At 72.8% G+C, this 113550-nt stretch carries 99 protein-coding genes, 3 tRNA genes, 1 rRNA gene, 1 other RNA gene and 6 pseudogenes (1 of these 110 only partly in view); 65 read left to right on the top strand and 45 right to left on the bottom strand.

Annotation, left to right across the window (positions count from 1 at the left end; all coding sequences use genetic code 11):
- Positions 1 to 1214: the 3' portion of a hypothetical protein gene (locus CHF15_RS20715; protein ID WP_089225328.1), read on the top strand. 70 nt of this gene lie to the left of the window's left edge; only the last 1214 of its 1284 coding nucleotides appear in the window; its start codon lies beyond the left edge, outside the window; the stop codon is at positions 1212 to 1214.
- A gap of 15 nt (positions 1215 to 1229) precedes the next feature.
- On the opposite strand, the gene CHF15_RS20710 is transcribed toward CHF15_RS20715, so the two are convergent.
- Together CHF15_RS20710 and CHF15_RS20705 are read right to left on the bottom strand one after the other, a co-directional pair.
- Entirely contained in the window at positions 1230 to 2267 is a 1038-nt protein-coding gene (locus CHF15_RS20710; RefSeq protein WP_089225327.1) for a CU044_5270 family protein, read from the bottom strand.
- Positions 2264 to 2806, bottom strand: a complete 543-nt coding sequence (locus CHF15_RS20705) for a sigma-70 family RNA polymerase sigma factor (RefSeq protein ID WP_089225326.1) — start codon at positions 2804 to 2806, stop codon at positions 2264 to 2266. Before CHF15_RS20705 ends, CHF15_RS20710 begins: the two co-directional genes overlap by 4 nt.
- A 95-nt stretch (positions 2807 to 2901) precedes the next feature.
- On the opposite strand from CHF15_RS20705, the gene ctaD reads away from it, so the two are divergent.
- Together ctaD and CHF15_RS20695 are read left to right on the top strand one after the other, a co-directional pair.
- Positions 2902 to 4569 carry an aa3-type cytochrome oxidase subunit I gene (gene ctaD / locus CHF15_RS20700; RefSeq protein WP_089225325.1) on the top strand — a complete coding sequence of 556 codons (1668 nt, stop codon included), beginning with the start codon at positions 2902 to 2904 and terminating at the stop codon, positions 4567 to 4569.
- Between the two features lie 10 nt (positions 4570 to 4579).
- Positions 4580 to 5095 carry a PaaI family thioesterase gene (locus CHF15_RS20695; protein ID WP_089225324.1) on the top strand — a complete coding sequence of 172 codons (516 nt, stop codon included), beginning with the start codon at positions 4580 to 4582 and terminating at the stop codon, positions 5093 to 5095.
- A gap of 4 nt (positions 5096 to 5099) precedes the next feature.
- Here the strand turns inward: CHF15_RS20695 and CHF15_RS20690 are convergent, their stop codons facing one another.
- The 3 genes from CHF15_RS20690 to CHF15_RS20680 are packed head-to-tail and all read right to left on the bottom strand — an operon-like array spanning position 5100 to position 9060.
- Positions 5100 to 6962, bottom strand: coding sequence for a GMC family oxidoreductase (locus tag CHF15_RS20690; RefSeq protein ID WP_089225323.1), 1863 nt, complete (start codon positions 6960 to 6962; stop codon positions 5100 to 5102).
- Positions 6959 to 8371: a hypothetical protein gene (locus tag CHF15_RS20685; protein ID WP_089225322.1), complete on the bottom strand. Its 1413-nt coding sequence runs from the start codon at positions 8369 to 8371 to the stop codon at positions 6959 to 6961. Before CHF15_RS20685 ends, CHF15_RS20690 begins: the two co-directional genes overlap by 4 nt.
- Positions 8368 to 9060: a FadR/GntR family transcriptional regulator gene (locus CHF15_RS20680; protein WP_089225321.1), complete on the bottom strand. Its 693-nt coding sequence runs from the start codon at positions 9058 to 9060 to the stop codon at positions 8368 to 8370. The genes CHF15_RS20685 and CHF15_RS20680 overlap by 4 nt, the downstream gene beginning before the upstream one ends.
- Positions 9061 to 9273: 213 nt before the next feature.
- Between CHF15_RS20680 and CHF15_RS20675 the strand changes: the two genes are divergently transcribed.
- On the top strand, positions 9274 to 10641 hold the full coding sequence (locus tag CHF15_RS20675; RefSeq protein ID WP_089225320.1) for a serine hydrolase domain-containing protein: 1368 nt from the start codon (positions 9274 to 9276) through the stop codon (positions 10639 to 10641).
- Between the two features lie 30 nt (positions 10642 to 10671).
- On the opposite strand, the gene CHF15_RS20670 is transcribed toward CHF15_RS20675, so the two are convergent.
- Both CHF15_RS20670 and CHF15_RS20665 read right to left on the bottom strand, forming a co-directional pair.
- Positions 10672 to 12018 carry an amidase gene (locus tag CHF15_RS20670; protein WP_245938937.1) on the bottom strand — a complete coding sequence of 449 codons (1347 nt, stop codon included), beginning with the start codon at positions 12016 to 12018 and terminating at the stop codon, positions 10672 to 10674.
- Positions 12019 to 12203: 185 nt separating this feature from the next.
- Positions 12204 to 13178, bottom strand: a complete 975-nt coding sequence (locus tag CHF15_RS20665; protein ID WP_179279888.1) for a lysylphosphatidylglycerol synthase transmembrane domain-containing protein — start codon at positions 13176 to 13178, stop codon at positions 12204 to 12206.
- A gap of 365 nt (positions 13179 to 13543) precedes the next feature.
- Between CHF15_RS20665 and CHF15_RS20660 the strand changes: the two are divergent.
- Positions 13544 to 14361 (top strand): annotated as a pseudogene (locus CHF15_RS20660) (SigB/SigF/SigG family RNA polymerase sigma factor); the annotation flags it as partial.
- Here the strand turns inward: CHF15_RS20660 and CHF15_RS45765 are convergent.
- Positions 14327 to 14548: a hypothetical protein gene (locus CHF15_RS45765; RefSeq protein WP_245938947.1), complete on the bottom strand. Its 222-nt coding sequence runs from the start codon at positions 14546 to 14548 to the stop codon at positions 14327 to 14329. The pseudogene CHF15_RS20660 and the gene CHF15_RS45765 overlap by 35 nt on opposite strands.
- On the opposite strand from CHF15_RS45765, the gene CHF15_RS45760 reads away from it, so the two are divergent.
- The gene (locus tag CHF15_RS45760) at positions 14481 to 14693 is read left to right on the top strand and encodes a hypothetical protein (RefSeq protein ID WP_245938948.1); all 213 of its coding nucleotides are present in this window, start codon (positions 14481 to 14483) and stop codon (positions 14691 to 14693) included. The genes CHF15_RS45765 and CHF15_RS45760 overlap by 68 nt on opposite strands.
- A gap of 65 nt (positions 14694 to 14758) precedes the next feature.
- Here the strand turns inward: CHF15_RS45760 and CHF15_RS20650 are convergent.
- Positions 14759 to 15192, bottom strand: a pseudogene (locus CHF15_RS20650) (cysteine hydrolase family protein); the annotation flags it as partial.
- A gap of 310 nt (positions 15193 to 15502) precedes the next feature.
- Between CHF15_RS20650 and CHF15_RS20645 the strand changes: the two are divergent.
- Both CHF15_RS20645 and CHF15_RS20640 read left to right on the top strand, forming a co-directional pair.
- The gene (locus tag CHF15_RS20645; RefSeq protein ID WP_265737400.1) at positions 15503 to 16792 is read left to right on the top strand and encodes a ferritin-like domain-containing protein; all 1290 of its coding nucleotides are present in this window, start codon (positions 15503 to 15505) and stop codon (positions 16790 to 16792) included.
- Between the two features lie 262 nt (positions 16793 to 17054).
- Positions 17055 to 18245: a hypothetical protein gene (locus CHF15_RS20640; RefSeq protein ID WP_089225319.1), complete on the top strand. Its 1191-nt coding sequence runs from the start codon at positions 17055 to 17057 to the stop codon at positions 18243 to 18245.
- 48 nt (positions 18246 to 18293) lie between these two features.
- Here CHF15_RS20640 and CHF15_RS20635 read toward each other — a convergent pair whose 3' ends face one another.
- Positions 18294 to 18644: a hypothetical protein gene (locus CHF15_RS20635; RefSeq protein ID WP_089225318.1), complete on the bottom strand. Its 351-nt coding sequence runs from the start codon at positions 18642 to 18644 to the stop codon at positions 18294 to 18296.
- A 185-nt stretch (positions 18645 to 18829) separates the two neighbouring features.
- On the opposite strand from CHF15_RS20635, the gene CHF15_RS20630 reads away from it, so the two are divergent.
- Both CHF15_RS20630 and CHF15_RS20625 read left to right on the top strand, forming a co-directional pair.
- Positions 18830 to 19234, top strand: coding sequence for a VOC family protein (locus CHF15_RS20630; RefSeq protein WP_089225317.1), 405 nt, complete (start codon positions 18830 to 18832; stop codon positions 19232 to 19234).
- Between the two features lie 116 nt (positions 19235 to 19350).
- Positions 19351 to 20451 (top strand): hypothetical protein, encoded by a 1101-nt coding sequence (locus tag CHF15_RS20625; RefSeq protein WP_089225316.1) that lies wholly within the window; start codon positions 19351 to 19353, stop codon positions 20449 to 20451.
- 82 nt (positions 20452 to 20533) lie between these two features.
- On the opposite strand, the gene CHF15_RS20620 is transcribed toward CHF15_RS20625, so the two are convergent.
- Complete coding sequence (locus tag CHF15_RS20620) at positions 20534 to 20965, bottom strand: hypothetical protein (RefSeq protein WP_089225452.1); 432 nt, start codon at positions 20963 to 20965, stop codon at positions 20534 to 20536.
- Positions 20966 to 21534: 569 nt separating this feature from the next.
- Here CHF15_RS20620 and CHF15_RS20615 point away from each other — a divergent pair.
- The 3 genes from CHF15_RS20615 to fmdA all read left to right on the top strand — a co-directional run bounded on the left by CHF15_RS20615 (position 21535) and on the right by fmdA (position 23934).
- On the top strand, positions 21535 to 21831 hold the full coding sequence (locus CHF15_RS20615; protein WP_220093310.1) for an FmdB family zinc ribbon protein: 297 nt from the start codon (positions 21535 to 21537) through the stop codon (positions 21829 to 21831).
- A 137-nt stretch (positions 21832 to 21968) separates the two neighbouring features.
- Positions 21969 to 22598: an AmiS/UreI family transporter gene (locus CHF15_RS20610; RefSeq protein WP_089225315.1), complete on the top strand. Its 630-nt coding sequence runs from the start codon at positions 21969 to 21971 to the stop codon at positions 22596 to 22598.
- A gap of 88 nt (positions 22599 to 22686) precedes the next feature.
- Complete coding sequence (gene fmdA / locus CHF15_RS20605) at positions 22687 to 23934, top strand: formamidase (RefSeq protein ID WP_089225314.1); 1248 nt, start codon at positions 22687 to 22689, stop codon at positions 23932 to 23934.
- A 68-nt stretch (positions 23935 to 24002) separates the two neighbouring features.
- Here the strand turns inward: fmdA and CHF15_RS20600 are convergent, their stop codons facing one another.
- From CHF15_RS20600 to CHF15_RS20585, 4 genes are all read right to left on the bottom strand, one after another.
- Positions 24003 to 24674, bottom strand: a complete 672-nt coding sequence (locus tag CHF15_RS20600; RefSeq protein ID WP_089225313.1) for a hypothetical protein — start codon at positions 24672 to 24674, stop codon at positions 24003 to 24005.
- Between the two features lie 97 nt (positions 24675 to 24771).
- The gene (locus tag CHF15_RS20595) at positions 24772 to 25347 is read right to left on the bottom strand and encodes a hypothetical protein (RefSeq protein WP_089225312.1); all 576 of its coding nucleotides are present in this window, start codon (positions 25345 to 25347) and stop codon (positions 24772 to 24774) included.
- Entirely contained in the window at positions 25340 to 25891 is a 552-nt protein-coding gene (locus tag CHF15_RS20590; protein ID WP_089225311.1) for a SigE family RNA polymerase sigma factor, read from the bottom strand. Before CHF15_RS20590 ends, CHF15_RS20595 begins: the two co-directional genes overlap by 8 nt.
- A 100-nt stretch (positions 25892 to 25991) precedes the next feature.
- Positions 25992 to 26495, bottom strand: a complete 504-nt coding sequence (locus tag CHF15_RS20585) for a MarR family winged helix-turn-helix transcriptional regulator (RefSeq protein ID WP_179279887.1) — start codon at positions 26493 to 26495, stop codon at positions 25992 to 25994.
- 198 nt (positions 26496 to 26693) lie between these two features.
- Between CHF15_RS20585 and CHF15_RS20580 the strand changes: the two genes are divergently transcribed.
- Positions 26694 to 27542, top strand: coding sequence for an alpha/beta fold hydrolase (locus tag CHF15_RS20580; RefSeq protein ID WP_089225310.1), 849 nt, complete (start codon positions 26694 to 26696; stop codon positions 27540 to 27542).
- A 64-nt stretch (positions 27543 to 27606) separates the two neighbouring features.
- On the opposite strand, the gene CHF15_RS20575 is transcribed toward CHF15_RS20580, so the two are convergent.
- The 4 genes from CHF15_RS20575 to CHF15_RS20560 form a co-directional block, all read right to left on the bottom strand.
- On the bottom strand, positions 27607 to 28467 hold the full coding sequence (locus tag CHF15_RS20575; protein WP_143681598.1) for a hypothetical protein: 861 nt from the start codon (positions 28465 to 28467) through the stop codon (positions 27607 to 27609).
- Between the two features lie 21 nt (positions 28468 to 28488).
- The gene (locus CHF15_RS20570; RefSeq protein ID WP_089225308.1) at positions 28489 to 29022 is read right to left on the bottom strand and encodes a SigE family RNA polymerase sigma factor; all 534 of its coding nucleotides are present in this window, start codon (positions 29020 to 29022) and stop codon (positions 28489 to 28491) included.
- 47 nt (positions 29023 to 29069) lie between these two features.
- Complete coding sequence (locus CHF15_RS44970; protein WP_179279886.1) at positions 29070 to 29408, bottom strand: hypothetical protein; 339 nt, start codon at positions 29406 to 29408, stop codon at positions 29070 to 29072.
- A gap of 66 nt (positions 29409 to 29474) precedes the next feature.
- Entirely contained in the window at positions 29475 to 29897 is a 423-nt protein-coding gene (locus tag CHF15_RS20560; RefSeq protein ID WP_089225306.1) for a hypothetical protein, read from the bottom strand.
- Between the two features lie 103 nt (positions 29898 to 30000).
- Between CHF15_RS20560 and CHF15_RS20555 the strand changes: the two genes are divergently transcribed.
- From CHF15_RS20555 to CHF15_RS44965, 4 genes are all read left to right on the top strand, one after another.
- Positions 30001 to 31017, top strand: a complete 1017-nt coding sequence (locus tag CHF15_RS20555; protein WP_089225305.1) for an RNA-binding protein — start codon at positions 30001 to 30003, stop codon at positions 31015 to 31017.
- Between the two features lie 480 nt (positions 31018 to 31497).
- Positions 31498 to 32100 (top strand): SMI1/KNR4 family protein, encoded by a 603-nt coding sequence (locus tag CHF15_RS20550; RefSeq protein WP_089225304.1) that lies wholly within the window; start codon positions 31498 to 31500, stop codon positions 32098 to 32100.
- A gap of 356 nt (positions 32101 to 32456) precedes the next feature.
- Entirely contained in the window at positions 32457 to 32948 is a 492-nt protein-coding gene (locus CHF15_RS20545; RefSeq protein WP_089225303.1) for a DUF6924 domain-containing protein, read from the top strand.
- A 555-nt stretch (positions 32949 to 33503) separates the two neighbouring features.
- Positions 33504 to 33594: transfer RNA gene (locus tag CHF15_RS44965), tRNA-Ser, on the top strand.
- 1013 nt (positions 33595 to 34607) lie between these two features.
- Here CHF15_RS44965 and CHF15_RS20530 read toward each other — a convergent pair.
- On the bottom strand, positions 34608 to 34904 hold the full coding sequence (locus CHF15_RS20530; protein ID WP_089225301.1) for a hypothetical protein: 297 nt from the start codon (positions 34902 to 34904) through the stop codon (positions 34608 to 34610).
- Positions 34905 to 34931: 27 nt separating this feature from the next.
- On the opposite strand from CHF15_RS20530, the pseudogene CHF15_RS20525 reads away from it, so the two are divergent.
- The 3 genes and pseudogenes from CHF15_RS20525 to CHF15_RS20515 form a co-directional block, all read left to right on the top strand.
- Positions 34932 to 35994 (top strand): annotated as a pseudogene (locus CHF15_RS20525) (replication initiator); the annotation flags it as partial.
- Complete coding sequence (locus CHF15_RS20520) at positions 35985 to 36221, top strand: excisionase family DNA-binding protein (protein WP_089225300.1); 237 nt, start codon at positions 35985 to 35987, stop codon at positions 36219 to 36221. The pseudogene CHF15_RS20525 and the gene CHF15_RS20520, both read left to right, overlap by 10 nt.
- A 10-nt stretch (positions 36222 to 36231) precedes the next feature.
- Positions 36232 to 37467, top strand: coding sequence for a tyrosine-type recombinase/integrase (locus tag CHF15_RS20515; RefSeq protein ID WP_089225299.1), 1236 nt, complete (start codon positions 36232 to 36234; stop codon positions 37465 to 37467).
- A gap of 79 nt (positions 37468 to 37546) precedes the next feature.
- Here CHF15_RS20515 and CHF15_RS20510 read toward each other — a convergent pair.
- Positions 37547 to 37634, bottom strand: a tRNA-Ser gene (locus tag CHF15_RS20510).
- A 72-nt stretch (positions 37635 to 37706) separates the two neighbouring features.
- Here CHF15_RS20510 and ffs point away from each other — a divergent pair.
- From ffs to CHF15_RS20465, 9 genes are all read left to right on the top strand, one after another.
- Positions 37707 to 37803, top strand: an RNA gene (gene ffs / locus CHF15_RS20505) — signal recognition particle sRNA small type.
- Between the two features lie 112 nt (positions 37804 to 37915).
- Entirely contained in the window at positions 37916 to 40138 is a 2223-nt protein-coding gene (locus CHF15_RS20500; RefSeq protein ID WP_089225449.1) for a DNA polymerase III subunit gamma and tau, read from the top strand.
- A 157-nt stretch (positions 40139 to 40295) separates the two neighbouring features.
- Complete coding sequence (locus CHF15_RS20495) at positions 40296 to 40631, top strand: YbaB/EbfC family nucleoid-associated protein (RefSeq protein WP_078619825.1); 336 nt, start codon at positions 40296 to 40298, stop codon at positions 40629 to 40631.
- A gap of 28 nt (positions 40632 to 40659) precedes the next feature.
- Entirely contained in the window at positions 40660 to 41259 is a 600-nt protein-coding gene (gene recR / locus CHF15_RS20490) for a recombination mediator RecR (RefSeq protein ID WP_089225298.1), read from the top strand.
- On the top strand, positions 41252 to 41899 hold the full coding sequence (locus CHF15_RS20485) for a DUF5063 domain-containing protein (protein WP_089225297.1): 648 nt from the start codon (positions 41252 to 41254) through the stop codon (positions 41897 to 41899). Before recR ends, CHF15_RS20485 begins: the two co-directional genes overlap by 8 nt.
- Positions 41900 to 42142: 243 nt before the next feature.
- The gene (locus CHF15_RS20480; protein WP_089225296.1) at positions 42143 to 43417 is read left to right on the top strand and encodes an aspartate kinase; all 1275 of its coding nucleotides are present in this window, start codon (positions 42143 to 42145) and stop codon (positions 43415 to 43417) included.
- A 288-nt stretch (positions 43418 to 43705) separates the two neighbouring features.
- The gene (locus tag CHF15_RS20475; protein ID WP_375821230.1) at positions 43706 to 44368 is read left to right on the top strand and encodes a SigE family RNA polymerase sigma factor; all 663 of its coding nucleotides are present in this window, start codon (positions 43706 to 43708) and stop codon (positions 44366 to 44368) included.
- A complete protein-coding gene (locus CHF15_RS20470; RefSeq protein ID WP_089225295.1) occupies positions 44365 to 45390 on the top strand; it encodes a hypothetical protein in 1026 nt (341 codons plus the stop codon). Before CHF15_RS20475 ends, CHF15_RS20470 begins: the two co-directional genes overlap by 4 nt.
- A 48-nt stretch (positions 45391 to 45438) precedes the next feature.
- On the top strand, positions 45439 to 46293 hold the full coding sequence (locus CHF15_RS20465) for an SURF1 family protein (protein WP_179279884.1): 855 nt from the start codon (positions 45439 to 45441) through the stop codon (positions 46291 to 46293).
- On the opposite strand, the gene CHF15_RS20460 is transcribed toward CHF15_RS20465, so the two are convergent.
- Together CHF15_RS20460 and CHF15_RS20455 are read right to left on the bottom strand one after the other, a co-directional pair.
- Positions 46249 to 48039 (bottom strand): S9 family peptidase, encoded by a 1791-nt coding sequence (locus CHF15_RS20460; RefSeq protein WP_089225294.1) that lies wholly within the window; start codon positions 48037 to 48039, stop codon positions 46249 to 46251. The genes CHF15_RS20465 and CHF15_RS20460 overlap by 45 nt on opposite strands.
- Positions 48040 to 48085: 46 nt before the next feature.
- Positions 48086 to 48385 carry a DUF6191 domain-containing protein gene (locus CHF15_RS20455; RefSeq protein WP_089225447.1) on the bottom strand — a complete coding sequence of 100 codons (300 nt, stop codon included), beginning with the start codon at positions 48383 to 48385 and terminating at the stop codon, positions 48086 to 48088.
- A gap of 73 nt (positions 48386 to 48458) precedes the next feature.
- On the opposite strand from CHF15_RS20455, the gene CHF15_RS20450 reads away from it, so the two are divergent.
- Both CHF15_RS20450 and CHF15_RS20445 read left to right on the top strand, forming a co-directional pair.
- On the top strand, positions 48459 to 48923 hold the full coding sequence (locus tag CHF15_RS20450) for a GNAT family N-acetyltransferase (protein ID WP_089225293.1): 465 nt from the start codon (positions 48459 to 48461) through the stop codon (positions 48921 to 48923).
- A 226-nt stretch (positions 48924 to 49149) separates the two neighbouring features.
- Positions 49150 to 50709 carry an alpha/beta hydrolase gene (locus CHF15_RS20445; RefSeq protein WP_089225292.1) on the top strand — a complete coding sequence of 520 codons (1560 nt, stop codon included), beginning with the start codon at positions 49150 to 49152 and terminating at the stop codon, positions 50707 to 50709.
- Between the two features lie 72 nt (positions 50710 to 50781).
- On the opposite strand, the gene CHF15_RS20440 is transcribed toward CHF15_RS20445, so the two are convergent.
- Entirely contained in the window at positions 50782 to 52221 is a 1440-nt protein-coding gene (locus CHF15_RS20440; RefSeq protein WP_089225291.1) for an FG-GAP-like repeat-containing protein, read from the bottom strand.
- Between the two features lie 350 nt (positions 52222 to 52571).
- Here CHF15_RS20440 and CHF15_RS45755 point away from each other — a divergent pair.
- Positions 52572 to 52769: pseudogene (locus CHF15_RS45755) on the top strand (hypothetical protein); the annotation flags it as partial.
- Between the two features lie 15 nt (positions 52770 to 52784).
- Here CHF15_RS45755 and CHF15_RS20430 read toward each other — a convergent pair.
- A tRNA-Pro gene (locus CHF15_RS20430) sits at positions 52785 to 52858 on the bottom strand.
- Between the two features lie 88 nt (positions 52859 to 52946).
- Positions 52947 to 53879, bottom strand: a complete 933-nt coding sequence (locus CHF15_RS20425; RefSeq protein ID WP_179279883.1) for a metallophosphoesterase — start codon at positions 53877 to 53879, stop codon at positions 52947 to 52949.
- A 76-nt stretch (positions 53880 to 53955) separates the two neighbouring features.
- Here CHF15_RS20425 and CHF15_RS20420 point away from each other — a divergent pair, with 76 nt between their 5' ends.
- Positions 53956 to 54417 carry a GatB/YqeY domain-containing protein gene (locus CHF15_RS20420; RefSeq protein WP_089225289.1) on the top strand — a complete coding sequence of 154 codons (462 nt, stop codon included), beginning with the start codon at positions 53956 to 53958 and terminating at the stop codon, positions 54415 to 54417.
- A gap of 124 nt (positions 54418 to 54541) precedes the next feature.
- Here CHF15_RS20420 and CHF15_RS20415 read toward each other — a convergent pair whose 3' ends face one another.
- Positions 54542 to 56818, bottom strand: a complete 2277-nt coding sequence (locus tag CHF15_RS20415; protein ID WP_089225288.1) for a transglycosylase domain-containing protein — start codon at positions 56816 to 56818, stop codon at positions 54542 to 54544.
- Positions 56819 to 57215: 397 nt separating this feature from the next.
- Here CHF15_RS20415 and CHF15_RS20405 point away from each other — a divergent pair, with 397 nt between their 5' ends.
- Positions 57216 to 57566: a WhiB family transcriptional regulator gene (locus CHF15_RS20405; protein ID WP_089225287.1), complete on the top strand. Its 351-nt coding sequence runs from the start codon at positions 57216 to 57218 to the stop codon at positions 57564 to 57566.
- On the opposite strand, the gene CHF15_RS20400 is transcribed toward CHF15_RS20405, so the two are convergent.
- Together CHF15_RS20400 and CHF15_RS20395 are read right to left on the bottom strand one after the other, a co-directional pair.
- On the bottom strand, positions 57548 to 59041 hold the full coding sequence (locus tag CHF15_RS20400) for an ArsA family ATPase (RefSeq protein WP_089225286.1): 1494 nt from the start codon (positions 59039 to 59041) through the stop codon (positions 57548 to 57550). The two genes, CHF15_RS20405 and CHF15_RS20400, sit on opposite strands and share 19 nt — an antisense overlap.
- The gene (locus CHF15_RS20395) at positions 59038 to 60018 is read right to left on the bottom strand and encodes an ArsA-related P-loop ATPase (RefSeq protein WP_089225285.1); all 981 of its coding nucleotides are present in this window, start codon (positions 60016 to 60018) and stop codon (positions 59038 to 59040) included. The genes CHF15_RS20400 and CHF15_RS20395 overlap by 4 nt, the downstream gene beginning before the upstream one ends.
- A gap of 71 nt (positions 60019 to 60089) precedes the next feature.
- Between CHF15_RS20395 and CHF15_RS20390 the strand changes: the two genes are divergently transcribed.
- The 4 genes from CHF15_RS20390 (at position 60090) to CHF15_RS20375 (ending at position 62515) form a co-directional block, all read left to right on the top strand.
- Positions 60090 to 60251 (top strand): DUF4177 domain-containing protein, encoded by a 162-nt coding sequence (locus CHF15_RS20390; RefSeq protein ID WP_089225284.1) that lies wholly within the window; start codon positions 60090 to 60092, stop codon positions 60249 to 60251.
- Positions 60248 to 60712, top strand: coding sequence for a RidA family protein (locus CHF15_RS20385; protein ID WP_089225283.1), 465 nt, complete (start codon positions 60248 to 60250; stop codon positions 60710 to 60712). Before CHF15_RS20390 ends, CHF15_RS20385 begins: the two co-directional genes overlap by 4 nt.
- Before the next feature lie 109 nt (positions 60713 to 60821).
- On the top strand, positions 60822 to 61694 hold the full coding sequence (locus CHF15_RS20380) for an NUDIX hydrolase (RefSeq protein WP_089225282.1): 873 nt from the start codon (positions 60822 to 60824) through the stop codon (positions 61692 to 61694).
- Complete coding sequence (locus CHF15_RS20375) at positions 61691 to 62515, top strand: MBL fold metallo-hydrolase (RefSeq protein ID WP_089225281.1); 825 nt, start codon at positions 61691 to 61693, stop codon at positions 62513 to 62515. Before CHF15_RS20380 ends, CHF15_RS20375 begins: the two co-directional genes overlap by 4 nt.
- 73 nt (positions 62516 to 62588) lie before the next feature.
- On the opposite strand, the gene CHF15_RS20370 is transcribed toward CHF15_RS20375, so the two are convergent.
- Entirely contained in the window at positions 62589 to 63263 is a 675-nt protein-coding gene (locus CHF15_RS20370; protein WP_018562167.1) for a Crp/Fnr family transcriptional regulator, read from the bottom strand.
- Positions 63264 to 63518: 255 nt separating this feature from the next.
- Here CHF15_RS20370 and nth point away from each other — a divergent pair, with 255 nt between their 5' ends.
- Genes nth through CHF15_RS20355 form a run of 3 tightly spaced genes read left to right on the top strand, consistent with a single transcriptional unit; the run spans position 63519 to position 66242 of the window.
- On the top strand, positions 63519 to 64340 hold the full coding sequence (gene nth, locus CHF15_RS20365) for an endonuclease III (RefSeq protein ID WP_089225280.1): 822 nt from the start codon (positions 63519 to 63521) through the stop codon (positions 64338 to 64340).
- Positions 64337 to 65017 carry an NUDIX hydrolase gene (locus tag CHF15_RS20360; protein ID WP_089225279.1) on the top strand — a complete coding sequence of 227 codons (681 nt, stop codon included), beginning with the start codon at positions 64337 to 64339 and terminating at the stop codon, positions 65015 to 65017. Before nth ends, CHF15_RS20360 begins: the two co-directional genes overlap by 4 nt.
- 22 nt (positions 65018 to 65039) lie before the next feature.
- Complete coding sequence (locus CHF15_RS20355) at positions 65040 to 66242, top strand: MarP family serine protease (protein WP_089225278.1); 1203 nt, start codon at positions 65040 to 65042, stop codon at positions 66240 to 66242.
- Positions 66243 to 66285: 43 nt separating this feature from the next.
- Here the strand turns inward: CHF15_RS20355 and CHF15_RS45750 are convergent, their stop codons facing one another.
- From CHF15_RS45750 to CHF15_RS20320, 7 genes are all read right to left on the bottom strand, one after another.
- Positions 66286 to 66468, bottom strand: a complete 183-nt coding sequence (locus CHF15_RS45750; RefSeq protein WP_089225277.1) for a hypothetical protein — start codon at positions 66466 to 66468, stop codon at positions 66286 to 66288.
- Between the two features lie 94 nt (positions 66469 to 66562).
- The gene (locus tag CHF15_RS20345; protein ID WP_089225276.1) at positions 66563 to 67486 is read right to left on the bottom strand and encodes an alpha/beta fold hydrolase; all 924 of its coding nucleotides are present in this window, start codon (positions 67484 to 67486) and stop codon (positions 66563 to 66565) included.
- Positions 67487 to 67498: 12 nt separating this feature from the next.
- Entirely contained in the window at positions 67499 to 67981 is a 483-nt protein-coding gene (locus CHF15_RS20340; protein ID WP_089225275.1) for a phage holin family protein, read from the bottom strand.
- Positions 67982 to 68033: 52 nt separating this feature from the next.
- The gene (gene nhaA, locus CHF15_RS20335) at positions 68034 to 69401 is read right to left on the bottom strand and encodes a Na+/H+ antiporter NhaA (RefSeq protein WP_410169654.1); all 1368 of its coding nucleotides are present in this window, start codon (positions 69399 to 69401) and stop codon (positions 68034 to 68036) included.
- Positions 69402 to 69682: 281 nt separating this feature from the next.
- Positions 69683 to 71644: an acetate--CoA ligase gene (gene acs, locus CHF15_RS20330; protein ID WP_089225273.1), complete on the bottom strand. Its 1962-nt coding sequence runs from the start codon at positions 71642 to 71644 to the stop codon at positions 69683 to 69685.
- A 192-nt stretch (positions 71645 to 71836) separates the two neighbouring features.
- Positions 71837 to 74131, bottom strand: a complete 2295-nt coding sequence (locus CHF15_RS20325; protein ID WP_089225272.1) for a SulP family inorganic anion transporter — start codon at positions 74129 to 74131, stop codon at positions 71837 to 71839.
- Positions 74132 to 74328: 197 nt separating this feature from the next.
- Positions 74329 to 75309 (bottom strand): ATP-binding protein, encoded by a 981-nt coding sequence (locus CHF15_RS20320; protein WP_089225271.1) that lies wholly within the window; start codon positions 75307 to 75309, stop codon positions 74329 to 74331.
- Positions 75310 to 75554: 245 nt separating this feature from the next.
- Between CHF15_RS20320 and CHF15_RS20315 the strand changes: the two genes are divergently transcribed.
- Positions 75555 to 76385 (top strand): Fic family protein, encoded by an 831-nt coding sequence (locus CHF15_RS20315; RefSeq protein ID WP_089225270.1) that lies wholly within the window; start codon positions 75555 to 75557, stop codon positions 76383 to 76385.
- A gap of 365 nt (positions 76386 to 76750) precedes the next feature.
- On the opposite strand, the gene CHF15_RS20310 is transcribed toward CHF15_RS20315, so the two are convergent.
- Positions 76751 to 77581 carry an HAD-IB family hydrolase gene (locus tag CHF15_RS20310; protein ID WP_089225269.1) on the bottom strand — a complete coding sequence of 277 codons (831 nt, stop codon included), beginning with the start codon at positions 77579 to 77581 and terminating at the stop codon, positions 76751 to 76753.
- Positions 77582 to 78069: 488 nt separating this feature from the next.
- Here CHF15_RS20310 and ssd point away from each other — a divergent pair, with 488 nt between their 5' ends.
- From ssd to CHF15_RS20275, 7 genes and pseudogenes are all read left to right on the top strand, one after another.
- Positions 78070 to 79230: a septum site-determining protein Ssd gene (gene ssd, locus CHF15_RS20305; protein WP_245938935.1), complete on the top strand. Its 1161-nt coding sequence runs from the start codon at positions 78070 to 78072 to the stop codon at positions 79228 to 79230.
- On the top strand, positions 79227 to 80381 hold the full coding sequence (locus tag CHF15_RS20300; RefSeq protein ID WP_089225267.1) for a TadA family conjugal transfer-associated ATPase: 1155 nt from the start codon (positions 79227 to 79229) through the stop codon (positions 80379 to 80381). The genes ssd and CHF15_RS20300 overlap by 4 nt, the downstream gene beginning before the upstream one ends.
- Positions 80378 to 81286 (top strand): type II secretion system F family protein, encoded by a 909-nt coding sequence (locus CHF15_RS20295; RefSeq protein ID WP_089225266.1) that lies wholly within the window; start codon positions 80378 to 80380, stop codon positions 81284 to 81286. The genes CHF15_RS20300 and CHF15_RS20295 overlap by 4 nt, the downstream gene beginning before the upstream one ends.
- Positions 81283 to 82059 (top strand): type II secretion system F family protein, encoded by a 777-nt coding sequence (locus tag CHF15_RS20290; RefSeq protein WP_089225265.1) that lies wholly within the window; start codon positions 81283 to 81285, stop codon positions 82057 to 82059. Before CHF15_RS20295 ends, CHF15_RS20290 begins: the two co-directional genes overlap by 4 nt.
- Positions 82060 to 82070: 11 nt before the next feature.
- On the top strand, positions 82071 to 82268 hold the full coding sequence (locus CHF15_RS20285; protein WP_026251570.1) for a DUF4244 domain-containing protein: 198 nt from the start codon (positions 82071 to 82073) through the stop codon (positions 82266 to 82268).
- Positions 82255 to 82602 (top strand): TadE family type IV pilus minor pilin, encoded by a 348-nt coding sequence (locus CHF15_RS20280; protein ID WP_179279882.1) that lies wholly within the window; start codon positions 82255 to 82257, stop codon positions 82600 to 82602. Before CHF15_RS20285 ends, CHF15_RS20280 begins: the two co-directional genes overlap by 14 nt.
- A pseudogene (locus CHF15_RS20275) lies at positions 82599 to 82880 on the top strand (Rv3654c family TadE-like protein); the annotation flags it as partial. The gene CHF15_RS20280 and the pseudogene CHF15_RS20275, both read left to right, overlap by 4 nt.
- Before the next feature lie 35 nt (positions 82881 to 82915).
- On the opposite strand, the gene CHF15_RS20270 reads toward CHF15_RS20275, so the two are convergent.
- Positions 82916 to 85321: a DEAD/DEAH box helicase gene (locus CHF15_RS20270; RefSeq protein ID WP_245938934.1), complete on the bottom strand. Its 2406-nt coding sequence runs from the start codon at positions 85319 to 85321 to the stop codon at positions 82916 to 82918.
- Positions 85322 to 85456: 135 nt separating this feature from the next.
- Between CHF15_RS20270 and bldG the strand changes: the two genes are divergently transcribed.
- From bldG to CHF15_RS20245, 5 genes are all read left to right on the top strand, one after another.
- On the top strand, positions 85457 to 85798 hold the full coding sequence (bldG, locus tag CHF15_RS20265) for an anti-sigma factor antagonist BldG (protein ID WP_018562186.1): 342 nt from the start codon (positions 85457 to 85459) through the stop codon (positions 85796 to 85798).
- A gap of 84 nt (positions 85799 to 85882) precedes the next feature.
- Positions 85883 to 86377, top strand: a complete 495-nt coding sequence (locus CHF15_RS20260) for an ATP-binding protein (RefSeq protein ID WP_089225263.1) — start codon at positions 85883 to 85885, stop codon at positions 86375 to 86377.
- Between the two features lie 309 nt (positions 86378 to 86686).
- The gene (locus CHF15_RS20255) at positions 86687 to 89110 is read left to right on the top strand and encodes a sodium-translocating pyrophosphatase (RefSeq protein ID WP_089225262.1); all 2424 of its coding nucleotides are present in this window, start codon (positions 86687 to 86689) and stop codon (positions 89108 to 89110) included.
- Between the two features lie 173 nt (positions 89111 to 89283).
- Positions 89284 to 89847, top strand: coding sequence for a small secreted protein (locus tag CHF15_RS20250; RefSeq protein WP_089225261.1), 564 nt, complete (start codon positions 89284 to 89286; stop codon positions 89845 to 89847).
- A gap of 56 nt (positions 89848 to 89903) precedes the next feature.
- Positions 89904 to 91421 carry a N5-glutamine methyltransferase family protein gene (locus CHF15_RS20245; RefSeq protein ID WP_089225260.1) on the top strand — a complete coding sequence of 506 codons (1518 nt, stop codon included), beginning with the start codon at positions 89904 to 89906 and terminating at the stop codon, positions 91419 to 91421.
- 61 nt (positions 91422 to 91482) lie between these two features.
- Here the strand turns inward: CHF15_RS20245 and CHF15_RS20240 are convergent, their stop codons facing one another.
- The 3 genes from CHF15_RS20240 to CHF15_RS20230 form a co-directional block, all read right to left on the bottom strand.
- Complete coding sequence (locus tag CHF15_RS20240; RefSeq protein ID WP_018562191.1) at positions 91483 to 91761, bottom strand: NINE protein; 279 nt, start codon at positions 91759 to 91761, stop codon at positions 91483 to 91485.
- 153 nt (positions 91762 to 91914) lie between these two features.
- Positions 91915 to 92325, bottom strand: coding sequence for a DUF2752 domain-containing protein (locus CHF15_RS20235; RefSeq protein ID WP_089225259.1), 411 nt, complete (start codon positions 92323 to 92325; stop codon positions 91915 to 91917).
- Positions 92326 to 92330: 5 nt separating this feature from the next.
- Positions 92331 to 92741: a TM2 domain-containing protein gene (locus tag CHF15_RS20230; protein ID WP_089225258.1), complete on the bottom strand. Its 411-nt coding sequence runs from the start codon at positions 92739 to 92741 to the stop codon at positions 92331 to 92333.
- Positions 92742 to 93051: 310 nt separating this feature from the next.
- Here CHF15_RS20230 and CHF15_RS20225 point away from each other — a divergent pair, with 310 nt between their 5' ends.
- From CHF15_RS20225 to CHF15_RS20200, 6 genes and pseudogenes are all read left to right on the top strand, one after another.
- Positions 93052 to 93279 carry a hypothetical protein gene (locus tag CHF15_RS20225; RefSeq protein ID WP_375819799.1) on the top strand — a complete coding sequence of 76 codons (228 nt, stop codon included), beginning with the start codon at positions 93052 to 93054 and terminating at the stop codon, positions 93277 to 93279.
- Between the two features lie 161 nt (positions 93280 to 93440).
- Complete coding sequence (gene topA / locus CHF15_RS20220; protein WP_089225257.1) at positions 93441 to 96314, top strand: type I DNA topoisomerase; 2874 nt, start codon at positions 93441 to 93443, stop codon at positions 96312 to 96314.
- Between the two features lie 79 nt (positions 96315 to 96393).
- Positions 96394 to 99453: a dTMP kinase gene (gene tmk, locus CHF15_RS20215; RefSeq protein WP_089225256.1), complete on the top strand. Its 3060-nt coding sequence runs from the start codon at positions 96394 to 96396 to the stop codon at positions 99451 to 99453.
- Between the two features lie 245 nt (positions 99454 to 99698).
- Positions 99699 to 99884, top strand: a pseudogene (locus tag CHF15_RS20210) (galactokinase); the annotation flags it as partial.
- An 855-nt stretch (positions 99885 to 100739) separates the two neighbouring features.
- Positions 100740 to 103988: a BTAD domain-containing putative transcriptional regulator gene (locus CHF15_RS20205; protein ID WP_089225255.1), complete on the top strand. Its 3249-nt coding sequence runs from the start codon at positions 100740 to 100742 to the stop codon at positions 103986 to 103988.
- A gap of 107 nt (positions 103989 to 104095) precedes the next feature.
- Positions 104096 to 104794 (top strand): DsbA family oxidoreductase, encoded by a 699-nt coding sequence (locus tag CHF15_RS20200; RefSeq protein WP_089225254.1) that lies wholly within the window; start codon positions 104096 to 104098, stop codon positions 104792 to 104794.
- 24 nt (positions 104795 to 104818) lie between these two features.
- Here CHF15_RS20200 and CHF15_RS20195 read toward each other — a convergent pair whose 3' ends face one another.
- Complete coding sequence (locus tag CHF15_RS20195) at positions 104819 to 106684, bottom strand: sigma-70 family RNA polymerase sigma factor (protein ID WP_089225253.1); 1866 nt, start codon at positions 106682 to 106684, stop codon at positions 104819 to 104821.
- Between the two features lie 110 nt (positions 106685 to 106794).
- Positions 106795 to 107493 (bottom strand): TetR/AcrR family transcriptional regulator, encoded by a 699-nt coding sequence (locus CHF15_RS20190; RefSeq protein WP_089225252.1) that lies wholly within the window; start codon positions 107491 to 107493, stop codon positions 106795 to 106797.
- A 294-nt stretch (positions 107494 to 107787) separates the two neighbouring features.
- On the opposite strand from CHF15_RS20190, the gene CHF15_RS20185 reads away from it, so the two are divergent.
- Together CHF15_RS20185 and CHF15_RS20180 are read left to right on the top strand one after the other, a co-directional pair.
- A complete protein-coding gene (locus CHF15_RS20185; RefSeq protein ID WP_089225251.1) occupies positions 107788 to 109167 on the top strand; it encodes an NAD(P)/FAD-dependent oxidoreductase in 1380 nt (459 codons plus the stop codon).
- Positions 109168 to 109283: 116 nt separating this feature from the next.
- On the top strand, positions 109284 to 110933 hold the full coding sequence (locus CHF15_RS20180; protein ID WP_089225250.1) for an ATP-binding SpoIIE family protein phosphatase: 1650 nt from the start codon (positions 109284 to 109286) through the stop codon (positions 110931 to 110933).
- Positions 110934 to 110940: 7 nt separating this feature from the next.
- On the opposite strand, the gene CHF15_RS20175 is transcribed toward CHF15_RS20180, so the two are convergent.
- A complete protein-coding gene (locus CHF15_RS20175; protein ID WP_089225445.1) occupies positions 110941 to 112188 on the bottom strand; it encodes an MFS transporter in 1248 nt (415 codons plus the stop codon).
- 116 nt (positions 112189 to 112304) lie between these two features.
- Here CHF15_RS20175 and CHF15_RS20170 point away from each other — a divergent pair, with 116 nt between their 5' ends.
- Together CHF15_RS20170 and CHF15_RS20160 are read left to right on the top strand one after the other, a co-directional pair.
- Positions 112305 to 112868, top strand: coding sequence for a MarR family winged helix-turn-helix transcriptional regulator (locus CHF15_RS20170; RefSeq protein ID WP_089225249.1), 564 nt, complete (start codon positions 112305 to 112307; stop codon positions 112866 to 112868).
- Positions 112869 to 113458: 590 nt separating this feature from the next.
- Positions 113459 to 113550 (top strand): 16S ribosomal RNA (locus CHF15_RS20160); the annotation flags it as partial.

Genomic DNA, 113550 nt, shown 5'->3' with positions numbered 1-113550 from the left:
TGCGGGCCCACGCGGAGACCACCGACCCCGCCCGGCTCGCCCCCCTCGTCCAGGGTGTCGCCCGGCTCTCCGGCCTCGACGCCCTCGCCTCCGCGGCCGCCGCGCTGGCCGCGGAGCCACGCGGCGCACAGGAGCTGTACGCGTACGGCTACGCCTGCGTCGAGGACGGCGCGTCCTTCCTCGCGGTGCCCGCACTGCGCGCGGCGCTGCGTGAGGCGCCCGGCTCCCGCCGCGTCCTGGTCGAGCTGGTCGCCGCACTGGAGCGTGAGGAACGCCACACCGAGGCGACGGAGCTGCTCCGCGCGCGCGAACCGGACCTCGCCCCCTGGCCGGAGCGCTATCTGCTGGCCCACAACGCCCTGGTGGCCGGTGAGGTGGCGCTCGCCCGCGACACGGCCGCCCGGCTGCCCCGGCCGGCCGGGGCCGACGAGAGCTGGCGGCCCGCCGAGGAACGCCTGCGCCGGATGCTCGGGCGGGCCGAAGCGGTGGCCGGGTTCTGCCCGCTGGACGACCGCGACCTGCGCGGCTGGCACCACGTCCTGACCGGCGGCCTGCTGGCGACGCTCTCCCCGTACGGTTTCGCCGACGGCATGACGGGCCGCTGGGCCTTCCTCCAGGACAGCCCCGGCCTGTGCCGCCTCGGCCTGGACCGGCTCCGGCTGACGATCGAGGCCGCCGGGGCCGCACCGCGGGCGGTCTGCGCGCTGCCCGACCGCTCCAGCCGGATCATGGCCCTGGCCGCGGCCCGGGTCCTGGAACTGCCCGTCGAGCCGTACGCGCCGGACCGCCCGGACACCGTCGTCGTCGGCTACGACCTGGGCGACAGCGACCCCGCCCTGCTCCGCGGGCTCCTCGACCGCGCCCCGGGCCAGGTGCTGTACGAGCACGCCACCTGCTGGACCCGGCCGCCCGCGGTCTGCGCCGACGTCAGCGGCCTGCTCGCGCAGCACTGCGTCCCGTTCTGGGGCGAGCAGGTGCGGCAGGACCCGGACGGCTCCGTCGGGACGTCCCCCGCCGACGACCGTGCCGAGCGGGACATCGCCGGCGACGTCCTCGCCGCCGACCCGGCCCCGGATCCGGGCGACGGCGCGACCCCGCCCGACACGGACGAGGTCTTCCGCTCCTTCGCCGCCCGGCTGGCGGGCCGCCGGCCGCGGGGGCCGCGGGAATGGGCCGCCCCGTCCGGTCCGGTGCGCAGCAGCCGCTTCGCCTGAGGCGGCGGGCCGCCGTCAGTCCATCCAGGCCTGGTACGACATGACGTCTCCGGCCCTCACCCGGTACTCGGGCTGGTCCCGGGTGAACGTCTCCTCGATGCCGAGGACGCGTCCGTCGGCGGGGTCGAGGACGATCATGCGGCGCAGCCCGTCGGCGTCGTGGACGTAGGCCTGGCCGGGCCTGCCCAGCCGGTCGGTGACGGCGCCGGCCGGCCGCAGGCCCGGGGCGGCGGCGAGGAGCTCGTCGACGGCTGCCGTGCCGGAGAGGCCCGGGGTCCAGTCGTGGAGCAGCGAGGTCAGCGCGTCCAGCAGTGCCGGGGTGTCGGCGCAGGCGCAGCCGTACACCTGGGACAGGTACCCCCGCATTTCCTTCGCAGAGTCCGGGGGCTCGGTCCCGGACCGGCCGTACGGGGGGAGGGTGCCCGGCGGGTAGGCGGCGCGGTGCAGCACCGCGCCGTCGGCGACGGTGCGCGGGGCGCCGCCGGAGTCGCTGATCACCGGCTTCCCGGGGTGCCGCGGGTCGGTGGCGACGACCAGTTCGGTGCCTCCGCCGTCCGCGTTCCAGCGGGTGAGGTGCTCCTCGGGCAGGATCACGGGCGGGCGGGCGCCCGGGCCCGACTCCATGCCCATGCTCCACATCATCACGTGGCTCCCGCGGCGGGTGCCCGTGCCGCCGCCCCGTGCCGCCGCCTCGCGCGCCGCCCCGGCCACGTCGGCCAGCGGGACCCCCCGCGAACCGGCCAGCGGACGCAGCGCGACGGGGGCGGCGACCGCCGGGGTGGTGCCGGTCCCGGTCAGGACGAGGACCAGGACGGCCACCACGGCCACCACGGCCGCCGCGACCGCGGCCAGGCCCGTGACGAGGCCGCCCAGCCGGCGCGCGGTCCGGCGGGGCGCGGACGCGGCGGCCCCTTCGGACGCCGCTTCGGCGGCCAGCAGCCGCCGCAGGCCGAGTTCGGCCCGGGCGTCCAGCGGGCGGTCGCGCCAGCGCGGATCACCGGCCGGCACGGGATCGGCCCGGCGCAGCAGCTCCAGCTCCGGCTCGTCGGTCATGGCCCCTCCTGGGTCACGGTCATCCCCATGCGGTCGATCTGCTCGCGGAGTCTGCGGCGCGCCCGGTGCAGGCGCATGGCGGCCGCGGAGCGCCCGCAGCCGAGGGCCACCGCCAGCTCCCCGACGTCCAGCTCCTCCCAGGCGGTGAGCCGCAGCACCTCCTGGTCGGTCGCCGCGAGCCGGCCCAGCGCCTCGTGCACCCAGGAGCCGGGCGCGTCGGTGCCCGGGCTCGGGACCAGGTGCGTGCCGTGGGCCGTCTCGTGGTTCCCGATCCGGTCCAGCAGCCTGCGCCGCCGCCCCTGCCCGCGCACGCTGTTCGCCATGCAGTTGCGGGCGACGCCGTACAGCCAGGGCAGCGAGTACGAGGGGTGCTCGGCGCGGCGCCGCCAGGCGACGGCGAACACCTCCGCCACCACTTCCTCCACCTCGTCGTACGCCTGCCGCCCGGCCGTCCGCCGGGCGACGTAGCGGCTGACCGCCCAGTAGTGCTCGCGGTAGGCAGCGGCGAACGCCTGTGACTGCGTCTCGTCCGTGCTCATGACCGCTTGGTGTCCGCCATGGGACCGATCATCACACCCCGCCGATGTGATGTTCCCCGGGTGACGACGCGGCCGGGCCCGGACACCTACCGGGCATGAGTCTCACGTTCCCGCGACGCACGGCGTCCGCCGTGGCATGGCTGACCACGACCGACCACAAGGCCATCGGCACGCTCTACCTCGGTACGGCGTTCGCCTTCTTCTGCGGGGGCGGGGTGATGGCCCTGCTGATGCGCGCGGAACTCGCCCGTCCGGGGCTGCAGGTCATGTCGAACGAGCAGTTCAACCAGCTGTTCACGATGCACGGCACGATCATGCTGCTGATGTTCGCGACCCCGCTGTTCTCCGGTTTCGCGAACTGGATCATGCCGCTGCAGATCGGCGCGCCGGACGTCGCGTTCCCCCGGCTCAACATGCTCGCGTACTGGCTCTACCTGTTCGGCTCGCTGATCGCGGTGGGCGGTTTCCTCACCCCGCAGGGCGCGGCGGACTTCGGCTGGTTCGCCTACGCGCCGCTGTCGAGCGCGGTGCACTCACCGGGCGTGGGCGGCGACCTGTGGATCATGGGGCTGGCGCTGTCCGGCTTCGGGACCATCCTCGGCGCGGTCAACCTCATCACCACGGTCGTCTGCATGCGCGCCCCCGGTATGACGATGTTCCGGATGCCGATCTTCACCTGGAACGTCCTGCTCACCGGAGTGCTGGTGGTGATGGCCTTCCCGGTGCTGGCCGCGGCGCTCCTCGCGCTGGAGCTGGACCGGAAGTTCGGGGCGCACATCTTCGACCCGGCGAACGGCGGGGCGCTGCTGTGGCAGCACCTGTTCTGGTTCTTCGGCCACCCCGAGGTCTACATCATCGCGCTGCCCTTCTTCGGGATCGTCAGCGAGGTCATACCGGTCTTCTCGCGCAAGCCCATGTTCGGCTACACCGGCCTGATCGCGGCGACGATCTCCATCGCCGGGCTGTCGGCGACGGTCTGGGCGCACCACATGTACGTCACCGGTGGGGTGCTGCTGCCCTTCTTCTCCTTCATGACGCTGCTCATCGCGGTGCCGACCGGGGTGAAGGTCTTCAACTGGATCGGCACGATGTGGAAGGGCTCGCTGAGCTTCGAGACGCCGATGCTCTGGGCGACCGGCTTCCTCGTGACCTTCGTCTTCGGCGGCCTCACCGGGGTGATCATGGCGTCCGCGCCGCTGGACTTCCAGGTCTCCGACACCTACTTCGTGGTGGCGCACTTCCACTACGTCGTCTTCGGCACCGTCGTCTTCGCCATGTTCTCCGGGCTGCACTTCTGGTGGCCGAAGTTCACCGGCAAGATGCTCGACGAGCGCCTGGGCAAGATCACCTTCTGGACGCTGTTCACCGGCTTCCACGGCACCTTCCTCGTCCAGCACTGGCTGGGCACGCAGGGCATGCTGCGGCGCGTCCCCGACTACCTGGCGGCGGACGGCTTCACCACGCTCAACACCGTCTCGACGATCAGCTCCTTCCTGCTGGGCCTGTCGTTCCTGCCGTTCCTCTACAACGTGTGGAAGACGGCCAAGTACGGCGAGCCGGTCGGGACCGACGACCCCTGGGGCTGGGGCCGTTCCCTGGAGTGGGCGACGAGCTGCCCGCCGCCGCGGCACAACTTCCGCTCCCTGCCCCGCATCCGGTCCGAATCGCCCGCCTTCGACCTGCACCACGCCGCACCCATGGTGTCGGGAACGGTATCCAAGCTGCCGGATGCGCCACTCCCGGCGACCCCGGCCGACGCCTAGCGTCGGTGCCATGACCACGTACGAGGCCGCCACCGCCACCCGCTCGCGCACCCACACCTGGGAGCCGCGCCCCGAACCCACCCCCGAGCTCCTGGAGATGACCGGTCGCGAGGTCCTGCAGGGCGCGATCGACGGCCTCTTCCCCGAGGCCTCGATCATGAGCACCCTGGGCTTCCGTCTCGTCGGGGTCGGCGACGGGCGCGCGGTCTTCGAGGGCGACCCCGGGGACCACCTGCTCAACCCGATGGGCACGGTGCACGGCGGTTTCCTCGCCACCCTGCTGGACTCCGCTCTCGGCTCGGCCGTGATGAGCCGGCTCCCGGCCGGATCCGCGTACACCACCGTGCAGTTGGGGGTGCACCTGATCCGGCCGGTGCTCCCCGGCACATCCACGCTGCGCTGCGAGGGCGTGGCGCTCCACGTCGGACGGACGACGGCCACCGCCGAGGCGCGGGTGACCGGCACGGCCGACGGGAAGCTCTACGCCCACGGCACGACGACCTGCGCGGTGCTCCGGGCCGGCTGATCCCTCAGCCGGCCGCCCGCACCGCGCCCTCGCCGACCGCCAGGGCCAGCGCCATGATGCTGAGCTGCGGGTTCACCTCGGGGCAGCTGGGCAGCGCCGAGGCGTCGGCGATCAGAACCCCGTGGACACCGCGCAGCCGGCCCGTGGGGTCGGCGGGCGCCACCTGCGGGTCCGCGCCGAGCGCCACCGTCCCCGTGGGGTGGAAGGCCGACAGGTGCAGCTTCCGTGCCGTGACCCCCTCCAGGGCCGCCGCGAACTCCCGCCGGGTACGGGCCCGCGGGGCGGCGGGGACGCCGGTGAGGACCTCCTCGGCCCCGGCGGCGAAGAGCAGGTCGCCCATCGCGCGGACGGCGCGCAGCAGACGGCGGCCGTCGCGGGGGTCGAGGTCGTAGCGGAGCAGGGCGCCCTCGCGGCCGAGGACGCGTCCGCCGGGCCGGTCCGCGATCATCGCGCCGAGGGTGGCCAGTCGTCCGGAGTCCTCCAGTTCCGCGCGCAGTTCCCGGCCGACGCCCGGCAGCACGAACGAGCCCATGCCGGGCGGCGGCGCGGTCGCCTCGACGAGGATGCCGTCCTCGTGCAGCTCCTCCACGCCGACGCTCTGCAGCACCGCCGGCCCGCCGTCCGCGACCGGCTCGGCGAACCGCCCGGCGACGCTGGTCGCGGGGTGCACGGCCAGGTTGCGGCCGGTCCGCGGGTGCCCGCCGAGGCCGGAACGGCGCAGCAGCGGGGGAGTGCGCAGCGCGCCCGCGGCCACCACGACCAGCGGGGCGAGGATCTCCAGTTCGCTGCCGTCCGGGCGCCGTACCGCCACCCCGCAGGCGCGCGGGCCGCCGGGCCGGTCGGGCTCGGTCAGCACACGCCGCACATGGGCCCCGGTGACGATCCGGGCCCCGGCCGCGCACGCCTGCGGCAGCACGGACAGCTGGACGCTCTGCTTCGCCCCGGACGGGCAGCCCACCACGCACTGGCACGACCCCCGGCACCCGGGGGCGTTGCGCCGCAGGGGCGCGGCCCGCCAGCCGAGCCCGTCCGCGCCGAGCAGGGCGAGAGTGCCGTTGCGGCCCAGCACGTCGCGCGGCTGGCGGGCCACCCGCAGGGTGCGCTCCACCTCGTCCAGGTACGCGCCGAAGGCCACCGGGTCCGCGAGATCCCCGAGCCCGTACTCCTCGCGCCACCGGGCCAGCACCCGGTCCGGAGTGCGGTAGCAGGTACCGGAGTTGACGACCGTCGTGCCGCCGACGGCGCGCCCGGTCGGCACGACCATCGGGGGGCTGCCGAGCGCGACGGTGGCTCCGCCGTCGCGGTACAGCTCGGCGAACCGGTCGAGCGGGGCCCGCCGTCCGAACTCCGCCGTGGTGTGCCGCCGGCCCTCCTCCAGGACGACCACCCGCAGGCCCGCCCGCGCCAGGGTGCGTGCCGCCATCGCCCCGCCGGCGCCCGAGCCGACGACGACGGCGTCCGCGCGGGAGCGGTCCGGCCACTCGCCGGCGGGGACGCAGTCCAGCGGCGGGTCCTGCGGGGCCGGGGGCGCCGCGGCGCGGGGCGGCTCCGCCAGCAGCCGCTCGGTGCCCGCCGCCAGCAGCACCGGCACCTTCACCACGTCGAGCAGGGGCAGCAGCGCGGGCCGCGCGGCCAGCCCCGCCAGCACCCGTTCCCGCTCCCCCGGGCCCAGCCGGTCCAGCCGCCGGCCAGTGCGCGCCGCCGCGTAGGCGTCCACCGCGGCCGCCGCGGCGCGGAAGCCGTGCCGGGTCCGCGCGGGCATCGCCGCCAGGAGGCCGTCCAGCCGACGCGGCACCCCCGCGGGCCAGCCGCCGTCGCCCGCGTCGGCGAGCAGCGCGGCGACCAGGCCGCGGACGGCGGCGCTCACCGGTCGCCCACTTCGGCGTGGGCGGTGCCGGCGAGCGTCCACTGCGCCTCGGTGCGCCAGCCGCCGCGGCCCCGGCGCTCCAGCACCACATGGGCGTCGGCGGTCTCGCTGTTGCGGCACACGGCGGGGGAGCCGTCGGGGTCGGCGTAGTCGAGGGCGAGGGTGCGCTCGGCCGGCTGGTCGACCCGTACGGCGATCCGCCGCCCGCCGGCGCGGCCCGTCACCGTCCAGCGCGGCAGGCCGATGTCGGCGGTGAAGCGGCCGAGGCCGGCGCGCCCCAGCGCCGGGCGCAGACCGCCGCGCGGCCAGTCGCGGCCGTCCTTGCGCAGCCGGAGGAAGACCAGCGGCGGCAGCCGGTCCAGGCCCGGGCGTGTGGAGACGGCGGCGACGACCTCCAGCACGTCCCCGTCGCCGAGGTCGGCGTGCAGCCAGGCCCAGCGCCGGGCGTTGCCGTGGCCGTAGATGCGGGCCGAGGCCCCCGGGGCGGCGCGCAGCGCGAGTTCGGACGTGCCGTGGCGGACGGTGCCCGTGTACCGGGCGCGGGGCGAGGGCACGATCTGCGCGGCGGGCAGCAGCGGGTGCCGCCACGACCAGCGCGGGAAGGTGTACAGCGGCCGCTCGCCGCCGGCGTCCTCGGTGAGGTCCCAGGAGAGCCCGCCCGCCGTGCCCCGCAGCCGGCCGGGCACGGCCTCGACCCCGTCCGCAGTGAAGCCCCCGGCGCCCTTCGCCGGACCCCAGGGCAGCGGGCCGAAGCGGGCGTGCTCCACGGGGCCCTTGCCCTGCGGAGGGAAGACGGCGGCCCAGCCGTGGGCGAAGGCGGGGGAGCCGTCGGCGGGGGCGACGAGTTCGTGGTGGAGCCACAGCCCGGTGCCCGTCGCCGGGTCGGTGGCCGTGGTGTACCAGACCTCGGTGCGGCCCGCGGTGCCGTCCCAGCGTGGTGCCCACTGCGCCCGGGGGTCGTCCCGGCGCGGGAAGCGGAAGCTCGCCAGGAAGGGCGCGAGCGAGGTCGCCGTGCGGAAGCGCAGGGTGCCCGTGCCGGCCGGCTCCGGGCCGTCCCCGGCGGTGAGGGTGAAGGGCAGCGTGGTCATCGAGGCCAGCGGCCGCCGCGGGGTGACGGACTTCCAGCCCTCCAGCAGGCAGCGCTCACCGTCGAGTTCGCACTCCAGCCGGTAGTGGATGCGCCGCCGGGCCAGCGGGGAGACCTCCAGCGTGCCGGTGACGGCGGTGTCGGCGCGGCCCGCGACACGCAGCCGTCCGGTGACGAGGGCCGCGGTCGTGCGGTGCGGCAGCAGCAGGTCCTCGCTGCGCGCCGTCAGCTCCAGCCGCACCGGCCGCTCCCGGTCCTCCCCGCGCAGCCGTACGGTGCCCGTCATGGTCTCGGCGAAGACCGTCCCCCGTGCCGCGCTCACCGGGACTTCAGCCCCTCGCGCATGATCTCCTCGGTCGCCGCCAGGTACGCCTCCGCCGCCGCGCGGGCGGCCGCGCCGTCGCCCTCCTCCACCGCGGCGACCACCGGCGCCAGCCGCCCGTACGCCTCCTCCGCGTCCTGGAAGGGGCCCGCGAGGTGCCGGCGCATCGGCAGGTAGGCGTTGAAGAGGGTGTTCGTGAGGAGCACGTAGACACGGTTGCCGGTGGCGCGGGCCAGGGCCCGGTGCACCTCGGCGTCCGCGAGCTGCACCGCGTCCGGGTCCCCGGCCGTGCGCACCGCCTCCACCAGCTCCCGCAGCCGGGTCCGCGCGGCGCCGCCCGCCCGGTTCGCCGCGGCGCCGGCGATCAGGGCGCCCACCCCGCGCCGCACCTCGAAGATCTCGGAGAGCCAGCGGGCGTCGTGCCGGACGAGCATGGGCAGCAGGTCGGCGCCGCCGAGGCGCTCGTAGTCCCGCACCCGGGTCCCGACGCCGTGCCGGGTCTCCAGCAGTCCGGCCTGCACCAGCCGCCCGAAGGCGTGCTTGAGGGTGGTGCGGGTGACGCCGTACCCCTCGGCCAGCGTGCGTTCGGGCGGCAGCAGGCTTCCCGCGGGGCGGCGGCCGGTGAGGATCTCCTCGCGGATGCGGTCCTCCAGGACGTCCACGATCGACGTGCGCGGCAGCGCTTCCATCACACCTCCATGGTTCAGTGGATGAGCCACTCAACCAATGAGCCGACGCACCGTCAAGACCCGCCCCCGCTGCGGCCGTCACCCGCCCGGCCGCGCGGCACCCGCCGTCCGGTCGCCGCACCGCGGCGGTCGGCTTACGTTCGCGATGGCGTGCCCTCGCCCAGCCCGGCCCCGCCCGATCCCGCCCCGTCCCCACGGCCGAAGGACACTGACATGACGCACCCGTGCGCCCGTCCGCCCAGGTTCCGCAGCACCGTGCGGAGGGCCCTCGCGACGGCCCTCGCCGCCGCCGCGCTCCCCACGGCGCTGGCGTGCGGCGGGCCCGCGGACACCACCCGCGCCCCCGAGGGCTCCCGGACGGCGACGTCCGCGCCGGCCTCGCCGGTGGCGCGGGCCGAGGAGCCGGGCCGCACGGCGGGCCCGTCCTCCGCCTCCCCCGCGTCCGCCTCCCCCGCGCAGGCCTCGCCCAGCGGCTCGCCCGCCGGCGGGGACTTCCCGGCGCTCTCCGGCGAGGTCGTCGGGAAGCTCGACGGCGCGCTCGAGGACACCCTGAAGAAGACCGGAGTGCCCGGCGTGAGCGTCGGGTTGTGGGCCGAGGGCAAGGGCTCCTACGTACGCGCCCTCGGCGTGGCCGACCGGAAGTCGAAGGCGCGGATGTCGCCCGACCTCTACATGCGGATCGGCAGCGAGACCAAGACCTTCACCGTGACGGCGCTGCTGACCCTGGTCGACCAGAAGAAGGCCGGGCTCGACGACCCCGTCTCCCGGTACGTGGACGGCGTGCCCGGCGGCGACGGCATCACCCTGCGGCAGCTCGCCGAGATGCGCAGCGGCCTCTACAACTACACCGACGACCCGAACTTCCAGAAGGCCCTCAAGGCCGACCCCGACAGGGAGTTCGTCCCCGCCGAACTCCTCGCCTACGCCTTCCAGCACCCCTCGCCGTCCGGTCCCGGCTCCCGCTTCCAGTACTCCAACACCAACACCGTCCTGCTGGGCCTGGTGATCGAGAAGGCGAGCGGTCTGCCCTTCGGCGACTACCTGCAGCGCAACGTGCTCGATCCGGCCAAGCTCAAGCACACCGTCCTGCCCGCGGGGCGCGCCTTCCCGAACCCGCACGCCCACGGCTACACCCGCCAGACCAAGGACGGGAAGGAGGCCGACGCCACGGACTGGAACCCCTCCTGGGCGTGGGCGGCCGGCGCCATGATCTCCGACCAGCAGGACCTGCAGGCCTGGGCCCGCATCGTGGCCGACGGCACCCTGCTCGGCAAGGCGACCCAGGCGCAGCGCACGACCTTCCGCCCCACCTCGTACCCGGGGATCGGCTACGGCCTCGGCCTCTTCGACAACCACGGCTGGATCGGGCACAACGGCTCGCTGCCCGGCTACCAGAGCACCGCGGTGTACCTGCCCGGAGCCAAGGCGACCATGGTCGTACTGCTCAACACCGACACCGCCGTGGGCGGCAGCGAGCCCAGCAGCCTCTTCGCCGAGGCGATCACCAAGATCGTCACCCCGGCCCACGTCTACGCGTTCCCGCCCACCAACGGCACCGGCACCAGCCCGAGCAGCAGCTGAGCGCCCGCCGCCCCGGCGGCGTGGAGGGGCTCAGCCCACCGCGAACGGCGGCCTGCGGTCCCGCCACGGGACGGCCTGCTCCAGCTGCGCGGCCACGGCCAGCAGCAGGTCCTCGCGGCCCTGGGCGGCGACCAGCTGCACCCCGACCGGCAGCCCCTCGCGGCTCTGGCCGAGCGGCAGGCTGACCGCCGGATGGCCCGAGACGTTGAAGGCCGCCGTGAACGGCCCGTACGCGAACAGCTCGCGCAGCCACGAGCGCACCGTGTGGCGGGGGTCGTCGTGGCCGAGGGTGCCGTGCGGCGCGGGGAGCGCGCCCAGCGTCGACGTGACGAGCAGGTCGTACCCGGCGAAGAAGCGCCCCGCCGCGCGGGTCACCCGGTGCTGGGCGTCGATCGCCGCCATCAGCCCGAGCGCCGTGCACGCCTCGGTCTCGGCGAGCACCGCCCGCGACACCGCCTCCAGCAGCGAGCGGTCCATGCGCGGCGCCGCCCGCAGCAGCGCGCCGCCACTGGCGAACGCGCCCAGCGCGGTGGCCTCCACGAGGTCCTCCGCGTCCAGGCGCGGCGCGTCCTCGGTGACGTGGTGCCCGATCCACTCCAGCACCTTGCCCGCGTCGACGGTGACCGAGGCGACCTGCGCGTCCACGGGTGTGCCCGTCCACGCGGCGGTGGTCACGGCGATCCGCAGCCGCCCCGGGTCGGTGCGCACCGCCCGCGCGTACGGCACCGGGGGCGCCGGGAGGGGGTACTTGTCGCCGTACGAGGGCCCGCCCACGGCGTCGAGCAGCGCTGCGGCGTCCCGTACCGTCCTGGTCACGGCGAACTCCACCTGGAGCCCGAACGCCGCCTCGCCCGCGAGCGGCCCGCACGGGGTGCGCCCCCGGCTCGGCTTGAGCCCGACCAGCCCGCAGCAGGACGCCGGGATGCGGATCGAACCGCCCGCGTCGTTGGCGTGCGCCAGTGGCACCGCCCCCGCGGCGACCAGCGCGGCCGAGCCACCGCTCGAACCGCCCACCCCGCGCGCCGGGTCCCAGGGGTTGCGCGTCGGCCCGTACCGGACCGGCTCCGTGGCGAAGCTCAGCCCGAACTCCGGCGCGGTGCTCTGGCCGAGCGCCACCAAGCCGGCCTCCCGGAACCGGGCCATCAGATCGTGGTCCGCGTCCGCCACGGCACCCCGCAGCGCGCGGCTGCCCAGGGTGAAGGGCACCCCCCGCACGAACGGCCCGCCGTCCTTGACCACGAAGGGCACCCCGCCGAACGGCCCGTCCGCGCGGTACGCGGGAGCGGGGTCGAACAGCGGCAGCGTCAGCGCGTTGAGCTCGGCCCCCGCCGCCTCCAGCGCCCTGCGGGCGACGGCCTCCACCTCGCCCGCGCTCACCTCCCGGGACCGGATCAGCTCCCGCAGCGCGGTCGCGTCCCGCTCCGCGTACTCGTGCAGCTCCAGCGTTCCGCCCTCCCGCGCCGCCCCGTTGACCCTTTGACCTGCTTTCGCGGTCGCCGCGGCCAGCGTGGCACGCGCCGCAGGGCCGCTACCACGGGGTTTTCGCGGGTGGGGCGCGGGCGTCAGACCACCTTGCGGCGGACCAGCGCGCCCAGGACCAGCGCGCCGGGAACGAGGGGGAGCCAGACCGTCACGATGCGGTAGCCGAGCACGGCCGAGGTGGCCGCGGCGAGCGAGGCGCCCGTGGCGACGAGGGCCACCACGAGGGCCGCGTCGACGGAGCCGACGCCACCGGGGGTGGGCAGCGCCGCCGCCGCGACGCTGGCCACCAGGTAGGCGAGGGCGACATGGGCGAACGGCACCGGGACGCCCAGGGACATCGTGACCGCGACGAGGCCGGCCGCCTGCAGGGCGGGGAAGGCGAGCGAGCCGCCCCACAGCGCGAGGGCCCTCGACGGCCGGGCGTGCAGCGTCCGCGCGTCGGTGAACGCCGTGGCCAGGAAGGTACGCACCACCTGCCGCAGCCGCGGCACGGCGACCAGTACGACCGTCGCGACCGCGCAGACCCCGGCCGCCGCCCCCGCCGTCGGGCCGACCGGTACGGAGACGCCGTTCGGCAGCAGCCCGTCGAGCCGCAGCGCGTGCGGGAACACGACGAGCAGCACCGCCAGCAGCGTCCCGCGGCCGACGCACTCGGCCAGGAAGTACAGCGCGATGGCCGCCGCCGACCGGGCGGGCGGCAGCCCGCACGCCCGCATGAAGCGCAGGTTGACCGCGCTCGCCCCGATGCCGGCGGGCAGCAGGTGGTTCGCGGCGCCCGCGGCGAACTGCGTCGCCAGCAGCCGTCCCGCCGGCAGCCGTTCCAGGACCGTGCCCTGCCGCATGAACGACACCGCCACCCAGGCCAGTCCGGTCGCCGCGACGGCGGCCAGCAGCCAGCCCCGGTTGGCGTCCAGCAATCCGCGGCCCCCGTCGGCGATCAGCTGCCAGTGCCGGGCCACCCACCACCCGACCAGCGCGATCGGGGCCAGGCAGGCGATCCGGCGCAGGGTCGCGCCGCTCAGGAGGTGTGGAGTCGTCGTGGTGGTGATGCCCATGGTCCGGTCGCCCCCGCGCGTCGTGCGCCTGTCCGCAGGTGTTGTCGCCCCTTCATGCCCTGTCCGCGCGACCTGCGGGTGTCCTGCGGCTGACGTCCGGCCCGTCCCCGGATGGCGGAACGGCTTCATGGGCCGCCGCCCTCGGTGCCGGGGCCCGCCGCCGGATGCCGAGGGGCGGTCAACGCCGGGACTCCGCGGGGGGTTTGTGCACCGCCTTCCCGGGCAGGCGATCCCCGTGCTTCGGAACGGAGGCACGCACGCGCGGGGCGCCCCGCCAGGGCCCCCGGAGCGCGGAGCGTGTCCTTCCGTACGGCACGCCCTGCGCGGCGCGGCGCCCGGACCCCGCAGGAAGGCGCAGGACGACCATGGCCGCCCGAAAGCCCCGCACCAGGCATCCGCATCCGTACCCGCCGCCGCACCCGCCCCCGGGTGCCCGTACGCGTCCGCACGACGACGCCCCGGACACCGCCGAGGCCCTGCGGCGGATCGCGGCCCTCCCGGAAGGGCCGGAGAAGGAGGCCCTGCGCGAGCAGGTCGTCATCGCCTGGATCCCGATGTCCGAACGCTCGCGCGGCGCTTCCTGCACCGCGGGGAGTCCACCGAGGACCTCCGGCAGGTCGCCGCGCTCGGCCTGGTGAAGGCCGTGCGGCGCTACGACCCCGCACGCGGCAGCGCCTTCGAGAGCTTCGCCGTCCCCACGATCGTGGGTGAGGTCAAACGCCACTTCCGCGACCACATGTGGGGCGTGCACGTCCCCCGCAGGGTCCAGGAACTGCGCAGCCGGGTCCGCACCGTGCGCCACGAACTCCTCGGGACGCGGGGCCGCACCCCCACCGTCGCCGAGATCGCCGCGCACGCGCGGATGAGCGAGAAGGAGGTGCTGGCCGCCATGGAGGCCATCGACAGCTTCGCCCCCGCCTCCCTGGACTCCGCCACCCCCGGCGCGGAGGGCCGCACCTTCCTCGACACCCTGGGGTCGGAGGACCCCTGCCTCGACTTCGTCGTGGACCGTGTGGCCGTCGCACCGCGGCTGCGCGAACTTCCCCCACGCGAACGGCAGATCCTCTACCTGCGGTTCTTCCGGGACATGACGCAGACCCAGATAGCCGATCAGCTGGGCCTGTCCCAGATGCACGTCTCCCGGCTGATCACCCGCACCTGCCGCCGGCTTCGCGAGGAGGTCGAGGCGGCCGAGCGGACCGGGGACGCCGGGCCCGCAGCAGGGCGCGGTGGACGTCCGCCGGCAGCGGCCGGCCCGCCGCGCTCGCCACGAGCGCGGCCGCGACGTCACGGAGTTTGACGTTGCCGTACTGGGAGGCCCGGACGAGGACCGCCCAGGCCGCGTCCCCGGGGCAGGGCGTCAGCGCCATCACCATGCCGACGGCCTGGTCGATGACCGACCGGCTGCCCAGCGCGCGACGCAACTGCTCGTTCTCCGCGCGCAGCCGTCCCACCTCGCTGTCCGCGTCGTCCTCGGGACCGGCCGGCAGGGGGACCATCGTCAGCACCTCCTGACGTCCGGGTGCCCCGAATGCACGTTCCCATACGGGTACCGGAGGTGACGGCCCGGCGGTCCGGACTCAGCCGCGCAGCGCGATCCCGGACGAGGGAGTGACGAGGATGCCCATGTTGCGCTCCGTCATCCGCAGCGCGGCGTCCGCGAGGTCCCGGTGGATGTGCGCCACGGCGTCGGGGCGACGACGGTGGGCACGTGGCGGATGTGCGCGTCGAGCGCGGAGTGGAGCACACACTGCTCGGTGACCTGCCCGCACAGCACCAGGCGGCCCACCCCCAACTGCCCCAGCAGGTACTCCAGCGGGGTCTGGAAGAAGATCGAGTGCCGGGCCTTCACGACGAACAGCGAATCCGCGTCGGGGCGTACCGGCTCCACCAGGTCGGCCTGCGGGCCGTCGAGGGCGATGTCGAGGATCTCGTCGTGGTGCGAGCGCCGGCGGCCGAAGTCGTCGTTGACGTAGACGACGTCCACGCCCTCCTCCCGGGCCCGGGAGATCAGCCGCCGCGATCATGTCGACGACCACGAGCGCGGTGGCGTCGCCGGTGCCGTGCATGCCTGGACGTCCTCGGGTGGGGGAGGGGGCGCCGGGCAGCGTACGCCCGCGCCGGGCACGGTGCCCAGGTCAGGCGGGCGGCCGGTCCCCTCGGCGGGCGGCGCGCGGGGCCCGTTGGGCCGCACGGGCGGCACGCCGCGGCACGCGCGGCGTCGCGGACCCGGAGGCCGCGGCCCGGCTGGTAGCTTCGCCAGCCTCGCGGGTCCGACCAGTGCCGTGCCCCGCGCGCCATTCTTCTCGGGGACGGAGACCTGGGTGACGGAAGCGGTGGAAGACCAGGACAACGGGCACGGGACCGCCGTGACCCCGCCGGCGGCCCTCGACCGCCGGGGCTTCGTCAAGTCGGCCGCGCTGGCCGCCGTCAGCCCCGCCGTCCTCGGCACCGCCGCCCAGGCGGCCCCGCTCGCACCGTCGTTGCAGGCGGCCGCCGCCGCGGCCGCGACCGCCGCGGCACCCGGGGCGGTCCCCGGCGTCGCGGCGGCCGCCGTCCACGGCCTGGTCGCCCGTCTGCTGGCCGTTCCCGCGCCGTCCCGCGGCGCCGACTGGCTGCGGCAGGCCCTGCAGGTGGCGGTGGAGCTGGAACTCGCCACCATCCCGCCGTACCTGTGCGCCTGGTGGTCGGTGCGGGACCGGTCCGACACGGTCGCCACCCTGATCCGCGGCATCGTCACCGACGAGATGTTCCACATGGGCCTGGCCTGCAACATGCTCGTCGCCGTGGGCGGACGGCCGCGGATCGCCGCCGTCAGCCCCGACTACCCCTGCCGCCTGCCCGGCGGCGTGCGCAGCGAGCTGACGGTCCACCTCTCCGGGCTGACCCGCGCGTACGTGCGGGACGTCCTCATGGCCATCGAGACCCCGGAGTCCCCGCTCCCCGAGCCGTCGGCGGGGCCGCCGACCATCGGCGACTTCTACAACGGGGTCGTCACCGCCTTCCTCGACAACCGCCCCGAACTCACCGTCCGCGGCCAGATCGGCCAGCGCATCGGCCCCGACGAACTGCTGCCGATGCGCACCCTGGACGACGTCGTCGCCGCCGTGGAGATCATCAAGGAGCAGGGCGAGGGCACCTCGGACTCCCCCGAGGCGCCGACCGGCGAGGCCACCGGGGGCCACCGCGACGTGGCCCACTACTACGCCTTCGCCGAGATCTACCACGGCCGCACCCTGCAGGAGTCCGACGGCCTGTGGGAGTTCAGCGGCCCGCCCGTCCCCTTCCCGGACGTCCGCCCCATGGGCGTGGTCCCCAAGGGCGGCTGGCCCCACCCGCCCCGCGAGGCGGCGACCCTGCTGCGCCGCTTCGACACCGCCTACGGCGAGCTGCTGCGCGACCTGGAAGCCGCGTGGCAGACCGGTGACCACGGTGCGCTCAACCGGGCGATCAGGACGATGGAGCAGCTGGAGGAGCCCGCGCTCGCCCTCATGGAGATCCCGCTGGGCGACGGGCGCCACACCTACGGCCCCCAGTTCCGCCCCTCCGTCCCGGCGGCCGGGCAGCCGCCCGCCGCCGCGGGCGGCGGCACCCCTCCGGGACGCCGGCCGTAGCGGGCGCGCCCCCCACGCGGTCAGGGGCCGCCCGGCCGCCCGGATGCGGCGCCGCGGGGCCGTCCACCGCACAGGGGACGGCGGTGCCGTCCGCACCTTCTCGGCGCCAGGCGTGGGATCTTGTTGCGACGCGCGGGTGAGCCCGGCCTGTCATATGCCGGTTGCGCAGTCCGGCGGGGCACCCATACGGGGCCGCGGCGCCGTCGGGCGCCGCCCCGTCGCGGCCGTACCGGGCCGCCCGTACGAGGGAGTCCCCCGCCTCATGATCCGCCCGATAGCGCTCGCCGCCGCTGCCGTCCTGGCCGCGGGCGCCACCTTCATATCCGCCGTCCCCGGTTCCTCCGCCCCCCGCGTCGAACGGGTCCGGGCCGCCGATCTCGGGCCGGGTGGGCCCTGGTTCCGGCTCCAGGACCAGCCGGGGAACGGCGACCGCACCCCCGGCGTCCAGGAGGTCTCGCCCTTCGCGGACCCCGTCCGCTTCAACGGCAGCCTGCACCTGGCCGTCACCGGCGACCAGCAGTCCCAGGCGGCGCACCCCTTCACCGCGAGAATCCCGCTCGCCACCATCGCCGCCTCGGAGCTGTCGTACGACTCCTTCGTCACCACCGGCAGCGTCACCGGCACCGCGGCGAACCTCCAGCTCCCCATGATCTGCGCCGGCAGCTTCACCACGCTCAGCTTCCAGCCGCAGCTCGCCACCGACGGCCAGGGCCGACAGGGCGTCGTCCAGGGCGTCTGGCAGCACTTCGCCAACGCTCCCGCCTCGCTGTGGCGGACCTCGCGGCCGGCCGGGACGATCCCCGCGCAGGCCGACCGCACCCTCGCCGAGTACATCGCCGCCTGCACCGCCGCCGGCGACGGCGTCGACGGGGTCATCGCCAACGCGGGCCGGCTCGGCCAGCCCAACACGGGGCTCACACTCGACACGTACGTCGACAACCCGACCGTCGCCGGCACCACGTACGACTTCCTCGTCGACGGCCGCACCACGGCCCGCATCACCCTCGGCAACAGCACGCCGGGGCGGCCCTGCCACGCCGCCTCGGGGCAGATCGTCTTCACCGACCCGGCCGACGGTCCCGCGTACCGCTCCGTGGGCATCCGGCTGATCCTCACCCGCACCCGCGGCATCGACCCGGGCGACCTGACCGTCACCGCGGGCGGCACCCCCGTCGTCCTCACCCCCGGGCCCGGCGGCATCCTCGTCGGCACCTACACCCCGTCGCCCGCCGTCGACCTCGGTCCGGGCGGCACCTTCGGCGTCCCGGTCTCGGTGACCTTCCACAACGGTCCCTACACCGCCGACGACGCCGAACCCGCCGGCATCGCGGGCGGTCCGGGCGGTCAGGGCCACCGGGGCGGCACCCTGACGCTCACGGCCCATCTGCTCGCCCTCGGCTACGAGCCCCTGCAGTTCACCGGGGTCGCGGCCGTCACCACGCTCCGCGGCTGACGCCGCCGGCCGGGACCCGGGCCCCCGCGAGGGCCCGGGTCCCGGCCGCTACGCGTCCCGGAACTCGTGCACGACCTCGATCCGGCCCACGATGTGCCGGTTGAACTCCGGCAGTTCCTCCGCGGGCACCCACAGTTCGAGGATCGTCCGGCCGCCCGCCTGGCGCACCGGGTAGCGGGCGGCGAACCCGGCCTCGACCTCGAAGCGCGTCACGTAACCGGCACCGGAGGCGGGGACGTTCCAGTCGCGGGCGATGCGGATCGCGTAGTCCTCGTCGAGCACCGGGTAGAAGATCGGCTGCTCGGGCAGCCGCGGCGGCCACTCCCGCCACCCCGAGGCCTCGACCAGCGCCAGCTCCTCCGGCCCGGTGGGGCGCCACAGCGTCATCGTGTCCGTCATCGTCCTGCCCTCCCGCCCGGGTCGCCCGGATCGCCCGGTCCGGCCGTCCACCGTACGGGCCGCCGCCGTCCCGGCCCACCGGATTACGGCCCCGCATAGGATCGGAGGTACGGCGTCGCGTGCCGGTCACCGGCCGGGTGAGGCATGGAGGCGCCCGTGAGAATGCCTTACGGAGGCATCCCACCGTGTCAGTCGAGTTGAACCACACCATCGTCCACTCCCGGGACAACCGCGAATCCGCGGACTTCCTCGCGCACATCCTCGGCCTGCGGGCCGGCGAGGCCTGGGGCCCGTTCGTCCCCCTCCAGTTGAGCAACGGCGTCACGCTCGACTTCGCCACCGTCCCGGCGGAGGCGATCGTCATGCAGCACTACGCCTTCCTCGTCCCCGAGACCGCGTTCGACGGGATCCTGAGCAGGATCCAGGAGGCCGGCCTCACCTACTGGGCCGATCCGCACGGCAAGCGGCCCGGGGAGATCAACCACAACGACGGCGGCCGCGGCGTCTACTTCACGGACCCGGCGGGCCACGGCATGGAGGTCATCACCCGCCCCTACGGGAGCGGCGGCGGCACCACCGGCGAGAGCTGAGAGGGAGGCGGGGAGGGATTGCAAGATCCCTCCCCGCGCCCGATCTTGATGGAGCATCAGATTCGCCCTTACCCTGCCGACAGCGCGCCTCGCGCCCGTCGAGGGGAGTGGTCGTCATGGCCGAGAACCCGTCCGGTACGCCGTCCGACGACGAGATGCTCCAGGCCCTGGCCCGGCACCTGTCCGGGGACGGCGGCGCCGTCCGCCTCGACTCCTCCGCCGGTGCGGACCTCTCCTGGCACTCCGTCCTCGACTGCCGCATCCGCCGCACCACGGAGACCCGCAAGGAGAGCGCCAGGACCGAGAAGGGCCGCAAGGACCTCTCCGCGCTCCCCACCTACACCCACCTCGCCGACTACCGGCCCGGCGTGCCCGCGGAGCACGGCTCCCTGCACCGGATCGAGCTCGTGCGCGAGGGGTCCGTACGCCACAACACCTGTGAGTGCGGCAACGGCGAATGGGCCTGCAAGCGGTGCGAGGGCCGCGGCCGGCTCCCCTGCGATCCGACGACGGCCTGCCCCGACTGCCGGGGGCTGGAGCCCTGCGCCGAATGCGACGGCACCGGCAAACCGCGGCCGCGGGCCAAGGACCGCGACCGCGCCGCGGCGGCGACCGCGTCCCGCACCGTTCCCAAGCGCGTCCGCTGCGCCAAGTGCCGCCGCCCCGACGCCGCGTGCCCCACGTGTGCCGGGCGGGGCCGCACGCAGTGCTCGCAGTGCACGGGGACGGGACTCGTCGACTGCCCCAAGTGCACGGGCGGCGGCACCGTCGCGCACGACGCGTGCGGGGGGAGCGGGGTCGTCACCACCTGGGTCGGCGCCCTCATCGAGCAGCGCAGCCGCGAGGAACTCGTGCGCCGCCCCCTGAAACGGCCGCCGTTCCCGGTCCGCCGGCGCACCGCCCGCCTGGGCCGGTGGCGCAAGGCCGTACTGACCGGCGACGACGCCCTGCCCGGCGACCTCGACGCCACCCACGCCGAGGCGCTCGCCCCGCACCTCGTCCCCGCGGGCGAGGTCCACCGCAGGGTCGTGCTGCGTCACTTGCCCCTCGCCCGCATCACCGTCCCCACCGACCCCGAACGCGTCTTCTACGCCTTCCCCGGGAGCGACGGCATCGAGGTGCTCGGGCTGCCCTCCAGCCGCCGGGTCGTCCGCGGTCTGGCGATCGCGGCGGCCGCCCTGGCCGTGGTCGTGCTGCTGCTGAGCCTCCTGGGGTAGCCGGCCGCGCACGACGAGGGCCCCGGCCTCGTCGGAGGCCGGGGCCCTCGTGCCGCCCGTGGGCGGACGCGAAGCGTGTGGATCAGGCGGTCACCGGCTTGCCGCCGATCTGGCAGGCCTGGCAGGGCGGGCGGCCGCAGGTGCACTGGGTGATCGCCTCGAGTACACCGCGGTCGTGGTAGAGGCACTCGTCGCGGCAGGTGTGGCGGGGGATGAACCCGGCCTCGATCTCGCCGGGCCAGGGCTCGTGGCCCTCGCGGCAGCGGGCGAAGCGCTCCGGGTCGGTCGCGTGCAGTTCGTGCATCGCGGAGCGGGCCTCGTCCTCCATCTTCCGTACCCGGGTCACCAGGGCCTTGAGCTCGGCGGCCAGGCCCTCGAAGCGCTCGGTGCCGGTGCGTACGTGGGCGGCCCGCAGGGCCATCGCTGCGTTGCCCAGGAACCTGCCGGCGTCCTGGAGGTCGGTGACGTGGTGCATCTGAAGGCCGTTCACGCCACGGACCCATACGGCGTCCATGCTCACTTCTCCACCTCTCCGGCGTTCGCCCTGTTCCGCGCGAAGCGTTGTGTGCCGTCCGATGAGCGGGGCTCCATTGCCACTGCATTACGGAAAAGGCCGATGCATATGAACGCTAAATCCGCGAGTGGTGTCCGTCCAGGAAAAACCCAGTGAACCGCCTCACAGCGGGCATACCGCGCGCACCGTGCACCGCCGGTCCGGGACCTGTGGGCCTGTGTCCAGGACTTACGTCCCGGACCTACGTCCCTGCGGAGCCCGGGCCGACACGGGCCCGGGCAGGCGCTCGGCGGCGGCTCCGGCCGTCCCGGAAAGCCCGGAATGCGGTCGCGCCCGCGATGCGGTATAAGCGGCGACCGGCCCGGGACGGCAAGGGGAATTGAATGGGATCCGGAGTTTCCGGGAGCGCCGGAAAGGGAACCCGGGAACTCCCTTCCGTTATGCTCCGGACGCCTTCCGCCGACCTTGACAACTGTCTTGCGGAGGCGTCTCCTTGATATAGGGATTGTTCCCCCGGCGTGCGCTCGACGGGGTGTGTCGCAGACGTCGAGGTTGACCTGGGTGCGCCGATGACCGGAGGCAACTTCATGGCGACCTATGAATACCTTTGCAGCGACTGCGGGCCTTTCGACGTCAGGCTGGCGATAGGTTCCGCACCCGCGACGCACGACTGCCCCGCCTGCGCGGGCGAGGCCCGGCGGGTGTTCTCCTCGCCCTCCCTCGCCGTCACGCCGCACGGGCTCGCCGTCTCCCGCGAACGGGAGGAGAAGTCCCGTGAGATGCCGGACGTGGTGTCCGCCCCGCCGCCGCGCGAGCGGCCGGCGCCGCGGCCCCATCCGGCGCTGTCCCGGCTGCCCAGGCCCTAGCGCGAGGGCGGTGATCGGCTGGTCGGAGCTGTTCAGGGGGGCCAGTGCCGGAGCGCGGACGCCGCTCCCGCCGAAGCGGGAACCGGTGGCGCGCCGGCGGCAATCCGTCCCCACGCGGACTTAGGAGGTGCGTCCCCGTGGCGAACGTGGGACTGCTCTTCGTCGGTGCGGTGCTGTTCATGAACGGCCTGCTGCTGCTTCAGAAGGTCGACCCCAAGTCGGCGGCGGTGTTCAACCTCTTCGTGGGTGCGCTGCAGGTGCTGACCCCGACGTACCTCATCTTCACGGCGGGCAACGACCAGGACAAGATCCTGGCGGCGTCCGGGCTTTACCTCTTCGGATTCACCTACCTCTACGTGGGTATCGTCCTCCTCGCGGACATCGACAATATCTGCGTCGGCTGGTACTCCCTGTTCGTGGCGATTGTCGCCCTCGGGTACTCGTTCGTGAATTTCCATCTGTTCAAGGACTACCCGTTCGGCGTCATCTGGCTGTACTGGGCGTTCCTGTGGGGTCTGTTCTTCCTCGTGCTCGGTCTCGGAAAAACGGAGCTCAGCACCTATGTCGGCTGGGTGACGGCGATCGAGGGCTGGGTCACCGGCGTGATCCCCGCGGCGCTGCTGCTGTCCGGCTACTGGAAGCACACCACGGAGATCGCCATAGCCCTGGGTGTCTTCGGCGTGGTCGTGTTCGCGGCGTTGTGGCCGCTCACCAGGAAATCGCGGGAGCAGGCGCGGGCCACCGCGTCGTCCGGGTCGCCGGGTTAGGCGCCGTGCGGCCGGCCCGGCAGGGGCCGGCCGGTGCGCCGGAGGCGCGGGACCACCGTCCTGACCGGATCAGAAAAGAGAGGCTGTCATGCCCGAAGTAGTTTTCAGCGTGGACCAGACCAAGTCGATGCGCGATCAGGACACCCCAGGACACAACAGGTGGCACCCTGACATACCCGTCGCCGCCATGGTGAAGCCCGGAGCCGAGTTCCGGATGGAGTGCCGGGACTGGACCGACTGCCAGGTCGGCAACAACGACTCCGCCAACGACGTCCGCGACATCGACCTCACCATCCCCCACATGCTCAGCGGCCCGATCGGCGTGGAGGGCGCGGAGCCCGGCGACCTGCTGGTCGTCGACATCCTCGACCTCGGCCCCGTACCCCAGCAGGCCGGGGACGCCGCCGGCCAGGGCTGGGGCTACACCGGCATCTTCGCCAAGGCCAACGGCGGAGGCTTCCTGACCGACTACTTCCCCGACGCCTACAAGGCGGTCTGGGACTTCCACGGCCAGCAGGCGGTCTCCCGGCACCTGCCCGGGATCCGCTTCACCGGCATCACCCACCCGGGACTGTTCGGGACCGCCCCCTCCGCCGAGCTGCTGGGCCGGTGGAACGCGCGCGAGAAGGCGCTCATCGAGACGGACCCCGAGCGCGTCCCGCCGCTGGCCGTCCCGCCGGACCCCTCCCACGCGCTCGCCGGCACGGCCACCGGGGACCTCGCCACGCGTATCGCCGCGGAGGGCGCCCGCACGGTGCCGGCCCGTGAGAACGGGGGCAACCACGACATCAAGAACTTCACGCGCGGCTCCCGGGTCTTCTACCCGGTGCTCGTGAAGGACGCCAAGCTCTCCGGCGGCGACCTGCACTTCAGCCAGGGCGACGGGGAGATCACCTTCTGCGGCGCCATCGAGATGGGCGGGTTCATCGACTTCCACGTCGACCTGATCAAGGGCGGTATGGAGAAGTACGGCATCTCGACCAACCCGGTGTTCATGCCCGGCAACGTCGAACCGCGCTACTCGGACTTCCTCACCTTCATCGGGATCTCCGTCGACCACGACACCGACACCAACTACTACCTCGACGCGACGCTCGCCTACCGCCGCGCGTGCCTCAACGCCGTCGAGTACTTCAAGAAGTTCGGCTACAGCGGCGAGCAGGCCTACCTGCTGCTCGGTTCGTCCCCCATCGAGGGGCGCATCAGCGGCATCGTCGACATCCCCAACGCGTGCTGCTCCCTGTACGTGCCGACCGCCATGTTCGACTTCGACGTGCGGCCGTCGGCCGCCGGACCGACGCGGGCGGACCGCGGCCGGGCCGCGCTGACCTCCTGAACGACGCGCGCACCCGGGTCCCGGCCTTCCCTCGGGCCGGGACCCGTCCGCGGCCGCACCGCGCGGGGTCAGGCGCGGTAGAGCGACTGGAGCCTGACCACCTCGCCGTTCAGGTCGAAACTGACGTCATAGCCCTGCCACTCGCGTTCCGGGGCGGGCAGGGCCCACCACCGGGTGATGAACTGCGCCTGCGAGTAGGTGTGGGGGGCGGATTCGTCGCCCAGCGGGACCGACAGCAGGACCCGGCCCTCCGGGGCCATGCGCACCGTCGTGTACGGGCCCTTGCCGGGGATGATCTCCCACCCCTCGATCGGTCCCGTGAGGGCTTCCCTGCGGGCGGAGCGCACCGAGAGGTACGTGCGCCCGTCCTTGATCCACGCGTTCTCGACCTGCACGAACTGCTTGCCGCCCGCCCAGCGCGCGGGGGCCTTCGCCGACGGCGCGCCCGACGGTGCGTCCGACGGCGCGCCCGACGGGCCGTCCGATGCCGGGGCCTGGGCGGAGTAGGAGGAAGAGGGCGCGCCGGAGGGCTGCGCCGGGGGCGGCGCCGAGGACGAGGCGGGGGCCGAAGCCGTGGCCGGTGCGGGGGAGGAGGCGGCCGCGTCGGCACGGCCGGTGTCCGCGTCGTCCGCGCCCTTCCCGGAGCAGGCGCCGAGGGCGAGGACGGTGAGGGCGAGGGCGGTGAGCCGGGCGGCGGCGCGGTGGCGCGGGGAGGACGAGGCGAACACGGTGGGTCCCATCGGGTCGGGTGCGGGCGGCGTGCACAGGCTCTACGCACCGGGCCGCCACGCGGGTTACACCGGGAATGTCATGGACCGGTAACAACTCCCCGCCGCGCTAACCGGCCTCCCGCAGGGAGGCCACCCGCCCCTCGTCGTCGTAGTCGATCTCGAACGTCCACCGCGGTCCGCCGGCCAGCCGGCCGACCAGCCCGCCCAGTTCGCGGTCCGCGGGACGCCCGCCCGACAGCCGGAACGTCTCGACCGGCGTCGTGCGAGGCAGGGTCAGCGTGTGCACCACACCCGTGGGCACCGGCGTGCCGCCCGCGACCGCCCGGAGCTGCCGCACGGTGATCCGCACGCGGTCGCCCTGGGCCACCGCGTCGTGGACGTAGCCGAGTTCGCCGGCGTACTCCTCGCCCGGCGCGGGGGCCGGAGGGACGAAGCGGGAGGGCGGCGGCGACGGCGTGGCCGCCCCCGGCTCCGGCACCCGGGCGGTCCCGGCCAGCGCGATGCCGCCTCCCAGCAGGGCGCAGGCGAACACCGCCACGACGGACGCCCGCACCGTACGGGCGCGGCGGCGGCGCCGCTCGCCGCGGGCCCGCACCTGGTGCGCGGCCATCGGTACGACCCGCCCCCGGCCGGACTCGGCGAGTTCGCCGAGGAGTTCGCCCAGCTCGGTCCCGTCAGCCATGCCTGCCCTCCGGAAGCCGGTCCGCGCCGGGGTCCAGTTCCGTGTGCGCCAGCAGCCGCGCGAGCGTCGCCCGCCCACGGCTGAGGTGCACCTTGACGGTGCCCACGGGGGAGCCGGTCTCGGCCGCCACCCGGTCCACCGGAAGATCGCACAGATGGTGCAGGACCACGGCCCGCCGCTGTGCCTCCGGGAGCTGCCGCAGGGCCTCGACCAGCACCACGTGGTGCGGTTCCGGCGGCGGCACGACCGGGGGCGGGCCCTGCCGGCGGGCCAGCGTCAGCGCGGTGCGCACGCGCCGCCACCGGCTCACGGCCAGGCGCCACGCCACGGTGCGCACCCAGGCCTCGGGCGCGCCGTGCAGGTCGAGTTCGGCCCGGTGCTCCCAGGCCCGGGCGAACGCCTCCTGCACCACGTCCTGCGACTCCGCGAGGTCGCCCGTCATCGCGTACAGCTGGCCGACGAGGCGGCCGACACTCGCACCGTAGAACGCGTCGAACTCACGCTCCCCCGTCACATGCCCCGAAGGCTCCCCGGGCAGTCGCATACCTCATCCCCCGCCGGACGTCCTGCGTCCCGGCACACACGTGGTCGATCCCGCGGGACCATTCTGTTGCCCGGGGCGACCGTGCTCAAGCTCCGGCCGGTCACGGTGCCTTCACGGCGGGCCCGGTGCCCGCGGTGTGGCGGTCCACGTTGGCCGTCAGCCGGCGCAGCAGGTCCTGGGCGGCCGCGATCTCCTCCCGGGTCAGCCCGATGGCGTCCCCGATCGCCAGGGGGACGGTGCGGATCCTCTCCCGCAGCGCGGTCCCCTCCGGCGTCAGCGCCACCTCCACCACCCGCTCGTCGTCCGCCCGGCGCTGCCGCTCGAGCAGGCCGTGCGCCTCCAGGCGCTTGATCAGCGGGGTGAGCGTCCCGTAGTCCAGGTGCAGTGCGGCCACCAGTTCCTTGACGGTCACGGTGCGGTGCTCCCAGAGCACGACCATGACCAGGTACTGGGGGTAGGTCAGGCCCACCGCGTCCAGCAGGGGCCGGTAGACGCCGGTGACCGCGCGCGAGGCCGCGTACAGCGTGAAGCAGAAGTGGTCGTCCAGCAGCAGCGAGGGCTCCGCGGGGTCGCCGTTCCCGGGCGCGCGGGTGTCGTCGTTCACGATTCCCTCCCCTTCCTTGGTCGTGGGCGGGATCTCCGGACATTGTCGCATCTCCCGCGTGAGCTATGGACTCGTACCCTATTAGCTTGCGCACAACTTAAACGGGCGCTAGATTTCTCGTCATCGGCCGGAGCGGACGCCCCGGGACCGACCCCCTGTCCGGCGCGCCCGCCGGTCGCCGCACGCCAAGGAGCCACCATGAACCTCAAGACCGTCTTCCGCCCCACCCGCAAGAGCGTCGCCGTCCTGGGCGCCGCGGCCGGCGTCGCGGCCCTCACGCTGACGGCCACGGCCCCGGCCAACGCGGCCAAGGCCGCGCACCGCCCGCAGGAGAAGAAGCCCACGGTCGTCCTGGTGCACGGCGCCTTCGCGGACTCCTCCAGCTGGAACGGCGTGGTGACCCGTCTGAAGCACGCGGGCTACCCCGTCGTCGCTCCGGCCAACCCGCTGCGCGGCCTGGCGAGCGACTCGGCGTACGTCCACAGCTTCCTGGAGAGCGTGCAGGGCCCGGTCGTGCTCGTCGGCCACTCCTACGGCGGCTCCGTGATCAGCGAGGCCGCGGCAGACTCCCCCAACGTCAAGGCGCTCGTCTACATAGCCGCCTTCGCCCCGGACAAGGGCGAGACCGTCACGCAGATCTCCGACAAGTTCCCCGGCGGCACCCTCGGCGAGACCCTCAACCCCGTGCCCTTCCCGCTCCCCGGCGGCGGCACCGGCACCGACCTGTACATCAAGGCCGACAAGTTCCGCGCCCAGTTCGCGGCGGACGTGCCGAAGACCGTCGCCGAGCAGATGGCCGCCACCCAGCGCCCCGTGGCCGCCTCGGTCTTCGACGAGAAGGCCGCCGGCGCCGCCTGGCGGAACATCCCGTCCTGGGACCTGGTCACCACCCAGGACAAGAACATCACCCTCGCCGCCCAGCGCTTCATGGCCAAGCGGGCCCACGCCCACACCGTCGAGATCAAGGCCTCCCACGCCGTCTCGGTCTCCCGTCCCGACGCGGTGACCCGCATCATCGAGCAGGCCGCCCGCTCCACCGTCCGCTGACCCCCGCGCACGACCCGAAGGGGCCCCGGCCGGGGCCCCTTCGCGCCATCCGTGGCGGCGCCGCTCAGCCGCCCATGACGGAGATCTGCTTCTTCTCCATGGGGTTCGCGTCGGCGTACCGCACCAGGTCGAGGAAGCGCCGGTCGCGCACCACCGCCAGCAACTGCCCCGCGGTGACCGGGGCGGAGGCCTTCGCGTCCGGGTCGGGGTAGACGGCGAGCTCCGCGTCGCTGTGGCCGTAGGCGAAGCGGACCCGGGTGTACGTCCTGTCCGGAGCGCCGTCGAGCAGGCGGTACGCCGCCACCTTGGTGCCGTCCGGCAGTGTGCCCTGCTCGCAGCTGCCGCCCCTGAGGGAGCCGGGGTCCTCGGGGCACGTGTCCCCGTGCCGGGTCGACCTGGGGACACTGCCGGAGGGCCGTACCGACAGGACGACGCCGAACACCTCCCCGTCCGCGGTCTCGCCCTGGTAGCGCCACACCGCCAGGTCGACGGGCCGGATCAGGCCGACCTCGTCCGGAAGCAGCTCGTCGAGGAGTACCGCCGCCCGCTGCTGGAACTCCTCCTGGCGCTCGCGCTCGGCGGGCGGCAGATCGGCCATGGCGTCCTCGGTGTCACTGGTGGGCTCGACGTGGACCGGCGTCCGGTACGGAGCCGGCTCCTCGGACGTACGCGGCGAGGGCGTGGTGCTCGCGGCGGGACGTACCGTCCCGCCGCCGTCGCCGCCCGGCAGTACCACGGAGCCGAACACCACGGCCCCGACCGCGCAGGCGACGGCGGCGGCGACGGCGACCCGGACGCGTGCCCTGCGGCGCCGTCCTTGCACCACCGCGGCCGGCACCAGGTCATGGGCCGGCGGCAGCTCCGCCACCGCGTGCTCCATGAACTCCCGCACCAGCAGGGCGCTTCCGTGTTCGTCCTCGGGCATGTTGTCTCCCATGGCGGTCCCTCAGCTTCCCGTGGCGTAGACGTGGGCCTCGCCCAACTGGGCGCGCAGCTTGACCAGGGAGCGTGAGCACTGGCTCTTGACGGTGGACTCGCTGCACTTCAGCAGCGTGGCGACGGACTCGACGCTCTGGTCCTCCCAGTAGCGCAGCACGACCATGGCCCTGGCCCTGGGCGGCAGTCCGGCGAGCGCCGACAACAACGTCACCCGCAGGTCGGCGTGGTCGGGCGAGGGCCCGGGCCCTGGGCGCGAGTGCGCCAGCAGGTCCCGCAGCCGCCGTCTCCGCTCGGCCAGGTACGTACGGGTCAGCACGGTCCTGGCGTACGCCTCGACGTGGTCGGCGGCACTCGCCCGCCGCCAGTGCTGGAACATCTTGGCGAGCGTGGTCTGCGTCAGGTCCCGGGCCGTGTCCGCGTCGCCGCACAGCAGGTACGCGGTCCGGTACAGCCGTTTCTGACTGGCCCGGGCGAAGGCCTCGAAGCTCTCCGGCGCCCGCGGGCCCGCCGCCGCTCCCGGGCCCCGGCCGTTCTCCGGCATCTGTTCTCCTCTCGGGGCCCGCACGGGCCCTGTCCTGTCACCCGTGTTCAGAGCGCCCTCGGCCGCGGGAGGTTGAAAGCCGATTCCACCGCGGTCGCGCGGAGCATCCCGTCCGCGGTGGCGGGACGCCCGGCTGCTACCGTCCGCCACCATGTGGGCTCGAGAGACCGTGGCCGGCCGACGTCCCGCCGGGAACGGCGCGGAAGACCACTCCGGAGGGTGTGTGCCGCCGGGCCGTAGGCTTCGAGCAGGTCGTCCACGTCGTCCCCGAGCCGGGTCGTGGCCGACGGCGAGTCGGCGAAGTCGTCCTCGTACTCGGGCAGCCAGTGCCGTACCTGGGCGACCGTGAGCGGATGCCGGGCGATCAGGAAGGGTTCGACCCGCACTTCCCGCACCGGCCGGGATTGGTCGCTCTGCGCTTGCCCTCACTTCGGCGAGAACGCCGATCCCTGTCAGAGCTTCAGCGGCCCGTAGGTGCCCGCATGGAAGGTGAAGACGGTCGGCTGGGCGTCGAACTCCTCGCGGAAGTGCCCGCCGTAGCCGGGTTCTTCGACGTGAGGTGCGAGCAGGTCGAGGATGGGGACGAGGTCGGCCAACATGTCGTCGAGCCAGAGGTTGCGGCTGTACAGCCCCCAGACGTGGCGCTCACCACCGGCCGTGAAGCCCCAGGACTGGCGTCGCAGGGACGCGAAATCACCTCCGGGCAGGCGGCTGTCCGGATCCGGGGAGAGCAGCGGATACGTGTGCTCCTCCCCGTCGATTCCTGCCGGGCGTTCAGGGCTCAGGCCCAGGTGCCATCGCAGCGCGTCCAGGACCGCATCGGGCGCGTCGTCGCGGAGGAGGCAGGCGAAGACGACTTCGTAGTGGAGGCTCACGGCGCCGAATTCTTCATGCCCGAGGCACCGTGCTTTCCCCTGGGTCTCTGTCTGATCGGGCACGGCAAGGGCCCGGCGCCGTGGGGGGGGGGAGGATGGCAACGTGCAACTCCCCTACGTCTACCGCGTGACAAAGTACGACCCCGCCGACCGTGACGCACACGGGTATTACACCGGCAGTGAGGACACCGTCAGTGATCACGGCGAGGTCGAGGCGTCCTACCTTCAGGCGGTCGCGGCCTTCGCCAGGGACGCCGGCGTCGATCACCTGGCGGTACGTGAACCACAGGTCCCGTCCTTCGTGTACTTCGGTATGGAGCCACCGGTGGACGGCTTTGGGCTGGACGGGCTCTTCCCCGCCGGCCCTGCCGGCTTCTACGACGGGGCAGAAGTATCGCTCGAGATCGGGCTGCAACTGGTGTGCGTCATGTTGCGCGACAACGGTGCCTGGTGCCGGCTGGAGGCGGAAGGCGCGTTCGCGGTCCATGTGGGGTGGGACCAGTACCTCTACATCAGCAGCAGCCGGCCGTGCGAGGAGGCGTCGGCCCACACCCGGGAGCTCGGACTGTTCCCGGAACGCCTGCGCACCTCCCCGTACGCCTTCGAGGCCGAGGGGGAGGAACAGGAGCAGGTCACCCAGCGGCCCGGCGATGACGACTTCTGGGCCGAGTTGCACAGGGCAGTCGCCGACGGCAGCGCCGGAATCCTGGAGGAGACGTATCTCGAAGGCGCCTCACGGTGGCACCGCCTCGACCGCGACACCGTCGACACGGTGCGCGCCCGATTGGCTCCCCGGGCCCGTCTGGCCGCCTGGCCCCCCTTGTCGCCCGACATCGACGCCGTCCTGAAGGCCCTCCCTACAGAAGGTCTCGTCGAGGGCGTCTGGCAGGACAACGACGGTCACATCCACAGCGCCATCGCCGACGAGACCGCATTCCCGGAGCTGACCGCCCGTATGCGCAGCGCCCGTGCCGCCGCACTACTGTCCGCGTACGCGGGTGAAAGTGTTCCTCTGTTCACAGCTGTCATGCCGGACAACGACGGAGTTCTGCGGGCTCGTTGGCGGACCGAGCCGACGCCGAGCGACCGAGACTGGGCCCTCCGCCACCCCGGGCGCTGAGCCGACCGCCCCTGAGGGGTTTCCCCTCAGCGGCTCGAGACGCCGCGCCGCAGCGCTCGGAAATACGCTCGGCCCGGACGCGCTCGCGGTACATGCACATGACCGGATCCGCGCTGAAGATCGTGGCTTGCCAGATCGGCGACGCGCTGTCGAGCCGGCCGGATACCAACGGAGAACGCCGAAGGGCCCCACCGCGAGCGGTGGGGCCCTTCGACATCGTGCCCGGTGAGGCACTGGCGGAGGATACGAGATTCGAACTCGTGAGGGGTTGCCCCCAACAGGCTTTCCAAGTCTGTTGGCTGGTGGTGGGCAACGCGCAGGGCCGTTCACCTGCGTTCGCGGGCGGTTGGTAGCTGGGGAGGGCATGCGGCCGGAACCGTGGTGAATGTCTGTGAACACTGCTGAATGAGACGGAAACTGAGACGGAGCCCGCGCGCAACTCCGGTGGCAGCGGGCTACGGTCGGCGCTAGCGTGTAGCAGTGATCACCAACGGCGGGGCGGCCCTTGGCGCGCAGGCTGCCCTGCGCTTGACGCAGACGGGCCTCTATGAGTTCGAGCCAGGGCTGACGGACGCCGAGTTGGCGCGTATCGAGGAGGAGTACGGCTTCGAGTTCGCGGACGATCACCGTGCTTTCCTAGCAGCTGGCCTGCCGGTCAATGTGCCCCCTGAGGAGGGACAGACCTGGTCCAGACCCTGGCCCGAGTGGCGTGGGGGCGACCTGGACAGTCTGCGACGGCAGCTTGACTGGCCGGTCGAGGGCGTTCTTCTCGATGTTGAGCACAACGGGTTCTGGTACGAGGCTTGGGGGGAACGTCCGAGCGACGACGCCGCCGCTCTGGCCACCGCACGGGACCGTCTTGCTGATGTGCCGGTGCTTGTGCCTGTGTACGGCCATCGGTATCTCCCTGCCGGCCGGGGAAGCTCCGGGCATCCTGTGCTCTCGATGTGGCAGACCGACATCATCTACTACGGGCTAGACCTCGTTGATTACATCCACCGGGAGTTCGACGAGGCACGAGGCAACGTCGACAACAGTTGGAACCCGAAGGCAACTGCTCCTTTTTGGCGAGATCTTCTCTGAGACGCTTAAGGCACGCATCGGATCTACGAGTGCTCTGAGCTTGGGAATCACCGTCTGAAGCCTGGCGAATCGTGCCTCTGATCTGGGCTTATGGCATCTCTGGGTCCAGTCGCAGAGCTCTGTCGTTGCTCGCCATTGACCGAGACTGACCGCCCGTTCTGGTGCGCATCTGGGGCGGTCCATCTCCCCGCCAACACCTCACGCGAGCTATCACCGGAAGTGTCGGCGATGCCGCCGGAGCAGCCAGCCACCACCAAGTCACCCAAGATGAACACTGACCTGGCAAGGCGCGACGAGTTTGGCCCGTGGGACAGTTGCGGCACCGCCCGTCGCGCGTCGTCAAGGAGAAGGACTCAATGAGAGTGCTGCCCGCCGTCACCGGTCGCAATGAGTTCGATGCCTTGGTCATCAGGACCGACTACCAGGACGACCAGGCATGGCAGAACGTGGTGGCTGTTCTGATGAAGCCGTGGGGGGATAGGCAGTACGAGGCGGAGGTGCACTTCGTCAACGATCCGGCCTGGGCAGGAGCAACCGTTGAAGAGGTGCTGTGTGCCGTTCGCGCTGACGAGGACGTATCCGTTGTCTTCCTCGTTGACCAAGAAACCATGAAGGATGAGGTTCACGCGCTGCTGGCGGTTACCACGCTGACGCGAGATGAGTGCGTAGATGACGAGGACTACGAGCAGCTGACTGAGTTCGGCCGCGAGTTTCGAACCGTCCCTGCGGGGGTCCACGAAATCTACGCGAATTTGAGTATCGCCAACCTGGGCTTCGAGGAGTTCGCAGGATGGGCCCACGATGACCCTGAGGGGGCCTTTCGCCCCTCCTGGACAACTGACCGTTGAGGGTGAACCTGCGGAAATTTCCTCGTTCGGTTACATCGGCAGGACGAAGAAACGACATCAGTTGTCGAAGAAGTGATCCGGGGGTCCGCTGACCTGGGCTTGCCTAGACGATCAACGCTGTGACCTGCGATTGAGTGGTCAACGGTTGTCGGCGTTGGTCGTCGTTGCGCGCCCTCGGACGGCCCAGAGACGGCCCAGGCAGGGGTGGTTGTCGAGCTGCGCACCTCGGCTGCTTTGATCAGCTCATGCCCCGTACTGGTGATCCAACTAGCGGCAGATCCGAGCGATGGAGTCTGGCTGTGCCCTTCGGCGCGGTATCCGTCGGGTTCTGGTTCTGCTGTCCGTTCTGGATGCTCGTTTGGTTCGTTGCCTTGCCGCTTGGCCTGACGGGTCTGGTCCGGGGTGTCATTGAATATCGCGCCGCCTCACGTCTAGGTGCGAGCCGCGCGCAGCCTCTGACTGGGCTTGCGCTTTCGGCTGTGGGAACAACGGCAGCCATCGCGTACATGATCTTTTTGCTTACGCACCCGGACCTGCCAATTCAGGAGTAGGTCGGTGGAGTCTCAACGGGCGAGTCAAACCGCACACGGTCTTGAAAACCGTCGTGGCAGCGATGTCACCGTGGGTTCAAATCCCACACTCCCCGCAGTAGGCCTGCGAAGGCGCTGGACAGAAGGGGTGCCCCAAGACACGGGGGCGCCCCTTCTTCGTGCGCGATGGCACCGTGGTTCCCCGCGGTTCCCCGTCTGATCGGGCACGGAAGGGGCACGGCCGTCAGACGAGCCGCCAACGCCAGCACCACGGAGCGAGGTCAGTAGTCGGGTACTCCTCGCGGCCGCCAGCCCGCTGCACGAGAAGACGACCTCTATCCATGGAGACCCGATCTCCTGGCATGAGAAACAGAGGACGGTCGAGGCGGAAGATCCAATCCGGATCAAACCTCACCTCGTTGAGCAGCAACATCCTGGGTGCCGTCGCTGGATTGCCGAAGACTCGCATGGCTCCATGCTGCACCGCGCCAGGATCCGGGATCACCTCTTTAGGAGCGAGGTGGGGCCGCGTCGTGGCTGACCTGCAGAATCCCAGCCTCGGCGGCCGTCCGCCTGAGTACCCGGCAGGCTCCGAGATTCCCCCTGGCTCCCCGCTGGATCTGGCACGATTGTGGCACGAGCTTCAGTCGCCCGCGAACCACAGGTAACTGCCTGGAGTGGCCGCGCATTGCTCCAGCATCGTCGCGAGATCCTCCAGCGCTGCGAGCTGACGCTCATCACCGCATCGTTGCCGCAGATCGTGGATCTCCTAGAGGGCAGCGGCAGACTCCTGCTCGTTCATCAACGTATCCCCGTACGGATCGACAGCAGTGAGCCTCCCGGCTATTCCAAGGAGCTGGAGCGAGCCGAGTGCATCGGCCAACGCGTCACCATGTCCGTTAGAGCTCCGCAGGAGTGTCGCGCGGGACTTGCCCCAGTTACGTGCCGGCCGCGATGCGTGCAGCTCCAGATCGATCCCCATATTCCATGATGCGCACAGATCTTCTGGAAGTGGGGCGGCGGCTCCCTGACCTGGAGCTCTTCCGGCGACCCACGCTGTGACCTACGACTTACCTGCCGAAGGTTGTCATCGTTGGTCGCCTTTGGCTGTCCTCGGACGGCCCAGCAGTCAGTACCGGAAGCGTGCGGAGTCCCCCTTGATGCGCACCAGGAAGTCCCTGATGGGTTCGCCTCCGTCTTCCGGTGCCAGCTCAAGGCTCAGCGCGGAGATGGCCTCGTCGACTTTGTGGATCGCGTCCATGTCGCTCCGTTCTGCAGCGGCTCGCAGCGCCTCCATGTGGGGCCTGAGAGTCGTCCAGCCGGTCGAAGCTTCGAAACGGCAGTCGTACCAGAACATGTCGACGGTTTCGAGAACGAGCCTGCCGATCACTTCCTCGCCACGGCGTAGCTGCCATGCGTCCTTCATCGCTGATCCCTTCGGCGTAGAGGCCGCAAGGGCACCCCCGAAACGGTCCGGGTGCACCCGAAGGTGTTCGCCACCCTCACCGCCCCCTCCTTCGGTCCCGTCCACAACCGCCCTGGCACCGCGCCCTGCCGATGCGGGCTCCGCCACGGCGAGGACGACACCGCGTTAGGCACACCCCTGAACCCTGACAGCTACGACTACGCGGGTGCGGTGCTGTGGAACAACCACGCCTCCGACCTGTGGCGGTACTTCACCATCTACCTCCGCAGAGAGATCGCCGCCCGCGCCGGCCTCACCCAGCAAGCAGCCCGCGAACAGTGCCGGGTCTCCTTCAGCAAGGTCGCCGAATACCAAAAGCGTGGTGCCGTCCACTTGCATGCCGTCGTCCGACGGCCCAGACGGACCCGACTCACCACCCCCACCGTGGGCGACCCTCGACCTACTCACCGACGCCATCCACGCCGCCGCCCGCCGTGTCGCCGTTCCCGTTCCTGCCGCCGGCGACTACCCGGCCCGCACCCTTACCTGGGGCACCCAGCTCGACGTCCAGCCCATTCGCTCTGCCGACGCCACTACGGACGGCGAACTGACCGAGCCGGCCGTGGCCTCCTACGTGGCCAAGTACGCCACCAAAGCCGCCGAGACCACCGGCACCGTCGACCGCCGCGTCGGCAACCGCGAAGCGCTGGTCCTGCTGGGCGTTCCGCCTCACCCGCGGCGATTGATCGAAACCTGCTTCGACCTCCACCGCCTCTACCCCGACCGCAAGCTCCTCGATTGGGCCCACATGCTCGGCTTCCGCGGCCACTTCTCCACCAAATCCCGCCGCTACTCCACCACCCTCGGCGCCCTACGCCAGGTCCGAGCCGACTACCGCGCCGCCCAACAACGCGCCGCCCTCGGCCTGCCCGACCCCGACGACTGCCCGGAAGCCACCACGCTCGTCCTCGCCCACTGGGCCTACGCCGGACACGGCCACACCCCCGGCGAATCCGTCCTTGCCGCGTCGATCGCCCGGGACCTCCAGCTCAACCGCGAGACCGCCCGCGAAGCCTTGAAGGAACTCGATGAGGAGGGGACATGGCCGTGAACGAACTGGATGACCTGTCGGGGGCGGGAGACACCACGCTGTTGCTCCTCACTGTGGAAGAGACCGCTCGGCGACTCGGGATCGGCCGGACCACCTGCTACAGCCTCATCAGTTCGGGAGAGATCGAGTCGGTCACTGTCGGCCGGCTGCGCAAAGTCCCCGCTGATGCTCTCCCCGCCTATGTGGCGAGGCTTCGCCGAACCACCCACACGATCGTGGCTGCCTGAGGGGGAGAGCATGACGGACCGACAGAGGACACGGCAGCCCAACGGCGCGTCGTCGATCTACTTCGGCAAGGACGGAAAGTGGCATGGGCGTGTGACCGTGGGCGTCCGCGACGACGGCAGGCCCGACCGGCGCCACGTGGAACGGAAGACCCGAGCGGAGGTCACCAAGGCTGTTCGGGAACTGGAGCGGCTGCGCGACGAGAAGAAGCTGCGGAAGCCCGGCAAGGCCTGGACGGTGAAGACGTGGCTTGAGCACTGGGTGGAGAACATCGCCAGGCCGCACGTCTCGGAGAACACCTACGACGGCTACGAGGTGGATGTCCGCGTCCACCTGGTGCCGGGCCTGGGAGCGCACCGCCTGGACCGGCTGGAACCGGAGCACCTGGAGCGCTTCTACCGGAAGATGCAGGACAGCGGCAGCGCCGCCGGTACGGCACACCATGCCCATCGCACCATGCGTACGGCTCTCGGGGAGGCCCTGCGCCGCGGGCACGTCCCCACGAACGCCGCAGAGATCGCAAAAGCACCTCGCCTCGAAGAAGAAGAGATCGAGCCGTACACGATCGAGGAGGTTCAGCGCCTGCTCTTGCAGGCATCGAAGCGACGCAACAGCGCCCGGTGGGTGATCGCGCTCGCCCTCGGGCTGCGACAGGGAGAGGCCCTGGGTCTGCACTGGGAGGACATCGACCTGGAGACCGGATACCTCCGCACCCGCAAGAACCGCCTTCGCCCGAAGTACGCGCATGGCTGTGGCGGCGACTGCGGCAGGAAAGCCGGGTACTGCCCCCAGCGCGAGCAGGTACGCCGCGAGTACAAGTCGACCAAGTCCCGGGCGGCCCGCCGCACCATCGGCCTGCCGGACCCGCTGATCAAGCTGCTCCGTCGACACCTGGAAGAGCAGGAGCACGAAAGGATCGCCGCCGGCGAAGCTTGGCAGGGCACCGGGTACGTCTTCGCTCAGCCTGACGGCTCGCCACTGGTGCCGAACACGGACTACCACCACTGGAAGGAGCTGCTTCAGCTCGCGGGAGTACGGGACGGCCGACTGCACGACGCTCGCCACACCGCGGCGACGGTCCTACTTCTGCTCGGCGTTCCCGATGTCGTCGTGGACGCGATCATGGGCTGGGAACCGGGCGGCTCGGCCCGGATGCGCTCGCGGTACATGCACGTGACCGGACCCGTGCTGAAGAACGTGGCTCGCCAGGTTGGCGACGTGCTCTGGAGCTCGCCGGATACCAACTGAGACGGAAACTGAGACGGAGAACGTCGAAGGGCCCCACCGCGACCGGTGGGGCCCTTCGACAACGTGCCCGGTGAGGCACTGGCGGAGGATACGAGATTCGAACTCGTGAGGGGTTGCCCCCAACACGCTTTCCAAGCGTGCGCCCTAGGCCACTAGGCGAATCCTCCGCGGCAAACATTACTAGACCGGAGGGAGTGCTCGCGAACTCGTTCCCGGGTGATCCGATCATGTAGGCTGGGCGCAGCCCCTCACGTGGCGCTATCTCGCTGAAACCCCCCAGGGCCGGAAGGCAGCAAGGGTAGGTGGGCTCTGGCGGGTGCGTGGGGGGTCTTTTGCTGCCCGCGGGCCTGCGGGAACACGGTCCGGGGCGGCCGGGGGAGGCCTCCGGTGTGGGCGCCGTCACATGGGCGGGGCCCGGGTGTCGGTGGGGGCCGATATCGTCGTAGGCGTGTCCCTCGCTCTGTACCGCCGCTATCGCCCCGAGACCTTCGCCGAGGTCATCGGGCAGGAGCACGTCACGGACCCGCTGCAGCAGGCGCTGCGGAACAACCGGGTCAACCACGCGTACCTGTTCAGCGGGCCGCGCGGCTGTGGCAAGACGACCAGCGCCCGCATCCTGGCGCGCTGCCTGAACTGCGAGAAGGGCCCGACGCCGACGCCGTGCGGGGAGTGCCAGTCGTGCCGCGACCTGGCCCGCAACGGCCCGGGGTCGATCGACGTGATCGAGATCGACGCGGCGTCGCACGGCGGTGTGGACGACGCGCGCGACCTGCGGGAGAAGGCCTTCTTCGGGCCGGCGAGCAGCCGTTACAAGATCTACATCATCGACGAGGCGCACATGGTCACCCCGGCGGGCTTCAACGCCCTGCTGAAGGTGGTCGAGGAGCCCCCGGAGCATCTGAAGTTCATCTTCGCGACCACGGAGCCCGAGAAGGTCATCGGCACCATCCGGTCGCGCACCCACCACTACCCGTTCCGGCTGGTGCCGCCCGGCACGCTGCGCGACTACCTGGCCGAGGTCTGCGAGCGGGAGGCGATCCCGGTCGAGGCCGGGGTGTACCCGCTGGTGGTCCGCTCCGGTGCCGGCTCGGTGCGTGACTCGATGTCGGTGATGGACCAGTTGCTCGCCGGTGCGGGCGAGGCCGGTGTGACGTACGCCATGGCGACCTCGCTGCTCGGCTACACCGACGGCGCGCTGCTCGACGACGTCGTGGACGCCTTCGCCGCCGGGGACGGCGCGGCGGCGTTCGAGGTCGTGGACCGCGTGATCGAGGGCGGGAACGACCCGCGGCGCTTCGTGGCCGACCTGCTGGAGCGGCTGCGGGACCTGGTGATCCTCGCGGCGGTGCCGGACGCGGTGGAGAAGAGCCTGATCGACGCCCCGGCCGACGTCGTGGAGCGGATGCGGGCGCAGGCCGGGGTGTTCGGGGCGGCGGAGCTCAGCCGCGCCGCGGACCTGGTCAACGCCGGGCTCACGGAGATGCGCGGGGCGACCTCGCCGCGTCTGCAGCTGGAGTTGATCTGCGCCCGCGTGCTGCTCCCGGGGGCCTACGACGACGAGCGGTCGCTGCAGGCGCGTCTGGACCGGCTGGAACGCCGTGCGTCCGCCGGTGGTTTCGCGGCGCCCGCGGGTGGCCCGGCGGCCCCGGTCGTGGAGTTCGGGGAGCCGCTCCCGCCTGGCGGCGGCCCCGCGGCGGCGCGCGCGGCGATGGGCGGACCGGCCCGGCCGGCCGAAGCCGCCCCCGCACCTGCCGCCGCTTCCGCCCCCGCACCCGCCCCGGCTCCTGCGGCCGCCCCCGAGCCCACGCCGCCGCCCGCCGCCCCGCCCGCGCAGGCTCCCGCCGCGCAGCGTCCCGGCGCCTGGCCGAGCGCCACCGCCCCCGGTGGCGGGCAGCGTCCCGGCGCCTGGCCCACCGCGGCATCGGCGGCGGCACCGGCCGCCGCGTCGCCCGCCCCCGCGGCCCCGCAGGCCGCCGCCCCGGTACCGGCCGCACCGACCGCGCAGCCCATCGGCGACGCGTCGCGCGTCCACCAGATGTGGCCGACCGTCCTCGACGCGGTCAAGCGGCTGCGGAAGGTGACCTGGATACTGCTCGACCAGAACGCCCGCCTCGTCGGCTTCGACGGTTCGACGCTGCAGATCGGCTTCGACAACCCCGGCGCCCGCGACAGCTTCGCCAACCGCGGCCACGAGGAGGTGCTCAAGCAGGCGATCAGCGAGGCCCTGGGCGTCCAGTGGCGCATCGAGGCGATCGTCAGCCCGGGCGGCGGCCCCGGAGGCGGCGGTGCCGGAGGCGGTGCCGGTCCCATGGGGCCGGGCGGTGGCTCCGGCGGGCCCCGTCCCGCGCCTGCGTCCCCCGCGCCGTCCGAGCAGCAGCCGCAGCAACAACCGCACCAGCAGTCGCAGCAACAACCGCACCAGCAGTCCCAGAACCCGGGCTCGCCCCCGGCACCTCCGTCGCCGCCCGCCGCGGCGGCCGCGGCCCGTGCCGCGGTGAACGCGGCCCCGGCGGCGTCCGCGTATCCGCCCGTCGCCGACGAGCCCCCGCCCGTCGAGTACGACATGCCCGAGGACGACGACCCGGACCTGGACGAGACGGCGCTCAGCGGCCACGACCTCATCGTGCGCGAGCTGGGCGCCACCCTGATCGAGGAGATCGCCAACGAGTAGCCGGGGCGGCCCCGTTCCTCCTGTGCGGAACGGCACGGCCGGGGCGGAACGGGCGACGCGCGCCGCTCGTTCCCTCGTACGGGTAGCGCGAGCGGGCGCCCGAGCACGTAGGCTCGCCCTACCCGCACAACCGACGTCGTGAGGCAGGAGCGAGACCGTGATCCCCGGTGGTGGTCAGCCCAATATGCAGCAGCTGCTCAAGCAGGCACAGAAGATGCAGCAGGACCTCGCGGCGGCCCAGCAGGAGCTCGCCGAGACCGAGATCGAGGGTACGGCCGGCGGTGGCCTGGTGAAGGCGACCGTGACCGGAGCCGGCGAGCTGCGGGGTCTGGTCATCGACCCCAAGGCGGTCGATCCTGAGGACACGGAGACGCTGGCCGATCTGGTCGTCGCCGCCGTGCACAACGCGACCGCGAGCGCGCAGGAGCTGCAGCAGAACAAGCTCGGCCCGCTCGCCCAGGGGCTCGGGGGCATCCCCGGCCTTCCTTTCTAGTCCAGGCGACGAACGAAGAGGGCACAGCGTGTACGAGGGCGTGGTTCAGGACCTGATCGACGAGCTGGGCAGGCTGCCCGGCGTGGGTCCCAAGAGCGCGCAGCGGATCGCCTTCCACATCCTGCAGGCCGATCCCGCCGACGTCCGGCGGCTCGCGCACGCCCTGAGCGAGGTCAAGGCGAAGGTCCGGTTCTGCGCGGTCTGCGGCAACGTCGCGGAGGCCGACCAGTGCCGGGTCTGCCGTGATCCGCGCCGCGACCCGACCGTCATCTGCGTGGTCGAGGAACCCAAGGACGTGGTCGCGATCGAGCGGACCCGCGAGTTCCGCGGCCGCTACCACGTGCTCGGCGGCGCGATCAGCCCGATCGAGGGAGTCGGTCCGGACGACCTGCGCATACGGGAGCTGCTGGCGCGGCTCGCGGACGGCAGCGTCACCGAGCTGATCCTGGCCACCGACCCCAACCTCGAGGGGGAGGCGACGGCCACGTATCTCGCACGCATGGTCAAACCGATGGGACTGAAGGTCACCCGTCTCGCGAGCGGTCTGCCGGTCGGCGGCGACTTGGAGTACGCCGACGAGGTCACGCTCGGCCGGGCCTTTGAAGGAAGGCGGCTGCTTGATGTCTGACAACGCCCTGGACCCCGATGACTTCGCCTCCTCGATCTCGGACCAGATCGAGAGCTTCATCCTGTCGGTGCGGGAGGTCGCCAAGGGCGACGACCCCGACAGCGCGGTGCCCTACCTGCTGCTGGAGGTCTCCCAGCTGCTGCTGGCGGGCGGCCGCCTCGGGGCGCACGAGGACATCGTCCCGGAGGAGCGCTACGAGCCCGACATCGGCCCGGAGCCGGACGCCGACGAGCTGCGCCAGCGGCTCGCGGTGCTGCTGGAGCCGATCGACGTCTACTCCGAGGTCTTCGACCCGTACGTGCCGCGCAGCACACCGGTGGCCTGCCGGATCTCCGACGACCTCGCGGACGTCGTGACGGACCTCGCGCACGGCCTGGCGCACTTCCGCGAGGGCCGGGTCAGCGAGGCCCTGTGGTGGTGGCAGTTCTCCTACCTGTCCAACTGGGGGCCGACCGCCTCGGCCTCGCTGCGGGCCCTGCAGTCCCTCGTCGCCCACGTACGGCTCGACAGCCCGCTGGACGCCCTGGACGGCCTGGACACCGACCACGGCGCCGACGACGAGGAGAGACTCGCCGCCGAGGCCGGCCGGGTGATGGCCGCCGAGATCGCCAAGCCCCTGGGGCTGCGCCCCACCCGCTGAACCCGGACCCGGTCCCAGGACGCCACCGCGCCCGTCCCCTCCCGAGGGGCGGGCGCGTGTCCGTGTGGGGCGGCCGGGGGCCGTAGTGATCCGGAGCACGCTGCCCGGTGTGCATACCTCGGCGTGTCGCTGGGCAGATGGCTCGCAGAGTGGGCCCGGCGTCTCACCATGTGGTATTGAGGGGTCCGTACCGGCCTGCTCGTTAGACTGAGCCGAACGCAGTACCGGATTTGAGGAGCGCACGTGGGCCTTGTCGTGCAGAAGTACGGCGGCTCCTCCGTTGCGGATGCCGAGGGCATCAAGCGCGTTGCCAAGCGGATCGTCGATGCCAAGAAGAGCGGCCACCAGGTGGTCGTCGTGGTCTCGGCGATGGGTGACACGACGGACGAGTTGATCGAGCTCGCCGAGCAGGTATCTCCGATGCCTACCGGCCGCGAGTTCGACATGCTGCTGACCGCCGGAGAACGGATCTCCATGGCCCTGCTGGCGATGGCGATCAAAAACCTCGGACACGAGGCGCAGTCGTTCACCGGCAGCCAGGCGGGTGTCATCACCGACTCCGTCCACAACAAAGCGCGCATCATCGACGTCACGCCGGGCCGCATCCGCACGGCGCTCGACCAGGGCAACATCGCGATCGTGGCCGGCTTCCAGGGCGTCTCCCAGGACAGCAAGGACATCACGACGCTGGGCCGGGGCGGCTCCGACACGACCGCGGTGGCGCTGGCGGCGGCCCTGGACGCCGAGGTGTGCGAGATCTACACCGACGTCGACGGCGTGTTCACCGCGGATCCCCGCGTGGTGAAGAAGGCGCAGAAGATCGACTGGATCTCGTCCGAGGACATGCTGGAGCTCGCCAGCTCCGGCTCCAAGGTGCTCCTGCACCGCTGTGTGGAGTACGCCCGCCGTTACAACATCCCGATCCACGTCCGGTCGTCGTTCTCCGGCCTCCAGGGCACTTGGGTCAGCAATGAGCCGCGAGAGGACCAGAAGGGCATGGAGCACGCGATCATCTCCGGTGTCGCGCACGACACATCCGAGGCCAAGGTGACGGTCGTCGGTGTGCCCGACAAGCCCGGCGAGGCCGCCGTGATCTTCCGGGCGATCGCCGACGCCGAGATCAACATCGACATGGTGGTGCAGAACGTGTCGGCCGCGGCCACCGGCCTGACCGACATCTCCTTCACCCTCCCCAAGGCCGACGGCCCGAAGGCGATCGATGCCCTCAAGCGCGTCCAGGGCGGCATCGGCTTCGAGACGCTCCGCTACGACGACCAGATCGCCAAGATCTCGCTGGTCGGCGCCGGCATGAAGACCAACCCCGGTGTCACGGCGCAGTTCTTCGAGGCGCTGTCCAACGCGGGCGTCAACATCGAACTGATCTCGACCTCGGAGATCCGCATCTCGGTCGTCACCCGCGCCGAGGACGTCAACGAGGCCGTGCGCGCCGTGCACTCCGCGTTCGGCCTGGACAGCGAAACCGACGAAGCGGTCGTCTACGGAGGAACAGGCCGCTGATCACCCCCGTTTCGGTCGAGTGACCCAAATCCCAGGTCTATACCGCTTGATCGGAAGCCTGTAGGCGCCAGACAATTTCAGCTCCCTGTGTGTCGCAACCGCGCGACGCACAGGGAGCGTCCTTGTGTCAGCGCACTGCCCTACTGTGCTGCAGGCCGGGCGCGGCGCAACAGCGCCGGGAAAAAGGGGCATTGGGGAAGAGTTGGTACGCATGCGCATATGTGCTACACCGTCAAAAACGGTGCCTCGGGCGTACAACCCTGACGGGGGGACGCGTGTCCAACAGTCGTGGCAGAGGCACTCGGCATCGAAGCACCCCTCGTGGGGCGGAGCAGCGCTCCGGCGCGCCCGCACGTCCGGCGGCCGTCGCGCGCAGTCGGCGGCATCCCGGTGATCGCGCCCTGGCCTGTGGTGCAGGCGCCCTCGGACCGCGGCGACACTGACGGCGCGATGTCAGTCGGGACGACCGTCGACCACCTCACCGAGACCTACCGGGCGCACTACCGCTCGCTGCTCGGCCTCGCCGCACTCCTGCTCGACGACACCGCCTCCTGCGAGGACGTCGTCCAGGAAGCCTTCATCCGCGTCCACTCGGCCCGCAAGCGGGTCCGCGAGCCCGAGAAGACCCTCGCCTACCTGCGGCAGACCGTCGTCAACCTCTCCCGCTCCGCCCTCCGCCGCCGCATCATGGGCATGCGACTGCTGTCCAAGCCCATGCCCGACATGGCGAGCGCCGAGGAGGGCGCGTACGAGGCGCTGGAGCGCGACGAGCTGAAGGCGGCCCTGCGCAAACTGCAGCGCCGGCAGCGCGAGGTGCTCGTGCTGCGCTACTTCGCCGACATGACCGAAGCCCAAGTGGCCGAGACCCTCGGTATTTCCATAGGCTCGGTGAAGGCGTACGGCTCGCGCGGTCTCGCGGCGCTCCGCGTCGCGATGGAGGCCCCGGCATGACCAACTCGACCCCACCCGGCGGTATGGAACCCGAGAACGACATCAACGGCGGCAGCCCGGAGGAGCGGCTGAGCCCCGACGAACTGGCGCTGCGCCGCCTCATGCGCGACGCGGTGAGCGACATCCAGCCCGGGCAAGAGGCGCTGGACCATCTGCGCCGCGCGGTCCCCGCCCGGCGGACCCACCGCCGTCAGTTGCTGGCCGGCAGCGCGGCCGCGTGCCTGCTGGCACTGGTCGCGGTCCCCGCGGCCCTGCACGCGGCGAACATCTCCGGCTCCGCCAAGACCGGCACCGCCAACGCGTCCAGCGCCCAGGACACCGGTGGCACCGACGGCGGCCCGGACGGTCCCGCCGCCGGCGCCGGCACACCCAGCCCGACCGGCGGCGACGGCAGTCCCGACGAGAACCCCACGCACACCGGCGGCTCGCACCCCCAGGTCCCGCCCGGGTCCTCGGACCCCGTGGACCCCTCCGACACGCTCGCGGCCAACGCCCCGCTGTGCTCCACCGACGACCTCGGCGACGCCTCCGGCTACGCGGGCGCCTCCGACGGCGCGGGCCGGGTCAGCGGCTGGTTCCAGGTGGCGAACACCTCTGATCGCTCGTGCACCGTCGACGGCGGCGGCACGGTGACCTTCGCCGCCCAGGGCGCGGCCGAGTCCGCCCGCATCAGTGTCGTCGACCACACCGCGAACGACGGCACCACGCTGCCCGACTCCCTCGGCACGCTGATCCTCAAGGCCGGGCAGAGCTACCGCGTCCAGTTCACCTGGATCCCGGCCGCGGGCGGCGCGGGCGGCTGCACACCCCCGTCCACGCCGACGCCCACCGCGACCGCCACCAACAGCCCGACCGGTGAGGCGTCCGCGCCCCCGTCCGGCGAGAACGGTGCCTCCCAGGGCGCCCCGGCGGCCATCGTGCTGAGCCACACCCCCGAGGCCGGAGCGCCCGTCGTCAACGCGACGATCGACGGCGCCTGCGCCGGGACGGTGTACAAGACCGGCGCCGTCGCCGCCCAGTAGCAGGGGGCGGTTCCAGGGGACGGCCGGGCGCCCCGTACCGTTGACGGCGTGTACCGGTTCCTGCTGTCCCCCCGCTGGCTGGGCGGGCACCTCTTCATGGTGTGCGCCGTGGTCGTCTGCACGTTCATGGGCAGCTGGCAGTTGAGCCGGTTCGAGGCCCGCGTCGACAGCCACCGCGCCGCCCAGGACACCCCCGCGACCGCCGCCCGCGACGCCGTCCCGCTGGAGCGCCTGCTGCCGCGGGCGACCTCCGCGGTCACCACCGAGACGGCCGGCCGCTCCGTACGGGCCACCGGCCGCTACGACAGCGCGCACCAGTTCCTCGTACCCGGCCGCGAGCTCGACGGACGCACCGGCTACTACGTGCTCACCCCGCTGCGCACCGGCGACGGCGCGGCCGTCCTGCCCGTCGTCCGCGGCTGGCTCCCCGGCGACGCGGACCGCGCGTCCGCCGCCGCCGTGCCCGCGGCGCCCGCCGGCGAGGTCACCGTCACCGGGGCCCTGCAGGCCCCCGAGGGCGCCGACACCGACGGCGCGATCGGCAGCGGCGGGCTCCCCGAAGGACAGTTGGGGATCATCAGCGCGGCCTCCCTGGTCAACCTCGTCCCGTACCAGGTGTACGGCGCCTGGATCACCCAGACCGAGGGCGTCCACGCGCCCCTGCGGGCCGTCCCGCCCGTCGCGCCGAGCGGCACCGGCCTGGACCTCAAGGCCTTCCAGAACCTCGGCTACACCGGCGAGTGGTTCGTCTTCGCGGGCTTCGTGGTCTTCATGTGGTTCCGGCTCGTCCGCCGGGAGGCCGAGACCCGGCGCGACGCCGAGCTCGGCCTCACCGCGGAGGAGGGGCCCGCCCCGGCCTCAGCCGCCGAGGTGGCGGCGGACGAAGTCCAGCTCCAGTCGTAGCTGCTTGATCCGCTCGTCGACGACGAGCGAGCCGTGCCCGGCGTCGTAGCGGTAGACCTCGTGCGTCTTGCCCAGGCCCGCCAGCCGCTCGACGTAGTTGTCGATCTGCCGGATCGGGCAGCGCGGGTCGTTGAGGCCCGCCGAGATGTAGACCGGGGCCTTGACCCGCGCCACGTACGTGATCGGCGAGGACGCCTCGTAGCGCTCCGGGACCTCCTCGGGGGAGCCGCCGAACAGGGTGCGGTCCAGCGCCTTGAGCGCCTCCATCTCGTCGCCGTACGCCGTCACGTAGTCCGCGACCGGTACGGCCGCCAGGCCCACCGTCCACAGCTCGGGCCGGGTGCCCAGCCCCAGCAGCGTCAGGAAGCCGCCCCAGGAGCCGCCGGACAGCACCAGGCGCGCCGGGTCGGCGAAGCCCGACTCCACCGCCCACGCCCGGACCGCCTCGACGTCCTCCAGCTCGATCAGGCCCACACGGTGCTTGAGCGCGTCCGTCCACTCCCGGCCGTAGCCCGTGGAACCGCGGTAGTTGATCCGCACCACCGCGTAGCCGTGGTCGAGCCAGGCCGCCGGCCCGGCCGCGAAGGCGTCCGAGTCGTGCCAGGTGGGCCCGCCGTGGATCTCGAACACCGTCGGGTACGGGCCCTCGCCCCGCGCGGGCCGCTGGACGAGCGCGTGCACCCGGCCGCCCGGCCCGTCCACCCACACGTCCTCCACCGGCAGCGAGCCGGGGGCCCGCTCGCCGGGCGCCTCCAGCACCACCGCGCCGGTCGTCGACCGCACCTCCGAGGGCGCCGCCGCCGACGACCACAGGAACTCCACGGTCCCGTCGGGGCGGGCCGTGGCGCCGCTCACCGAGCCCGCCGGGGTGTCCAGCCGGGTCAGCTCCCCGTCCGCCAGCCCGTAGCGGTAGATCTCGCTGCGGGCCCGGTACGAGTGCACCACCAGCAGCGCGGTGCCGTCCGGGTACCACTCCGCCGCGACGTCACCAGGCAGGTCGATGGCGAGCGCGGTCTCCGTGCCCGCGGCGACGTCCCAGACCATCGGCTCCCAGCGGCCGCGCCGCTGGTGCGCCACCAGCAGCCGGGCGTCCCCCAGGACCGGGGCGAACCCCAGGCACTCCAGGCCCAGTTCCTTCGTGCCGCCCTCGCTGTCGTCCAGCTCCGCGACCTTCGTGCCGTCCGTCGTGACCACGCGCAGCGCCGAGTGCATCGCGTCGCCGTGCTCGGTGTGCTCGACGACGACCAGCGTGCCGTCCTCCGAGAGCGCGCCGACCCCGCCCGACTCCTCGTGCCGGTAGATCTCCACCGGCTCCGCCCCGGGACGCACGACGTGGACCGTCGTGCCCTCCTCGTCGGTGGAGCGGCCGACCACCGCGAGCCCGCTCCGGCCCAGCGCCAGGCCCGCGGGATACGAGGACTCCAGCCCGGGCGCGGCCGGCTCGTCCGGGCCGCCATCGAAGGGCTGCCGCATCCACACGCCGAACTCGTCCCCGTCGGTGTCCGCGAACCACCACACCCAGGCGCCGTCCGGTGTCAGCGTCCCGTCCGATGTGCCGTTCGGCCGGTCGGTGACCTGCCGCTGCGCCCCGGTCGTCCGGTCCCACGCGTAGAGCTCGTAGGTACCCGTCGCATTCGACACGAACAGGCTGCGATGGGGGGCGTCCTCCGCCCACTCCGGCAGTCCGACGCGTGGCGCCCGGAAGCGCTTCTCCCAATCCGGCATCCCAGCCATGACGTCGCTCATGCCACCATCAAACCCGATCGCGCCCCGTGGTGGACCGTGGCCGTCGTCACCCGCTGCGATCACGTCCCGGAACGACGATCAGCGCCGTCCCCCGCCCCAGGTCCACCCGCGACCGCGGGGGCGCCCCGTCGCCCTCCTCGTCGCGCAGCATCAGGGTCGCCCGGCGCTCGTCCAACTCGTTGCGCTTGCCCGGGGAGAAGCTCGCGTGCAGCTGCTCGAAACCGGTCGAGGAGACCTGCCCGCTGCGGCCGCCCCACCGGCCCAGGCGCAGCACCTGGTCGACGAAGGCCACCCCGATCAGCAGGATCACCAGGCCCGGCAGCGTCATGAAGACCACGAACTCCACACCCATGGCCCTACCTTCGCACGGTGCCGCCGCGACGGCGACGGCCCCGCGGGCACCCGGCTACCCTCGCGCCATGACCGCCGCCGAACAGCCCCTCGTCCCGCCGGGCTTCGCCGTCCCGGACCCGCCCGCCACCGACCGCTTCCGCCTGGAACCCCTGGGCCCGCGGCACAACGCCGCCGACCACGCCGCCTGGACGTCCAGCATCGACCACATCCGCGCCACCCCCGGCTTCGAGGGCCGCTCCTGGCCGCCGCCGGACGGGATGACCCTCGAGGCCAACCTCGAGGACCTGCGCAAGCACGCGGAGGACTTCGAGCGGCGCACCGGCTTCACCTACACCGTCCTGTCCGTGCCCGGCGGCGACGTCATCGGCTGCGTGTACGTCTACCGCTCCCGCGGCGAACCCGGCACCGTCGACGTCCGCTCCTGGGTCAGCGCCCGCAACGCCGCCCTGGACGCCGAACTCCACCGCGTCGTCGGCGACTGGCTCGCCCGTGCCTGGCCCTTCGCGCGCATCGCCTACGCGCCCCGCTGAACCCCTGCCGGGGCGCTCCGGAGATTCACACGTTCGGCCCATCCGGGGCCGCCGCCACGTACGACGTGTGATGGGCTGGTGACGCAGCGGAGTCGCGGGGGGCGCGTCCGAGCGCTCCGCGACACGACCGGACCACGACCCCCGGATCCCCGGAATCCCCCGGGGCCCGGGCGCCGCGTCCGGCGGTCCCTCCCCCGTCACACGGGCGCACGAGGAAGGCGTGGCGATGATCGCTGTCCTGGACACCGGCGGGATACCCCGGCGCAGGCTGCGCGGCGCGCTCGCGGTGCTGAGCACCTGCGGGCTGCTGCTGACCGCGGCCTGCGCCACCGCCGTCCCGCCGCGGCCGGCGTCCGCCGCCGGACGCGCCGTGGACCCCGCCGCGGGCGTACCCCCGGAGCTGCGGCGCTACTACGAGCAGCGCCTCGACTGGAAGGCCTGCCAGGACGTGCCGGGCTTCCAGTGCGCCACCGTGACGGTGCCCCTGGACTACGCCCGCCCCGAGGCCGGCGACATCACCCTGACCGCCGCCCGCCTGCGGGCCACCGGCGACGCCGCCGCCCGCGTCGGCTCGCTCCAGGTCAACCCGGGCGGCCCCGGCGAGTCCGCCGTCGACTACCTGGTCGCCGCCGTCGGCACCTTCTCCCCGGCCATGCGCACCGCGTACGACCTGGTCGCCGTCGACCAGCGCGGCGTGCGGTACAGCACCCCCGTCGACTGCGAAACCGACACCCCGGCCACCCCCATGGGCTTCGGCCTGCGGGTCTCCGACGGCGCTGCGGAGATCGCCGACTCCTTCGAGGCGTTCGAGGAACTCGCCGACGCCTGCGAGAAGCAGGACGGGGATCTGCTGCCCCACCTCGGCACCCCCGACGCGGCGCGCGACATGGACGTCGTGCGCGCCCTCCTCGGCGACGAGCGCCTGCACTTCCTCGGCTACTCCTACGGCACCTACCTGGGCGCGACGTATGCCGAGCTCTTCCCCTCGCGGGTCGGACGCATGGTCCTGGACGGCGCCATCGACCCCGCGCTCGACGGCTACCGCGAGAACCTGGACAGCACCGCCGGCTACCAGCTGGCCTGGGAGTCCTTCGCCGCCGACTGCGCCGCCCGCCCCGACTGCCCGGTCGGCCACTCCGTCGCGGAGGCCGGCCGGGTCCTCGACGGACTGGTGGACAAGCTGGACGCCGGCCCCCTGCGCCAGGGCAAGGACATCACCGTCACCGGAGAGGACCTCCTCACCGCGGTCATCACGGCCCTGCGGGGGGCCTCTTGGGAGGAGCTGCGGACGATGCTGCGCCAGGCCCTGGCCGGCGACACCGCGGAGTTGCAGCAGTTCGCCGGCGCGGACGAGGACACCTCCGGCAACGCCACGGACGCCCTCCTCGCCGTCGACTGCCTGAGCTCCACCCTCGGCGCCCGCTTCTCCGGCGCCGAGGCGGAGGCCGCCCTGCCCGCCTTCCTGCGTGCCTCACCCCAGTTCGGCGCCTCACTGGCCACGTTCCTGGTCCTCTGCACCCGCTGGCCGGTCCCGGCGACCCAGGCCCCGCACCCGATCAGCGCCCCCGGCGCCGCCCCGATCCTCGTCGTCGGCACCATCCGGGACCCCGCCACCCCGTACCCCTGGGCCCAGTCCCTCGCCCGCCAGCTCGACTCCGGACGGCTCCTCACCTACGACGGTGACGGCCACACCGCGTACCACCGCGGCAGCCCCTGCATCGACGACGCCGTCGACCGCTACCTCATCCACGGCGAACTCCCCGCCCCGGGCACGGTCTGCGGCTGACCCGGGGCGGCCCGGGACGTCCTCCCGGGCCGCGTTCCGCCACTCAGCGGCGCGAAGGGGCCGCGCGGTGTCTCAGATCACCCAGAGCAGTCCGTTGCCGCCCAGGAGGGTGCCGTTCTGCTGGGGCAGGCCGACCGAGGTGGCGGTGAACACGCGGCTGCCCGTGGCCGTCGGCCCGGCGGTGCCGCCGGGGAAGACCCAGACCGCGCCCGTCGAGTTGTTCTCCGTGGCCGCGCCGACGAACAGCTCGGCCTTGCCGTCCTTGTTCACGTCACCCGCGGCGACCGTCGTGCCGAAGAAGTCGTCGACCTCCGAGCCGCCCGGGACCTTCGCCGTGTCCTGGTTGAAGGCGTACGCCCCGGCGCCGAGGGCGCCCGTGCGGCGACCGGGGATGACGGTCACCTGCCCGGCCCGGCCGATCTTGCCGATGGATTCGTAGGGTGTCCCGACCACGATGTCGGCGAGCCCGTCACGGTTCAGGTCCGCCACCGCCAGGGCGCCGCCGAAAGCGTCGTACTTCTCGCTCCCGCCGGGGACGCCGACGGTGTTCTGCGTGATCTGCACCGGTGCGGCATCGGGCGAGATGCCTCGTGCCGAGCCGTACCAGACAAGGACGCGACCGCCCAGCACGCCGTCGACCCCGGAGACTTCGGGCTCGTCGGGGTCGCCGGCGACGAGGTCGGAGTATCCGTCGCCGTTGAGGTCGCCGGCGGCGACCATGAGGCCGTTGCCCTTCTGCAGAGCGAGAGCGTGGTCCTCGGGGTTCACGACGATGTGGCCGCCGGTCAGACCGCTGTAGCGGTAGGTGGCGTTCACGTGGTCCTGAGCGCCGTCCCCGTTGAAGTCGCCCAGCGCCACCGCCTCGGCCTGGGACATGTCCGCCGGAGTCGCCGAGCCGCCGAACGTACCGGTGCTGCTGAAGGGCCCGGTGAAGCGGACCGACCCGGCCCGGGAGCCCACCAGGACTTCGGTCTTCGCCCCCGGCCCCGTGCCGGCCGCGGCGAGGTCCACGCCGTAGTAGAGCGGGTCGCCCTGGGGCGTCGGCAGGTTGGTGCCCCGGGTGAGGCCGGCGCTGCTCCCCCAGAGCACCGTCACCGTTCCGGCATCGATCCCCTTGGCCGTGCCCTCGTAGGGCGATCCGACGACCAGATCGGCGTACCCGTCGCGGTTCAGGTCCGCCGTGGCGGTGGCGGCACCGAACCGGTCGAACGCCTCGGCGGTGCCCGGGATGGAGGCGGTGTTCTGCGTGATGATCTTTCGCCGGGACGCCGACAGGCCCGTTCTCGATCCGTACAGCACGACGACCGCACCGGCCGCCTCTTTGCCGGCAACATCCGCGCCAGGGGCGGGCAGGACGGCGTCACGGTAACCGTCGCCGTTGAAGTCACCGGGTACCGCGCCGTGCACGGCGGCCGCGGGGGTGGCCGGCAGCAACGTACCGCCGAGCAGTCCGGCGACCAGGATCCCGGCGGCTCTCCAACTGCGCCCGGTCAGACCGCGGTTCATGGTCATGTCGTGTCCCCTCCACCCCGGGCACACCTCCTGTGCACCCACACGTCGCAGCGGATTGTAGAGCGCCGCGCGGCCGCGGCCCGATGGGAGGTGCTTTACGGCGAGCGCACAGCGCAGACGCGAGCGCGCTCTCCAGGCTGGTTCCGGGTCCGGCCAGGCGACCGGCGGCGACTCGCGCCCGGAAGCAGCCGTACACCACGGTCCCGACGCAACGCCGCCTGCTCATCGTGAGGTTCGGCCGGACCTCGGCCACGACGTACTGGAGGACCACGTCATGGGCGACCGGCGTGATGTACGGCCGGTTCCGGGGCCGCCGCGGTGCGTCGTGGCGCCGGTCGGTCGGTCGGTGCGTATCGCTGCCGCCGGACAGCGGTGTGCCGCTCGAAGAGATCTCGCGCCTTGTCGGGCGGCCCGGCACCCCGGTCACCGAGGAGGTCCACCACAAGCCGATCCGCCCCGTGATTCAGACGGGGGCCGGAAGCGTGAGTCACACAGAAAGTCACGCAACACGAGTCAGGGCCGCCTGGGAAATTCCCAGACGGCCCTGATCTGCATCTACGAAGTCGGGGTGGCGGGATTTGAACCCACGGCCTCTTCGTCCCGAACGAAGCGCGCTACCAAGCTGCGCCACACCCCGGTGTCGTACCGTGGCCTCCGGCCCGGCGCGACGAGGATTACTCTAGCGGACCTCCCGCTGGAGACGAAATCCGGTTTTCGCGGGCGGCTCAGGCGCCCGGCGTCAGGGTGAGCAGGGTGGCCTCGGGCGGGCAGGCGAAGCGGACCGGGGTGTAGCGGTTGGTGCCGCAGCCGGCGGAGACGTGCAGGTAGGAGCGGTGGCCGGCGGCCTCGTGGGTGGACAGGCCCTTGACCCGGTCGGTGTCGATGTCGCAGTTGGTGACCAGGGCGCCGTAGAAGGGGATGCAGAGCTGGCCGCCGTGGGTGTGACCGGCGAGGATCAGCGGGTAGCGGTCCGCGGCGAAGGCGTCGAGCACGCGCAGGTACGGGGCGTGGACGACGGCGAGGGAGAGGTCGGCGTCCGCGTCGGGGCCGCCGGCGACGGCGGCGTAGCGGTCGCGGCGGATGTGGGGGTCGTCGAGGCCCGTGAAGGCGATCTCGATGCCGTCGTCGAGCTTGAGGCGGCCGCGGGTGTTGTTGACCCCGACCCACCCGGCCACGTCGAAAGCGTCGCGCACCTCCTCCCAGGGGTTGCGGGCGACGCCGATGGCGGGGTCGTTCTTGCCGTTGAGGCCGTGCTCGCCCCGGACGCGCTCGAGGAGGTAGCGGGCGGGGTTGCGCAGCTTGGGGGCGTAGTAGTCGTTGGAGCCGAAGACGTACGCCCCGGGGAGGTCGAGCAGCGGGCCGAGGGCGTCCAGCAGCTCGGGGACGCCGTGGGGGTCGGAGAGGTTGTCCCCGGTGTTCACCACGAAGTCCGGACGGAGCCCGGCCAGCGACTGCAGCCAGCGGCGCTTCTTGTTCTGGCCGCTCACCATGTGGATGTCGGAGAGCTGCAGGACGCGGATCGGCCGCATTCCGGCCGGCAGCACGGGCACCCGCACCCTGCGCAGGCGGAAGGACCGCGCCTCGATTCCGGCGGCGTAGGCCACGCAGGCCGCACCGGCAGCTGTGATGCCCAGGGGTACTCCGTATCGCGCGCGCATGCCCTCCATGGTGGCAGACGGCTCGTCAGGGATAAATTTCCGGCCCTCCCGGCGGCGACCTGGCAGACTCGGTGCCATGACCACCACGCTCAAGCAGCGTCTGCACGACGACCTCACGGCTGCCATCAAGGGACGGGACGAACTGATCTCGTCCACCCTCCGTCTCACCCTCACCGCGATCACCAAGGAGGAGGTCGCGGGCAAGGAGGCGCGCGAGCTCTCCGACGAAGAGGTGCTGATGGTGATCGCCCGCGAGGCGAAGAAGCGCCGGGAGGCGGCCGACGCCTTCGAGCAGGGCGGCCGCAAGGAGTCCGCGGAGCGCGAGCTGGCGGAGGGCGAGGTGCTGGGCGCCTACCTGCCCAAGCAGCTGGACGACGCCGAGCTGGCCGGGATCGTCGCCGCGGCGATCACCGAGTCGGGGGCCGAGGGGCCCAGGGCGATGGGCGCGGTCATGAAGATCGTGAATCCGAAGGTCGCGGGCCTGGCCGAGGGCGGCCGGGTCGCCGCCGAGGTGCGCAGGCAGCTCGCGGGCGGCTGACGGAGCGGCGCCCGACCGGGCGCCCATGACAGCCCGCGGCGCCCGAGGGCGGCCGACAACGGAAGGGGCGCCGGGACCGATCGGTCCCGGCGCCCCTTCGGCGTCATGTCACGTACCGGGGGGATCAGCCCGCCCCGGTGCCACCCGTCTCGGGGGTGCCGGTCCCGGGGCCGGCGTTGGTCGCGCCGCCGCGGCCGTTGCCGCCGCCCCCGTCGCCGCCGCCGAAGATGCCGCCGAAGAGTCCTTCGTCGCCCCCGTTGCCGCCGTTGCCGCCGTTGCCGGGGCCGCCGTCGTCGCCGGGGCCGTGGTGGTCGTCGTCGTCGTTGCGCGGCTTCTCGGGATCCTTGATGGCGACCGTCGGCAGACCCGGCGAGACGGTGCCGGCCAGGGCGCCGGACATGGCGTCCTTCCAGATCGGGCCCGGGGTGTCGGCGCCGTAGACCTCGGTGTGGTACTGGCCGCCGATGGTGATGTTGGTCATCCGGCGCTTGTGGGCCGGGTCGCCGACCCAGACGGCACCCGCCATGTCCGAGGTGTAGCCGACGAACCAGGCGGCGTAGCGGTAGTCCGTCGTACCGGTCTTGCCCGCGCTGTCGCGGTCGCTGAGCCCGGCCTGCTGGCCGGTGCCGTCCTCGACCACGCCCTTGAGCAGGGTGTTGATCGTGGAGGCGGTCTGCTCGGACATGGCCCGCTCGCACTGCGTCTTCGGCACCGGCAGCTTCTTGCCGTTCGCGTCGCTGATCGACTCGATGGCGACCGGGGTGCAGTACTCGCCCTTGCTGGCGAAGGCGGCGTAGGCGGCGGCCATCTTCAGCGGCGACATCTCGTTGACGCCGAGGGTGAAGGAGGCACCGAGGCCGAACTTCGTCCCGCCGGCGCGCTTGGTGATGCCGAGGGAGTTGACCATCCGCGTCACGTCGCACAGGCCGGCGTCGGCCTCCAGCGAGACGAAGTAGGTGTTGATCGACTTCGCCAGCGCCTCCCGCATCCCGTACGGACCGACCTCGTCCTTCCGCTCGTTGGGCACCTTGGCGGTGCTGGTGTACCGCTTGCCCTCGCAGTCGGTCACGTCCGGGTACGGCATCTCGTTCGGCGAGGGGTAGGACTGGGCCGTCGACATGCCCTTCTCCAGGGCGGCCGCGGCGGTGAAGGGCTTGAACGTCGAACCCGGCTGGTAACCCGCGCCGCCGCCCATGTTCCGGTCGACGGAGTAGTTGATCTGGGTCTGGTTCTTCCCGAAGCCGTACGGGCGGGACTGGCCCATTCCGACGATCTTGCCCGTGCCGGGCTGGACCAGGGTCACGGCGGTGGCGACGTCGTCGCTCTTGTACACGTGCCGGCTGATCGACTCCTGGACGGACCGCTGCGCCTTCGGGTCGAGGGTGGTGCGGATGGTGAGGCCGCCCTGGTCCCAGCGCTTGGAGCGCTCGCTCTTGGTCTTGCCGAAGGCCTTGTCGCTGAGGAAGACCTGGCGCACGTAGTCGCAGAAGAAGCCGGCGCCGTTGACGGCGGTGATGCAGCCGTTCTTGGGCTGGGTGATCTTGAGGCCGAGCGGCTTCTTCTTCGCCTCGTCGGCCTCGGCCTGCGTGATGTTCTTCACGTCGGCCATCCGCTGCAGCACCACGTCGCGGCGCTTCTTGGCCTCTTCCGGGTCGTTCACGGGGTCGTAGCGGCTCGGCGACTGGACGAGACCGGCCAGCAGCGCGGACTCGGTGAGCGACAGGTCCTTCGCGGACTTGCTGAAGTAGCGCCGCGAGGCGGACTCGACCCCGTAGGCCTGCTCGCCGAAGAACGTGATGTTGAGGTAGTTCTCGAGGATCTTCTGCTTCCCCAGCTCCTGCTCGAGCTGGATGGCGTACTTCATCTCCTTGATCTTGCGACCGAGGGTCTGCTGTGTGGCCTGCTGGACCTTGGTGGGGTCGTCGCCGGCCTCCTCGACGAAGACGTTCTTCACGTACTGCTGCGTCAGGGTGGACGCGCCCTCGGAGACACCGCCCTCCTGGGCGTTCTTGTTGAGCGCGCGCAGGATGCCCTTGACGTCGATGGCGCCGTGCTCGTAGAAGCGGGCGTCCTCGATGGCGACGATGGCCTGCTGCATCGGCTTGCTGATCTTGTTCAGCCCCACGACCTTGCGGTCGCGCGAGTAGACGGTCGCGATCAGGTCGCCCTTGGTGTCCAGGATCTGGGTGCTCTGGGACAGCGGCGGTCGCTTGAGCTCGCCCGGAAGGGAGTCGAAGCCGGCCGCGGTGCCCTTGGCGCTCAGTCCGAGTGCTCCCGCCGCGGGGAGGGCGATACCGGCCAGCACGACGCCTGCCAGGACGCTGATGCCCAGGAACTTGGCTGCCTGCTGGGCTGAGCTGGTGCCGCCGCTGCTGGTGGGGCGCGATCGCTTGTGACCCATGGGGTGCAGCTTACGTTGCCATTCTCAGGACGTGGGCATGCTTGTTCGCCTACTCTGTAACAGACAGGCGCGAACACTGCGCACACGTCTGTCCTCCCTCGTCACTCTTGTGGGTGATGAGAACTGCCCGAATTCCTGTCATATGCCAGCCATATGACCTGGATCTCAGGCCCCAGAAGTGGCGAGATGACCGTTTCGCGGCAATTCGCCCATTCTGCCGTCGGCTCACTCCGTCGGGTGATCTGCCGCGTACCCATAGTCCGTTCGGGCCATTCAAGATTGGGCCTGAAAGGGCTGTTGCGTCGTGCCCACCTTCCGTAACGTCCTCAACTGGCAACGGTGAATATGCCGCTTGCCGCCGTGGGGGAGCCTCGATTCGGGAGAGGACGGCGCCAGCATGAGCAGCTGGGTTACGGACTGGAGTACGCAGGCCGCGTGCCGCACGACGGATCCGGATGAACTTTTCGTCCAGGGAGCGGCCCAGAACAGGGCCAAGGCGGTGTGCACCGGCTGCCCGGTACGCACCGAGTGCCTGGCCGACGCCCTGGACAACCGGGTGGAGTTCGGCGTCTGGGGCGGGATGACCGAGCGGGAACGCAGGGCGCTGCTGCGCCGGCGCCCCACGGTCACCTCGTGGCGCAGGCTGCTGGAGACGGCGCGCACGGAGTACGAGCGCAGCACAGGTGTGCTCCCGCTCGACGACGAGAGCTACGACGAGGGCTACGACGACTACGCCGCCGTCGGCTGACCCTGCGCGAGACGTTCGCCGATCGCGCGCAGGCCCTCGAGGTCGTGCACGTCACCGGGCAGGGCCGCGACGTCCACCATCGGAACGTCCGGGTGCACGGAGACGAAGCGGTCACGGGTGCGCCGCTCGCGCGCGACCAGCTGCATCCGTTCGGCGTGCAGGCGCAGCATGCCGGCGGCGAGGCGATCGGCGTCCAGCGGGTCCGGGTTCGTGGACCGGCCCGCGTCGCCTTCCTGCGCGGGCGCGGGAAATGCAGGGGAGCCGGTGGGCGATTCGGGAGAGCTCGTGTCCGCACTGTCCGTACTGGGGGTCCCTTCGCCGCCGTCGGCCGTACGGAGTCCAGCTTTCCCGCCGGGCTGATCCACAATGCCGACGCTTTGAAGATTTTCTGCAGATTCGTCAAACTCCCCGGTCAGCCGGGGAGTTGACGGATTCCCGGCCACGGGGTCGGCGTCGGCGGTGCCAGCAGCGTCGGCGGTGTCCGGGTCGTCGGCGTCGTCCGCGTCGTCCGGGTAGTCCGGGTCTTCGGGTTCGCTCAGGTCGTCCAGGGCCTCCGCCGCCGCCAGCGCCCGTTCCGCCGTGAGCTGTGCCGCCCCGCTGCCGTGCACGCGGTTGAGCACCAGCCCGGCGAGGGGCATGTCCTCCGCCGCGAGCCGTTCCACGAAGTACGAGGCCTCCCGCAGCGCGTCCCGCTCCGGCGCGGCCACCACCAGGAACGCCGTGCCGTTCGCCTGGAGCAGCTTGTAGGTGGCGTCCGCGCGGGAGCGGAAGCCGCCGAACATCGAGTCCATCGCCGCCACGAAGGTCTGCACGTCGCGCAGCAGATGCGCGCCCATGACCTTGCTGAGCGTGCCGGTCATCATCGACATCCCGACGTTGAGGAACTTCACGCCGGCCCGCCCGCCGACCTTCGCGGGAGCCATCAGCAGCCGGATGAAGCGCCCGTCCAGGAAGGACCCCAGCCGCTTCGGGGCGTCCAGGAAGTCCAGCGCCGACCGGCTCGGCGGGGTGTCGACGATGATCAGGTCCCACGCGTCGAGCGCGCGCAACTGGCCCAGCTTCTCCATGGCCATGTACTCCTGCGTGCCGGCGAAGCCCGCGGAGAGCGACTGGTAGAAGGGGTTGTCCAGGATCGCCCGGGCCCGCTCCTGGTCCGTGTGCTGCAGCACGACCTCGTCGAAGGTCCGCTTCATGTCGAGCATCATCGCGTGCAGCTCACCGCCCGCGGACTCGTCGATCCCGGCGACCTTGCGGGGGGTGTTGTCGAGTTCCGTCAGCCCCATGGACTGCGCGAGCCGGCGCGCCGGGTCGATGGTCAGCACGACGGCCTTCCGCCCGCGCTCGGCGGCGCGGACGCCCAGGGCCGCGGCCGTGGTGGTCTTGCCGACCCCTCCCGAGCCGCAGCAGACGACGATCCGGGTTTTCGGATCGTCGATCAGCGGGTCGATGTCCAATACCGGACTCTCCAGGCTCATGCGACCCCCAGCCCCTGCTTCCGCAGATTTTCAGCCAATCTGTACAACCCGCCGAGATCGACCCCGTCGCCCATCAGTTCCAGCTCGTACGCCGGCAGCCCCAGTGAGCCCAGTTCCTCGCGCTGGGCGCGTTCCAGGGCCACGCGCTCCGCGTGCTCGTGCGCCTGGGCCAGCAGCGGGTCGACGAGCCGCTCCGCGAGGCCGCCGCGCCGCGCGCCGCCGAGCCCCGCCTGGGAGAGCGCCTTGGCGATCGCCGTGCGCTGCCCGTCGCGCGCCGATGCCACGGCCGCGCCGTCCATCACCACCGGGCGCACCATGTTGATGATCACGGCTCCGGTCGGCAGTCCCGCCGCGCGCAGTTCCTCCACGCCGTCCATGGTCTCCTGGACCGGCATCTCCTCCAGGAGGGTGACCAGGTGTACCGCCGTCTCGGGGGACTTCATCACCCGCATCACGGCCTGCGCCTGATTGTGTATCGGGCCGAACCGGGCCAGCCCGGCGACCTCGTCGTTGACGTTGAGGAAGCGGGTGATCCGCCCGGTCGGCGGCGCGTCCAGCACCACCGCGTCGTACGACCGCCAGCCGGCCCGGTCCTTGCGGCGTACGGCCTCGCAGACCTTGCCGGTCAGCAGGACGTCGCGCAGGCCCGGTGCGACGGTGGTGGCGAAGTCGATCGCGCCCAGCTTTTTCAGGGCCCGGCCGGCCCGGCCGAGCTTGTAGAACATGTCGAGGTAGTCGAGCAGCGCCTGTTCGGCGTCGATGGCCAGCGCGTGGACCTCGCCCCCGCCCGGCGCCACCGCGATCTTGCGCTCCTCGTAGGGGAGGGCCTCGGTCTCGAAGAGCTGGGCGATGCCCTGGCGTCCCTCCACCTCCGCCAGCAGCGTCCGCCGTCCCTCGGCGGCGAGGGCGAGTGCCAGCGCCGCGGCGACGGTCGTCTTGCCCGTGCCGCCCTTGCCCGTCACGATGTGGAGCCTCACACCTGCGAGCCTAACCAGTCGAGGGCGGGGCTACGCAGGGGCGGGGCTGTGCCAGGCATTACAGTCCCCTCATGAAGAAGTGGGAATACGCGACCGTGCCGCTGCTGGTGCACGCGACGAAGCAGATCCTGGACACCTGGGGCGAGGACGGCTGGGAGCTCGTCCAGGTCGTGCCGGGCCCGAACAACCCCGAGCAGCTGGTGGCGTACTTCAAGCGGGAGAAGAACGCGTGAGCGCCGTCGAGCAGCGGCTCGCGGAACTGGGGCTGGAGCTCCCCGCCGTGGCCGCGCCGCTCGCCGCGTACGTCCCGGCCGTTCGGTCCGGCGCGTACGTCTACACGGCGGGTCAGCTGCCGCTCGTCGACGGCAAGCTGACCTGCACCGGCAAGGTCGGCGCCGAGGTCACCGCGGACGAGGCCAAGCAGCTCGCCCGCACCTGCGCGCTCAACGCCCTGGCCGCGGTCCGCTCCGTCGTGGGTGACCTCGACCGCGTCAAGCGCGTCGTGAAGGTCGTCGGCTTCGTCGCCTCCGCCCCCGACTTCACCGGGCAGCCGGCCGTCGTCAACGGCGCGAGCGAACTGCTGGGCGAGGTCCTCGGCGAGAAGGGCGTGCACGCCCGCAGCGCCGTCGGTGTGGCCGTCCTGCCGCTCGACGCGCCGGTCGAGGTCGAGATCCAGGTCGAGGTCGAGGACTGACGTCCCGTACCCCTCCGGCGTGGCCCCGCCGGGCCACCGGAGGGGTGCCCGGGGCCGCCCGGCCCGGGCCCTATCGAACATCCCCGCGGAAGCGCATAGCATCCGCCCCATGACCACCACGAACGGCCAGTGGTTCCCGCCGACCTGGCCCGAGCGGATCCGCGCCCTCACCGCGGGCACCCTGGAGCCCGTCGTGCCGCGCCGTGCGGCGACCGTCCTGCTGCTGCGGGACGCAGGCGGCGGCCCCGCGGTGCACATGCTGCGGCGCCGGGCCTCCATGGCCTTCGCCGCGGGCGCGTACGCGTATCCCGGCGGCGGGGTGGACCCGCGCGACGAGCGGCCGGTGGCCTGGGCGGGACCCGCACCGCGGACCTGGGCCGCCCGGCTGGGCGAGGGCCTGGACCCCGCCGAGGCGCAGGCGATCGTGTGCGCGGCCGTGCGCGAGACCTTCGAGGAGTCCGGCGTCCTGCTGGCCGGGCCCGACGAGGCGTCCGTCGTCGCGGACACCACCGGCGAGGACTGGGAGGCCGACCGTCGCGCCCTGGTCTCGCGGGAGCTGTCCTTCGCCGACTTCCTCGCGCGCCGCTCCCTGGTGCTCCGCTCCGACCTGCTCGGCCCGTGGGCCCGCTGGATCACCCCGGAGTTCGAGGAGCGCCGCTACGACACATGGTTCTTCGTGACCGCGCTCCCGCCCGGCCAGCGCACCCGCGACGTGTCGGGCGAGGCGGACCGCACCGTGTGGCTGAGCCCCGCCGAGGCCGTGGCCGGCTACGACCGCGGCGAGATGACCATGCTGCCGCCGACGGTCGCGACGCTGCGGGAGCTGCTGCCCTACGGCTCGGCCGCCGCGGCCCTGGAGGGCGCCGCGGAGGGGCGCGACCTCACCCCGGTGCTGGCGAGGGCCGGCCTCGTGGGCGACGAGATCGTGCTGACCTGGCCGGGCCACGAGGAGTTCACCAAGCGGATGGGAGCCGCCGAATGACCGCGGCCCCGCAGCCCGGCAACCCCCGTGCGGAGGTCGGCGGGCGGGCGACCGCCCGCGCGGTGTGCGTGCTCGCGCCGAACCCCTCGCCGATGACGCTGGACGGCACGAACACCTGGATCGTCTCCGAGCCGGACTCCGAGTTCGCCGTCGTCATCGATCCCGGGCCGCTGGACGAGGGCCATCTGAGCACCGTGGTCTCCACGGCGCACTCCCTCGGCAAGAGGATCGCCCTCACCCTGCTCACCCACGGCCACCCCGACCACGCCGAGGGCGCGGGCCGCTTCGCCGAGCTGACCGGTACGCCGGTGCGCGCCCTCGACCCGGCGCTGCGGCTGGGCGACGAGGGCCTGGCCGTGGGCGACGTCGTCACCACGGGCGGCCTGGAGCTGCGGGTCGTGCCCACCCCCGGGCACACCGCGGACTCGCTGTCGTTCCACCTGCCCGCCGACCGGGCCGTGCTCACCGGCGACACCGTCCTCGGCCGCGGCACCACGGTCGTCGCCCACCCCGACGGGCGGCTGGGCGACTACCTGGACTCCCTGCGCCGGCTGCAGGCCCTCACGATGCACGACGGCGTGGCCACCGTCCTGCCGGGCCACGGCCCGGTCCTCGCCGACGCGCGGGGAGCGGTCGAGTTCTACCTCGCCCACCGCGCCCACCGCCTCGCCCAGGTCGAGACGGCCGTGGAACGGGGCCTCGCGACGCCCTCCGAGGTCGTCGCCCATGTGTACGCGGACGTCGACCGCGCCCTGTGGCCGGCCGCCGAGCTGTCGGTGCGGGCCCAGCTGGACTACCTGCTGGAGCACGGGCTGATCTGACGGCCAGCGCACACCAGGGACGGCGAAGGGGCGCCCACCGCGAGGTGGGCGCCCCTTCGTACGCGTACGGGCGTCAGCGCGAGCGCTTGGCCAGCCGCTCGACGTCCAGCAGGATGACCGCCCGTGCCTCCAGGCGCAGCCAGCCGCGGCCCGCGAAGTCGGCGAGGGCCTTGTTGACCGTCTCGCGGGAGGCGCCCACCAGCTGGGCGAGTTCCTCCTGCGTCAGGTCGTGGACGACGTGGATGCCCTCCTCGGACTGCACGCCGAAGCGGCGCGACAGGTCCAGCAGCGCCTTGGCGACGCGGCCCGGGACGTCGGAGAAGACGAGGTCGGACATGACGTCGTTGGTGCGCCGCAGGCGCCGGGCGACGGCGCGCAGCAGGGCGGTGGAGACCTCGGGCCGGACGTTGAGCCACGGCTGCAGGTCGCCGTGGCCGAGGCCGAGGAGCTTCACCTCGGTCAGCGCGGTGGCGGTGGCGGTGCGCGGGCCGGGGTCGAAGAGCGACAGCTCACCGATCAGCTCGCCGGGGCCCACGACGGCGAGCATGTTCTCGCGTCCGTCGGGGGAGGTGCGGTGCAGCTTCACCTTGCCCTCGGTGACGACGTACAGCCGGTCCCCGGGTTCCCCCTCGTGGAACAGCGAGTCGCCACGCGCGAGCGTGGCCTCCGTCATGGAGGCGCGCAGTTCAGCGGCCTGCTCATCGTCGAGCCCCGCGAATAGCGGTGCGCGCCGCAGAACGTCGTCCACGAGCTCTCTCCTTGTCGACATCGCTGGGTCGGTCCCCATCATGCCCGACAGCAAAAACAGTGCGATCAATCACAAGTCTGTCTTATGTGCTCGTGTGATTGTGTTCCGGGGGTCCGTTTGGGGGCCGGATCGCGGCTCTCCAGGGCGATTGTCGGTGGCGAGGCTTAGGCTGGCCGGGTGTCCGATACGCCAAGTGCGCAGAAGAAACGGCAGGGTGGCGGGGCCGGGAGGGTGACCGCCGCCGCGGATTCCGCTGTGAGCGAACAGGCTCCCCGCAAGACCTCCACGGCCCGCGCGCGGGCGTCCCGCAAGCCCGAGTCGCGGCTCGCGATGGTGCGCAGAGCCCGCCGGATCAACCGCGAGCTCGCCGAGCTGTACCCGTACGCCCACCCCGAGCTGGACTTCGAGAACCCCTTCCAGCTGCTCGTCGCCACGGTCTTGTCGGCCCAGACGACCGACCTGAGGGTCAACCAGACCACCCCCGCGCTGTTCGCCGCGTACCCGACGCCCGAGGACCTGGCGGCCGCCGACCCGGAGGAGCTGGAGCAGATCCTCCGCCCCACCGGCTTCTTCCGTGCCAAGGCGCGGGCGCTGCTCGGCCTGTCGGCGGCGCTCCGCGACACCTTCGGCGGCGAGGTGCCCGGCCGGCTGGAGGACCTGGTCACCCTGCCGGGCGTGGGCCGCAAGACGGCCAACGTGGTGCTCGGCAACGCCTTCGGCGTCCCCGGCCTCACCGTGGACACCCACTTCCAGCGGCTGGTCCACCGCTTCGGCTGGACCACGGCCAAGGAGCCGGAGAAGATCGAGCAGGACGTCATGGCGATCTTCCCGAAGAGCGAGTGGACGATGGTCTCGCACCGGCTGATCTTCCACGGCCGCCGGATGTGCCACGCCCGCCGCCCCGCCTGCGGCGTCTGCCCGATCGCACCGCTGTGCCCGTCCTACGGCGAGGGCGAGACGGACCCGGAGAAGGCGAAGAAGCTGCTCAAGTACGAGATGGCCGGCGGCCCCGGGCAGCGGCTCAAGCCGCCGCCGGGGTTCCCGGGCAAGGCGGCGCCGCCGCTGGAGGTGGAGTGACGCAGGCACGACCCGACATCGAGGACGTCGCGCTCGACCGCGAGGGGCTGCCGTCCTGGCTCGGCCCGGTGGTCCGCGCGGTCGACGCCGTACGGCCCGAGCAGCTCAGCCGCTTCCTGCCGCCGCCGAGCGGCGGCCGGCCCTCCGCCGTCCTCATCCTCCTCGGCGCCGGCGCCGAGGGGCCCGAACTGCTCCTGATGGAACGGGCGGCCTCCCTGCGCTCCCACGCGGGGCAGCCCTCCTTCCCGGGCGGTGCCCTCGATCCCGAGGACGGCGACCCGGAGGGTGAGGGCCCGCTGCGGGCCGCGCTGCGCGAGGCCTGGGAGGAGACCGGCCTCGACCCCTCGGGGGTGCAGGTCTTCGGGGTGCTCCCGCGGCTCTACATCCCGGTGAGCGATTTCGTCGTGACGCCGGTCCTCGGCTGGTGGCGTACGCCGTCCCCGGTGGGAGCGGTCGATCCGGCCGAGACCGCACGGGTGTTCACCGTCCCCGTGGCGGATCTCACCGATCCCGCCAACCGCGCCATGGTGACCCATCCCAGCGGCCTGCAGGGGCCCGCGTTCCTGGTGCAGGGCGCCCTGGTGTGGGGTTTCACCGCGGGCCTGATCGACCGGATCCTGCACCACGCGGGCTGGGAACGACCCTGGGATCGTGCAAAGACGGTCCCGCTGGGTTGATCCTCCATGAGACGGTGTCCAGGTGAATGTGCTGGACATCGTGCTGCTGTTGGCCGCCGTGTGGTTCGCGATCGTGGGCTACCGTCAGGGATTCATCGTCGGCGTGATGTCGGTGGTCGGGTTCCTCGGCGGTGGTCTGGTCGCGGTCTACGTACTGCCCGCGATCTGGAACGCGGTCACCGACAACTCCCAGCCCGGCACGGTGGCGGTCGTCGCCGCGGTGGTCCTGATCATCGTGTGCGCGTCGGTGGGCCAGGCCTTCACCACGCACCTCGGCAACAAGGTCCGCACGCACGTCAGCTGGTCACCCGCGCGGGCGATCGACGCGGTCGGCGGCGCCCTCGTGAACGTCCTGGCGATGCTGCTGGTCGCCTGGCTCATCGGCTCCGCGCTCGCCACCACGACCACGCTGCCCAGCCTCGGCCGTGAGGTCCGCTCCTCCCGGGTGCTGCTGGGGGTGGCGCAGATCGTGCCGCGCGAGGCAGACAACTGGTTCGCCGACTTCAGTTCGGTGCTCGCGCAGAACGGACTGCCCCAGGTCTTCTCGCCGTTCGGCAACGAGCCCATCACCGCCGTCCCCGCCCCCGACCCGGCGCTCGCCGACAGCGCGGTCGTCGGCCGCGCGCGGCGCAGCATCGTCAAGGTCGTCGGCACGGCACCGAGCTGCGGCAAGGTGCTGGAGGGCACCGGCTTCGTCTTCGCGCCGCACCGGGTGATGACCAACGCCCACGTCGTCGGCGGCGTCGACAACCCGACCGTGCAGATCGGCGGCGAGGGCCGGGTGTACGACGGCAAGGTCGTGCTCTACGACTGGCAGCGCGACATCGCGGTCATCGACGTACCGTCCCTGGAGGCGCCCGCGTTGTCCTTCAGCACCACCGATGCCCGCTCACGCGACGACGCCATCGTCGCCGGCTTCCCGGAGAACGGCGGCTTCGACGTCCGTGCCGCCCGGGTGCGCGGCCGCATCCCCGCCTCGGGCCCGGACATCTACCACCGGGGCACCGTCGAGCGCGACGTCTACTCGCTGTACACGCTGGTCCGCCAGGGCAACTCCGGCGGACCGCTGCTCACCCCCGAGGGGAAGGTGTACGGCGTGGTGTTCGCCAAGTCCCTCGACGACGCGGACACCGGCTACGCCCTGACGGCGGACGAGGTCCAGCAGGACGTCCGGGCCGGGCGTACGGCGAACCGCCAGGTCGACACCGAGAGCTGTGCCCTGTAGGCCGTCCGGGGGAGCCGGCCGGCCGGCGAGGGGCCGCGCCCGGTCAGCCGCTGCGGGTATGCCTCAGCCGGGCGCCCACCCAGCGGGCGCGGCGCCTGAGGATGTGAGGAATGCCGAGTCGGGAGCCTCCGGACCGATGGTCCGGGGCCTGTGTCCCGGTGGTGATCCGCGCTCCGTTGGCGCGGCGGTCGCGTGACACGTCACGGTAGTCGTGCGTCCAGCCCATACCGAGCTGTCTGCCCGGGGTCCATGGTCGGTAACCGCCTGGCGGTCCATCAGTTGGCCTATGCGCCCGGCATTTGGCTGATCGTCGTACGGGATTAACGATCCGGTTCCGGGTCCTTGAGCCAGTTGACCAGCTCGGCCGAGAACGCCGCCGGATCCTCCTCGTGGGGGAAGTGCCCCAGCCCGTCGAAAAGCCGCCAGCGGTACGGCGCCTCCACGTACTCCCCGCTGCCCGCGGCGTGCCGGGCCCGCATCGCCGGGTCGAGCGAACCGTGCAGGTGCAGGGTGGGCACCCGCACCGGACGCTTCATGCGCCGGTTGAACTGGAAGCCGTCCACCCGGGCCAGCGAGCGCACCATCCAGCGGTAGGGCTCGATCGAGCAGTGCGCCGTCGACGGGATGAGCATCGCCCTGCGGTAGGCGTCCACCGTCTCGTCCTCGGGCAGCCGGGGCCCCGACCAGTCCCGCAGCAACCGTCCCACCAGCGCCGCGTCGTCCGCGACCAGCTGCCGCTCCGGGACGAACGGGCGCTGGAACCCCCACACGTGGCCGCCGGCCGCGCTGTGCCGCAGATCCGTCAGCATCGCCGCGCGCCAGCGCCGCGGGTGCGGCATCGAGCACACCGCGAGCCGCCGGACGAGCTTGGGCCGCATCGCCGCCGCCGTCCAGGCCAGGTAACCGCCGAGGTCGTGCCCGACCAGCGCGGCGTCCGGCTCGCCGAGCGAGCGGATCACGCCGGTGACGTCGAGCGCCAGATTGGCGGGGTCGTAGCCGCGGGGTGTGCGGTCGCTGCCGCCCACCCCGCGCAGGTCCATCGCGACGGCGCGGAAGCCCGCGTCGGCCAGCGCGGTCAGCTGGTGCCGCCAGGTCCACCAGAACTGCGGGAAGCCGTGCAGCAGCAGCACCAGGGGGCCGTCGCCGAGTTCGGCGATGTGGAAGCGGGCGCCGTTCGCGGCGACGTCCCGGTGGGTCCAGGGCCCGTCGATGCGTACCACCGGGGAACTGTCAGCGAACGTCATGCTCTGAGCGTGTCACACCTTGACCGCCACCGTGGTCTCCGTGCCGCCGGAGGGGGCGCTGCGCGGGTGCGGCTTGACGCCCTGCAGCACCGCCGCGGTCTCCTTCGCCGAGGCGATGCTGCGCTCCGGCTTCTTGATCTTCTTGAACTTCGAGCGCGCCATCAGGCCGAGCAGACCGGCCAGCACCAGGTAGGCCCCGCCGACGATGAGGAACGACCAGGCGAGGCCCAGCCCCAGGTTGTGGATGCCGTACGCCGCCGCGAAGCTCAATACCGGCAGCGAGAAGAGCGCCAGGATGCCGGCCGCGCCCACCGCGCCACCGCCGATGCCGGCGCGCTTGACGTCCTGCCGCAGCTCCGCCTTGGCGAGGGCGATCTCCTCGTGGACCAGCTCGGACAGGTCCGCCGTCGCCGAGGCGAAGAGCTGACCGAGGCTGCGGCTTCCGTTGGGGCTCACGGTCACCCCCACGTTCACGGGCTCGTCCGCACGGCTCATCGGGTCCTCCGTCGTCGTCATGGTGCGTCAGTCGTCATCCGGGGCAAACGGGTTACCCCCCGATCATGCCCGACTCATCCTCGCCGGTGTCCCCGGAGCGCGCCACTTCCGCCAGCCTGCGGTGCTCGGCCGCCTTGGCCTCGTGGATCGCGGCCATCCGCAGATGGAACTCGGGGTCCGCCCACTTGTAGACGTCCGGGACGCCGTCCCGGTCCTCGTCGCGCTCCTCGTCCTCGCACATGCGGCGGTACGTGTCGTTGCGGAGCTTGAGCAGCACCGCGGCGAGCACCGCGGAGGTCAACGAGCCGATCAGGACGGCCGCCTTGACCTCCTCGGTCAGCACCTGGTCGCCCTCGAAGGCCAGCTCGCCGATGAGCAGGGAGACCGTGAAGCCGATCCCCGCGAGCGTGGCGACGGCCAGGACGTCGGCCCAGGCCAGATCGGGGTTGAGCTCCGCGCGGGTGAAGCGCGCCGCCAGCCAGGTGCCGCCGAACACCCCGACCGCCTTGCCGACGACCAGCCCCAGCACCACGCCCAGCGTCTCGGGACGGCCGAACACCTCGGCGAGCGCGCCGCCGGCGATCGGCACCCCCGCGGAGAACAGGGCGAACAGCGGCACGGCCAGCCCGGCCGAGAGCGGCCGTACGAGGTGCTCGATCCGCTCTCCGGGGGACCGCTCCTCGCCCTCGCGCCGGTGGCAGCGCAGCATCAGGCCCATGGCGACGCCGGCGATCGTGGCGTGCACCCCGCTGGCGTGCATCAGCGCCCAGTTGACCAGCGCGAGCGGTACGTACACGTACCAACCGCGCACCTCCTTGCGGAGCAGCAGCCGGAACAGCACGAGCCCGGCGAGGGCCAGGGCCAGGGCCACGAGATCGATGCCGGAGGTGAAGAAGACAGCGATGATCAGGATCGCGAAGAGGTCGTCCACGACCGCCAGGGTCAGCAGGAACGCGCGCAGCGCGGACGGCAGCGCGGTGCCGAGCACGGCCAGCACCGCCAGGGCGAACGCGATGTCGGTCGCCGTCGGAACCGCCCAGCCCTGCAGGGAACCGCCGCCGACGGCGTTGACCACCGCGTACACCAGCGCGGGCGCCGCCATGCCGCACACGGCGGCGATGACGGGGAGCGCCGCCGCCGAGGGGCGGCGCAGTTCGCCCGCGACCAGTTCCCGCTTGAGCTCGATGCCGGCGACGAAGAAGAAGACCGTCAGCAGCCCGTCGGCGGCCCAGTGGCCGACCGACAGGTCCAGATGGAGCGACCCGGGGCCGAAGGTGAAGGCGACGGTGGACCGGTACGAGGCGCTGAGCGGGCTGTTCGCCCAGATCAGCGCGAAGACGGCGGCCACCAGCAGGATCACGCCGCCCACGGTCTCCGTCCGCAGCGCGTCGGCGACGAAGTTCCGTTCGGGGAGGGACATCCGGCCCAGGAAGACGGAACGGCGGCGGTTGGTCGCGGTCACGGGGGGTGGACCTCCGGTCGGGCTCGGCATGGCTGATCACCTTGCCGACCAGACTTCCCGGCACGCCCCGAATCACTGTCGCGTTTCTTACGCCTTCAGCAGCTTACCGGGTCGGCGCCGGAGCCTCCGGCGTTCCTCACATTACGGACAATCGCCGGGCGTCGCAGGAGTGTCCCGCACCGCCGGGAAAGGCGAAGAGGCCCCCGGAGGGGCCTCTTCGGCGCGGTGACGGGGACCGGTCAGTCCTCGCCGCCGGCGCTCGGGAGCTTCGACTGGATGAGGTCCATGACCGAGGAGTCCGTCAGGGTGGTGACGTCCCCCAGCTCCCGGTTCTCGGCAACGTCGCGCAGCAGCCGCCGCATGATCTTGCCGGAGCGGGTCTTCGGCAGCTCCGCCACCGTGAGGATCCGCTTCGGCTTGGCGATCGGGCCGAGCGTCTTGGCGACGTGGTCGCGCAGTGCGGCGATCAGCTCGTCGCCGTCCTCGGACGCGGCGGTGCCGCGCAGGATGACGAAGGCGACGATGGCCTGCCCGGTGGTGGCGTCGGCGGCGCCGACCACGGCCGCCTCGGCGACCTTCGGGTGCGAGACGAGCGCCGACTCGACCTCGGTGGTGGAGATGTTGTGGCCCGAGACGAGCATGACGTCGTCCACCCGGCCCAGCAGCCAGATGTCGCCGTCCTCGTCCTTCTTGGCGCCGTCGCCGGCGAAGTAGCGCCCTTCGAAGCGGGACCAGTAGGTGTCCAGGTAGCGCTGGTCGTCGCCCCAGATGGTGCGGAGCATCGACGGCCACGGCTCGGTCAGGACGAGGTAGCCGCCGGAGCCGTTGGGCACCTCGTTGGCGTCGTCGTCCACCACGGTCGCGGAGATGCCGGGCAGCGGGCGCTGCGCGGAGCCGGGCTTGGTCTCCGTCACGCCGGGCAGCGGGGAGATCATCATGGCGCCGGTCTCGGTCTGCCACCAGGTGTCCACGATCGGGCAGCGGCCGCCGCCGATGTGCTCGCGGTACCAGATCCACGCCTCGGGGTTGATCGGCTCGCCGACGCTGCCCAGGACGCGCAGCGAGGACAGGTCGAACTTGGCGGGGATGTCGTCGCCCCACTTCATGAAGGTGCGGATCGCCGTGGGGGCGGTGTAGAGGATCGTGACCCCGTACTTCTGGACGATCTCCCAGAAGCGGCCCTGGTGCGGGGTGTCCGGGGTGCCCTCGTACATCACCTGGGTCGCGCCGTTGGCCAGCGGGCCGTAGACGATGTACGAGTGGCCGGTGACCCAGCCGACGTCGGCGGTGCACCAGTAGACGTCGGTCTCCGGCTTCAGGTCGAAGACGGCGTTGTGGGTGTAGGCGGTCTGCGTCAGGTAGCCGCCCGAGGTGTGCAGGATGCCCTTGGGCTTACCGGTGGTGCCGGAGGTGTAGAGGATGAAGAGCGGGTGCTCGGCCTCGAAGGCCTCCGGGGTGTGCTCGGCGGACTGGCCGTCGACGAGTTCGTGCCACCACACGTCGCGGCCCTCGGTCCACGCGACCTCCTGGCCGGTGCGCCGGACGACCAGCACCTTCTCCACGCCGGCGGAGCGGGAGACCGCGTCGTCGACGGCGGGCTTCAGGGCGGAGGGCTTGCCGCGGCGGTAGCCGCCGTCGGCGGTGATGACCAGCTTGGCGTCGGCGTCGTCGATGCGGGCGGCCAGGGCGTCGGCGGAGAAGCCGCCGAAGACCACCGAGTGCGCGGCGCCGACGCGGGCGCAGGCCAGCATCGCCACGGCGGTCTCGGGGATCATGGGCATGTAGATCGCGACCCGGTCGCCGGCCGTCACGCCCAGCGCGGTCAGGGCGTTCGCGGCACGGCTCACCTCGTCCTTGAGCTCGGCGTAGGTGATGGCCCGGCCGTCACCGGGCTCGCCCTCGAAGTGGATCGCCACGCGGTCGCCGTTGCCGGCCTCGACGTGCCGGTCCACGCAGTTGTAGGCGACGTTCAGGGTGCCGTCGGCGAACCACTTCGCGAACGGCGGGTTGGACCAGTCCAGGGTCTCGGTCGGCTCCTTCGCCCAGGTCAGCCGGCGGGCCTGCGCCGCCCAGAAGCCCAGTCGGTCGTCACCGGCCTGCTGATAGGCCTCCGCGGTCACATTGGCACCGGCCGCCAGCTCGGCGGGCGGAGCGAACCGGCGCTCCTCCTTCAAAAGGTTGGCCAGGCTCTCGTTGCTCACGCCGTGCTCCTTCGCAGGGTGTCCTCTTGTGTCCCATGGCATAGCTCACCAGCCGGAGGGGCGGAATGACAAGGGTTCGCGACGAAAATTGGTTTAGACCTGTCGCGGTGAAGCGCCCGCACACGGCTCCGGCCCGCCGGCGGGTGCGCGGCGGGCCGGGGCGCGTGGGCCACCCGGTGCGGGCGGCCCAGGTCAGACCGTGTCGAGGACCTCCGGCCGAACCGCGGCGAATGTGCCGCTCGCGGCGTCGAGGACGTAAGCCTGGGCCTCGGCGACGTGGAAGTACATGCCGTGCAGTTGCAGCGACCCCTCGGCCACCCTGCGGGCGACGCAGGCATGGGCCATCAGGTGGTCCAACTGCTGCACCACGTTGACGAGGCAGAGCCGTTCGAGGTCGTCGGCCACCGGGCGGTCGGCGAGGGCGACCTCCCCGCGTCCGGGCCCGCCGATCCGTTCCAGCCGGGCGACGCTCGGGCGGCCGTGGCGCAGCCAGCGGGCCAGCGGGGTCTGCGCCCCCGGCTCGTGGCCCGCCCCGCCCAGCAGCGCCTGCATGGCGCCGCACCCGGAGTGCCCGCACACCGTGATGCTGCCGACCTGCAGCACCTCCACCGCGTACTCGATGGCGGCGCCCACGGAATCGCAGGAGGCGTCGGCTCCGGGCGGCGGCATCAGATTGCCCACGTTGCGCACGGTGAACAGGTCGCCCGGCCCGCTGGAGGTGATCATGCTGGTGACCAGACGGGAGTCGGCGCAGGTGAGGAAGAGCTGGGTGGGCCGCTGCCCTTCGCGGGCGAGCCGCGCCAACTCGTCCCTGACCAGGGGCGCCGTGTTGCGCTGGAAGGCGCTGAGCCCGCCCACCAGTTGCCCTGCCGCTCCCGCCGCGCTGCCCGGCTTGGTGCAGTGGTGGTTGCGCCACGGTGTCCAGGGACGGCAGGCGTGTGCGCTGGACGGGACCGTGATCGGCGTGCCCGACCGGCCCGTGAGCGTCGCCCAGCCGCCGCGCGCCCGGTGGCCGTCGCACCAGTGCTGCAGCGACTCGTACGCCGCGTGGTCCATGAAGGAGCCGTCCAGGGTGATCACGGCGCTGGCCTCGTCCGGCACCTCCGCCAGTGCCCGGGTCAGCCGGGGCACCGCGAGGAAGGTCAACTGCCCGCGTACGAGCACCTGGTGGACGCCGGCCTCCTCCGTCACCGTGATCCGGGTGTGCGTGAGCCTGCGCAGCGACAGGAAGACGGCCACCGCGATGCCGGTCGTCACCCCCTCCAGCACACCGAGCAGCAGCACCGCGCCGAGCGTCGCCGCGTAGACCGGGAACTCCCGGTGCCGCTGCACGTGCTTGATGTGCGCGAAGCTCACCATCTTCATCCCGACCACCATGACCAGGGCGGCGAGGGCGGCGAGCGGGATGTGCTCCAGCAGCCCCGCCAGCAGCCCGGCGCACAGCAGCACCCACACCCCGTGCAGCGTGGTGGCCCGGCGTGTCCGGGCGCCCGCGGCCACGTTCGCCGAACCGCGGATCGCGCCGCCGGCCACCGGCAGCCCGCCGAGCAGGCCCGAGAGCACGTTGGACGTGCCCTGCCCGAGCAACTCCCGGTTCAGGCGGGCCGGGACGGCGTCCCCGGGCTCGCCGCGCCCGGAGCGCAGCTTGTCGATCGCCACCGCGGACAGCAGCGACTCCATGCTCGCGACCAGGGTGACGGTCAGGACGGCGGCGGCGATGCCGAGCACCGGCCCGTGCGGCAGCCCGGGGAGCGCCACCGCGTGCCAGGCGGGCAGGTCGACCCGCGGCACCACGATGGGAACGCCGACGGCGGTCGCCGCCGCGATGGCGGCGAGCGGGGCCGGGACCGTGCGCAGGGCCTTGCCGGCCCGCCCCGGAAGGCGCGGCCACCCGACCAGCACGGCCACCGTCACCGCCGCGATCAGCAGCGCGCCCGGGTGCGGGGACGACAACTGCTGCGGCAGGGCGGCCAGATTGGTGAGCGCCGAGCTGTCCGGGTTCGCGCCGAGCACGACATGGAGCTGGGCGAGCGCGATGGCGGCGCCGATGCCCGCCAGCATGCCGTGCACGATCGCCGGACTGACGGCGAGTGCCGCCCTGGCCACCCGTAGGGTGCCCAGGGCGAGTTGGGCGAGTCCGGCCAGCACGGTGATGGCGCACGTGGTGCGCCAGCCGTAGCGGTGGACGAGCTCGGCGGTGACCACCACCAGGCTGGTGGCGGCACCGCTGACCTGGAGCGGCGCACCGCCCATCAGCCCCACGACGATGCCGCCGACGGCGGCGGCGATCAGCCCCGACTGCAGCGGGGCGCCGGTGGCCAGGGCGATGCCCAGCGAGAGTGGGACGGCGATCAGGAAAACGGTGATCGAGGCCGACAGGTCGTGCCGCCAGACGGCGGCGGCCCCTTCTCCGGGGCGGGGTGGCGGTGGCAGATCCTGCGGTGGGGTCTGCGACTGCTGCGTCTGAGGTTCTGGCGTGGCGTGCATGTTCCCGTCTCCTCCGGGGCGGCGCGGCTGCGTTCGGCTGGTGCGCGTACGCGGTCGTGGTCACGGCTGTTGCGGCGGGTGCTCTCGGCCCTGAAAGTAACGGACTGTAATTGTTTGATTACTCTCAAGAGTCAGTAAATGGAGAGTAATGCAGATAAAGGGCCCATGGATCAGGATTCGCCCGAACGGGCGAACGATTACCCGGTGAGGGTGAACCGTTCGCCCAGGACGAAGCCGGGGTCGACCTGCGAGGCGAGGTCCGCGCCGGTCCGTGCGTTGCCCCAGCTCTCCGCGTTCTTGAGGTGGAAGTGGACCATCTGCCGGGTGTAGCGCCCCCAGTCCCGCCGCTCGTACGAGGCGTCCGCGGCGTCGCGCATCGCGCGCAACGCGGCGCGGTTGGGCTCCTCCAGCTCCCCGAAGCGCGGCGGGCGGCCCTTCTCCATGGCGCGGACCCAGTCCGAGTGCCCGACGGTGACCAGCAGGTCGTCGCCCACGTGCGAGCGCAGGAAGTCCACGTCGTCCGGGCCCTGCACCTTGTTGCCGACGACGTGCAGGGCGACCCCGAAGTCCCGGGCGTACTCCTTGTACTGGCGGTACACCGCGACTCCCTTGCGGGTCGGCTCGGCCACCAGGAAGGTCATGTCGAAGCGGGTGAACATGCCGGAGGCGAAGGAGTCGCTGCCGGCCGTCATGTCGACGACGACGTACTCCTCGCGGCCGTCGACCAGGTGGTTGAGGAACAGCTCCACCGCCCCGACCTTCGAGTGGTAGCAGGCCACCCCCAGGTCCGACTCGCTGAAGGGGCCGGTGACCATCAGCCGCGCCTCGCCGCCGTCGAGTGCGACGGGCCGGGCGCAGGCGGCGTAGACCGGGTTGTCCTCGGTGACCCGCAGCAGGCGGGAGCCCTCACCGGGAGGGGTGGTCTTGATCATCGTCTCCGCGGACGCGATCCGCGGGTTGGCGCCGCGCAGGTACTCCTTGATCTCCGGGAGGTGGGCGCCCAGCGCCGGAAGGGCGGCGGCAGCCTCCTCGTCGAGGCCGAGCGCCGGGCCGAGATGCTGGTTGATGTCGGCGTCGACGGCGACGACGGGGACGTGGGCGGCTGCCAGGTGGCGGATGAACAGGGAGGACAGCGTGGTCTTGCCGCTGCCACCCTTTCCGACGAAAGCGATCTTCATGTTCGTTAAGCGTAGTGACGGGGGCTCTCTCCCGGTGCCTCCGCCGCGGGAGTTCACCCGTCGGTGGGCATCCGGCGTCCTTACCGGTCGCTTCCGTGCTCCTTCCGTGGTCCTTCCGTGCCTCTTCCGGGTCGCCACCGGGTCCCTTCCTGTCCTCCGCCGGGCACGGCACGGGCGCCCGCGGTCCGCGTGACGATGCCCACTCGCCCACCGGGGCGGCGCCGGGGGTGCGTAGGGTCGTGCGTATGGGTACGACAGCTGATCCGCTCGCCGTTCTCGGTTCGCTCCCCGGTGTCGCCGAGTCGGTGGACTCCGTACGGAAGGCCGTGGACCAGGTCTACGGGCACCGGGTGATGCGCCGCCGCTCCGACGAGGTGTCCTCGGAGGCGGCGCTGCGCGGCGCCCGCGGTTCCGCGGCGCTCTCCGGCGCCGACTGGGCGCTGGAAGAGGTGCGCAGGCGCAGCGACTTCTCCTCCGACGACGAGTCGCGCGCGGTGGGCGCCGCGCTGCGGCTCACCGCCGAGGCCGGGCAGTTGCTCTCCGTCTGGCGGCAGTCGCCGCTGCAGGCGCTGGCCCGGCTGCACCTCGTCGCGGCCGGCGGCACCTCGCCGGACGAGACGGTCGGCCGCCCGCGGCAGGCGGGCGAGAAGGTCGAGGAGCCGCTCCTGGACGTCGCCGAGTTCCCGCTGCCCGAAGCCGCGGAGGTCGTCGCGCGCCTCGACGGGCTCGCCGACCTGCTGCTGTCGGGCAGCGAGGCGCCGGCGCTGGTCGTCGCCGCGATCGTGCACGGCGAACTGCTGTGCCTGCGGCCGTTCGGCTCGTACAACGGCCTCGTGGCACGGGCCGCGCAGCGCGTCGTCCTCGTCGGGAGCGGTCTGGACCCCAAGTCCATCTGCCCGGCGGAGGTCGGCCACGCCGAACTCGGCCGCGCCGACCATCTGAAGGCGCTACGGGGCTACGCCTCCGGCACACCTGATGGCATGGCCGCCTGGATCTCGCACTGCGGGCAGGCCGTGGGCCTGGGCGTACGGGAGAGTGTGGCGGTCTGCGAGGCCCTGCAGCGCGGCGCCGCGTAGGCGCCGTCCCGGGCGCGCCGCGGGCTCACATCCGGGGCACAAGGCTGCGGCGGCACCGCGCGGGTGCCGCCGCTGGCACGACCGTCGGGTTACCAAGCGTGCACGATATCTGCCCATCAGGTCGGGAGCTTTGCCCGTCACCTGGTGCGGCCGGCCCGGTCAGCGGGTCTGCGTCGCGTGGGTTCCCAGCTGTCATGCTCGGTCCGTGGGGCCTGATTCGACGGGGTTCCTCGCGGAAGCCGTGGTCTCGCGGGCCGTAAAACCTTTGTACCGCGCCTTCGGGAGAACCGGAACCCCTCGCCGTAGTTCTTTGCATACGAGGTCCGATCGGTGCGATCTGCGCGAAGGGGGCATTCCGGTGCACATCAGGACAGTGCGGGCCTGCGCCGCCGGGCCGCGTACCAGACGAGTCCGGCCGTGGCGGCGGCCGCGCCGACCGCGGCCAGTGCCAGCACCGGCCCCGAGGGCATCGTCAGCGCGGGCACCCGCTGGTGCAGCCGGACGGGGCGGCTGAAGGTGAGCATCGGCCATTCGCGTGACGCCGCCTCCCGGCGCAGCCCGCGGTCGGGGTTGACCGCGTACGGGTGGCCGACCGACTCGAGCATCGGGACGTCGGTCACCGAGTCGCTGTAGGCGAAGGAGCGCTTGAGGTCGTAGCCCTCGATCGCGGCGAGTTCGGTGATGGCGCGGGCCTTGGCCGGTCCGTAGACGTAGTGCTCGATCCCGCCCGTGTAGCAGCCGTCCTCGACCGCCATCCGGGTGGCGATGACGTGGTCCGCCCCGAGCATCTCGCCGATGGGCTCGACGACCTCGGCGCCGGAGGCGCTGACGATGACGACGTCGCGGCCGGCCAGGTGGTGCTCCTCGATGAGGGAGGCGGCCTCGTCGTAGATGATGGGGTCGATGAGGTCGTGGAGGGTCTCGGCCACGATCTCCCGCACCTGCTGCACGTTCCAGCCGCGGCACATGTCGGAGAGGTACTTTCGCATCCCCTCCATCTGGTCGTGGTCCGCGCCGCCGAGCAGATAGACGAACTGGGCGTACGCGGTTCGCAGCACGGCGCGGCGGTTGATGAGGCCGCCTTGGTAGAACGGCCTGCTGAACGCCAAGGTGCTCGACTTGGCGATCACCGTCTTGTCGAGATCGAAGAACGCGGCGGTGCGCGGCGACAGGTGGTTTTCCACGAGGACGAGCATAGGGACCCACCATTCGGCGTAAGCTCCTGCGCGTGGGTTTGCCTGAGAAGGCCTTCGGGTACACCATGGAAGTCACGGATCGTTCGCGACCGTGCTAACCCGGTCTGGCTCCTCCCCCCCCGAGTCGGACCGTGGGGACGACCCCCGCTCTCCCCCCCGGCGGGGGTCGTCGCATGTCCGGGGGCATATTCAGGCCTTGTGTCAGAACGCGCCCGGCGTGTGATCGGCCCCCCGCGGTTTCCGCGGGGGGCCGATCCTTTTCCCTGCGCCGCTACGGTGAGTGACGGATCGCATTCGTTGTGCTGCCCGGTGGAAGCCACTCGCGCGGGTGGCGGAGATATCCACAACGGCCAGGTTATCCACGGATTCCCACCAAGATCATCAATTTTCGGCGACTCGCGAGACTCTGGCGGCAAATGCCGCGCCGGAGATCTGTCCGGTGCATGGGCCCGATAGCGGGACCCGCCGGAACGAGCGAGGGGGATGTCGTGGTGGCCGAATCATTCAACGGTGAAACAAAAGGAACGCGTGACGGGCGGGTGTCCGGGTGGGCATCGACACGGCCGCGCGGAAAGGACGACCCCGGCTGCGGCCCGCTCATCGTGACCGAGGACGGGGCGCTTCTGGACGACCTGCTGCGACTGTGCGCCGCGGCGGGCGCGGAACCGGAGGTCGCCTTCGGGGTCCCGCCGGCGCCGGGCAGCTGGGAGGCTGCGCCGCTGGTGCTGGTCGGCGCCGCGGACACCCGCCGCGTGCCGGGTACGGCGCGCCGCCGCCGGGGGGTGCTCCTCGTCGGCCGGGACCTGGACGACCCGGACGTGTGGCGCCGTGCCGTGGACGTCGGAGCCGAGCACGTCGCCTTCCTGCCCGACGCCGAGACCTGGCTGGTCGACCGCATCGCCGACGTGGCGGAGGGCGCCGGCGACCCGGCCCTGACGATCGGGGTGGTCGGCGGCCGCGGCGGCGCGGGGGCCAGCACTCTGGCCTGCGCGATGGCCGTCACGGCCGCCCGCTCCGGACGCCGCACGCTGCTCGTCGACGCCGACCCGCTCGGCGGAGGCCTGGACGTGCTGCTCGGGGCCGAACGGGTGGGCGGCCTGCGCTGGCCGGACCTCGCCGAGTCCCGTGGCCGGGTCAGCAGCGGGGCGCTGGAGGAGTCGCTGCCCCGCACACACGCGCTGAGCGTGCTCAGCTGGGACCGCGGGGACACCGTCGTCATCCCCCCGCAGGCCATGCGGTCGGTGATGGGTGCCGCCCGGCGGCGCGGCGGTGTGGTGGTCGTCGACCTGCCGCGCCGGATTGACGAGGCCGTGGCCGAGGCGCTCGCCCAGATCGACGTCGGCCTGCTGGTCGTCCCCGCGGAGCTGCGCGCGGTCGCGGCCGCCGGCCGGGTCGCCTCCCGGATGGCCATGGTGCTGCGGGACCTGCGGGTCGTCGCCCGCGGCCCCTTCGGTTCCGGGCTCACCGACGAGACGCTCGCCGAGCTGGTCGGGCTCCCGCTCGCCGGCGAGCTGCCGCCGGAGCCCGGCCTGCCCGCCGCCCTGGACGGCGGCGAGGCACCGGGCGGCAGCGGCCGGGGCCCGCTCGCCGGGTTCTGCTCGGCTTTCCTCACGGCGGCACTGCCCGGCGGCGGGAGCGTGGCCGCATGAGCGCCGACGTGATGACGCCCGCCCTGCTCGACGCGGTACGGCTGCGACTGGCCGCCTCCGGTGACGAGCCCACCCCGGCCGGCGTGGCCGCCGCGCTGCGGGCGCAGGGCCGGCTGCTGGGCGACACCGAGGTGCTCGACGTGGTGGCGGCCCTGCGCTCGGAGATGGTCGGTGCCGGGCCCCTGGAGGGGCTGCTCGCCGAACCGGACGTCACCGATGTGCTGGTGAACGGGCCGGACGAGGTGTGGGCCGACCGGGGCGCCGGGCTGGAGCGCACGCAGGTGCGGTTCACGGACACCGCGGCCGTGCGCAGGCTCGCCCAGCGGCTCGCCTCCGCCGCCGGGCGGCGGCTGGACGACGCCCGGCCCTGGGTGGACGCCCGGCTGCCGGACGGCACCCGGCTGCACGCGGTGCTGCCACCGGTGGTGGTCGGCGCCCCGTGCCTGTCCCTGCGGGTCGTCCGCACCAGGGCCTTCACCCTGGAGGAACTGGTGGCCGCGGGCAGCATGGACGGCGGTACGGCCGCCCTCCTGCGGGCGGTGCTGGACGCCCGCCTGTCGTACCTGGTCTCGGGCGGCACGGGCTCCGGCAAGACCACGCTGCTCAGTTGCCTGCTCGGTCTCGTCCCGCCGGGCGAGCGCATCGTCCTTGCCGAGGACTCCGCCGAGCTCCGGCCGCGCCATCCGCACGTCGTCCGGCTGGAGACCCGGCCCGCCAACCAGGAAGGCGCCGGCCTGGTCACCCTGCGGGACCTCGTGCGGCAGGCGCTGCGCATGCGGCCGGACCGGCTGGTGGTCGGCGAGGTGCGCGGCCCCGAGGTCCTGGATCTGCTGGGCGCCCTCAACACCGGCCACGAAGGCGGCTGCGGGACGGTCCACGCCAACGCCGCGGGTGATGTGCCCGCCCGGCTGGAGGCGCTGGGCGCCGTGGCGGGCCTCGACCGGGCCGCGTTGCACAGCCAGTTGGCGGCCGCCCTGTCGGTGGTGGTGCATCTGGTGCGGGACCGCTCGGGCAGGCGCCGCGTCGCCGAGATCCATGTTCTGGAGCGCGGACCGGACGGGATCGTCGGCACCGTCCCGGCTCTGTGCGGGGGCGAACGCGGCCCGGGCTGGGGCCGCTTGACCGCGCTCTGCGAGAGGGGGCGGCCATGAACGCCGTGGTGCTCCTCACCGCCGTGTGCGCGGGCGCCGCCGCGTGGGTGATGTGCGCGCGGGGCGAAGTCCTGCGTAGGGCAAGGGCGTTGCTCGGCGGTGCCCCTGAGGCCCGTGGGGCGTCCTGGGGGCTCCTGGGACCCGGAGGCCTCGAAAACCGCCTCAACGGGCTCCTGGAGCCGTTCCGGGTGCGGTTCGGCTGGCGCCTCGGCCGTGAAGTGCTGCTCCTGCCGGGTGGGTCGGTCGTGGGCCTGGCCGCCGGATCGGTGCTGCCGGTCCTGCTCGGGGCGGCCGCGGTGCCGCTCGCCGGGCGGTGGCTGCGCGGGCGGGAGCGGCGCGCCGAGGCGGAACGGCGGGCTGTGGCGGTGGGCGCGCTGTGCGCGGCGGTCGCCGGAGATCTGCGGGCCGGACTCGCCCCGCCCGCCGCGCTGGCCGGTGCGCTGGGCCGCGAGGGCTGGCCGGAGCACCCGGGCCTGTCCAGTGCCGCTCTGCCGTTGCTGGCCGCCGCCCGGTTCGGCGGTGACGTACCGGCGGCGCTGCGGGCGGCCGCCCGGCTGGAGGGCGCCGAGGGGCTCTCCGGTGTCGCCGCGTGCTGGCAGGTCGCTGTGGACGGCGGCGCGGGGCTCGCGGACGGCCTGGACCGGATCGCGGTCGCCCTGCGTGCCGAACGCGACCAGCGGGAGGACCTGAGGGCCCAGCTGGCGGCACCCCGCTCCACCGTGGCGTTGCTGGCCCTGCTGCCCGTCTTCGGGCTGGTCCTGGGCACCGGGCTGGGCGCCGATCCGCTGGGCGTCCTGCTGCGCACACCCGCCGGGCTCGGCGCCCTGGCCGCCGGCGGGCTCCTGGAGTGGGCGGGGCTCGCCTGGACCGCGCGCATCGTCCGTACCGCGGAGGGCGGGTCATGAGCGGCGACGTCGTCCACAGGCTGGGGATCGTCGTGGCGTCCGTGGTCGCCGCCCTGTGCGTCGCGGGCGCCCTGACCGCCGTCAGGAGGGAGCGCGCCGCACGGCGCAGGCTCCGGCTGCTCATGGGCACCGCTCCCCTGGCCCGGCGGTGCCGCGGGTGGCCCGGTGCGGTCTCCGTCCGGGAGTGGGCGCCCGTCGCCGGTGTCGCCCTGGGTGCGTTTGCCCTGGTCGGCGGCGTCCCCGGGGCGGCGGCCGGGCTGGGCGCCGCATGGGCCATACGGCGCCGGCAGCGGCGGCCACGGCCGATGGGGCACGCCGACCGGGACCGGGCCGCGCGGCAGCTGCCGCTGGCGGCCGATCTGATGGCCGCCTGCGTCGCGGCCGGGGCGGGGCCCCGCGAGGCCGCGGAGGCCGTCGGGCCGTCCCTCGGAGGGCCCCTCGGGGAGGCGCTCACCCGGGCCGCGGCCGAACTCCGCCTGGGCGGCGACCCCGCGCAGTGCTGGGGCCGGCTGGACCGGCTGGGCTGCCGCGAACTCGCCCGGTGCATGGAGCGCGCCACCACGACGGGAGTGCCGCCGGTCGAGGAGATCGCGCGCCTCGCCGCCGGGTGCCGCGCCGAGCACGCCCGTTTCGGGGCGGCGCGCGCACGCCGCGCCGGAGTGCTGATCACCGCCCCGCTGGGGCTGTGCTTCCTGCCGGCCTTCCTCCTCGTGGGGGTCGCGCCGGTGGTGATGGGGCTGGCGGGGGCGATCCTCGCCGGCACGACGATCTGAAGGGGGATCCCATGCGAGTCATGCGTTGTCTGAGGAAGCTGCGCCGCCGGTGCCGTACCGGCGAGCGCGGGATGACCACGGCCGAGTACGCCGTGGGCACCCTGGCGGCCTGCGGTTTCGCGGCCGTGCTCTACAAGGTGGTCACCTCGGGCGCGGTCAGTTCCGCGCTCAGCGGGCTCATCAAGCGGGCCCTCGATGTGGCGTTCTGACCGCCGCCGCGATGCCGGCTACGTCACGGCGGAGGCCGCGGTGGTCGTCCCGTCGCTGGTGTTCCTCACGGCGCTGCTGCTGTGGGGGCTGGCCGCGGCGGCCGCGCAGATCCGCTGCGTCGACGCCGCGCGGGCCGGAGCCCGCGCGGCGGCCCGCGAGGAGCCCGACGGCGCGGTGCTGCGGGCGGCCCGCTCGGCGGCTCCCGCCGGGGCCGCCGTCTCGGTCCACCGGGGCGGCGATCTGGTGCGGGTCACGGTCGAGGCCCGGTCCCTGTCCCTCACGCTCCACGGCGAGGCGGTCGCCGCCGTGGAGGCGACGGGGGAGGGGCCGTGAGCCGGCGGGGACGCGACCGGGGTTCCGCGACCGTCTGGACGGCCCTCCTGGGGGCGCTGCTGGCGCTGGCCGCCTGCGCCGTGCTGACGTTCGGCGCCGCCGTCGCGGCACGGCATCGTGCGGGGGCCGCCGCTGACCTCGCGGCGCTCGCCGCCGCCGACCACGCCCTGCGGGGCGGCGCCGAGGCCTGCGCCGTGGCCGGACGGGTGGCCGCCGCCCAGCACGCCCGGCTGGTGCGCTGCGTGGTCAGCGGTGAGATCGCCGACGTCACGGCCGCGGTCGGGCCCGCCCGGGTCCGCTCCCGGGCCGGGCCTCAGGACTCCGTGTCCGGGGCGGGTGCGGGTACCGCTGCGCCGGGCTCCGACGGGCCCTCCGCCGCGAGGAGCACGTCGAGCAGACGTACCGCGGCCTGCTTGTCCAGCGGGTCGTTGCCGTTGCCGCACTTGGGTGACTGCACGCAGGAGGGGCAGCCGAACTCGCACTCGCAGGAGGCGATCGCCTCGCGGGTGGCGGTGAGCCACCCGCGGGCGGTGCGGAAGGCCCGCTCCGCGAAGCCCGCGCCACCGGGGTGGCCGTCGTACACGAAGACGGTCGGCAGTCCGGTGTCCTGGTGGAGCGGCACGGAGACCCCGCCGATGTCCCAGCGGTCGCAGGTGGCGAAGAGCGGGAGGAGACCGATGGAGGCGTGCTCGGCGGCGTGGAGGGCGCCGGGCAGCTCCTCGGGGTGGATGTGCGCGGCGTCGAGCTGATCGTCGGTGACCGTCCACCACACGGCGCGCGTACGCAGGGTGCGGGGCGGTAGGTCCAGCTTGGTCTCGCCCATCACCTCGTTGGTGATCAGCCGGCGGCGGAGGAAGGAGACGACCTGATGGGTGACCTCGACGGAGCCGAAGTGGAGGCGGGCCTCGCCCCACTCCTCCACCAGGTCCTCGTCGAGCACCGAGATCGCCGTGGTGTCGCGGGCCATCGTCGAATACGGCGGATCGGCCTGCTCCACCAGCGCGACCGAGTCCTCCAGGTCCAGGTGCCGGACGAGGTAGGTGCGGCCCTGGTGCAGGTGGACCGCGCCCTCGTGGACGGTGGTGTGCGCGGCGCCCGCGTCGACGGTGCCGAGCAGCCGCCCGGTACCGGCCTCGACCACCTGGACGGGCTTGCCGCCCTCGCCGCGGATGTCGGTGAGGTCGGCGGCCCGCTCCCGCCGCGTCCAGTACCAGCCGCCGGAGCGGCGCCGCAGCAGGCCGCGGCGCTCCAGCTGGGGCAGCAGCCCGGCGGTCTCCGGCCCGAAGAGCGCCATGTCCTCCTCGCCCAGCGGCAGCTCGGCCGCGGCGGCGCACAGGTGCGGGGCGAGGACGTACGGGTTGTCGGGGTCCAGCACGGTCGACTCGACGGGACGGCGGAAGAGGGCGTCCGGGTGGTGCACGAGATACGTGTCCAGCGGGTCGTCCCGGGCGATCAGCACCGCCAGCGCCCCCTGACCCGAACGCCCCGCGCGGCCCGCCTGCTGCCACAGGGAGGCCCTCGTGCCCGGGTACCCGGCCAGGAGCACGGCGTCGAGCCCGGAGACGTCCACACCCAGCTCCAGGGCCGTGGTGGAGGCCAGTCCGAGGAGCCGCCCGGTGTGCAGGTCGCGTTCGATGGCCCGGCGCTCCTGGGGCAGGTAGCCGCCCCGGTAGGCGGCGACCCGGCGGGTCAGCCGGCGGTCGATCTCGGCGAGGCGCTCCTGGGCGATGACGGAGATCAGCTCGGCCGCCCGCCGGGAGCGTACGAAGGCCACCGTGCGGGTGCCGTCGAGCACCAGGTCCGTCAGCAGGTCGGCGGCCTCGGCGGTCGCCGTGCGGCGCACCGGGGCGCCGTGCTCCCCGCTGAGCTCGGTGAGCGGGGGCTCCCACAGGGCGAAGGCGACCTCCCCCCGCGGTGAGGCGTCCTCGGTGACCTCGGCGACGGGTACGCCCGTCAGCCGGGTCGCGGTGGCGCCGGGGTCGGCGGCCGTCGCGGAGGCGAGGAGGAAGACGGGATCGGCGCCGTAGCGGGCGCAGACACGCCGCAGCCTGCGTATGACCTGGGCGACGTGCGAGCCGAAGACGCCCCGGTAGGTGTGGCACTCGTCGATCACGACGTACCGGAGCTGCCGGAGGAAGGAGGACCACCGGGAGTGACCCGGCAGGACACCCAGATGGAGCATGTCGGGGTTGGTGAGCACGTAGGTCGCGTACTGGCGGACCCACTCGCGCTCCTCGAACGGCGTGTCGCCGTCGTAGACGGCCGCGCGCACCGCCTTGCCCAGCGGGGCGGCGATCTGTGCCACGGCCCGCCGCTGGTCGGCCGCCAGGGCCTTCGTGGGTGCGAGGTAGAGCGCGGTGGCGCCCCGGCCGTTCGGCGCCTCGGAGCCCTCCAGGAGAGCGCTGAGGACCGGTACGAGGTACGCCAGGGACTTGCCGGAGGCCGTTCCCGTGGCGACCACCGCGGAGGTGCCGGCGAGGGCGTGGGCGGCCACCTGTGCCTGGTGCTCCCACGGCCGCTCGATGCCGCACGCGCGGACCGCGTCGATCACCTCCGGGCGGATCTGATCAGGCCAATCGGCATGGCGACCCGCCCGTGGGGGCAAGTGCTCCGTATGGGTGATGCGCGCGGCCCTGCCCGCCCCCGTGGCAAGCCGCTCCAGGAGGGCGACGGGGGAGGTGCGGCCGTGCGCCGACTGCGGAAGATGATCCTGAGCCATCGGCACTCAGTGTGTCACTGGCATGACGGACAATCGCCGTAAGGCGTCGTGCATGCCCGCTGGTAAGTGATTGAATGCCATCGCGGCTGCCGATCCATGGGGGGCGACCGCTCGATGCAAGGTGCTGGAGGATCCGTGGACCTGTCCCTGTCGACTCGAACCGTCGGCGACCGTACGGTCGTCGAGGTCGGCGGCGAGATTGATGTGTACACCGCTCCCAAGCTGCGTGAGCAGCTGGTGGAACTCGTGAACGACGGTAGCTACCACTTGGTCGTGGACATGGAAGGCGTGGACTTCCTGGACTCGACCGGGCTGGGCGTGCTGGTCGGCGGGCTCAAGCGGGTTCGCGCGCATGAAGGCTCGCTGCGCCTGGTGTGCAACCAGGAGCGCATTCTCAAGATTTTCCGTATCACCGGCCTGACCAAGGTGTTTCCCATCCACACCTCGGTCGACGAGGCCGTCGCGGCGACCGACTGACGTTCGGCGCCGGACCATGGGGCTCCGGGCGACGCCGACGCCCGGGCCCCTGTGTTGCCCGCCCACAGGCACGAGGGGGAGGCCATGCCCACCGTAGAACTGCTCTTCAGCGCACTGCCGGAGCACGTCCGCACCGCACGACTGGTGGCGGCTGCGGTAGCCCGCAGGGCAGGGGTGGACGAGGCCGTCCTCGACGAGGTCCGGCTTGCCGTCGGTGAGGCGTGCAGCCGGGCCGTCGGCCTGTACCGCAGCAGTGGTGCGGACCGTCCGGTCCGGGTGGTGCTGACCGAGGAGGAGAAGAAGTTCTCCATCGAGGTCGGCGACAAGTCACCCGAGGCGGAGGACCGCCCCGCCGACGCCGCCAGTGTGCCCTCGGCGCGTGGCGACAGCCCCGCCGAACACTCCGAGCCGCTTCCCGACGGCTCGCCCTCCTCGTCCGACTCCTCCGAGGCGGAGGACGAAGGCCAGATGGGTCTGGCGGTCATCAGTGGCCTCGTCGACGACGTCGAGGTCTTCTCGGGAGAGTACGGCGATGTCATCCGGATGAGCTGGCCGCTGAACCCGGCCGCGCTCTCCTAGCCGCCCAGCCCCCCTCACGCGCTCCTGCCGAGCTGCCTGCGAGCTTCCGCCGCAGGTCAGCTCGGCGTGCGCGGATTCACCCGGTGGTTGATCCACTTACACGGTGACTGTTCACCTTTTCCGGTGATATCTGTGGGCGATCTCCTTTGCTATATCCCCGGCCTCGGCGAATTTCGTTTCCTGCGCCCTGTTTTGATCTAGTTCGGCTCCCTACAATCCGTCCATCTTTGCTCAGCGCACACGCCTGAGCGTCGCGGCTGCTGAGTCGCCGGAGCCGCGCGCCCACGTGCCAAACGTCAAGGAGGACGAATGGCGGGGCCACTCACCCCTCACCTGCAGGACATCGCTCAACCTCTGGCCGCAACACCCGTACTGACCGACGGCAACCGCAATCTCGTGCTCGTCATCGCGGTGGTGGCACTGGCCGCACTGGTGCTCGCCGTGGTGCTGGTACGTCAAGTGCTCAGTGCCGACGAGGGCACCGACAGGATGAAGGAGATCGCGGCTGCCGTGCAGGAAGGCGCAAACGCCTACCTCGCACGGCAGTTCCGCACTCTGGGGATTTTCGCGGTCGTCGCGTTCTTCCTGCTCATGCTGCTGCCCGCGGACACCACGTCGCAGCGCATCGGCCGAAGCGTGTTCTTCCTCGTGGGCGCCGGATTCTCGGCGGTCACCGGCTACATCGGCATGTGGCTGGCGGTGCGCAGCAACGTCCGCGTGGCCGCGGCCGCACGAGCCGCGACCCCGGCGCCGGGTGAGCCCTCGGCGGATCTGACGACGGTCTCGCACCGCGCGATGAAGATCGCCTTCCGCACCGGCGGCGTGGTCGGCATGTTCACCGTGGGCCTGGGCCTGCTGGGCGCCTCGGCCGTCGTGCTGGTCTACAAGGCCGACGCGCCCAAGGTGCTGGAGGGCTTCGGCTTCGGCGCCGCGCTGCTCGCCATGTTCATGCGTGTCGGCGGCGGCATCTTCACCAAGGCCGCGGACGTCGGCGCCGACCTGGTCGGCAAGGTCGAGCAGGGCATCCCCGAGGACGACCCGCGCAACGCCGCCACCATCGCCGACAACGTGGGCGACAACGTCGGCGACTGCGCCGGCATGGCGGCCGACCTGTTCGAGTCGTACGCCGTCACCCTGGTGGCCGCGCTCATCCTCGGCAAGGTCGCCTTCGGCGACTCCGGCCTGGCCTTCCCGCTGCTGATCCCGGCGATCGGCGTGCTCACCGCCATGATCGGCATCTTCGCGGTGGCCCCCCGCCGCAAGGACCGCAGCGGCATGACCGCCATCAACCGCGGATTCTTCATCTCCGCGGTGATCTCGCTGGCGATGGTGGCCGTCGCGGCGTTCGCGTACCTGCCCTCGACGTACGCGGAGCTGACCAACGTGCCTGGCGACATCGCCTCGCACGGCGGTGACCCGCGCATCCTCGCGCTGGTCGCCGTCGCCATCGGCATCGTGCTGGCGGCGCTCATCCAGCAGCTGACCGGCTACTTCACCGAGACCAACCGGCGCCCGGTGCGGGACATCGGCAAGACGTCGCTGACCGGGCCCGCCACCGTCGTCCTGTCCGGCATCTCCGTCGGCCTGGAGTCCGCGGTGTACTCGGCCGTCCTCATCGGCCTCTCGGTGTACGGCGCCTTCCTGCTGGGCGGCGCCTCGATCTGGCTCGCCCTGTTCGCGGTGGCGCTGGCCGGCACCGGTCTGCTCACCACCGTCGGCGTGATCGTGGCCATGGACACCTTCGGCCCGGTGTCCGACAACGCCCAGGGCATCGCCGAGATGTCCGGCGACGTCCACGGCGAGGGCGCCAAGGTGCTCACCGACCTCGACGCGGTCGGCAACACCACCAAGGCGATCACCAAGGGCATCGCCATCGCGACCGCCGTCCTCGCGGCGACCGCGCTGTTCGGTTCCTTCAAGGAGGCCGTCGACACCGCGGTGCGGGAGGCGAACATCTCCGCCGCCGATCTGCGGTGGCTGGACCTGGACATCTCCCAGCCCAACAACCTGGTCGGTCTGCTGCTCGGCGCGGCCGTGGTCTTCCTCTTCTCCGGACTGGCCATCAACGCGGTCTCCCGGTCCGCCGGCTCGGTGGTCTTCGAGGTGCGCCGGCAGTTCCGCGAGCGGCCCGGGATCATGGACTACACCGAGAAGCCCGAGTACGGGCGCGTCGTCGACATCTGCACCAAGGACGCGCTGCGCGAGCTGGCCACGCCCGGTCTGCTCGCCGTGCTCGCCCCGATCGCGGTGGGCTTCGCCCTCGGCATCGGCGCGCTGGGCTCGTACCTCGCCGGGGCCATCGGCGCGGGCACGCTCATGGCGGTCTTCCTGGCGAACTCCGGCGGTGCCTGGGACAACGCGAAGAAGCTCGTCGAGGACGGCCACCACGGGGGCAAGGGCAGTGAGGCCCACGCCGCCACCGTCATCGGCGACACCGTCGGCGACCCCTTCAAGGACACCGCGGGTCCCGCCATCAACCCGCTGCTCAAGGTCATGAACCTGGTGGCGCTGCTGGTCGCCCCCGCGGTGGTCCAGTTCTCCTACGGTGACGACGCCAACCTGGCCGTCCGGATCGGCGCCGCGGCCGTGGCGCTCCTGGTCATCGTCGTCGCCGTCTACATCTCCAAGCGCCGCGGCATCGCGGTCGGGGACGACGAGGGTGTCGACACCGGCCACGACGACAGCCAGAGCACGAAGCGATCGGCCGACCCGAACGCGACGGCCACGGTCTGACGTAGCGTGAGCTCACCTTGATACGGCGGCGGGCGTCATCCTCCGGGATGGCGCCCGCCGCCTTCGCGCACGTCAGATGCATCACCCTGTTCTTGGTTCATAAGGGGCAATAGTGGTCACATCGAGTGGAAGCGATGTGGCCCGCGGACAGGAGCCGTGTAGGTTCCGGGGCCGTGAAGAACAAACTCGCGGCTGCGCTGTCCGTCACGGCTGTGATCCTCGCGACGGGGTCGCTGTCGGGATGCGGCGACGGCAACAAGGAGCTCGACGCCTGGGCGAAGACGGTCTGCGACCAGGCCTCCGCACAGGTCAAGAAGATCAACGACGCGAACACCCACATCAGCAACACCCCGAGCAACGCCAAGCCGAAGGACGTCCGCAGCGCCGACTCCACGGCGTTCGGGCAGATCTCGGACGCCTACAAGGCGCTCGCCGGGATCGTCGGCAAGGCCGGTGACCCGCCGGTCGACAACGGCGCCAAGCTCAAGCAGGACGCGGTCGGCGACCTCAACTCGCTCTCCACGGCCTACGCGAACCTGCGCAAGCAGGTCGACGCGCTGCCCGTCTCGGACCAGGCGAAGTTCGCCGACGGGCTGAAGAGCGTCTCCGACAACCTGGCCAAGGTGAGCAAGAGCGGCGAGCAGGCGCTCGACACACTGCGCCAGGGCGAGGTCGGCCAGGCGATGGCCAAGCAGCCCGGCTGCCAGGACTCCGCCGCCAAGCCCTCGAAGTCCTGACCGTCCGAGGGCGGGTGGGGCCCGCCGGGCGCCCCTTCCGGGGTGACAATGGCAGCGTGAGTACGCAGCCGCCCCCGCAGCCCCTGCCCGCCCCCGACCGCACCGCCGCCCTCCGCGACGCGCTGCGCGCCGCGGCCTTCACGGCCGACGGCTGCCTCGACCTGCTCGGGGCGACCGCCTACGCCGCGCTCTCGCGGGCGGAGACCGTGCCCGCCCTGCGCGCCACCCGCGGCGGCAGCCCGCTGGAGAGCCTGGTGCGGCTCTTCCTGCTGCAGCAGCCGGTCCCGTACGCGCGGCTGCGGGAGGTGCTGCCCCTCGACGCGGCCATCGAGGACGGCTGGCTCGTCCGGGACGGCGACGAGGTGCGCGCCACGGTGGACGTCCGCCCCTACGGCGGCGACGGCGGCGAGGACTGGTACATCGTCTCCGACCTCGGCTGCGCCGTGGGCGGCGCCAACGGCATCCGCACGACGCCCGGCGTGGACCGCGCGGACCTGGTGCTCGGCGTCGGCGGCGCGTCGACCACCCTCGCGGGGATCACCGTCCGCACGCCCGTGGCCCGGGCGCTGGACCTCGGCACCGGCTCCGGCACCCAGGCGCTGCACGCCTCCCGGCACGCCACCCGGGTCACCGCCACCGACCTCAACCCCCGCGCCCTGCACTTCACGCGGCTGACCCTCGCCCTGTCGGGCGCCCCCGAGCCGGACGTCCGGCAGGGCAGCCTCTTCGAGCCCGTCGGCGGCGAGCGCTACGACCTGATCGTGTCCAACCCGCCCTTCGTCATCTCCCCCGGCAGCCGCTTCACCTACCGCGACGGCGGCATGGCCGGCGACGACCTGTGCCGCACCGTCGTCCGGCAGGCCGCCGACCACCTCACCGAGGGCGGATACCTCCAACTGCTGGCCAACTGGGAGCACACCGAGGGCGAGGACTGGCGGGACCGCGTCGCCGCCTGGGTGCCCGACGGCTGCGACGCCTGGATCGTGCAGCGCGAGGTGCAGGACGTCACGCAGTACGCGGAGCTGTGGCTGCGCGACGGCGGCGACCACCTGGCCGGGCCCGAGGCGTACGCCGCCCGCTACGGCGCGTGGCTGGACGCCTTCGAGCAGCGCAAGACCAAGGCCGTCGGTTTCGGCTGGATCACCGTGCGCAGGACCGGCTCCGACCGTCCCGTCGTCACCGCCGAGGAGTGGCCGCACCCGGTCGAGCAGCCGCTCGGCCCGCACATCGAGGCCTGGTTCGGCCGCCAGGACTTCCTGCGCACCCACAACGACGCGGCGCTGCTCGACGAGTGCTTCCGGCTGGCGGACGAGGTGGTGCAGGAGCAGGTGGGCCTGCCCGGCGCCGAGGACCCGGAGCACGTCGTCCTGCGGGCCAACCGCGGCATGCGGCGCGCGACGAGGGTGGACACGGTCGGCGCGGGCTTCGCGGGCGTGTGCGACGGGACGCTGACGGCGGGTCGGATCCTCGACGCCATCGCCCAGTTGCTCGGCGAGGACCCGGTGGCGCTGCGGGACCGTACGCCGGAGGCGATCCGGCTGCTGGTGGAGCAGGGCTTCATCGAGCCGGTGTGAGCGGGAACGCGACGGCCCGCCTGCGCAGCGGAGCGGAGGCGGGCCGTCGGGGCGCGGATGGTCAGCGCAGGACGCGGCCCTGCGCGTCGGTGGGCGCGCTGCCGGCGAGGCGGACGATGCCGTCGATGAAGCCCCACAGGCCGCCGAGGCCCAGGGTGACGACCGAGACGACGAGCTGCAGGACGCCGATCTTGGTGTGGCCGGTGTAGAAGCGGCCGATGCCCAGACCACCGAGGAAGATGCCGAGCAGGCCGGCGGCGACCTTGGACTTGTCGGACAGCGGGCGGCCCGACGGGTCGAGGCCGAACGGAGCGTCAGTGGTGGGGGTAGGCGTGGCCATGGAACGTGCTCCTCGTGCAATGGGGACGAATCAGCGGGAGCACGCGCATCGGTTGATCCGGCCCCCCGCCTCGGATTGGCTGAATCTTGGCATTAGAAATGGACATCTGTCCCTCTGATTAACAGACGTCACGGAACCGTGATCGCCGCGTTGTCAAACCGCGTTGCGTACGACGGCCCACACCACGGCCGCTCCGAGGACCGCCAATTGCGCGCGTTTGCCGATCGTCGTCCGGTACGTCCGGCCGCGCAGCCCCTCCGTCACCCACCGCGCGTACAGATAGAGGGGAAAGGGGCTCGCCAGGAGCAGCAGCGCGTTGTCGTGGAAGGCGGCCGACAGGTCGCCGTGCATCAGGTCGTAGACCATGCGGGTCGCACCGCAGGCCGGACAGAGCAGCCCCGTCAGGAAGTTGAAGGGGCATCGGGGCAGCCAGTGCCCCTCCTGGTGCGGGTCGGTGCCCCACAGGTAGGCGGCGCCCGCCGCGCCCGCGACGAGCGACGCCACGGGGGCCGTGGCCGGTCGTGCGGCCACGGCCCTGAGGCGGTTGCGGGTCGGGGAGGCCATCGTCGTCAGCTGCGCAGGATGCGGCCCTGGGAATCGGTGCGGTCGTTGCTCGTCAGGAAGAGGATGCCGTCGATCAGCGCCCAGATGCCGAGGCCGCCGCAGGTGAGGAGCTGCGCGACACCGATGCCGATGTCGCCCACGTAGAAGCGGCCGATGCCCAGGCCGCCCGCCAGCAGCTGCAGCACGCCCGCCACGACCTTGGACTTGTCCGACAGAGGGCGGCCGTACATGTCGTAGCCGTACGGGGCGTTGGGGTCGCCGGTGTACATGCCCTGGGGGTAGCCCTGCGGGTAACCCTGCTGCGGATAGCCGTAGCCGGGCTGCTGTCCGTAGCTGCCCGGGCCGGCCGGGGGCTGCTGCGGGTAGCCGTAACCGTCCTGCTTGGGCTGGCCGTACGGGTTGTTCGGGTCGGACATGGCGGGACTCCCCCTGAGTGAACGTTCGGTGTGTCCGGACATCTTGTCAGGCGAGTCAAGGCGGGCAGGGGCGGGAAGCAGCGCGGGAGGAGCGGCGGGAACGCGCGAACTGACAGCGGGAAGGGGGTGCGGGATGGGAGCGCGGGAGTACCCCCGCGGCCGGGCGAGCGGCCGGCGGGGAGCGAGGCCGGAGTGAGACGGGAGTGAGGGGGGAGCGAAAGGAATCGGCCAGCCCTTTTCGGGCGGCGTTCACCGTGGGTTCTTCCCACTGTCGCCGCGGCGTGCCACTCTCCGAGGCTGCGGGCCGGTCATGGAGCACAAGAGGGATCCGGGGGGCATGTACATGGAAACGGTGCCAGGGATCTTCGCCGGGACGGTCTTCGCGGTTTTCGGGGCGGCCCTTCTGGCCTGGACCGTCACCCGGTCGCTGAGGCACCTGCCGGTGGTCCAGGGAGGGGGCCCGGCGTCTGTCGCCGTGGCGGGTTTCTTCGGAGTGGTTTCGCTTCTTGTCGGGGTTTGGCTGTTCCTGATCCTCTGAGCTGGGCAAATCGGACATGGGCGGCAGTCCGTGCGGCAGACAGGACGCTTGTCGGGTTACCGTTCGAGTGGCGTTGCGGACTTTTCCCGTTTGACACGGGACCGGGATGTACGGTCACACTCCGCAGCGAGACCACCTTCGACCCGGAGAGAAGAGCGAAGTTGTCCCCGACCCGCGAGACCGCACAGGGCAGCGGCCGCCGACTCGTGATCGTCGAGTCGCCTGCCAAGGCGAAGACGATCAAGGGCTACCTCGGCCCCGGCTATGTCGTCGAGGCCAGCGTCGGGCACATCCGCGACCTCCCGAACGGGGCCGCCGAAGTGCCGGCGGAGTACAAGGGCCAGCCGTGGGCGCGGCTCGGCGTCAACGTCGACAGCGAGTTCCAGCCGATCTACGTCGTCAACGCGGACAAGAAGGCCCAGGTCAAGAAGCTGAAGGACCTGCTCAAGGAGTCCGACGAGCTCCTGCTCGCCACCGATGAGGACCGCGAGGGCGAGGCCATCGCCTGGCACCTGCAGGAAGTCCTCAAGCCCAAGGTCCCGGTCCGCCGGATGGTCTTCCACGAGATCACCAAGGACGCCATCCAGGAAGCCGTCCGCAACCCGCGCGAGCTGAACCAGACCCTCGTCGACGCCCAGGAGACCCGCCGCATCCTCGACCGCCTCTACGGCTACGAGGTCTCGCCGGTCCTGTGGAAGAAGGTCATGCCGCGCCTGTCGGCCGGCCGTGTCCAGTCCGTCGCCACCCGGCTCGTCGTCCAGCGCGAGCGTGAGCGCATCGCCTTCCGCTCCGCCGAGTACTGGGACCTGTCCGCGACCTTCGCCACCGGCCGCTCCGGCGATGCCACCGACCCCGGCACCTTCGGCGCCAAGCTCAACGCCGTCGACGGGAAGCGCGTCGCCCAGGGCCGCGACTTCGGGTCGACCGGGCAGCTCAGGGAGGGTGCGGGCGTCCTCCACCTGGACGAGGCCGCCGCCCGCGCGCTCGCCGCCGCCCTGGAGGGCGCCGCCTTCTCCGTCCGCTCGGTCGAGTCCAAGCCGTACCGCCGTTCGCCGTACGCGCCCTTCCGCACCACGACCCTGCAGCAGGAGGCCAGCCGCAAGCTCGGCTTCGGCGCCAAGGCCACCATGCAGGTCGCCCAGAAGCTGTACGAGAACGGCTTCATCACCTACATGCGTACGGACTCCACGACCCTGTCGGAGACCGCGATCAGCGCCGCCCGGGCCCAGGTCACCCAGCTCTACGGCGCGGACTACCTGCCGGACAAGCCCCGCGTCTACGCGGGCAAGGTCAAGAACGCCCAGGAGGCGCACGAGGCGATCCGCCCATCGGGTGATCGTTTCCGCACCCCGGCCGAGACGGGCCTCACCGGCGACCAGTTCCGCCTGTACGAGCTGATCTGGATGCGCACCGTCGCCTCCCAGATGAAGGACGCGGTCGGGCAGTCCGTCACCGTCAAGGTCGGCGGCCGCGCCACCGACGGCCGGGACGTCGAGTTCTCCGCCTCCGGCAAGATCATCACCTTCCACGGCTTCATGAAGGCCTACGTCGAGGGTGCCGACGACCCCAACGCCGAGCTCGACAGCAGCGAGCGCCGGCTGCCCGCCGTCACCGAGGGTGACGCGCTCTCCGCGCGCGACATCACCGCCGACGGCCACGCCACCAAGCCGCCCGCCCGCTACACCGAGGCCTCGCTGGTCAAGGAGCTGGAAGAGCGCGAGATCGGACGCCCGTCGACGTACGCGTCGATCATCGGCACCATCCTCGACCGCGGCTACGTCTTCAAGAAGGGCACGGCCCTGGTGCCGTCCTTCCTCTCCTTCGCCGTCGTCGGCCTGCTGGAGAAGCACTTCGGCCGGCTCGTCGACTACGACTTCACCGCCAGGATGGAGGACGACCTCGACCGCATCGCCCGCGGCGAGGCCCAGGCCGTGCCGTGGCTGCGGCGCTTCTACTTCGGCGAGGGCGAGACCCCGGTCGGCGGCGCCGCCGACGCCGGCAACGGCGACGGCGACCACCTCGGCGGCCTGAAGGAGCTGGTTGAGGACCTCGGCGCCATCGACGCCCGTGAGGTCTCCTCCTTCCCCGTCGGCAACGGCATCGTGCTGCGCGTCGGCCGTTACGGCCCGTACGTGGAGAAGGCCGGCGAGGCCGAGGGCGAGACCGGGCAGCGCGCCGACGTCCCCGACGACATGCCGCCGGACGAGCTGACCGTCGAGCTCGCCGAGGAACTGCTCAACAAGCCGAGCGGCGACTTCGAGCTGGGCGCCGACCCGGAGACCGGTCGCCAGATCGTGGCCAAGGACGGCCGCTACGGCCCGTACGTCACCGAGATCCTCCCCGAGGGCACCCCGAAGACCGGCAAGAACGCGGTCAAGCCGCGTACCGCCTCCCTCTTCAAGTCGATGTCACTCGACACGGTGACCCTCCAGGACGCGCTCAAGCTGATGTCGCTGCCGCGCATCGTCGGCGCCGACGCCGAGGGCGTCGAGATCACCGCGCAGAACGGCCGCTACGGCCCGTACCTGAAGAAGGGCACCGACTCGCGCTCCCTGGAGACCGAGGACCAGCTCTTCACGATCACCCTCGACCAGGCCCTGGCGATCTACGCCCAGCCGAAGGTGCGCGGCCGCGCCGCCGCCAAGCCCCCGCTGAAGGAGCTGGGCACCGACCCGGTCAGCGAGCGCCCCGTCGTCGTCAAGGACGGCCGCTTCGGCCCGTACGTCACCGACGGCGAGACCAACGCCACACTTCGCCGCGACGACGACGTCGAGACGATCACGCCCGAGCGCGGCTTCGAACTGCTCGCCGAGAAGCGGGCCAAGGCCCCCGCCAAGAAGACGGCGAAGAAGGCCCCGGCGAAGAAGGCGACCGCGACCAAGACCGCGGCGAAGACCGTGGCGAAGAAGACGGCCGCCAAGACCACCGCGGCGAAGAAGACCGCGGCGGCCAAGACGACCGCCAAGAAGACCGCCGCCAAGGCTACGACCACGGCGAAGAAGGCCGCGTCCGCGGCGGCGAAGCCCGCCGAGTAGTCCCCGCGGGGACCGCACACCCGGTGCGGTCCCGGCAGGCGCCCTCCGGGACGGCACCGGGTCCCGATAGGCTGGCGGAATGACGCGATCCGAGCAGCCAACGGACACGTTCGCCGACGAACTCGAGGCCGACTCACGGCAGCGAGCCGTGGGAGCGCTCCTGAAGATCCCGCCCCTGCGCAAGCTGTGGGGCGCCCAGCTGACCGGCACCGTCGGCGACCGGCTGGCCCTGCTGGTCCTGGTCGTCCTGACGGCACAGGCCGCCGCAGGCGCCGAGTCCTTCGGCGGCGGATACCGCGGTGCGGCCTTCGCCGTCGCGGCCGTCTTCGGGGCGCGCCTGCTCGCCGCCCTGCTCTTCGGCGCCGTACTGCTCGGCCCGCTGGGCTCCCTCACCGGGCCAGGCGGCGTGCTCGACCGCCGGTGGACGATGATCGGCTCCGATGTCGTACGCCTCGCGCTGCTGATCGTCGCCCCGCTGTGGATCGACTGGGTGCCGGCCGATGCCGTCGCCTGGCTGCTGGTCACCGTCTTCGTCACCGGAGTGGCCGAGCGGCTGTGGACCGTCGCCAAGGACGGCGCCGCCCCCGGTCTGCTGCCCGCGCCCGCGCCGGGCGCAGGAACGGTACGTCCGCTGCCCGACCGCCTCGACGCGCTGCGCCGCCTCGACCAGCGCACCGGCTTCGTCGCCTTCCCGATCGCCGCCGCGAGCCTCGTCGTCGTCACGCTCGTCGGCAACCTGATCGGCCTCGGCGTCGACTGGTTCGGCCTGCACCAGGCCGCGCTCGCCTCCTATGTCGCCGCAGGGCTGTTCGCCGCCTCCGGCGCCGTCCTCTACCTGCTGCAACTGCCGGGCGACCAGGCCACCCCGCCGCACTCCCCGCTGCAGGGCCTGCGCAGCAACGACCGCGGGCGCACCGGCGCCGTACCGTTGCTCGTGCTCGGCACCGCCACCGTCGCCGGCGCCATCGCCGCCGCCGTGGCGCTCGCCGTGCTGCACGCCGCCGACCTCGGCGGGGGCCCGGTCGGCTACGGCCTGCTCGTGCTGGCGCTCACCGCCGGCCCCGTGCTCGGCATCCGGATCGCCCCGCGCACCCTGCCGGGCCTGTCCCGGCGGCGCCTGCTCGCCATCGCCATCGCCGTCACCGGTCTGGCCCTGCTGCTGGCCGGCATCGTGCCCGACCCGACGACCGTGCTGCTGCTGGCGCTGCTCGCCGGCGTCGCGGCCGGGATCACGGCCAACACCGGGCACGTCCTGGTGGACCAGGAGACCGAGGAGTCCCGCCGGGGCCGTGCCACCGACCACCTGCACGCGGTCGCGCACCTGCTGATGGCGGTCGGCGCCGTCGGCGCCCCCCTGCTGGCCGGCGGCATCGGCCCGCACCGCGTCGTCAACGGCCACTTCACCTTCGACCACGGCGGCGCCGCGTACGCTCTCATGCTCATCGGCGCCCTGCTGCTGCCCGTCGCGGCGCTCGTCCTCGGCAAGACCGACGACCGCCAGGGCGTGCCCCTCCGCCGCGACCTGCGCGAGTCCCTGCGCGGCGGCGACCCCGAGCAGGCGCCCGCCCCCACCGGCTTCTTCATCGCCGTCGAGGGCGGCGACGGGGCCGGCAAGTCCACCCAGGTCGAGGCCGTCGCCGAATGGATCCGCGGCAAGGGCCACGAGGTCGTCGTCACCCGCGAGCCGGGCGCCACGGCCGTCGGCAAGCGGCTCCGCTCGATCCTGCTCGACGTCTCCAGCGGCGGGCTGTCCCACCGCGCGGAGGCCCTGCTGTACGCCGCAGACCGGGCCGAGCACGTCGACACCGTCGTACGCCCCGCGCTGGAGCGCGGCGCGGTCGTCATCTCCGACCGCTACATCGACTCGTCCGTCGCCTACCAGGGCGCCGGGCGCGACCTCGCGCCGACCGAGATCGCCCGCATCTCCCGCTGGGCGACGGACGGACTCGTCCCGCACCTGACCGTCCTGCTCGACGTCACCCCCGAGGCGGCACGCGAGCGCTTCACCGAGGCGCCCGACCGGCTCGAGTCCGAGCCCGCGGAGTTCCACGACCGCGTGCGCACCGGATTCCTCACGCTCGCCGCGGCCGACCCCGCCCGCTACCTGGTCGTCGACGCGGCCCAGGAGCCGGAGGCCGTCACGACGGTGATACGGCACCGTCTCGACGAGATCCTCCCCCTGTCGGAGAAGGAGATCGAGGCCCGCGAGGAGGCCCGCCGCCAGGCCGAGGAGGAAGCCCGTCTCCGCGCCGAGGAGGAGGCCGCCCGCCGGGCCGAGGAGGAGCGGCTTGAACGCGAGCGCCAGGCCCAGCTGGAGAAGCTCCGCGCGGAGGAGGAGGAACGCCGCCGCCTCGCCGAGGAGGAGGCCCGCCGCCAGGCGGAGGAAGCCGCGGCGGAGGAGGCCCGCAGGCAGGCCGAGGAGGCCCGCAGGCAGGCGGAGGAGGAGCGCGCCCGCCGCGAGGCCGAGGAGCGCGTCCGCCGCGAGGAGCACGAACGGCTGCGCCGCCAGGCCGAGGAGGAGGCCCGCCTCCGCGCCGAGGCCGAGGAGCGCCGCCTGGAGCGCCAGCGCAAGGCCGAGGAGGCCCTGATGCGGGCCGAGCAGGCCCGCATCGAGGCGGAGGACGCGACGAAGACCGTCGAGACGCCCCGCCCGCAGTCGCCGTCGGCCGCGTCGGCCGCGTCGACCGGGGACGCGGAGACCGCGGTGCTCCGCGCGGTGCCCGTGGACGACGAGACGGCGGTCCTGCCGTCGGTCAAGCCGGCATTCCCCGACTTCACGAAGCCGGCCGAGACGCCGCGGCCCGCCGCGCCTGCCGCGCCCGCCGACGTGGAGGAGACGGCGGTCCTGCCCCCGGTCGCCCCCGGCGCGGCGGACGAGACCGCCGTCCTGCCGGCCGTCCCCGCCGAGGACCGTGTGCCGCCCGGCATCTTCCGGCCGGAGGGACCCAAGGCGGCGCCGCGGGACCCGGAGAACGAGCGCACGCGGGAGATGCCGTCCGTGTCCGAGGAGGGGCGCCGCCCCCGGCCGCGGCCCTCGTGGGCCGAGGAGACCCCGCTCGACGACCTTCCGTCCCTTGCGGACGAGTTGCTCGGCGGGCGCGAGGAGGACGAGGATCGCGGGGGCGGTGGCGGCCGCTAGGGCGTCTATGCGGGTGGGTTGTGGTTGCGGTCCGTTGTTGTGTGCGGGCTGTTTGCGCCTGCGGCGGGCGGTTTCCCCGCCCTTCCTCCCTCCCCCAGCCTTCGGCCGGGGGGACCCCCATCCGGCGCGGTCAGTGACCGCCTCGCTGCGTACGTTTGGGGCCGATGCCGCGCCGGCGCACTCCCCCAGCCTTCGGCCGGGGGGACCCCCAGAGCGGCCGGAGCGGTCCGGTGTCGGCCGGTGTGGAGGTGGGCGCCCTCGGCGCGCGTATGACGGGCGGCGGCTTCGGTGGTTCGGCGATCGTGCTGGTGGAGGAGTCCGCGGCGGAGAAGACCGCCGAGGCGATCGCCGGCGCCTTCGCCACGGCCGGTCACCGCGATCCGCGGGTCTTCACCGCGGTGCCGTCGGTGGGAGCCCGCCGGCTGGTGTAGGCCCGCTACCGGGTCGACAGGGTGCGGCGTGGTGCGGGTGTCCGTGTCCGGCTGTCGCGCCGTCTCGCGCCCTGCGGGCGCAAGGCGCCGGCTGCGGAGGGGAGGGTGGGGGCGGGGCTTGTCCGCCGTGTGCGGGTCGTGGGCGGCACGGGTTCAAGCGCCGGAGCGGGTCGCCTTTCCTTTGGGCCTGGGTCTCGTTGCCGTCCGCGGGTGCAGACGGCCGGTTGCCACGCATACTGCCGGTGGGTGGCGCACCCGCCGTAACCCGCGTCTGCGAGTGCTTCGAGGTGCTGTCGAGCGATCGGAACGACATCGGTGGTTGCTGCACGCGTCACTCGACGCCGACACCATCCGGCTCGATGCCGGCGAGTCGGCCGCGCCACCGGTCCGCGCATCCTTGCTCGGCCTTCGGCCGGGTGAACCCCTGCTGGGGCAGCCTCCAGCCGTGCGGAGAGGGGTGTACCCCATCACCTCCCACCGGCCGTCAGTCGCCCACGGATACGGAGGGGGCGGGGTCGTAGGGGTGGATGTTCTGGACGCTGCGGGATATTTGTGTGCGGCATCCGGGACTCGGACATGGACCGCCCGCCATGCACGTAAATAACCCAGTCCAGGACGTGCAGCCCCGGAGGCCCCGCACCCGGCCCACCACGCACGCGCGCAGGCCCGCACCAACCGCGCCGGGTGGGGGTCCCCCCGGCCGAAGGCTGGGGGAGGGCGGGAGGGTGGGAGAACCGCCCGCCGCAGGCGCAACGCACCCGCACCCAACCACCGGGCAGCCCGGCGCAGCCGTAACCGCGCCGGGCACGAGCAAACCGCTTCGCACCGCAGGGCCCGCACCGTAAGAATGACCCTGTGCGGTACCTGATCCTCGGCGCCACGGAGGCGCGCGGCCCCCGCGGCGCGCCCGTGTCCCTGGGCAGCGGCAAGCGACTGCGGGCCCTGCTGGCCGCACTCGCGCTGAACGCCCCGCACGCGGTGTCCCCGGACGCCCTGATCGCCGAGGTGTGGGGCGGCGAGGGCGACGGGCCGCCCCAGGACGCCTCCGGCGCGCTGCAGGCGCTCGTGTCGAGGCTGCGCCGCGCCCTCGGGCCCCGGGACACGGACGGCGCCAGGGACACCATCGCCTCGGGCCCCGCCGGCTACCGCCTGCTCACGGACACCCCGGACGACGTCGACCTCCACCTCTTCGAGCGCCTCGTGCGCGAGGGCGGCGCCGCCCTCGACGCCGGCGACCCCGCCGGCGCCGCGGAGACCCTGGAGTCCGCGCTCGCGCTGTGGCGCGGCCCCGCGCTGGCGGACCTGCCGGACCGGGGTTCGGCCGCCGCCCGGGCGGAGGACCTGCGGCTGTCCGCGACGTACCGCCGCATCGAGGCGTGCCTCGCGCTCGGCCGCGCCGCCGAACTGCTGCCGCAACTGCGCGGGCTGGTCGCCGAGCACCCGCTGCACGAGCCGTTCCGGGCGCAGTTGATACGCGCGCTGCGCGCGGCGGGCCGCCCCGCCGACGCCCTGGCCGCGTACGAGGACACCCGCCTGGCCCTCGCCGACCGCCTCGGCACCGACCCGGGCCCGGAACTGCGGACCCTGCACGCCCAGCTGCTCTCCGCGGAACCCCGAACGGCGCCCCCCACCTCCGCCACCCCGCCCCGCACCGGGAACCTGCGGGCCCGCCTGACCAGTTTCGTCGGCCGCGAGGCCGAACTCGGCACGCTGCGCGCGAGCCTGACCGACGGCACGCACCGCCTGGTGACGCTGACCGGGCCCGGCGGCTCCGGCAAGACCCGGTTGTCGCAGGAGGCCGCGGCCGCCGTGACCGGCTCCTCGGCCTACCCGGACGGGGTGTGGCTGGCGGAGTTCGCCCCGCTGGACCGCCCGGCCGCCGTACCGGACGCCGTGCTGAGCGCGATCGGGCGCCGTGACACGGCCGTGCTGGCCGCCGCCCGCGAGGTGCGCAGCGCGGGCCAGGAGGCCGACCCGGCCGCGCGGCTGCTGGAGCACTGCGCGCAGCGCCGCATGCTGCTGGTGCTCGACAACTGCGAGCACGTCATCGACGCCGCGGCCGCGCTCACCGACCAACTGCTCGCCGCCTGCCCAGGGGTGACCGTGCTCGCCACGAGCCGGGAGCCGCTGGGCCTGCCCGGCGAGACGGTGCGCCCGGTCGAGCCGCTGCCGCTGCCGACCGCGCACCGGCTGTTCGTGGAGCGGGCGGCGGCCGTACGCCCGGGCTTCGACGCGGACCGCGACCACTCGGAGGCGGTGGACGAGATCTGCCGCCGCCTCGACGGGCTGCCGCTGGCCATCGAACTGGCCGCCGCCCGGTTGAGGGTGCTCACCCCGCGGCAGATCGCGGCCCGCCTCGACGACCGCTTCCGGCTGCTGACCGGCGGCAGCCGCACCGCGCTGCCCCGCCAGCAGACGCTGCGCGCGGTCGTCGACTGGAGCTGGGACCTGCTCGGTGGGGCGGAGCGCACGGCGCTGCGCCGGCTCAGCGTCTTCGCCGGCGGCTGCACGCTGCAGGCGGCGGAGGCTGTGTGCGGGGAGGAGGCGCTGGAGCTGATCGGCCAGCTCGTCGACAAGTCCCTGGTCGTCGTGGACCACGGTGCGCAGGAGGTGCGCTACCGGCTGCTGGAGACGATCCACGAGTACGCCGCCGAGCGCGCCGCGGACGACCCCGCCGACCTGGCGGAGGCGGCCCGCAGGCACACCGCGTACTTCACGGACTTCGCCCGCACCGCCGACTCCGCCATGCGCGGCCCCGACCAGCTGGTCTGGGCGGCGCGCGTGGAGGCCGACCTGGACAACGTCCGGGCCGTGCTGCGCCGGACGATCGACGCGGGGGACGAGGACGAGGCGATCGCCCTGGCCCTGGCCATGGGCTGGTTCTGGTGGCTGCGCAACTTCCGTGACGAGGCGCGGGAGTGGCTCGTCCGGCTCATCGCGATGTCCGAACTGCCGGACGATCCGGGCGCCCCCGGTTTCTGGCCGCGGATGAGCCTGCGGCTGCTCCATCTGTTCGTGGTCAGCGACACCACGCCCCGCGAGGAGATGCAGAGCCCGCAGATGCTGGCGCTGGCGTCGAGGATCATCGAGGTCTACAGCGTGCCGAGCCCGCACTCGACCCGCTTCCCGGGCATCCTGTGGCCGTTCTCCGACTACGTCGTGGGCCGCCACGAGGCGATCCGGGGCCACGCGGACGCCATGGTGGCCGCGTGCCGCACGTACGGCGGCGAGTGGGAGCTCGCGGCCGCGCTGATGTTCCGTACGCACATCACGATCGACCTCCCCGGCGGGCTCCCGCGGGCCGCCGCCGACTGGCCGGAGCTGCTGGAGCTCAGCGAGCGGCTCGGCGACCGCTGGATGCGCGCCCAGGTCTGCGAGGCCGGCGCCGAGATGGCGCTGGCGTACGGCGACTACGCGGCGGCCCGCGCGGATCTGGAGGAGGCGCTGCGGCTCGGCGGTGAGCTGGGCGCGCACGTGGAGGGCATCTTCGTCCGTTCCCGCCTCGGCGAACTGGCCCACCGGGAAGGCGATGACGACGCCGCCGAGAAGCTGCTGCGCCAGGCGGCCGAGGAGGCCGAGCAGTACGGGGTGTGGGACGCCCGCGCCTACATCCGCGCGCTGCTGGCGACGATCCTGCTGCGCCGCGGCGACCACCGGGAGGCCCGGAGGCTGGTCGAACTCGCGCACGGCGAAGGACGGATGGGCACGCCACCGCCGGACTTCGAGCTGCTGGTGGCGAGCCTCTCGGCCAGGGTCGCCGCCGCCGAGGGCGACACGGCGGGCGCCCTGGCCGGATTCGCGGTGGCGCTGCGCGCGGGGCTCGACGGCTTCTGCGCCGAACCGCGGCTGGCGTCGGCCGTCGAGTACGCCGCCGAGGTGCTGCTCGCCCTCGGTGATCCCGTACGGGCCGCCCGGCTGCACGGTGCGGCCGACGGGCTCCGGGCGGGGCTGCCGCGTCCGGTCCCCGAGGAGGAGGGGGTACGCGCGGCGGAGGCACTGGCCCGCGCGGCGCTCGAGGACGGCCCGTACGAGCGGGCCCGCGCCGGCGGCCGGGAACTGGGCGGCGAGGGCGCCCACGCGCTGCTGGCCGAGGCGACCGCCTGACCGCGCGGGAGAACGGCGCCGGGAGATCGGTGCCGGGGAATGGCCGGGGACGGCCTCCTCGTTGCATCCTTGAGGATTCAACCGCTGATTTCGGTGACGGAGAGAGCATGAAGGTCGAGATCTACAGCGACATCGCCTGCCCCTGGTGCTATGTCGGCAAGCGCCGCTTCGAGCGGGCGCTCGCCGCCTTCCCGCAGGCCGACCAGGTCGAGGTGGTCTACCGCCCCTTCCAGCTCGCCCCCGACAAGTCGGAGACCCCGGAGTCCCACCGTGCCTACCTCAACGAGCGCTACGGCCCGCAGTCCGCGGCGATGGACGCCCGCCTGGAGGAGCTCGGCCGCGCCGAGGGTCTGGCCTTCGACTTCGACCGCGCCATCGAGAACAACACCCTGCTCGCCCACCGCCTGCTGTGGCACGCCCTGAACGCGTACGGCGCCAAGGAGCAGGCCGCGCTCAAGGACCGGCTGCTCGTGGCGCACTTCGCCGAGGGCGCCGACGTCGGCGACCGCGACACGCTGGCCGCGCTCGCCGCCGAGGCGGGACTGGACCGCGACCGCGCGGCCGTGTTCCTCGCCTCCGACGAGGGCCGCGCGGAGGTGCTCGCCGAGATGGACGACGCCCGCGCCATCGGCGTGAACGCCGTCCCGACCTTCGTCTTCGAGGGCAAGTGGGCCGTCCAGGGCGGCCAGGAGTCCTCGACCTTCCTGCGCGTGCTGGAGCAGGTCGCCCAGGAGACCGGCGCCGTACCGGCCGCCCCCGCGGCCGACGCCTGCACCGACGGCGCGTGCGAGGTCCCGGCCGGCTGAACCGGCGGGGAGCGGCGGCACGTCTCAGTCGCAGGTGATCCGGGACACCGCCCAGTCCGCGACGTTCACCACGTGGAACCTGCGCGTCGGTTCGACCTTCAGCCGGATGGTGCTGTTGCCGGCGATCGGCACGTGCACCGGCACCCCGGGGTCACCGCCGCGCAGCACCTCGGAACGCCACAGTTGCCCGTGGTCGCCGTGGACCGAGAAGCGCGCCGCGCCGAAGCCCAGCGCGAGGTCGTCGATGCCGACCACGGCGTCGAAGGCGGTGCAGGAGCGGTTGAGGTCGATGGTGACGGTGGACGGCGCGCCGACGGTGATGCCGTCGGGGTAGCGCGTGCCGCCGACGCGGAGGCCCCAGCGCTGCCAGACCCAGTTGCCGAGCCGGATCGTGGGCCGGTCCGAGCGGCCGGCGACGCCGTAGCCGAGCCCGCTCAGCCGGTGGACCACCGGATCGGGCACCGGGGTCGGCGTCGGAGTGGGCGTGGGCGTGGGAGTGGGCTCCGGGGTACGGCTGGGGGACGCGGCGGGCGGCTCACTGGGCGTGGGCGCCGGTTCCTCGACGGGACGCGCCGCAGGCGCCGGGGTCGGGGCGACGGCCACGGGGGCCGGGACGGACGGCGTCGGGCTCGGCGCGGGGGAGGGCCGCGACGCCGAGGGGGTGGGCGTGGGCGACGGCGCCGGTACGGCCGGCGCGGCCGAGGGCTTGCTCTGCGCCTGCGGCCGGGGCGTGCTGTCGTCCCCGGTCAGGGCGATCGCCACCACGGCACCGGCCGCCGCGAGCGCCAGCCCAGCGGCGACGGCGATCTTCACCGGTGCGGCGGCCCCTTCCGCGGCCGCCGCACCACCGGCGCCCGCCGCCGCACCACCGCCCGAGCCGCCCGAAGCGGCGGCTGCCGCGGCGCCCGCGCCGGCACCGGCCGCCGCACCGCCCGCGGCGATGCCCGCCGCCTTGGCCGCGTACGCGGCGCCGAACCAGCCGACGACCGCGACCGGCAGCAGCCCCTTGAGCGCCGCGTTCACGTCCGCCAGCTCCGCCGCCGCCAGGCGGCAGTTGGCACACTCCTCCAGGTGCTTGCGCAGCTCCCGGTCGGCCCGCATCCGCAGTCCGCCGCGGGCGTGGGCGCCGAGCCGGTCCGCGTAGCGGGCGCAGGACCCCTCGGCGGTCAGCGTGGACGACACATGCGCCTGCAGGTAGGCCTGGCGCAGTCCCTCGCGGGCCCGGTGCGCCAGTACGGCCGTGGCGTTGGCCGTCAGCCCGAGCAGCGGCGCGACCTTGCTGGGCGACTCCTCCTCGACCGCGGTGTGCCACAGCACCGCCTGCCAGCGTTCGGGGAGGGTACGGAAGGCCTGGATGGCCAGGGAGCGTTCGGCCTCGTGCATGGCCCGTACGTCCGCGCCCAGCTCCTGGGTGCCCTCGGCGGCCGCGGCGCCGGCCGAGGTGACCGCGAACACCGCGAAGTCGTCGACCAGTTGCTCCCGCTTGGCCGTGCTGCCCCAGGACGCGGCCACCCGCCGCACCGTGGTGAGCAGGTAGGCGCGCACCGCGGCGTCCGGACCGCTGCCGCCGCGGATCGCCTGCAGCGTACGGGCGAAGACCTCGCCGGTCAGGTCCTCGGCGGTGTGCCGGTCACGGCAGCAGCCGCGTGCGTACCGTCGCACGGCCGCCACGTGCCGCCGGTACAGCTCCTCGTACGCGCTGTCGTCGCCGCCGCGCACCCGGGCGACCAGGTCGGCGTCGGACAACTGCGTCCCGGGAGCGTCCGCGGCCTCGGGGAGACGCTCCGCGAGCGGCTCCCGCTGCTCCGGTACGCGGCCGGACGGCGGACCCCCACCGGAGTCCGCCCCAGCCTCCGCGGGCGGACCGGACTCCCCGTTTCCTTCATCCACGGGCGTAAGAGTGGCACACCCTTACCGTCCGACGACCTGTCAAGCATCAGAACCACCCGTCCGGGGAGTTTCACCCCCCGGAAGCGGGTCATCACCTGAACGGGTCAGCGTCACGCCCCCGGACGGGACCGCAGTCCCTCCAGCAGGATGTCCAGCAACCGGGCCGAGGCGGCGGCCTGCTGGGCCGGGTCCGGCAGCGACGGCGCCGCGGTGGCGATCACCAGCAGCACGTCGGCCACCGACACGTCCACGCGCAGCTCACCGGCCGCCCGTGCCCGCTCCACCAGCTGCCCGACTACGTCCAGGAGGGCGGTGATCCCGGCGCCCGACGTGATGTCGTCGGCCCCGCCGCGCTGCTGCGGCACCCGCGCCCCTTCGGCCGCACCGGCCGGCTGCACCTGCAGCACCTGCGGCGGCAGCAGCCGCCCGGCGCCGGAGGCCACCGACGTGCGCAGGAAGCGGGACAGCGCCGACCAGGCCTCCTCCTCCTGGCCCAGGGCCGAGCGCGCCTGCTCCGTCAGCCGTGCCGTCTCCTCCTCGGCTATGCGCCGTACCAGCACGTCCTTGCTGGGGAAGCGCCGGTAGACGGTGCCGACGCCCACCCGGGCCCGCCGCGCCACGTCCTCCATCGGCGCGCCGTACCCCAGCTCGCCGAAGACCTCGCGCGCGGCCCTCAGGACGTGCTCGAGGTTGCGCTGTGCGTCCACCCGCAGCGGGGACGTACGGCCCCCGCCGCCACCGCGCACGTCCGGATCGGGATGGCCGCTGACGGTCGCGGTCATCGCCCATTGCGGGTCCTGAATATGCATATGTGTATCCCCCGGTTAATCGCGTCTCCCCCCGGAGACTCCCCACCCCATGATCGCCGGAAGGCGGCGGACTGCGCCGCGCGAGCACCCCGGCGGGATACGAACATAGTTGAGCCCCGGTCAAGAATGAAGGGGGAACCCACCCACGATCGGAGTACCCGGGCCGCCGATTCTCCCTTCGGGCACTTCACACCGGTCAGAAACCCGCCCGTGACCTGCCGGAGAACAGGATTCGGCCATTCATTGCCGTCCGCCCTGTGGACAAACCCCGATGGCCCATTGCCTCATGGAACGATGGCAGCACTCAAGGGGCCGTCCGGCGCGGCAGAAGAATCCGGTATCCCGCGCATCCTCGTCGTCGGCGGCGGTTATGTGGGCATGTACACCGCTTTGCGGCTGCAGCGCAGGCTGAAACACGACGAAGCGGAAATCGTCGTGGTCGAACCGCAGCCCTACATGACCTACCAGCCCTTCCTGCCCGAGGCGGCCGCGGGCTCCATCTCGCCCCGCCACGTGGTGGTGCCGCTGCGCCGCGTCCTGGACCGCTGCACGCTGGTCATCGGCGAGGCCCGGCGCATCGACCACGGCAAGCGGGTCGCCACGCTCACCACCCTCGCCACCGAGGAGGAGGGCTCCGTCGCCCTGGAGCTGCCGTACGACCACCTGGTGCTGGCACCCGGCTCGGTCTCCCGCACCCTGCCCATCCCCGGCCTCGCCGAGCACGGCATCGGCTTCAAGACCGTCGAGGAGGCCATCGGGCTGCGCAACCACGTCCTGGAGCAGCTCGACATCGCCTCCTCCACCCGGGACGTCGAGGTCCGCGACGCTGCCCTGACCTTTGTCTTCGTCGGCGGCGGCTACGCGGGCGTGGAGGCGCTCGGCGAGCTGGAGGACATGGCGCGCTACGCCGTGCGCTACTACCACAACGTCGAGGCCGACGACCTGAGGTGGATCCTGGTCGAGGCCACCGACCGCATCCTCCCCGAGGTCGGCGAGGAGATGGGCCGGTACGCCATCCGCGAGCTGCGCGGCCGCAACGTCGACATCCGCCTGAACACCCGGCTGGAGTCCTGCGAGAACCGCGTCGCCGCCCTCGACGACGGCTCCCGCGTGCCCACCCGCACCCTGGTGTGGACGGCCGGCGTCAAACCGCACCCCGTGCTGTCCCGCACCGATCTGCCGCTGGGCGGCCGTGGCCGGATCGAGTGCACCGCGGACCTGCGCATCGCCGGCACCGAGGGCGCCTGGTCCGCGGGCGACGCCGCCGCCGTCCCGGACCTCACCTCCGACGACCCCGGGGCACTCTGCGCGCCCAACGCCCAGCACGCCCTGCGCCAGGCGCGCGTCCTGGCCGACAACATCGTCGCGAGCCTGCGCGGCGAGCCCCTGACCGACTACCGTCACGCGTACGCGGGATCGGTCGCCTCGCTCGGTCTCCACAAGGGCGTGGCGCAGGTCTACGGGCGCAAACTCAAGGGCTACCCCGCCTGGTTCATGCACCGCGCGTACCACCTCAGCCGGATGCCCACCTTCAACCGCAAGGCGCGCATCCTGGCCGAATGGGTCCTGTCCGGGCTCTTCAAACGTGAGATCGTCTCGCTCGGTTCGCTGGAGAACCCCCGCGCCGAGTTCGAGCTCGCCGCGGAGACCGGACGAAAGCCCGACGCGCCCTGACCGCCAGTGCGGATGCGGTGGCCGATTCCCCCGGAGCGGTGGGTCGGCCACACTGGACCCGTGACCAAGCGTGCGCCAGCACCTGCAAAGAGTGACAAATACGAGGAATCGGACGTTTGAACCTCACGCGTTGGAGCGCCCGGCTCCCCGGAACACAGCGACGCAATGCCCAGGCGGCGGCCGCCGGTGCCGAACCCCCGTCCGGCGGAGCGGTACCCGCAGCGCGCGGGGAGGCCGCCGAGCACCCGGACGCGCCGGCGCACACCCTCGACGCCCTCCCCGTACGCGAGGTGCTGGGCCGGCTGCCCGCCCTCATCGCGGTCACCCACGGGCCCACCCACCACCTCGGGTACGTCAACGAGGCGTGGGCCGAGGTCTTCGGCACCCGCACGCCGGGGGAGCCCGCCCGCGAGTCCCTCCCCGAGCTCGCCGAACTCGGCCTGCTCCCCCTGATGGACCAGGTCTTCCGCAGCGGCAAGCCCCGCACCGTCAAGGCCCGCAAGGTCGCCACCGCCACTCGTCAGGGCTACTTCACCCTCACCTGCAGCCCCGTCCCGGTGAAGGACGCCGGCGACACCGGTGGCGTCCTGGTCTTCGCCACCGACGTCACCGACCAGGTCCAGTCCGCCGAACGGCTCCGCGAGAGCGAGCGCCGCCTCCACGCGACCGCCGTCACCCTCCAGCGCAGCCTGCTCCCCCAGGAGCTCGAACAACCCGACGACCTGCGCGTCGCCGCCACCTACCAGCCCGGCGGCACCGACGCCGCCGTCGGCGGCGACTGGTACGACGTCATCACCCTCGGCGCCGGCCGCACCGCCCTCGTCATCGGCGACGTCATGGGCCGCGGCGTGCGCGCGGCCGCCGTCATGGGCCAGCTCCGCACCGCGGTCCGCGCCTACGCCCGCCTCGACCTGCCCCCGCACGAGGTCATCCAGCTCCTCGACGGACTCGCCGCCGAGATCGACGCCACCCAGATCGCCACCTGCGTCTACGCGGTCCACGACCCCAGCGAGGGACGGCTGGCCTACGCCTCCGCCGGCCACCTGCCGATCGTCGTCCGCGACGCCGACGGCACCGTCCGCCGAGCCGACGAGCCCACCGGACCGCCGCTGGGCACCGGCGGCTGGGTCCACACCTCCGGCTCCGTCCCCCTCGGGCCGGGCGCCACCGCCGTGCTCTACACCGACGGCCTCATCGAGCGCCGCGGCGAGGACATCGACGAGGGCGTGTCCGCCCTGATGAACGCCGTCGCCGGCGCCACCGGCAGCCCCCAGGTCATCTGCGACCGCCTGCTGCGCGCCCTCGGCGTCACCTCCGAGCATGCCGACGACGTCGCCGTGCTCGTCATGCAGTACCCGCAGCGCGAGGGCAACGACTCCGAGCTGTTCCGCAACGCATCCCTGGAACTGCTCGGCGGCATCGAGGCGGCCCCCCGCGCCCGCGCCTTCGCCCAGGGTGTGCTGACCTCCTGGCGCTTCCCCGTCGAACTCGTCGACCTCGGCGTCCTCGCCGCCAGCGAACTGGTCGCCAACTCGCTCCAGCACGGCGTTCCGCCCATGCGACTGCGGCTGCGCCGTACCGACCGGCGCCTGATCATCGAGGTCACCGACGGCGACGACCACCTGCCGCGCCGCCGCCGCGCCGAACCGGCCGACGAGGCCGGCCGGGGCATCTCCATCATCGCCACCATCGCCTCCGCCTGGGGATCCCGGCGGACCCCCGGCGGCGGCAAGGCGGTGTGGTGCGAGTTCGCACTCCCCGGCTGACGGGGGATCACGCCGCCAGCACGGGCTCCCGCATCGGCGCGTCCTGCCCGACCGTGAGGCGCCGGCCCAGCCGCACCGAGAGCACGGTGACCGCCAGCGAGCACGCGACCAGCATCACGATGTACTCGGCGTACATCCCGCCGCCCGCCATCAGCCCGCCGACCGCCGGACCCACGGCCAGCGCCAGCTGCTTCACCAGCGCGAACGCCGAGTTGTACTGGCCGACCATCCGCTCCGGCGACATGTCCGCCACCAGCGGCGCGACCGTCGGCGACAGCATCGCCTCGCCGAGCCCGAACAGCGCGTACGTGGCGATCAGCATCGCCGTCGCGACCCCGTGCGCGGAGCCCGTCAGCCCGGCGAGCCCCGCGACCACCCACGCCACGGCCCACAGCAGACCGACAGCCGCGATCACCCGGCTGCGCCGCCGCCGCTCCACCGACCGCAGGACGGCGAACTGCGCCACCACGATCGCCGCGGTGTTCGCCGCGAGGGCGAGGCCCAGCGTCGCCGGCGACACCTTGGTCACCTCGACCGCGTACGCCGAGAGCCCCGACTCGAACTGCCCGTAGCAGGCGAAGAACAGCACCCCGCCCAGCACGCACAGCTGCACCATCGCCCGGTCGGCGAGCAGCGCCCGCCAGCCGCCGACCGCCTTCTCCGTCGGCACCGTCTCCATGCGCGCCGCCTTCGGCAGCCGTACGGAGGCCGCGACGACACCGAGGACGACGAACATCGCGGCCTCGATCGAGAAGAGCAGCGTGAAGGAGTCCGGACGCGAGGTGTCGACCAGCAGACCGCCCAGCAGACCGCCGACCCCCAGCCCGAGGTTGCTCAGGAAGAACTGTGTGGCGAAGGCCCGCGACCGCGTCCTCGGCGTGGAGCACCACACGATGAGCGTGGCCAGCGCAGGCTGCATCACGGCGATGCCGGCGCCCATCACCGCGGAAGCGGCGATCACCAGGGGCGCGCTCGACGCGAGCCCGAAGCCCATGGAGCCCACCGCCGCCGCGAACGCACCGGCCAGCAGCACGGGCAGCGGGCCGTTCCGGTCGATCGTCCGACCGGTGAACGGCAGCACGGCGAGCGCGGCGACGGCAAACGCGGACAGTACGACGCCCGCCGTGCCCGCTCCCAGATCCCGTACCTGCGCCACGTAGACGAACAGGAACGGGACGGTGAAGCCGTTGCCGAACGCGCTCAGCGCGTTGCCCAGCTGGATCCGGCGCAGCGCGGCGCCCATCGCGGTGGTCACACTCACCCCTTAGGTCAGTAGTTCTTGAACATGAAGACTTCAACTTTAAACTTCGAAGCTAAACAGTACATGCCGGAAGTCTTTAGGGCCAACGAGTTTCGTGGGACACTCCTGCCATGACGAGCGCATCCGACGGTTCCGCCGGCACCCCGCAGGAGCTGGACCTCGACGAGCAGATCGCGATCTACCAGCGCGAGTACCCCGAGGTGGATCCCCAGGTCGAGAAGATCGTCACGGCCCTGGGCAGGCTCAACCGCCGTATGAACGTGGGCTACAGCCGGCACCTGTCGGCGGTCGGCATCACCAGCGCCGAGTGGGAGGTCCTCAAGGCCCTTGTGGTCGTGGGCCGTCCGTACCGCCTCGGCCCCGGCGACCTCGCCAAGCGACTCGGCCTCACCCCGGCCGCCATGACCCACCGCATCGACCGCATGGTCTCGGAGGGACTGGTCACCCGCGAGCGCGACGAGCGCAACCGCGTCCGCGTCATCGTCGAGCTCACCGACCTCGGCCGCAGCAAGTGGCTGGAGACGATGCGCATGGCGTCCGCCTTCGAGGCGGACCTCCTCCAGGACCTCGCCCCCGACGAACGCAACGTCCTCGGCGACCTGCTGACCCGTCTCCTGCGTCGCGTCGAGGCCGACCAGCCCGACGCCGGCGGCCGCCTGACGGACCTGGACTGACCCTGCTGCCCCGGTTTGACAGACGTACGGGGGATCCGTAATGTTCTCCGAGTTGCCCGCCGGTGAACACCGGCTCCGGCCGGCCCCGGGCAGCCATCCCGTAAGACCCATCTCGACGAACGGCTTCGTGTCGTCTCGTTCGCGTGTGCGTTTTCCGGAATGAGGATCGAAGGAATTGCTCGATTGGCATCGGGCGCCACCGGTCCGCTAATGTTTCACCAGTCGGAACGGCCCAACAGCCGGGAGGACAAGCCCCGCTGACTGGGGATCAGGCCGGAAACGGTCTGATAGAGTCGGAAAAGCCGGAAAGCGAAAGCCGGACGGCGAACCCCCTCCAGAGGGTGGCGGAGAAGGAAATCGGATCTGCTAAGCTGGAGACAACGAAGGGAAAGCCCGGAGGGGCCGGTGAGACGGTCTCGAAGGAAGCTTCCGTTCCTTGAGAACTCAACAGCGTGCCAAAAGTCAACGCCAGATATGTTGATACCCCGTCCATCCGTTCGGATGGTCGAGGTTCCTTTGAAGAAATACACAGCGAGGACGCTGGGCACGTCGGGATTATTCCTCCCGATGGTGCCGCTCTCGTGAAGACATTCACGGAGAGTTTGATCCTGGCTCAGGACGAACGCTGGCGGCGTGCTTAACACATGCAAGTCGAACGGTAAAGCCCTTCGGGGTGGATCAG

The organism is Actinacidiphila glaucinigra, assembly GCF_900188405.1.
Classification (GTDB): domain Bacteria; phylum Actinomycetota; class Actinomycetes; order Streptomycetales; family Streptomycetaceae; genus Actinacidiphila; species Actinacidiphila glaucinigra.
Note: the sequence above shows the minus strand (reverse complement) of the source record. Positions and strands in the feature narration are given on the sequence as shown.

Bases quoted from the DNA above. Each gene is read 5' to 3' on its own strand.
- CHF15_RS20710 (WP_089225327.1), bottom strand. From the start codon at position 2,267: ATGACCGACGAGCCGGAGCTGGAGCTGCTGCGCCGGGCCGATCCCGTG.
- CHF15_RS20705 (WP_089225326.1), bottom strand. From the start codon at position 2,806: ATGAGCACGGACGAGACGCAGTCACAGGCGTTCGCCGCTGCCTACCGC.
- ctaD (WP_089225325.1), top strand. From the start codon at position 2,902: ATGAGTCTCACGTTCCCGCGACGCACGGCGTCCGCCGTGGCATGGCTG.
- CHF15_RS20695 (WP_089225324.1), top strand. From the start codon at position 4,580: ATGACCACGTACGAGGCCGCCACCGCCACCCGCTCGCGCACCCACACC.
- CHF15_RS20680 (WP_089225321.1), bottom strand. From the start codon at position 9,060: ATGGAAGCGCTGCCGCGCACGTCGATCGTGGACGTCCTGGAGGACCGC.
- CHF15_RS20675 (WP_089225320.1), top strand. From the start codon at position 9,274: ATGACGCACCCGTGCGCCCGTCCGCCCAGGTTCCGCAGCACCGTGCGG.
- CHF15_RS20665 (WP_179279888.1), bottom strand. From the start codon at position 13,178: ATGGGCATCACCACCACGACGACTCCACACCTCCTGAGCGGCGCGACC.
- CHF15_RS45765 (WP_245938947.1), bottom strand. From the start codon at position 14,548: ATGGCGCTGACGCCCTGCCCCGGGGACGCGGCCTGGGCGGTCCTCGTC.
- CHF15_RS20640 (WP_089225319.1), top strand. From the start codon at position 17,055: ATGATCCGCCCGATAGCGCTCGCCGCCGCTGCCGTCCTGGCCGCGGGC.
- CHF15_RS20635 (WP_089225318.1), bottom strand. From the start codon at position 18,644: ATGACGGACACGATGACGCTGTGGCGCCCCACCGGGCCGGAGGAGCTG.
- CHF15_RS20625 (WP_089225316.1), top strand. From the start codon at position 19,351: ATGGCCGAGAACCCGTCCGGTACGCCGTCCGACGACGAGATGCTCCAG.
- CHF15_RS20620 (WP_089225452.1), bottom strand. From the start codon at position 20,965: ATGGACGCCGTATGGGTCCGTGGCGTGAACGGCCTTCAGATGCACCAC.
- CHF15_RS20615 (WP_220093310.1), top strand. From the start codon at position 21,535: ATGACCGGAGGCAACTTCATGGCGACCTATGAATACCTTTGCAGCGAC.
- fmdA (WP_089225314.1), top strand. From the start codon at position 22,687: ATGCCCGAAGTAGTTTTCAGCGTGGACCAGACCAAGTCGATGCGCGAT.
- CHF15_RS20600 (WP_089225313.1), bottom strand. From the start codon at position 24,674: ATGGGACCCACCGTGTTCGCCTCGTCCTCCCCGCGCCACCGCGCCGCC.
- CHF15_RS20595 (WP_089225312.1), bottom strand. From the start codon at position 25,347: ATGGCTGACGGGACCGAGCTGGGCGAACTCCTCGGCGAACTCGCCGAG.
- CHF15_RS20590 (WP_089225311.1), bottom strand. From the start codon at position 25,891: ATGCGACTGCCCGGGGAGCCTTCGGGGCATGTGACGGGGGAGCGTGAG.
- CHF15_RS20580 (WP_089225310.1), top strand. From the start codon at position 26,694: ATGAACCTCAAGACCGTCTTCCGCCCCACCCGCAAGAGCGTCGCCGTC.
- CHF15_RS20575 (WP_143681598.1), bottom strand. From the start codon at position 28,467: ATGCCCGAGGACGAACACGGAAGCGCCCTGCTGGTGCGGGAGTTCATG.
- CHF15_RS20570 (WP_089225308.1), bottom strand. From the start codon at position 29,022: ATGCCGGAGAACGGCCGGGGCCCGGGAGCGGCGGCGGGCCCGCGGGCG.
- CHF15_RS20545 (WP_089225303.1), top strand. From the start codon at position 32,457: ATGAGAGTGCTGCCCGCCGTCACCGGTCGCAATGAGTTCGATGCCTTG.
- CHF15_RS20530 (WP_089225301.1), bottom strand. From the start codon at position 34,904: ATGAAGGACGCATGGCAGCTACGCCGTGGCGAGGAAGTGATCGGCAGG.
- CHF15_RS20520 (WP_089225300.1), top strand. From the start codon at position 35,985: ATGGCCGTGAACGAACTGGATGACCTGTCGGGGGCGGGAGACACCACG.
- CHF15_RS20515 (WP_089225299.1), top strand. From the start codon at position 36,232: ATGACGGACCGACAGAGGACACGGCAGCCCAACGGCGCGTCGTCGATC.
- CHF15_RS20485 (WP_089225297.1), top strand. From the start codon at position 41,252: ATGTCTGACAACGCCCTGGACCCCGATGACTTCGCCTCCTCGATCTCG.
- CHF15_RS20470 (WP_089225295.1), top strand. From the start codon at position 44,365: ATGACCAACTCGACCCCACCCGGCGGTATGGAACCCGAGAACGACATC.
- CHF15_RS20460 (WP_089225294.1), bottom strand. From the start codon at position 48,039: ATGAGCGACGTCATGGCTGGGATGCCGGATTGGGAGAAGCGCTTCCGG.
- CHF15_RS20450 (WP_089225293.1), top strand. From the start codon at position 48,459: ATGACCGCCGCCGAACAGCCCCTCGTCCCGCCGGGCTTCGCCGTCCCG.
- CHF15_RS20445 (WP_089225292.1), top strand. From the start codon at position 49,150: ATGATCGCTGTCCTGGACACCGGCGGGATACCCCGGCGCAGGCTGCGC.
- CHF15_RS20440 (WP_089225291.1), bottom strand. From the start codon at position 52,221: ATGACCATGAACCGCGGTCTGACCGGGCGCAGTTGGAGAGCCGCCGGG.
- CHF15_RS20425 (WP_179279883.1), bottom strand. From the start codon at position 53,879: ATGCGCGCGCGATACGGAGTACCCCTGGGCATCACAGCTGCCGGTGCG.
- CHF15_RS20420 (WP_089225289.1), top strand. From the start codon at position 53,956: ATGACCACCACGCTCAAGCAGCGTCTGCACGACGACCTCACGGCTGCC.
- CHF15_RS20415 (WP_089225288.1), bottom strand. From the start codon at position 56,818: ATGGGTCACAAGCGATCGCGCCCCACCAGCAGCGGCGGCACCAGCTCA.
- CHF15_RS20405 (WP_089225287.1), top strand. From the start codon at position 57,216: ATGAGCAGCTGGGTTACGGACTGGAGTACGCAGGCCGCGTGCCGCACG.
- CHF15_RS20400 (WP_089225286.1), bottom strand. From the start codon at position 59,041: ATGAGCCTGGAGAGTCCGGTATTGGACATCGACCCGCTGATCGACGAT.
- CHF15_RS20390 (WP_089225284.1), top strand. From the start codon at position 60,090: ATGAAGAAGTGGGAATACGCGACCGTGCCGCTGCTGGTGCACGCGACG.
- CHF15_RS20380 (WP_089225282.1), top strand. From the start codon at position 60,822: ATGACCACCACGAACGGCCAGTGGTTCCCGCCGACCTGGCCCGAGCGG.
- CHF15_RS20375 (WP_089225281.1), top strand. From the start codon at position 61,691: ATGACCGCGGCCCCGCAGCCCGGCAACCCCCGTGCGGAGGTCGGCGGG.
- CHF15_RS45750 (WP_089225277.1), bottom strand. From the start codon at position 66,468: ATGGGCTGGACGCACGACTACCGTGACGTGTCACGCGACCGCCGCGCC.
- CHF15_RS20345 (WP_089225276.1), bottom strand. From the start codon at position 67,486: ATGACGTTCGCTGACAGTTCCCCGGTGGTACGCATCGACGGGCCCTGG.
- CHF15_RS20340 (WP_089225275.1), bottom strand. From the start codon at position 67,981: ATGAGCCGTGCGGACGAGCCCGTGAACGTGGGGGTGACCGTGAGCCCC.
- nhaA (WP_410169654.1), bottom strand. From the start codon at position 69,401: ATGTCCCTCCCCGAACGGAACTTCGTCGCCGACGCGCTGCGGACGGAG.
- CHF15_RS20325 (WP_089225272.1), bottom strand. From the start codon at position 74,131: ATGCACGCCACGCCAGAACCTCAGACGCAGCAGTCGCAGACCCCACCG.
- CHF15_RS20320 (WP_089225271.1), bottom strand. From the start codon at position 75,309: ATGAAGATCGCTTTCGTCGGAAAGGGTGGCAGCGGCAAGACCACGCTG.
- CHF15_RS20315 (WP_089225270.1), top strand. From the start codon at position 75,555: ATGGGTACGACAGCTGATCCGCTCGCCGTTCTCGGTTCGCTCCCCGGT.
- CHF15_RS20310 (WP_089225269.1), bottom strand. From the start codon at position 77,581: ATGCTCGTCCTCGTGGAAAACCACCTGTCGCCGCGCACCGCCGCGTTC.
- CHF15_RS20300 (WP_089225267.1), top strand. From the start codon at position 79,227: ATGAGCGCCGACGTGATGACGCCCGCCCTGCTCGACGCGGTACGGCTG.
- CHF15_RS20295 (WP_089225266.1), top strand. From the start codon at position 80,378: ATGAACGCCGTGGTGCTCCTCACCGCCGTGTGCGCGGGCGCCGCCGCG.
- CHF15_RS20290 (WP_089225265.1), top strand. From the start codon at position 81,283: ATGAGCGGCGACGTCGTCCACAGGCTGGGGATCGTCGTGGCGTCCGTG.
- CHF15_RS20285 (WP_026251570.1), top strand. From the start codon at position 82,071: ATGCGAGTCATGCGTTGTCTGAGGAAGCTGCGCCGCCGGTGCCGTACC.
- CHF15_RS20280 (WP_179279882.1), top strand. From the start codon at position 82,255: ATGTGGCGTTCTGACCGCCGCCGCGATGCCGGCTACGTCACGGCGGAG.
- CHF15_RS20270 (WP_245938934.1), bottom strand. From the start codon at position 85,321: ATGGCTCAGGATCATCTTCCGCAGTCGGCGCACGGCCGCACCTCCCCC.
- CHF15_RS20260 (WP_089225263.1), top strand. From the start codon at position 85,883: ATGCCCACCGTAGAACTGCTCTTCAGCGCACTGCCGGAGCACGTCCGC.
- CHF15_RS20255 (WP_089225262.1), top strand. From the start codon at position 86,687: ATGGCGGGGCCACTCACCCCTCACCTGCAGGACATCGCTCAACCTCTG.
- CHF15_RS20240 (WP_018562191.1), bottom strand. From the start codon at position 91,761: ATGGCCACGCCTACCCCCACCACTGACGCTCCGTTCGGCCTCGACCCG.
- CHF15_RS20235 (WP_089225259.1), bottom strand. From the start codon at position 92,325: ATGGCCTCCCCGACCCGCAACCGCCTCAGGGCCGTGGCCGCACGACCG.
- CHF15_RS20230 (WP_089225258.1), bottom strand. From the start codon at position 92,741: ATGTCCGACCCGAACAACCCGTACGGCCAGCCCAAGCAGGACGGTTAC.
- CHF15_RS20225 (WP_375819799.1), top strand. From the start codon at position 93,052: ATGGAGCACAAGAGGGATCCGGGGGGCATGTACATGGAAACGGTGCCA.
- tmk (WP_089225256.1), top strand. From the start codon at position 96,394: ATGACGCGATCCGAGCAGCCAACGGACACGTTCGCCGACGAACTCGAG.
- CHF15_RS20200 (WP_089225254.1), top strand. From the start codon at position 104,096: ATGAAGGTCGAGATCTACAGCGACATCGCCTGCCCCTGGTGCTATGTC.
- CHF15_RS20190 (WP_089225252.1), bottom strand. From the start codon at position 107,493: ATGCATATTCAGGACCCGCAATGGGCGATGACCGCGACCGTCAGCGGC.
- CHF15_RS20185 (WP_089225251.1), top strand. From the start codon at position 107,788: ATGGCAGCACTCAAGGGGCCGTCCGGCGCGGCAGAAGAATCCGGTATC.
- CHF15_RS20170 (WP_089225249.1), top strand. From the start codon at position 112,305: ATGACGAGCGCATCCGACGGTTCCGCCGGCACCCCGCAGGAGCTGGAC.